Annotated in this window: 103 protein-coding genes and 2 pseudogenes (2 of these 105 only partly in view); 61 read left to right on the forward strand and 44 right to left on the reverse strand. The window is 62.6% G+C overall.

Going from position 1 to position 115,343, the window contains the following annotated elements; all coding sequences use genetic code 11:
• A protein-coding gene (locus C0Z19_RS02825; RefSeq protein WP_102608285.1) for an ABC transporter permease crosses the window boundary here: on the reverse strand, positions 1–40 show its beginning. Its footprint begins 770 nt before the window's first position; the window shows 40 of its 810 coding nt (coding positions 1–40); it begins with the start codon at positions 38–40; its stop codon lies off the left edge, out of view.
• Positions 37–729, reverse strand: coding sequence for an ABC transporter ATP-binding protein (locus C0Z19_RS02830; protein ID WP_102608286.1), 693 nt, complete (start codon positions 727–729; stop codon positions 37–39). The genes C0Z19_RS02825 and C0Z19_RS02830 overlap by 4 nt, the downstream gene beginning before the upstream one ends.
• Positions 730–953: 224 nt before the next feature.
• Here C0Z19_RS02830 and C0Z19_RS02835 point away from each other — a divergent pair, with 224 nt between their 5' ends.
• From C0Z19_RS02835 to C0Z19_RS02860, 6 genes are all read left to right on the forward strand, one after another.
• Positions 954–3,239: an AsmA family protein gene (locus tag C0Z19_RS02835; protein ID WP_102608502.1), complete on the forward strand. Its 2,286-nt coding sequence runs from the start codon at positions 954–956 to the stop codon at positions 3,237–3,239.
• Positions 3,240–3,366: 127 nt separating this feature from the next.
• Positions 3,367–4,959, forward strand: coding sequence for an ABC-F family ATPase (locus C0Z19_RS02840; protein ID WP_102608287.1), 1,593 nt, complete (start codon positions 3,367–3,369; stop codon positions 4,957–4,959).
• Between the two features lie 835 nt (positions 4,960–5,794).
• Complete coding sequence (locus C0Z19_RS02845) at positions 5,795–6,907, forward strand: hypothetical protein (RefSeq protein ID WP_102608288.1); 1,113 nt, start codon at positions 5,795–5,797, stop codon at positions 6,905–6,907.
• Between the two features lie 87 nt (positions 6,908–6,994).
• Positions 6,995–8,425, forward strand: coding sequence for an aldehyde dehydrogenase family protein (locus C0Z19_RS02850; protein WP_102608289.1), 1,431 nt, complete (start codon positions 6,995–6,997; stop codon positions 8,423–8,425).
• Between the two features lie 278 nt (positions 8,426–8,703).
• Positions 8,704–9,135: a lysozyme inhibitor LprI family protein gene (locus C0Z19_RS02855; protein ID WP_233195970.1), complete on the forward strand. Its 432-nt coding sequence runs from the start codon at positions 8,704–8,706 to the stop codon at positions 9,133–9,135.
• A 134-nt stretch (positions 9,136–9,269) separates the two neighbouring features.
• Positions 9,270–9,941, forward strand: a complete 672-nt coding sequence (locus C0Z19_RS02860) for an OmpW/AlkL family protein (RefSeq protein ID WP_102608290.1) — start codon at positions 9,270–9,272, stop codon at positions 9,939–9,941.
• 76 nt (positions 9,942–10,017) lie between these two features.
• Here C0Z19_RS02860 and C0Z19_RS02865 read toward each other — a convergent pair whose 3' ends face one another.
• Positions 10,018–10,221, reverse strand: coding sequence for a DUF1289 domain-containing protein (locus C0Z19_RS02865; RefSeq protein WP_102608291.1), 204 nt, complete (start codon positions 10,219–10,221; stop codon positions 10,018–10,020).
• A gap of 406 nt (positions 10,222–10,627) precedes the next feature.
• Between C0Z19_RS02865 and C0Z19_RS02870 the strand changes: the two genes are divergently transcribed.
• The 4 genes from C0Z19_RS02870 to C0Z19_RS02885 all read left to right on the forward strand — a co-directional run bounded on the left by C0Z19_RS02870 (position 10,628) and on the right by C0Z19_RS02885 (position 14,725).
• Entirely contained in the window at positions 10,628–11,725 is a 1,098-nt protein-coding gene (locus C0Z19_RS02870) for a polyamine ABC transporter substrate-binding protein (protein WP_102608292.1), read from the forward strand.
• Positions 11,726–11,871: 146 nt separating this feature from the next.
• Complete coding sequence (locus C0Z19_RS02875; RefSeq protein ID WP_102608504.1) at positions 11,872–12,981, forward strand: ABC transporter ATP-binding protein; 1,110 nt, start codon at positions 11,872–11,874, stop codon at positions 12,979–12,981.
• The gene (locus tag C0Z19_RS02880) at positions 12,978–13,907 is read left to right on the forward strand and encodes an ABC transporter permease subunit (RefSeq protein ID WP_102608293.1); all 930 of its coding nucleotides are present in this window, start codon (positions 12,978–12,980) and stop codon (positions 13,905–13,907) included. The genes C0Z19_RS02875 and C0Z19_RS02880 overlap by 4 nt, the downstream gene beginning before the upstream one ends.
• Positions 13,907–14,725, forward strand: coding sequence for an ABC transporter permease subunit (locus C0Z19_RS02885; protein WP_102608505.1), 819 nt, complete (start codon positions 13,907–13,909; stop codon positions 14,723–14,725). The genes C0Z19_RS02880 and C0Z19_RS02885 overlap by 1 nt, the downstream gene beginning before the upstream one ends.
• A gap of 47 nt (positions 14,726–14,772) precedes the next feature.
• On the opposite strand, the gene C0Z19_RS02890 is transcribed toward C0Z19_RS02885, so the two are convergent.
• On the reverse strand, positions 14,773–16,809 hold the full coding sequence (locus C0Z19_RS02890) for a hypothetical protein (protein ID WP_102608294.1): 2,037 nt from the start codon (positions 16,807–16,809) through the stop codon (positions 14,773–14,775).
• 100 nt (positions 16,810–16,909) lie between these two features.
• Between C0Z19_RS02890 and C0Z19_RS28890 the strand changes: the two genes are divergently transcribed.
• The gene (locus C0Z19_RS28890) at positions 16,910–17,044 is read left to right on the forward strand and encodes a hypothetical protein (RefSeq protein WP_269844785.1); all 135 of its coding nucleotides are present in this window, start codon (positions 16,910–16,912) and stop codon (positions 17,042–17,044) included.
• A gap of 50 nt (positions 17,045–17,094) precedes the next feature.
• Here C0Z19_RS28890 and C0Z19_RS02895 read toward each other — a convergent pair whose 3' ends face one another.
• The 6 genes from C0Z19_RS02895 to C0Z19_RS02920 all read right to left on the reverse strand — a co-directional run bounded on the left by C0Z19_RS02895 (position 17,095) and on the right by C0Z19_RS02920 (position 27,632).
• Positions 17,095–19,101, reverse strand: a complete 2,007-nt coding sequence (locus C0Z19_RS02895; RefSeq protein ID WP_146011983.1) for a hypothetical protein — start codon at positions 19,099–19,101, stop codon at positions 17,095–17,097.
• A gap of 73 nt (positions 19,102–19,174) precedes the next feature.
• A complete protein-coding gene (locus C0Z19_RS02900) occupies positions 19,175–20,128 on the reverse strand; it encodes a hypothetical protein (protein WP_146011984.1) in 954 nt (317 codons plus the stop codon).
• Positions 20,129–20,761: 633 nt separating this feature from the next.
• Positions 20,762–21,610: a hypothetical protein gene (locus tag C0Z19_RS02905; RefSeq protein WP_146011985.1), complete on the reverse strand. Its 849-nt coding sequence runs from the start codon at positions 21,608–21,610 to the stop codon at positions 20,762–20,764.
• Positions 21,611–21,739: 129 nt separating this feature from the next.
• Positions 21,740–23,194, reverse strand: coding sequence for an efflux transporter outer membrane subunit (locus tag C0Z19_RS02910; RefSeq protein WP_233195971.1), 1,455 nt, complete (start codon positions 23,192–23,194; stop codon positions 21,740–21,742).
• An 11-nt stretch (positions 23,195–23,205) separates the two neighbouring features.
• Complete coding sequence (locus C0Z19_RS02915) at positions 23,206–26,451, reverse strand: efflux RND transporter permease subunit (protein WP_199180747.1); 3,246 nt, start codon at positions 26,449–26,451, stop codon at positions 23,206–23,208.
• The gene (locus tag C0Z19_RS02920; RefSeq protein ID WP_425330251.1) at positions 26,448–27,632 is read right to left on the reverse strand and encodes an efflux RND transporter periplasmic adaptor subunit; all 1,185 of its coding nucleotides are present in this window, start codon (positions 27,630–27,632) and stop codon (positions 26,448–26,450) included. The genes C0Z19_RS02915 and C0Z19_RS02920 overlap by 4 nt, the downstream gene beginning before the upstream one ends.
• 190 nt (positions 27,633–27,822) lie before the next feature.
• On the opposite strand from C0Z19_RS02920, the gene C0Z19_RS02925 reads away from it, so the two are divergent.
• Positions 27,823–28,455 carry a TetR/AcrR family transcriptional regulator gene (locus C0Z19_RS02925; protein WP_102608507.1) on the forward strand — a complete coding sequence of 211 codons (633 nt, stop codon included), beginning with the start codon at positions 27,823–27,825 and terminating at the stop codon, positions 28,453–28,455.
• A gap of 63 nt (positions 28,456–28,518) precedes the next feature.
• Here C0Z19_RS02925 and C0Z19_RS02930 read toward each other — a convergent pair whose 3' ends face one another.
• The 6 genes from C0Z19_RS02930 to C0Z19_RS02955 all read right to left on the reverse strand — a co-directional run bounded on the left by C0Z19_RS02930 (position 28,519) and on the right by C0Z19_RS02955 (position 34,502).
• A complete protein-coding gene (locus C0Z19_RS02930) occupies positions 28,519–28,752 on the reverse strand; it encodes a DUF2795 domain-containing protein (protein ID WP_233195987.1) in 234 nt (77 codons plus the stop codon).
• Between the two features lie 74 nt (positions 28,753–28,826).
• Positions 28,827–29,090 (reverse strand): hypothetical protein, encoded by a 264-nt coding sequence (locus C0Z19_RS02935; protein WP_102608301.1) that lies wholly within the window; start codon positions 29,088–29,090, stop codon positions 28,827–28,829.
• Positions 29,091–29,217: 127 nt separating this feature from the next.
• Positions 29,218–30,555, reverse strand: coding sequence for a C45 family autoproteolytic acyltransferase/hydrolase (locus C0Z19_RS02940; protein WP_102608302.1), 1,338 nt, complete (start codon positions 30,553–30,555; stop codon positions 29,218–29,220).
• Positions 30,556–30,726: 171 nt separating this feature from the next.
• On the reverse strand, positions 30,727–32,460 hold the full coding sequence (locus C0Z19_RS02945) for a ClcB-like voltage-gated chloride channel protein (protein ID WP_102608508.1): 1,734 nt from the start codon (positions 32,458–32,460) through the stop codon (positions 30,727–30,729).
• 132 nt (positions 32,461–32,592) lie between these two features.
• Positions 32,593–33,327, reverse strand: coding sequence for a glutathione S-transferase (locus C0Z19_RS02950; RefSeq protein WP_102608509.1), 735 nt, complete (start codon positions 33,325–33,327; stop codon positions 32,593–32,595).
• An 83-nt stretch (positions 33,328–33,410) separates the two neighbouring features.
• Positions 33,411–34,502 (reverse strand): YeiH family protein, encoded by a 1,092-nt coding sequence (locus tag C0Z19_RS02955; RefSeq protein ID WP_102608303.1) that lies wholly within the window; start codon positions 34,500–34,502, stop codon positions 33,411–33,413.
• 114 nt (positions 34,503–34,616) lie between these two features.
• On the opposite strand from C0Z19_RS02955, the gene C0Z19_RS02960 reads away from it, so the two are divergent.
• The 7 genes from C0Z19_RS02960 to C0Z19_RS02990 all read left to right on the forward strand — a co-directional run bounded on the left by C0Z19_RS02960 (position 34,617) and on the right by C0Z19_RS02990 (position 41,629).
• On the forward strand, positions 34,617–35,525 hold the full coding sequence (locus tag C0Z19_RS02960; RefSeq protein ID WP_102608304.1) for a LysR substrate-binding domain-containing protein: 909 nt from the start codon (positions 34,617–34,619) through the stop codon (positions 35,523–35,525).
• 200 nt (positions 35,526–35,725) lie between these two features.
• Entirely contained in the window at positions 35,726–36,490 is a 765-nt protein-coding gene (locus C0Z19_RS02965; protein WP_102608510.1) for a TIM barrel protein, read from the forward strand.
• Between the two features lie 70 nt (positions 36,491–36,560).
• Positions 36,561–37,520 carry a sugar kinase gene (locus C0Z19_RS02970; protein ID WP_102608305.1) on the forward strand — a complete coding sequence of 320 codons (960 nt, stop codon included), beginning with the start codon at positions 36,561–36,563 and terminating at the stop codon, positions 37,518–37,520.
• A 33-nt stretch (positions 37,521–37,553) separates the two neighbouring features.
• A complete protein-coding gene (locus tag C0Z19_RS02975; RefSeq protein ID WP_102608306.1) occupies positions 37,554–38,843 on the forward strand; it encodes an MFS transporter in 1,290 nt (429 codons plus the stop codon).
• Between the two features lie 5 nt (positions 38,844–38,848).
• On the forward strand, positions 38,849–39,850 hold the full coding sequence (locus tag C0Z19_RS02980; protein ID WP_102608307.1) for an NAD(P)-dependent oxidoreductase: 1,002 nt from the start codon (positions 38,849–38,851) through the stop codon (positions 39,848–39,850).
• A 230-nt stretch (positions 39,851–40,080) separates the two neighbouring features.
• Positions 40,081–41,172, forward strand: a complete 1,092-nt coding sequence (locus tag C0Z19_RS02985; RefSeq protein WP_102608511.1) for a LacI family DNA-binding transcriptional regulator — start codon at positions 40,081–40,083, stop codon at positions 41,170–41,172.
• A 91-nt stretch (positions 41,173–41,263) separates the two neighbouring features.
• Positions 41,264–41,629, forward strand: coding sequence for a DUF3022 domain-containing protein (locus C0Z19_RS02990; RefSeq protein WP_102608512.1), 366 nt, complete (start codon positions 41,264–41,266; stop codon positions 41,627–41,629).
• 88 nt (positions 41,630–41,717) lie between these two features.
• Here the strand turns inward: C0Z19_RS02990 and C0Z19_RS02995 are convergent, their stop codons facing one another.
• Both C0Z19_RS02995 and C0Z19_RS03000 read right to left on the reverse strand, forming a co-directional pair.
• Positions 41,718–42,158: a PGDYG domain-containing protein gene (locus C0Z19_RS02995; protein ID WP_102608308.1), complete on the reverse strand. Its 441-nt coding sequence runs from the start codon at positions 42,156–42,158 to the stop codon at positions 41,718–41,720.
• A 118-nt stretch (positions 42,159–42,276) separates the two neighbouring features.
• Positions 42,277–42,801: a Spy/CpxP family protein refolding chaperone gene (locus C0Z19_RS03000; protein WP_102608309.1), complete on the reverse strand. Its 525-nt coding sequence runs from the start codon at positions 42,799–42,801 to the stop codon at positions 42,277–42,279.
• Positions 42,802–43,056: 255 nt separating this feature from the next.
• Here C0Z19_RS03000 and panE point away from each other — a divergent pair, with 255 nt between their 5' ends.
• From panE to C0Z19_RS03015, 3 genes are all read left to right on the forward strand, one after another.
• Positions 43,057–44,007: a 2-dehydropantoate 2-reductase gene (panE, locus tag C0Z19_RS03005; RefSeq protein WP_102608513.1), complete on the forward strand. Its 951-nt coding sequence runs from the start codon at positions 43,057–43,059 to the stop codon at positions 44,005–44,007.
• Between the two features lie 34 nt (positions 44,008–44,041).
• Positions 44,042–44,506, forward strand: coding sequence for an Lrp/AsnC family transcriptional regulator (locus C0Z19_RS03010; protein ID WP_102608310.1), 465 nt, complete (start codon positions 44,042–44,044; stop codon positions 44,504–44,506).
• Between the two features lie 243 nt (positions 44,507–44,749).
• Complete coding sequence (locus tag C0Z19_RS03015) at positions 44,750–45,847, forward strand: saccharopine dehydrogenase family protein (protein WP_102608311.1); 1,098 nt, start codon at positions 44,750–44,752, stop codon at positions 45,845–45,847.
• Positions 45,848–46,066: 219 nt separating this feature from the next.
• Here C0Z19_RS03015 and C0Z19_RS03020 read toward each other — a convergent pair whose 3' ends face one another.
• Positions 46,067–46,651, reverse strand: coding sequence for a P-loop nucleotide/nucleoside kinase family protein (locus C0Z19_RS03020; protein ID WP_102608312.1), 585 nt, complete (start codon positions 46,649–46,651; stop codon positions 46,067–46,069).
• 205 nt (positions 46,652–46,856) lie between these two features.
• Positions 46,857–49,319 (reverse strand): penicillin acylase family protein, encoded by a 2,463-nt coding sequence (locus C0Z19_RS03025; protein WP_233195974.1) that lies wholly within the window; start codon positions 49,317–49,319, stop codon positions 46,857–46,859.
• Between the two features lie 188 nt (positions 49,320–49,507).
• Between C0Z19_RS03025 and C0Z19_RS03030 the strand changes: the two genes are divergently transcribed.
• Genes C0Z19_RS03030 through C0Z19_RS03040 form a run of 3 tightly spaced genes read left to right on the forward strand, consistent with a single transcriptional unit; the run spans position 49,508 to position 52,124 of the window.
• Positions 49,508–49,942, forward strand: coding sequence for a nuclear transport factor 2 family protein (locus C0Z19_RS03030; protein WP_102608313.1), 435 nt, complete (start codon positions 49,508–49,510; stop codon positions 49,940–49,942).
• Positions 49,939–51,426 (forward strand): FAD/NAD(P)-binding protein, encoded by a 1,488-nt coding sequence (locus C0Z19_RS03035; RefSeq protein ID WP_102608314.1) that lies wholly within the window; start codon positions 49,939–49,941, stop codon positions 51,424–51,426. Before C0Z19_RS03030 ends, C0Z19_RS03035 begins: the two co-directional genes overlap by 4 nt.
• The gene (locus tag C0Z19_RS03040; RefSeq protein ID WP_102608315.1) at positions 51,423–52,124 is read left to right on the forward strand and encodes a glutathione S-transferase family protein; all 702 of its coding nucleotides are present in this window, start codon (positions 51,423–51,425) and stop codon (positions 52,122–52,124) included. Before C0Z19_RS03035 ends, C0Z19_RS03040 begins: the two co-directional genes overlap by 4 nt.
• Positions 52,125–52,145: 21 nt before the next feature.
• Here C0Z19_RS03040 and C0Z19_RS03045 read toward each other — a convergent pair whose 3' ends face one another.
• Positions 52,146–52,883, reverse strand: coding sequence for an ArsR/SmtB family transcription factor (locus C0Z19_RS03045; RefSeq protein ID WP_102608316.1), 738 nt, complete (start codon positions 52,881–52,883; stop codon positions 52,146–52,148).
• A gap of 189 nt (positions 52,884–53,072) precedes the next feature.
• On the opposite strand from C0Z19_RS03045, the gene C0Z19_RS03050 reads away from it, so the two are divergent.
• From C0Z19_RS03050 to C0Z19_RS03075, 6 genes are all read left to right on the forward strand, one after another.
• A complete protein-coding gene (locus tag C0Z19_RS03050) occupies positions 53,073–54,398 on the forward strand; it encodes an MFS transporter (protein ID WP_233195975.1) in 1,326 nt (441 codons plus the stop codon).
• 127 nt (positions 54,399–54,525) lie between these two features.
• The gene (locus C0Z19_RS03055) at positions 54,526–55,827 is read left to right on the forward strand and encodes a lysine N(6)-hydroxylase/L-ornithine N(5)-oxygenase family protein (RefSeq protein WP_233195976.1); all 1,302 of its coding nucleotides are present in this window, start codon (positions 54,526–54,528) and stop codon (positions 55,825–55,827) included.
• Positions 55,824–56,249 carry a cupin domain-containing protein gene (locus C0Z19_RS03060; RefSeq protein ID WP_233195977.1) on the forward strand — a complete coding sequence of 142 codons (426 nt, stop codon included), beginning with the start codon at positions 55,824–55,826 and terminating at the stop codon, positions 56,247–56,249. The genes C0Z19_RS03055 and C0Z19_RS03060 overlap by 4 nt, the downstream gene beginning before the upstream one ends.
• A 1-nt stretch (position 56,250) precedes the next feature.
• Positions 56,251–57,324 carry an NAD(P)/FAD-dependent oxidoreductase gene (locus C0Z19_RS03065; protein ID WP_102608320.1) on the forward strand — a complete coding sequence of 358 codons (1,074 nt, stop codon included), beginning with the start codon at positions 56,251–56,253 and terminating at the stop codon, positions 57,322–57,324.
• A 22-nt stretch (positions 57,325–57,346) separates the two neighbouring features.
• Entirely contained in the window at positions 57,347–58,996 is a 1,650-nt protein-coding gene (locus C0Z19_RS03070; RefSeq protein ID WP_233195978.1) for a methionine--tRNA ligase, read from the forward strand.
• A complete protein-coding gene (locus C0Z19_RS03075) occupies positions 58,989–60,116 on the forward strand; it encodes an NAD(P)/FAD-dependent oxidoreductase (RefSeq protein WP_102608321.1) in 1,128 nt (375 codons plus the stop codon). Before C0Z19_RS03070 ends, C0Z19_RS03075 begins: the two co-directional genes overlap by 8 nt.
• 14 nt (positions 60,117–60,130) lie before the next feature.
• Here C0Z19_RS03075 and C0Z19_RS03080 read toward each other — a convergent pair whose 3' ends face one another.
• Positions 60,131–61,381: an MFS transporter gene (locus C0Z19_RS03080; protein ID WP_102608322.1), complete on the reverse strand. Its 1,251-nt coding sequence runs from the start codon at positions 61,379–61,381 to the stop codon at positions 60,131–60,133.
• A 138-nt stretch (positions 61,382–61,519) separates the two neighbouring features.
• Positions 61,520–62,581, reverse strand: coding sequence for a DMT family transporter (locus C0Z19_RS03085; protein WP_102608323.1), 1,062 nt, complete (start codon positions 62,579–62,581; stop codon positions 61,520–61,522).
• A gap of 818 nt (positions 62,582–63,399) precedes the next feature.
• Here C0Z19_RS03085 and C0Z19_RS03095 point away from each other — a divergent pair.
• The gene (locus C0Z19_RS03095; RefSeq protein WP_199180748.1) at positions 63,400–65,745 is read left to right on the forward strand and encodes a hypothetical protein; all 2,346 of its coding nucleotides are present in this window, start codon (positions 63,400–63,402) and stop codon (positions 65,743–65,745) included.
• 223 nt (positions 65,746–65,968) lie between these two features.
• Here C0Z19_RS03095 and C0Z19_RS03100 read toward each other — a convergent pair.
• Positions 65,969–67,386: pseudogene (locus tag C0Z19_RS03100) on the reverse strand (ISNCY family transposase).
• A 154-nt stretch (positions 67,387–67,540) separates the two neighbouring features.
• Positions 67,541–67,837: a hypothetical protein gene (locus C0Z19_RS03105; RefSeq protein ID WP_102608325.1), complete on the reverse strand. Its 297-nt coding sequence runs from the start codon at positions 67,835–67,837 to the stop codon at positions 67,541–67,543.
• Positions 67,838–68,109: 272 nt separating this feature from the next.
• Here C0Z19_RS03105 and C0Z19_RS03110 point away from each other — a divergent pair, with 272 nt between their 5' ends.
• From C0Z19_RS03110 to C0Z19_RS03155, 9 genes are all read left to right on the forward strand, one after another.
• Positions 68,110–68,313, forward strand: coding sequence for a hypothetical protein (locus C0Z19_RS03110; RefSeq protein WP_146011986.1), 204 nt, complete (start codon positions 68,110–68,112; stop codon positions 68,311–68,313).
• Between the two features lie 259 nt (positions 68,314–68,572).
• The gene (locus C0Z19_RS03115; protein WP_102608327.1) at positions 68,573–68,887 is read left to right on the forward strand and encodes a cellulose synthase; all 315 of its coding nucleotides are present in this window, start codon (positions 68,573–68,575) and stop codon (positions 68,885–68,887) included.
• Between the two features lie 60 nt (positions 68,888–68,947).
• A complete protein-coding gene (locus C0Z19_RS03120; protein WP_158242937.1) occupies positions 68,948–70,015 on the forward strand; it encodes a ParB/RepB/Spo0J family partition protein in 1,068 nt (355 codons plus the stop codon).
• Positions 70,016–70,049: 34 nt separating this feature from the next.
• Positions 70,050–70,229, forward strand: a complete 180-nt coding sequence (locus C0Z19_RS03125; protein WP_102608329.1) for a hypothetical protein — start codon at positions 70,050–70,052, stop codon at positions 70,227–70,229.
• A 38-nt stretch (positions 70,230–70,267) separates the two neighbouring features.
• On the forward strand, positions 70,268–70,480 hold the full coding sequence (locus tag C0Z19_RS03130) for a major capsid protein (protein WP_102608330.1): 213 nt from the start codon (positions 70,268–70,270) through the stop codon (positions 70,478–70,480).
• A gap of 715 nt (positions 70,481–71,195) precedes the next feature.
• Positions 71,196–72,629, forward strand: a complete 1,434-nt coding sequence (locus C0Z19_RS27880; protein ID WP_146011987.1) for a virulence factor TspB C-terminal domain-related protein — start codon at positions 71,196–71,198, stop codon at positions 72,627–72,629.
• A 124-nt stretch (positions 72,630–72,753) separates the two neighbouring features.
• Positions 72,754–73,032 (forward strand): DUF2523 family protein, encoded by a 279-nt coding sequence (locus C0Z19_RS03145; RefSeq protein WP_102608333.1) that lies wholly within the window; start codon positions 72,754–72,756, stop codon positions 73,030–73,032.
• Positions 73,033–73,041: 9 nt separating this feature from the next.
• On the forward strand, positions 73,042–73,971 hold the full coding sequence (locus tag C0Z19_RS03150) for a zonular occludens toxin domain-containing protein (protein WP_102608334.1): 930 nt from the start codon (positions 73,042–73,044) through the stop codon (positions 73,969–73,971).
• Positions 73,968–75,326 carry a type II secretion system protein GspD gene (locus C0Z19_RS03155; protein WP_102608335.1) on the forward strand — a complete coding sequence of 453 codons (1,359 nt, stop codon included), beginning with the start codon at positions 73,968–73,970 and terminating at the stop codon, positions 75,324–75,326. Before C0Z19_RS03150 ends, C0Z19_RS03155 begins: the two co-directional genes overlap by 4 nt.
• 271 nt (positions 75,327–75,597) lie before the next feature.
• Here the strand turns inward: C0Z19_RS03155 and C0Z19_RS03160 are convergent, their stop codons facing one another.
• Positions 75,598–75,882, reverse strand: coding sequence for a hypothetical protein (locus C0Z19_RS03160; protein WP_102608336.1), 285 nt, complete (start codon positions 75,880–75,882; stop codon positions 75,598–75,600).
• A gap of 761 nt (positions 75,883–76,643) precedes the next feature.
• Between C0Z19_RS03160 and C0Z19_RS03165 the strand changes: the two genes are divergently transcribed.
• Both C0Z19_RS03165 and C0Z19_RS03170 read left to right on the forward strand, forming a co-directional pair.
• Entirely contained in the window at positions 76,644–77,486 is an 843-nt protein-coding gene (locus C0Z19_RS03165; protein ID WP_102608517.1) for a rolling circle replication-associated protein, read from the forward strand.
• 127 nt (positions 77,487–77,613) lie between these two features.
• The gene (locus C0Z19_RS03170) at positions 77,614–78,039 is read left to right on the forward strand and encodes a hypothetical protein (RefSeq protein ID WP_146011988.1); all 426 of its coding nucleotides are present in this window, start codon (positions 77,614–77,616) and stop codon (positions 78,037–78,039) included.
• Positions 78,040–78,282: 243 nt separating this feature from the next.
• Here the strand turns inward: C0Z19_RS03170 and C0Z19_RS27885 are convergent, their stop codons facing one another.
• A complete protein-coding gene (locus C0Z19_RS27885; protein WP_146011989.1) occupies positions 78,283–78,624 on the reverse strand; it encodes a hypothetical protein in 342 nt (113 codons plus the stop codon).
• A gap of 333 nt (positions 78,625–78,957) precedes the next feature.
• On the opposite strand from C0Z19_RS27885, the gene C0Z19_RS03180 reads away from it, so the two are divergent.
• The 5 genes from C0Z19_RS03180 to C0Z19_RS03200 all read left to right on the forward strand — a co-directional run bounded on the left by C0Z19_RS03180 (position 78,958) and on the right by C0Z19_RS03200 (position 84,475).
• Positions 78,958–79,143, forward strand: a complete 186-nt coding sequence (locus tag C0Z19_RS03180; RefSeq protein ID WP_102608338.1) for a hypothetical protein — start codon at positions 78,958–78,960, stop codon at positions 79,141–79,143.
• A gap of 14 nt (positions 79,144–79,157) precedes the next feature.
• A complete protein-coding gene (locus C0Z19_RS03185; protein WP_102608339.1) occupies positions 79,158–80,975 on the forward strand; it encodes a SulP family inorganic anion transporter in 1,818 nt (605 codons plus the stop codon).
• Positions 80,976–81,136: 161 nt separating this feature from the next.
• Positions 81,137–82,162, forward strand: a complete 1,026-nt coding sequence (locus C0Z19_RS03190) for an Acg family FMN-binding oxidoreductase (RefSeq protein WP_102608519.1) — start codon at positions 81,137–81,139, stop codon at positions 82,160–82,162.
• A 7-nt stretch (positions 82,163–82,169) separates the two neighbouring features.
• On the forward strand, positions 82,170–83,090 hold the full coding sequence (locus C0Z19_RS03195) for an LOG family protein (protein ID WP_102608340.1): 921 nt from the start codon (positions 82,170–82,172) through the stop codon (positions 83,088–83,090).
• Positions 83,087–84,475: an MBL fold metallo-hydrolase RNA specificity domain-containing protein gene (locus C0Z19_RS03200; protein WP_102608341.1), complete on the forward strand. Its 1,389-nt coding sequence runs from the start codon at positions 83,087–83,089 to the stop codon at positions 84,473–84,475. Before C0Z19_RS03195 ends, C0Z19_RS03200 begins: the two co-directional genes overlap by 4 nt.
• 63 nt (positions 84,476–84,538) lie before the next feature.
• On the opposite strand, the gene C0Z19_RS03205 is transcribed toward C0Z19_RS03200, so the two are convergent.
• Complete coding sequence (locus tag C0Z19_RS03205; RefSeq protein WP_102608520.1) at positions 84,539–84,775, reverse strand: UDP-glucose 4-epimerase; 237 nt, start codon at positions 84,773–84,775, stop codon at positions 84,539–84,541.
• Between the two features lie 69 nt (positions 84,776–84,844).
• Between C0Z19_RS03205 and C0Z19_RS03210 the strand changes: the two genes are divergently transcribed.
• The gene (locus tag C0Z19_RS03210; RefSeq protein WP_102608521.1) at positions 84,845–85,438 is read left to right on the forward strand and encodes a rhomboid family intramembrane serine protease; all 594 of its coding nucleotides are present in this window, start codon (positions 84,845–84,847) and stop codon (positions 85,436–85,438) included.
• A 120-nt stretch (positions 85,439–85,558) separates the two neighbouring features.
• On the opposite strand, the gene C0Z19_RS03215 is transcribed toward C0Z19_RS03210, so the two are convergent.
• Together C0Z19_RS03215 and C0Z19_RS03220 are read right to left on the reverse strand one after the other, a co-directional pair.
• The gene (locus C0Z19_RS03215) at positions 85,559–85,993 is read right to left on the reverse strand and encodes an Hsp20/alpha crystallin family protein (RefSeq protein ID WP_102608342.1); all 435 of its coding nucleotides are present in this window, start codon (positions 85,991–85,993) and stop codon (positions 85,559–85,561) included.
• Between the two features lie 212 nt (positions 85,994–86,205).
• Positions 86,206–86,952: a beta-ketoacyl-ACP reductase gene (locus tag C0Z19_RS03220; protein ID WP_102608343.1), complete on the reverse strand. Its 747-nt coding sequence runs from the start codon at positions 86,950–86,952 to the stop codon at positions 86,206–86,208.
• 272 nt (positions 86,953–87,224) lie between these two features.
• Between C0Z19_RS03220 and C0Z19_RS03225 the strand changes: the two genes are divergently transcribed.
• The 3 genes from C0Z19_RS03225 to C0Z19_RS03235 all read left to right on the forward strand — a co-directional run bounded on the left by C0Z19_RS03225 (position 87,225) and on the right by C0Z19_RS03235 (position 89,471).
• A complete protein-coding gene (locus tag C0Z19_RS03225; RefSeq protein ID WP_102608344.1) occupies positions 87,225–88,064 on the forward strand; it encodes a universal stress protein in 840 nt (279 codons plus the stop codon).
• 64 nt (positions 88,065–88,128) lie between these two features.
• Entirely contained in the window at positions 88,129–88,647 is a 519-nt protein-coding gene (locus C0Z19_RS03230) for a universal stress protein (RefSeq protein ID WP_102608345.1), read from the forward strand.
• Positions 88,644–89,471, forward strand: coding sequence for a universal stress protein (locus C0Z19_RS03235; RefSeq protein ID WP_102608346.1), 828 nt, complete (start codon positions 88,644–88,646; stop codon positions 89,469–89,471). The genes C0Z19_RS03230 and C0Z19_RS03235 overlap by 4 nt, the downstream gene beginning before the upstream one ends.
• Positions 89,472–89,657: 186 nt before the next feature.
• Here the strand turns inward: C0Z19_RS03235 and C0Z19_RS03240 are convergent, their stop codons facing one another.
• Entirely contained in the window at positions 89,658–89,933 is a 276-nt protein-coding gene (locus tag C0Z19_RS03240) for a DUF1488 family protein (protein WP_102608522.1), read from the reverse strand.
• A gap of 334 nt (positions 89,934–90,267) precedes the next feature.
• On the opposite strand from C0Z19_RS03240, the gene C0Z19_RS03245 reads away from it, so the two are divergent.
• A complete protein-coding gene (locus C0Z19_RS03245; RefSeq protein ID WP_233195981.1) occupies positions 90,268–90,609 on the forward strand; it encodes a c-type cytochrome in 342 nt (113 codons plus the stop codon).
• Between the two features lie 39 nt (positions 90,610–90,648).
• Here the strand turns inward: C0Z19_RS03245 and C0Z19_RS28170 are convergent, their stop codons facing one another.
• Positions 90,649–90,861, reverse strand: coding sequence for a DUF2964 family protein (locus tag C0Z19_RS28170; RefSeq protein ID WP_154868659.1), 213 nt, complete (start codon positions 90,859–90,861; stop codon positions 90,649–90,651).
• A gap of 283 nt (positions 90,862–91,144) precedes the next feature.
• Here C0Z19_RS28170 and C0Z19_RS03255 point away from each other — a divergent pair, with 283 nt between their 5' ends.
• From C0Z19_RS03255 to C0Z19_RS03280, 6 genes are all read left to right on the forward strand, one after another.
• On the forward strand, positions 91,145–92,899 hold the full coding sequence (locus C0Z19_RS03255) for a PHA/PHB synthase family protein (RefSeq protein WP_102608524.1): 1,755 nt from the start codon (positions 91,145–91,147) through the stop codon (positions 92,897–92,899).
• Between the two features lie 10 nt (positions 92,900–92,909).
• Positions 92,910–93,869 carry a bifunctional enoyl-CoA hydratase/phosphate acetyltransferase gene (locus tag C0Z19_RS03260; protein ID WP_102608348.1) on the forward strand — a complete coding sequence of 320 codons (960 nt, stop codon included), beginning with the start codon at positions 92,910–92,912 and terminating at the stop codon, positions 93,867–93,869.
• Complete coding sequence (locus tag C0Z19_RS03265; RefSeq protein WP_102608349.1) at positions 93,869–95,062, forward strand: acetate/propionate family kinase; 1,194 nt, start codon at positions 93,869–93,871, stop codon at positions 95,060–95,062. The genes C0Z19_RS03260 and C0Z19_RS03265 overlap by 1 nt, the downstream gene beginning before the upstream one ends.
• Positions 95,063–95,112: 50 nt before the next feature.
• Entirely contained in the window at positions 95,113–95,601 is a 489-nt protein-coding gene (locus C0Z19_RS03270; protein WP_102608350.1) for an adenosine-specific kinase, read from the forward strand.
• 196 nt (positions 95,602–95,797) lie between these two features.
• A complete protein-coding gene (locus tag C0Z19_RS03275) occupies positions 95,798–96,508 on the forward strand; it encodes a 2OG-Fe(II) oxygenase (RefSeq protein WP_102608351.1) in 711 nt (236 codons plus the stop codon).
• Positions 96,509–96,647: 139 nt separating this feature from the next.
• Complete coding sequence (locus tag C0Z19_RS03280; RefSeq protein WP_102608352.1) at positions 96,648–97,313, forward strand: phosphoribosyltransferase; 666 nt, start codon at positions 96,648–96,650, stop codon at positions 97,311–97,313.
• A gap of 28 nt (positions 97,314–97,341) precedes the next feature.
• Here the strand turns inward: C0Z19_RS03280 and C0Z19_RS03285 are convergent, their stop codons facing one another.
• The 10 genes and pseudogenes from C0Z19_RS03285 to C0Z19_RS03330 form a co-directional block, all read right to left on the reverse strand.
• Complete coding sequence (locus C0Z19_RS03285) at positions 97,342–99,042, reverse strand: SpoVR family protein (protein WP_102608353.1); 1,701 nt, start codon at positions 99,040–99,042, stop codon at positions 97,342–97,344.
• Positions 99,039–100,307, reverse strand: coding sequence for a YeaH/YhbH family protein (locus C0Z19_RS03290; protein ID WP_102608354.1), 1,269 nt, complete (start codon positions 100,305–100,307; stop codon positions 99,039–99,041). The genes C0Z19_RS03285 and C0Z19_RS03290 overlap by 4 nt, the downstream gene beginning before the upstream one ends.
• Positions 100,308–100,469: 162 nt before the next feature.
• Entirely contained in the window at positions 100,470–102,392 is a 1,923-nt protein-coding gene (locus tag C0Z19_RS03295; protein ID WP_102608355.1) for a PrkA family serine protein kinase, read from the reverse strand.
• An 868-nt stretch (positions 102,393–103,260) separates the two neighbouring features.
• A complete protein-coding gene (locus tag C0Z19_RS03300; RefSeq protein ID WP_102608356.1) occupies positions 103,261–105,213 on the reverse strand; it encodes a methyl-accepting chemotaxis protein in 1,953 nt (650 codons plus the stop codon).
• A gap of 225 nt (positions 105,214–105,438) precedes the next feature.
• Positions 105,439–105,570: pseudogene (locus C0Z19_RS03305) on the reverse strand (ribokinase); the annotation flags it as partial.
• 49 nt (positions 105,571–105,619) lie between these two features.
• Positions 105,620–106,648, reverse strand: coding sequence for a LacI family DNA-binding transcriptional regulator (locus tag C0Z19_RS03310; RefSeq protein ID WP_102608357.1), 1,029 nt, complete (start codon positions 106,646–106,648; stop codon positions 105,620–105,622).
• Between the two features lie 142 nt (positions 106,649–106,790).
• The gene (locus tag C0Z19_RS03315; protein WP_102608358.1) at positions 106,791–107,801 is read right to left on the reverse strand and encodes an ABC transporter permease; all 1,011 of its coding nucleotides are present in this window, start codon (positions 107,799–107,801) and stop codon (positions 106,791–106,793) included.
• On the reverse strand, positions 107,798–109,381 hold the full coding sequence (locus C0Z19_RS03320) for a sugar ABC transporter ATP-binding protein (protein WP_102608525.1): 1,584 nt from the start codon (positions 109,379–109,381) through the stop codon (positions 107,798–107,800). The genes C0Z19_RS03315 and C0Z19_RS03320 overlap by 4 nt, the downstream gene beginning before the upstream one ends.
• 192 nt (positions 109,382–109,573) lie before the next feature.
• Positions 109,574–110,545: a sugar ABC transporter substrate-binding protein gene (locus tag C0Z19_RS03325; RefSeq protein ID WP_102608359.1), complete on the reverse strand. Its 972-nt coding sequence runs from the start codon at positions 110,543–110,545 to the stop codon at positions 109,574–109,576.
• A gap of 311 nt (positions 110,546–110,856) precedes the next feature.
• Positions 110,857–111,138, reverse strand: a complete 282-nt coding sequence (locus tag C0Z19_RS03330; protein ID WP_102608360.1) for a hypothetical protein — start codon at positions 111,136–111,138, stop codon at positions 110,857–110,859.
• Between the two features lie 419 nt (positions 111,139–111,557).
• On the opposite strand from C0Z19_RS03330, the gene C0Z19_RS03335 reads away from it, so the two are divergent.
• Both C0Z19_RS03335 and C0Z19_RS03340 read left to right on the forward strand, forming a co-directional pair.
• The gene (locus C0Z19_RS03335) at positions 111,558–112,001 is read left to right on the forward strand and encodes a hypothetical protein (protein ID WP_102608361.1); all 444 of its coding nucleotides are present in this window, start codon (positions 111,558–111,560) and stop codon (positions 111,999–112,001) included.
• A 225-nt stretch (positions 112,002–112,226) separates the two neighbouring features.
• Complete coding sequence (locus C0Z19_RS03340; protein ID WP_102608362.1) at positions 112,227–112,826, forward strand: BPSL1445 family SYLF domain-containing lipoprotein; 600 nt, start codon at positions 112,227–112,229, stop codon at positions 112,824–112,826.
• A gap of 31 nt (positions 112,827–112,857) precedes the next feature.
• Here the strand turns inward: C0Z19_RS03340 and C0Z19_RS03345 are convergent, their stop codons facing one another.
• Positions 112,858–113,943, reverse strand: a complete 1,086-nt coding sequence (locus tag C0Z19_RS03345) for a glycosyltransferase family 4 protein (protein WP_102608363.1) — start codon at positions 113,941–113,943, stop codon at positions 112,858–112,860.
• Positions 113,944–114,203: 260 nt separating this feature from the next.
• Positions 114,204–115,343, reverse strand: the 3' portion of a protein-coding gene (gene otsA / locus C0Z19_RS03350) for an alpha,alpha-trehalose-phosphate synthase (UDP-forming) (protein WP_102608364.1). 237 nt of this gene lie beyond the right edge of the window; 1,140 of the gene's 1,377 nt are visible here — the last part of the coding sequence; the start codon falls outside the window, past its right edge — the gene reads right to left on this strand; the stop codon is at positions 114,204–114,206.

Raw genomic sequence — 115,343 nt, forward strand, 5'->3', positions numbered from 1 at the left:
CGACATCGACGAGACTGAGATTGTGCAGACCGGGATTCACGCGGCGTCTCCCTCGGGCGCGGTGAGGCGACCGGCACGCATCTGCAGGTGTCGTTGTCCGACACGGGCGGCTTGAGCAGGGTCGTGCGACACCCAGATGCTCGCCCGCCCTGAACGATCGGCTATGAACCAATCGTCGACGAGGGCTTCGATCGCGCGGACCGTGTCAGGGTCGAGCGAAGCCGTTGGCTCATCGAGCAGCAATACCTCGGGCGCAAGTTGGAGCACGCGAATGAGCGCGGTCACCTGGGCTTCGCCGCCCGAAAGGTCGCTCGCGCGCTTATCGAGGAAATGCTCGCCGCGCCCCGCCGCGCGAGCCAGCCGGGCCGCGCCGTCACGATCGAAGCGCAGGTCTCGATAAGCGCGCAGCGAATACGGATAGCGCAGATTGTCTTCGACCGTTCCTTCGACGAGCGCGGGGCGCTGCCGCACGTAAGCCACGCTGCGTCGAAAGCGCGGAATCGCGCGTCGCTCGACGCTGCGCCCGTGCCATAGCAACTGGCCGCCGTCGAGCGGATCGAGCAGGGCAAGCGCACGCAGCAAGACGCTTTTGCCGGAGCCGGATGGGCCCGTGATGACCACACGCTCGCTTGCAGCGAGCACAAAGTCGGTCTCGGCGAGCAGCGTCGCGGCTGTCCGCGGGTCGCGGCGCGCGAGGGCGCGCGCTTCGAGCAGGTTGGCAGCGATCATCGGATGGACGTTTTCGGCGAAACGCGTTCAAGCATGCTGGCAGGCATGTAAGCAGGTAAGCGGTTACAACGTAGGCGCAGCTTGCGATGATAGGCGAAGCGCGCACGTCACGCGGCACATCCGCGGCACATCAATTGCTGCCCGGGACAGGTATGGAGGCTCGGCATCGTTGCACGATACAGCGTCGCGCGATGCCGCCCATGAACAATCATCCGACACTTCGCATGGCGCATCCTTCCACCGTCGCCCGCACGACGGGCAAAGTCCTGGCCTGGATTATCGTCATCGTGCTTGTGCTGTGCGCGGCGATAGCGGTGTTCGTTGTCACCTTCGATTGGAATCGGGCACGGCCCTGGGTCGACGACAAGGTGTCCCAGGCCATTGGACGACCGTTCGTCATCCATGGCGATCTGCGCGTCGGCTGGCAGCGCCCCGTGAGCGAGCATGGCTGGCGTGCCTGGGTGCCCTGGCCTCGGTTCTCGGCTGGCAACGTGACGGTCGGCAATCCTGCGTGGGCTGCCTCGCAAACCTTCGCCAAGCTCGACAAAATCAGCTTCGATGTCGAAGTGTTGCCGTTGTTGGCGCGGACCATCTCGGTGCCGTCGATCGATCTCGTCAACCCGTCGATCGATCTCGAGCGGCTCAAGGATGGGCGAGACAACTGGACGTTCAACCTGCCGAAATCGAACGGCCCGTCGCGCTGGACGCTGCGCCTGGCCGATCTCGGTTTTGACAAAGGGCACGTTGCGCTGTCCGACGAGGTCAAGCAGGTCGCGTTGAACGTCGACGTCGATACGCTGGGCCATCCGCTTCCCATAGGCGACGTCATGAAGCAGCAAGAGGCGGTCTCGCATGGCGCCGCTGCGCAGGTCGTCGGCCGGGGCGGCGCGCGAAAGCTGGCGTCGCAAGCGAAGACAGCTTTGGGGGCGCAGGAAGCCTCAGCGGAAATGGCGGCGTCGAGCCCGTCGGCCGCTTCGCCGGCGCACGCCGCCTCGGGAACGGTACCATCGCAAAGCACGGCGTCGGCGGCGTCCGCCGCGTCGTCTACCGCCGCCCATCGTGACGGATCGCTCGTCTACTCGCTCGCGTGGCAGGCGAAAGGCAGCTACCGGAAGACCGACATCTCGGGTACGGGCAAGCTGGGCAGCGTTCTGGCGCTGCGCGACGCCAATCGTCCGTTCCCGCTGCAAGCCGACGTCAAAGTGGGCGATACGCGGCTTGCGCTCGTCGGCACATTGACCGACCCGGCCCATCTCTCCGCGCTCGATCTGCGGCTTTGGTTGCAGGGCCAGGATCTGTCGCATCTGTATTCGATTCTTGGCGTAACGCTGCCGCAAACGCCGCCTTACGCCACCGACGGCCGCCTCATCGGACAGTTGAACCCGGGAGCGAATGTCTTCACGTACAAGGACTTTACGGGGCGCGTCGGGGGCAGCGATCTGGAAGGGACGTTGACTTATCGATCGCGCGAGCCCCGACCTGCGTTGACGGGGCATGTGTCGTCGAATGTGCTGCGGTTTTCCGATCTTGCGCCGATCGTCGGCGCCGATTCGAACGCGAACAAGGCGCGGCGCGGCGCGGCCGTCGCGCAGCCGGGCAACCGTGCATTGCCTGTCGAGCCATTTCACACCGATCGCTGGAAGGCGATGGATGCCGACGTCACGTTCAAAGGGCGGCGTATTCTCAAAGATCCGGCGCTACCGATCACCGACGTCGATACGCACGTGATCATGAAAGACGGCGTGTTGACGTTCGATCCGTTGAACTTCGGCGTGGCGGGCGGCACATTGTCTTCGAACTTCTACCTCGACGGTGCAGCGGCGCCTTTGAAGGCGCGGATGAAATTGTCGGCGCGTCATTTGAGACTTAAGCAGTTGTTTCCGACGCAAAAGACGATGCAGTCGGCGCTGGGCGAAGTCAACGGCGACGCGAGCCTCTCGGCGACGGGCAATTCGCCGGCCGCATTGGGCGCGACGCTCGACGGCGAGGCCAAGCTGCTGATCACTCAAGGCAAGGTGAGCTTGCTGCTCATGGAAGCCGCGGGCTTGAACGTGGCGAACGTCGTGTACGAAAAGCTGTTCGGCACGCGCGACATCGATATCAATTGCATGGCGGCCGATTTCGCGGCTCAGGACGGGGTGCTCGACACGCGCACGTTCGCACTCGATACGGCCGACGCCGTCATCGGCATGGACGGGAAGATCAATCTGCGCGACGAGACGATGAATTTGACGATCCATCCTCACACGAAAGGTTTTCGCATCATCACCCTGCGCTCGCCGTTGTACGTCAAAGGTACGTTCAAGCATCCCGACGTCGGCGTGAGCAAGACGGCAATCGCGCTGCGCGCTGGCGCGGCAGTGGGCCTCGGGCTGCTGAACCCGTTGGCGGCGTTGATTCCACTGATCTCGCCGAGCCATACGAAGCCCACCCCGTGCGACGCGCTGTTGGCACAAATGCGCACGGCGCCGCGCGCGCCGCCGCCGGGCGTGCATGCTGCCGCGCATTGACGCGGCTGCCCGCGGCTCGCGCTGCGCGCGAGGGCTCGGTCGCGCGTTCGTGCGTGGGCCGGTGAGAACGGCAAAACCTTGCTAAAATACTGGGTTTTTCGCCGATCACCACTCAAAGGGACGCGCCGTGCTGTCTACCGCCAATATCACCATGCAATTCGGGCCGAAGCCCTTGTTCGAGAATATCTCGGTCAAGTTCGGCGAAGGTAACCGCTACGGTCTCATCGGCGCGAACGGCTGCGGCAAGTCGACGTTCATGAAGATCCTCGGCGGCGATCTCGAGCAGAGTTCGGGCACGGTCATGCTCGAGCCGAACATTCGCCTCGGCAAGCTGCGCCAGGATCAGTTCGCCTACGAAGACAAGCGCGTTCTCGACGTCGTCATGATGGGCCACACGGAAATGTGGGCCGCGATGACGGAGCGCGATGCGATTTACGCGAACCCCGAGGCGACCGACGACGACTACATGCACGCGGCCGAACTCGAGGCCCGGTTCGCCGAATACGGCGGCTACACGGCCGAGGCGCGCGCGGGCGAACTGCTGCTCGGCATCGGTATCGCAATCGAGGATCACAACGGGCCCATGAGCAATGTCGCGCCGGGCTGGAAGCTGCGCGTGCTGCTCGCGCAGGCGTTGTTCTCGAATCCCGATGTGCTGTTGCTCGACGAACCGACGAACAACCTCGACATCAACTCGATCCGCTGGCTGGAGAATATCCTCAACGAGTACAACTCGACGATGATCATCATCTCCCACGATCGACACTTCCTGAACCAGGTCTGCACGCACATGGCGGACATGGATTACGGCACGTTGAAGATCTATCCGGGCAACTACGACGACTACATGCTCGCCTCGACGCAGGCGCGCGAGCGCCAGGCGGCCGCCAACGCGAAGGCGAAGGAGCGCATCTCCGATCTGCAGGACTTCGTGCGCCGCTTCTCGGCGAACAAGTCGAAGGCCCGTCAGGCCACGAGCCGCCTGAAGCAGATCGACAAGATCAAGATCGAGGAATTCAAGCCGTCGTCGCGTCAGAACCCGTTCATTCGTTTCGAGTACGAGAAGAAGCTGCACAACATTGCGGTGGTGGCCGAGCGCATCACGAAGCGCTACGAGCGCACGATCTTCGAAAACTTCGATTTGAGCGTACAGCCGGGCGAGCGCATTGCGATCATCGGCGAGAACGGGGCCGGTAAAACGACGTTGCTGCGCGCGTTGTACGGCAACCTGGCGCTTGATGGCGGGTCGATCAAGTGGGCCGAGAACGCGAACGTCGGCTATATGCCGCAGGACACGTACGAGGAATTTCCCGACGACGTGACGCTGACGGATTGGATCGACAGGTATCGCAAGGAAGGCGACGACGACCAGATGGTGCGTGGCACGCTGGGCCGTTTGCTGTTCAACGCCGACGACATCAGGAAATCCGTCAAGGTGCTTTCGGGTGGCGAGAAGGGCCGCATGATCTGGGGCAAGCTCATGCTGGGCCGCCACAACGTGCTGCTGATGGACGAGCCGACGAACCACATGGACATGGAGTCGATCGAGTCGCTGCAAATCGCGCTCGAAAAGTACGACGGCACGCTGATCTTCGTTTCGCACGATCGCGAATTCGTGAGCGGTCTGGCCAACCGCATCATCGAGGTGCGCACGGACGGCACGCTGTACGACTTCGGTGGCAATTACGAAGAGTTTCTTGCCAGTCAAGGCGTGCAGTAAAGCGTCGTTATCGACGATCGACGGTGTTCTGAGGCGCGCGCGCGGTTATTCAGATCGCGCACGCCTCGAAAGTCTTCTTTCATGCGCGGGAAGTTGCGGAACACTTCGCATTGTGCTTCCCGGTGTTCCTGAACGACATTTCGACGATGTAATGGCGCTGCGTGATCTACCCGAACGCGGTACGTCGAGCATTCCAAATAATGGGCACAATCCGGAAATCTCGGTCCATGCCAACGGGGTCCGAGAATACAATGCGTGGACTGATGAAATTGGTCAATCAGTCGGGCTATGCCGCCGAAAGGTAGCGAGGAGCAAGCAAGTGAATACTATCGATAATGACGGCTCTTGAACGAGTGAGTTCACCGATATGCTCCACACTTCACCAGAAAAGAAGACTCAGGAGGGAACACCAAAGCAAAGTTCGCCGAATAACATTCAGAGGCAGTTTAACGCCACCCACCAGCCATCCACCAGCAGCGGCGAGGGGCCCGATTTTAGAGGTCGCGCGCAATCTGAGACGGGAAGGAGGATGGACCAGGGAAGGAATAGGTACCCTGTCCGCGAACTTGCTGCATCGAATCTGGGCAATCCGTTGCTCCAGGCGCGGAGCGACACTGATGTGAACAACCCGCCGGTCAGCGCAGCGGGGGCCAACGCGACGCCACGGCAATCACCGCACGGGAGTCGTTGGAGACTCGCCGCGGTGCAGCAAGAGGTTCGAAACGAACCGGCCCGTCGCCAAGGGAGTTCCAATGACGCTCGCGGGAGATCGTTCACGCTGCCCGAAAAAGATCTGAGGAACGATCGGAACACAGGCCAGGAGCCAACGTGGTACATGCAGCCGGGCAGCCCGCCGTCGGGGCGCAGCACGCCGGGCAGCCAGCGATCTGGGCGCAGCACGCCGGACGGCCAGCGATCGGGACGAAGCACGCCGGGGAGTAATGGGTGGCAGGGCTATGAGCGCTTCCACCAGGAATTGCTGGAGGAACTTGAACGCTCGACCCGCGCTCGGTGGGAGGACCACGTGGAGCAACTCTATGTGATTCCCGCCGAACAAGAGATGCCTGCCTGGGATAATCCACAGCACCTGAGTTTGGAAATGATTTTGGGCAGGCGCATTGCAAAACTTGTCCTTAATAAACCTCCTGATGGGATAGACGTGCAAGACTGGAGGCCAAAACTTGTCGAAGTGCAGGTTTTGATGATTCCAGAGAAAAAGGTGATGTTGCTGTCGTCGAACAGCAGGTCGAAATACCTCAAGAGGCAGCTGTTGAGCGTGTATTCGAGTGTGGCTGCTTTGCGTAAGCGAGTGTGGGGATTAATAAAGGATCATCCCTTGCTCAAAATACTCCCTCTTCCCAAGGGCGCCTCCAAGAAAATCAACGCGAATAAAGAGCTCAGGCAGGCGATCGGAATCTTATCTGGCCTCGAAAGCGAGGGATGGGACCTGCGAATTATTGATAATCCAGATGGCCGTCATGCCGAACAGCATCTTATCGAGTACGCTCAAAAGCATTATGCGGACAAGATCGTGGATCCACCGGTCGGAACAAGGCCCCCTTGCTACCTGTGCGCGGTATTTATGAACGAGCGCGGCGTCTTCCGTCACTACCAAAACGTCGAAGGGGAAGGGAACAGGGTGCCGGTCGGTAATCTTTATACAAAGAACTATAGCGGCATGCTCGAGCGGCTGACGAAACTCGGTTATGGCGTTGACCCACTACCGATACCGGACGGGATGACGGATGAGGCTCGCACGGAACTCGTCGCCAGCATCGCTCAGGGTGTGGCGGCAATCTATCAACACGTCGTATCTGTCAAGAGCAAGGGGGATCCGCCTCGCACGCCGCCGGAGCTGGATCTCCACACTCCGGACCTCAATGAGGCAATCGAGAAAGCAGTAAACGAAGACGCGCAGCGGCCAGGGACATCAATGCAGCGATGGTAGCCGCCACCGATCCCGACGCAAACGAGCGGCGGTCCGTGCCGCTGATGAGTAGAATGTGCGAGTCGAAACCACCAGTTGGGCGCTCGCATGAAGATCTACGATCATCTGTACATCGACGGCAAATGGCTCAAGCCTTCGGGCACGGGCACGATCGACGTGATCGATTCCGGTACCGAAGAAGTCATGGGCCGGATTCCAGAGGGGCTGGCCGCTGATGCCGAAGCGGCCGTCGAAGCTGCGAAGCTGGCGTTCGACGGCTGGGCGGCGACGCCCGCATCGGTACGTGCCGACTATCTCGCAAAAATCGCCGCGAATCTGAAGGCGCGCACCGATGAACTTGCGGCCTCGATCTGCGGCGAAGTCGGCATGCCGCTCAAGCTCGCGCGTGCGATCCAGGTCGGTAGCCCCGTCTACAACTGGAATGCCTATGCCAAGCTCGCGCGCGAGTTCGAATTCGAGGCGCGTGTCGGCAATTCGCTGGTGGTGCGGGAGCCGGTCGGTGTCGTAGCGGCGATTACGCCGTGGAACTACCCGCTCAATCAGATCACGCTGAAGGTTGCGCCGGCGCTCGCCGCCGGCTGCACGGTGGTGCTCAAGCCGTCAGAGGTCGCGCCGCTGAACGCATTTATGCTCGCGGAGGCGATTCACGAGGCCGGGCTGCCTGCCGGCGTATTCAATCTCGTCAGCGGCTATGGGCCTGTCGTCGGCGAGATGATCGCGAGTCATCCGTTTGTCGATATGGTGTCGTTCACGGGTTCGACGCGCGCCGGCAAACGCGTGGCCGAGCTCGCAGCGGCGAGCGTCAAGCGGGTGGCACTGGAGTTGGGCGGTAAGTCGGCGTCGGTCGTGCTCGACGATGCGGATTTTGCGACGGCGGTGAAGAGTACGGTTGGCGCTTGTTACCTGAACTCGGGGCAGACTTGCTCGGCGCACACGCGGCTTCTCGTGCCCGAATCGCGTTATGAGGACGTACGCGAACTCGCGAAGGCGGCGGCCGAGGCTTATACGGTTGGCGATCCTCGTCACGACGGTACCCGGCTGGGGCCATTGGCGTCGTCGGCGCAATTGCAGCGCGTGCGCGATTACATCGAACGCGGCGTGGCCGAAGGGGCCGAACTCGTGACGGGCGGTGCGCAAATACCGGACGGTTTGACGAAGGGCTATTTCGTCAAGCCGACGGTTTTCGGTCGCGTCCATCCGAAGTCGACGATCGGTCAGGAAGAGATTTTCGGACCCGTGCTGTCGATTCTCACTTACGGGGACGAAGAGGAAGCGATCCGCATCGCCAACGATACGCCCTACGGCCTCGGCGGCGCCGTTTGGGCCGGCAGCGACGAACGTGCCGTTGCGGTCGCGCGGCGGATTCGGACGGGGCAGATCGACATCAACGGCGGCGCCTGGAACATGGAGGCGCCATTCGGCGGCTTCAAACAGTCCGGCTACGGCCGCGAAAACGGCGTCTACGGGCTCGAAGAGTATCTCGAATACAAGTCGATGCAGTTCAAGGTGGCGAAGTAAGCGAGCCAGGCGGTGAGCGAACGCGCGTCTGGCATTTTTCGGAGAGGCTGGCGCGCGCTTCGATGGTCTGCATTGCATCGCCCGTGAGATCGATGATGCGTGGGGGTGGGGTGGCAGTGAGGAATCCGTCCTATTTTCCGTCGAATATCGTTTTTCCTTGATTTTGTACGCAAACATGCACGTCCGAACTTGGGAAGAGGGACGAGCGTGGCTGATCAAATATTGGCAAGAACGGGTTTTGAAAAGTGGCAGGAGAGGGCAGCGCCGTGCGGCCGATAGTGTGGATCGCATTGGGCCTCGCGGCCTTCGTGCCGCACGTGCTATTGGCGGCTTCAGCGGGTGCCGTTCCGAGCGAGCGCGAATTGCGCGAGGAATGTAGCGCTTTTCCTGAAGCAGGGATGCGCGATTGCCTGGCTAAGAAATTCGACGAAAGCCAACGATTGTTGCGACAAGCCGAGCGCGAAGCCGCGAGCGCGCTTTCCAGATGGGACGAAGATCAAAAATACGTGGCCGTAGCCAAACTGAAACTTGCCCATTCGAATAGCGCCTTCGCGAAATATCGTCAGGCCCAGTGTGACTTTCTCTCCTCTCTGAACGGTGGCGGAGTCGGCAATGCCCAAGCGCTTCGTCGTCTGGCCTGCCTGGCCGAGCTCGATAGTCTGCGCGCCGTGCAGCTGCGCGATGCGATATCCGGTTTGCCGCCCAGGTAACGCGCCGTCATTCCTGCACCGACGCGACAGCTCGTCGCAGCTACGGTTGGCGCATGGCCCGGCTTGACCGGGGTCAAGTTTTCCCCGTCGTTAACCCATAAACATTGTAGGGGTTTAGACGACAGGGACTTCTCATGAAAACAATCAGTTTTGCCCGCATCCAACGGTACGCAACGATGGCCTGCGTGCTCTGTGCCTCACTCGCGTCGGTTCCGGCGTTCGCAACGGACGAAGGCGCGCCATCGGACCGCAGTAGCGACGGTCTTCATAGCGGCGATTGGCTGGTACGGTTGCGCGCGATCAGCATCGAGCCGGCGGCGCGCACGAACGAAACACTCTCGGCGCTGAACGTCGGCGTGAACAACGCGATCGTGCCCGAGCTCGACTTCACCTACATGATTCGAGATTACCTCGGCATCGAACTGATCCTGGCCACCTCGCGTCATCAGGTCACGTCGAGCCTGGGCCACCTGGGCGGCGTGGGCGTGCTGCCCCCGACGCTCTTGCTCCAGTACCACTTCAATCACCAGGGACGCATCAGGCCGTACGTCGGCGCGGGTCTGAACTACACGCTGTTCTACAACAACGGTTTGAGCGCCGGCGGGCAGCCGATCTCGATCGACAACCACAGCTTCGGCCCAGCCGTGCAAGCCGGCGTCGACGTGCAGATCACCAGGAAGCTTTTCGTCAACGCCGATATCAAGAAAATCTGGATGAAGACCGGCACGTCGCTGAACGGCGCATCGCTGGGCACGCTCCATATCGACCCGCTCGTCGTCGGGGTCGGCATCGGCATGCAATTCTGAACGCGCCTTCTTGCCTATTGCGCTCGAACGCCGGCATGTCCGGCGTTTCTTATTGGTGCTGGCGGGTGCTGGCGGCCTAAAGCTTGTCGTTCTTGAAGCGCATCGCGGTACCTTCGCGCTCGATGCGATCCCATACGACGCGTTTTTCAACATCGCTCATAAAGACCCAATTCGAGACTTCAGTCGCCGTGCGGCCGCATCCTTTGCAGACTTCGTCGAAAAGCGTCGAGCAGACGCCGATGCAGGGGCTGTCGGGCAGCGCGTGGAGGTTGGAAGCCATCTGTCGATCTTGAAAGCGGGACTGTGCGTATGGTAGCCGAGGCCGGACGCGCACGGTCGAACCCCGTACCATCAACGTGGGCGCTGCCGCTTGCTACTGCAGGCTATCCGAAAGGATGCACGAGGTTTTATTCCGGTAGACACGGGCCTATAACCCGATAAAATTGCGCCCGATTCGTCATTGGCACGGGCTGCCGGACCGCGGTGGGCGGCGGATGGGCGACGGATGGGCGGCGTTCCGAGCAGCGCTGTGCGGTTTGTGCGACAGCTGGTCCGATCCGCTCGCATTTTTATGTCGCACGCCAATGATTGATGGTAGCTTTCGGGTTTTTCACGGGAGTCGCGCGCGCTGCGTCGCGGCATGGCGGGGTTGTGGCCGGGCGAACCGGTCCGCATCGGAGAACGGGATGAAGAAACAGGCAATGGGCGCGCTGGCTGCACTCTTTTTGTGCGCAGCGCCGTGGGCGGCGTCAGCCAAGGACACGCAACTGAACGTCTATAACTGGTCCGATTACATCGCCAAGGACACGATCCCCAACTTCGAAAAACAGACGAGCATCAAGGTTAGCTACGACAACTACGATAGCGACGACACGCTGCAGGCCAAGCTGCTGACAGGCAATTCGGGCTACGACATCGTCGTTCCCACGAGCAACTATGCGGGCAAGCAGATCGCGGCGGGTATCTTCACGCCGCTCGATAAAACGAAACTGCCGAACCTGAAATACCTCGATCCGCAATTGATGTCGCTCGTAGCCGGCGCCGATCCGGGCAACAAATACGTCGTGCCTTGGGCTTGGGGCACGACAGGGCTCGGCTACAACCTGACGAAGGCCCGGCAAATCCTTGGCAAGGACGTCGCCCTCGACAGCTGGGACATTCTTTTCAAGCCCGAAAACATTTCGAAGCTGAAAGCGTGTGGCGTCTCTGTCCTCGACGCGCCGGACCAGGTGTTCGCCGCGGCGCTGCACTACATCGGCAAGGATCCGATGAGCACGAACCCGGCCGACTACCAGGCCGCGCTCGCGATGATGAAGAAGATCCGTCCGTACATCACGCAGTTCAATTCGTCGGGCTATATCAACGACATGGTCGGCGGCGACATCTGCTTCGCCTACGGTTGGTCGGGCGATGTCGTGATCGCCAAGCACCGTGCGCTCGAAGCAAAGAAGACGTACAAGATCGAGTACTACATTCCGAAAGGCGGCGCCCCGGTCTGGTTCGATGTGATGGCGATCCCGAAAGACGCCGCGCATAAGGAGGCGGCGCTCGAGTGGATCAACTATATCGAGACGCCGCAGGTCCATGCAGCGATCACGAACGCCGTGTACTACCCGAGCGCGAACGCGGAAGCGAAGAAGTATGTCGATCCGAAGATCGCCAACGACCCGGCCGTCTATCCGCCGGCCGACGTCGTCAAGACGCTGTTTCTGTTGAAGCCGCTGCCGCCCGAAATCCAGCGGTTGCAAACCCGGCTTTGGACTGAATTCAAGTCGGGCCGATAACGTCATCGCCGCAAGCGGCATGCAGTCATGAAGCCCCCGGAGCGATTGCCGGGGGCTTTGCACATCAAACGAGTGGAGTCAGGCAGCAGATCATGAGCGATCAGTCGAGCTCGCAGCCAAGCGCAGGCGCGCGTCCCGCAGGTTCAATGCCGGCGGGCGTTGCTTCGGTCGAAAACTTTGTGCAGATCGTCGACGTCGTCAAGAAGTTCGGGGAAACGGTCGCGGTCAGGAACGTCAATTTATCCGTGGCGAAGGGCGAGCTGTTCGCGCTGCTCGGCAGCTCGGGTTGCGGCAAGTCAACGCTGCTGCGGATGCTCGCGGGGCTCGAATCGATCACCTCGGGCAAGATCCTGATCGACGGCGAAGATCTCGCGTTGATGCCGCCGTACCGGCGCCCGGTCAACATGATGTTCCAGTCTTACGCGCTCTTTCCGCATATGACGGTCGAGTCGAACGTGGCGTTCGGCCTGAAACAGGAAGGGGTGCCGAAGGCCGAATTGAAGGGGCGCGTGCAAGACGCGCTCGACCTCGTGCAGATGGGCCGCTTCGCGAAGCGCAAGCCGCACCAGCTCTCGGGCGGCCAGCAGCAACGCGTCGCGCTTGCGCGTTCGCTCGTGAAACGGCCGAAGCTGTTGCTGCTGGACGAGCCGATGTCGGCGCTCGATAAGCAGATCCGCCAGCGAACGCAGATCGAGCTCGTCAATATTCTCGACAGCGTCGGCGTGACCTGCATCATGGTCACGCATGACCAGGAAGAAGCGATGACGATGGCCGACCGCCTGGCGGTCATGAGCGAAGGGCAGATCGTCCAGCTGGGCACCCCGCACCAGGTCTACGAGTACCCGAATTCGCGCTTCTCGGCGGAATTCATCGGCTCGACCAATCTGTTCGACGGGCGTGTCGTGGAAGACGAACCGGACCACATCTTCGTCGAAACGGCCGAGCTGCCTTGCCGCCTTTACGTCAATCACGGCATTACGGGGCCGCTCGGCATGCCCGTGACGATTTCGGTTCGCCCCGAGCGGATCGCGCTGACCCGCAAACCGCCCGAAGGCGCCTTCAACTGGGGGCGGGGGACTGTGTCGAACATCGCCTACATGGGCGGCTACTCGCTGTATCACGTCAAGCTCGATTCGGGCAAGACGGTGGTCGCGAACGTATCGAGCCTCGCCTTGACGGAAATCGATTCGCCGACATGGGGCGATGAAATCTATGTGCGCTGGAGCGCGTCGGCCGGCGTGGTGCTGACAGCATGAATACGTTTCTGCTCTCGCTCGCGACCTGGCCCGCACGAAGGTTGAAGCTGACGGGCAGCACGGCGGTCGTCGCCGGACCGTTCATCTGGCTGCTGATGTTCTTCTTCGTGCCGTTTCTGCTCGTCGTCAAGATCAGCTTCGCCGAACTGCAACTGGGCATTCCGCCGTACACCGAATTGGCTGCGGTCAAAGACGGTGTCGTACAGATTTCACTGAATGTGGCGCATTACGCGTTTCTGTTCACGGACAGTCTGTACTTCGCCACCTACGTCAATTCCGTGGTCGTCGCAGCGGTGACGACGCTGTTTTGTCTGTTGCTCGGCTATCCGATGGCGTACTACATCGCGCGCTCGAATCCGGATTCGCGCAACCTGCTCATGATGGCCGTGATGCTGCCGTTCTGGACGTCGTTTCTGATTCGCGTCTATGCGTGGATCGGCATCCTCAAGAACAACGGGCTGCTCAACAACTTCCTCATGACGATCGGGCTGATCCATACCCCGATCGAGTTGTATCGGACGAACACGGCCGTGTATATCGGGATGGTCTATTCGTATCTGCCGTTTCTCGTCATGCCGCTTTACGCGCACCTCGTAAAAATGGATCTGACGCTGCTCGAAGCCGCGTACGATCTCGGCGCGAAGCCGTGGAAGGCGTTCGTGCAGATCACGTTGCCGCTGTCGAAGAACGGCATCATCGCGGGCTGCCTGCTCGTGTTCATTCCCGCGGTGGGCGAGTACGTGATCCCGGAACTGCTGGGCGGTGCGAATACGCTGATGATCGGTCGCGTCATGTGGAACGAGTTCTTCAACAACGCCGACTGGCCGATGGCCTCTGCCGTCACCTGTGCGATGGTTTTGTTGCTGCTCGTGCCGATGGCCTTGTTCCAGTATTTTCAGGCTAAACAACTCGAAGCGCGGCGATGATCAAACCGAACCGTACCTTGCAAATCACCGCGCTCGGGATTGGCTTTGCGTTCCTGTATATCCCGATCCTGAGCCTCATCGTTTATTCGTTCAACGAGTCGCAGCTCGTGACGGTTTGGACGAAATTTTCGATGCGGTGGTACGCGGCGCTCGCGCAGGATGACGAGCTCATCACGGCCTTCTGGCTATCGTTGCGCATTGCGTTATTGACTGCATTCGCGTCGGTCTTCATCGGCACTTGGGCCGGCTTCGTGCTGGCGCGAATGGGGCGATTCCGTGGGTTTACGTTGTTCACGGGAATGATCAATGCGCCGCTTGTGATTCCCGAAGTGATTCAAGGGATTTCGTTGCTGCTGCTCTTCATCGAAATGGGCAAGTGGCTCGGCTGGCCCGAGGGGCGCGGGCTCGTCACGATTTGGATCGGCCACGTCATGTTGTGCATGTCGTATGTCGCGATCATCGTGCAGTCGCGCGTGCGGGAGCTCAATCCGTCGCTCGAAGAAGCTGCGCTCGATTTGGGCGCGACACCGTTCAAGGTGTTTTTCACCATTACCTTGCCCCTGATCTCGCAAGCGTTGATGGCGGGGTGGCTCCTGTCGTTCACGCTGTCGATCGACGATCTCGTGCTGTCTGCGTTCTTGTCGGGGCCGGGCTCGACGACACTGCCGCTTGTCGTGTTTTCGCGGGTACGGCTGGGGCTCAATCCGGAAATGAACGCACTGGCGACGCTCTTCATCGGTGTGGTTACGGTCGGTGTGATCGGGATCAACTACGCGATGTTGCGGGCGGAGAAGAAGCGGCTGGCTGGGGTGGCGTGAGCGGAAGGCGGGTCGTCAGACAGACCTTGCCGCCTCCTTGGAGCCGCTCAAACGTGGTAATGCCACTTGACCGGGTTCGCCGTCGGATACAGGCAGTTGTACAGGTAACGCATCTCGTCAGCGAGGTTCGGCGACGTGCGCGATCTATGTCCCTCCAATCTTCTCGCTACGTCGGCGCGAAGGCGCTCGTAGCGCATCTGCTGCTCGGGTGAGTGCGCAATACCCTTGCCCGGTTTGCCTGCGCCGGGCCGGACGTTCTCGTATGCGAAGTAGTGCTGCACCAGGACCGGATAGGCGTCGCGCGGCCAAGGGTCGATTACCCACCAGAGATGCAGCGGCCAGTCGTTTTTGCCCACGATGCAAAACGAGTGTTCGGGTATGGCCGTCCTGGCAAGCTTTATCGTGTACTCCGGCCCGAAGCGTTGGCGCGCGAGCACGTAGGAGACGTCGGCAAATTCGCCGCAGTTGCCGACTTCAGCGCCTAGCGCCGCATAGGCTCTGAGCCGCCGCTTGCCTTGCAGCACTTCGTTGCGAAGCGTATCGAGGCTTTTTTCGGAATCGGCCGCAGGCGCCGCGCCGACGCTGCCGTCATTGGGCTCGCACGGCAAAAGGCGCCGTATTTTGCTGGCGAGATCGATTCGCCGTGACGCCCCCCGATGGTCGGCCTTGGCGAAGCGGCGCATCTCATCATCGGACACATGGCCGGCCGGGGGCGAGCGTAAATAGTTCAACCGCATCGACGTCGCTTCGAATCGTTTCTGCGCTTGACTCGCGCTTTCTGGATCGCGCGCGTCGCTCTGGAAATTCCACGCTTGATTGTCGCTTCCGTACTTCAGGTTCGCTTTCACTTCCTTGATGATATCGGCCACGATGATGCGCGCGTCCTCGTGCTCCTGGGAGATGCGGTAGTGCCGTGGCGTCAATTCGACATCCGGCTGCCGGACCAGCACCGTGTATATCCGATTGAACGGAGCCTTGGTCGGGTAGAGGCAATTGTGGATGGTCTGCGTTTGCGCTTCTATGCTCGGCCACGTGTTTTCCTTGAAGTCTCGCAGCCCGTCAGACATCGACTTGCAGAATGCCTCGTAGCGCCGCTGCTTTTGGTCGGAAGCCGGGGTGCCTTTACCAGGTTTGCTTACAAGGACTTGCGCTGTGCCGTACCCCAGGTGGTGATGGAAGCGCACCGGATAGGCATTGCGCGGCCAAGGGTCGATGACCCACCAGTGCTTCTCGGGCCAGGCGGGCATGCCGATGCGGCAAAACCTATGGCCGGGCATCTGCATTAACTGAATGGTGTAAGTGGGATCGAATCGATATCGCGCGTCCGTGTAGGCGAGGGCTGCCATGTGATTGTCGTTTCCCGCGCGGACGGCGAACGCGGTATAGGCGTGCAATCGCGGTTTGTATTGCAACATCTCCTGCGCTAGCGCGGCAAGTTCGGGCCCCGAGTCCGCGCGCTGTGCGCCCGCAGGTTGCGCATCCCCCGAGTCGGGTGATTCGGCGCCCCTGAACACCTGCTGGATTCGGAGGGCGAGATCGCGTTGATCCTCGCTGCGGTGTGTTCGTAACCAGACGAAACGGGCCATTTCGCGCTCTGGCAGATAGCGTCCGCTGTAACGATCGACAAACTGCGTTCGCATCAGTGCTTGATTGACGGGTTGCGATCGATTCGCGTGTTCGCCGCTTGGCAGTCGCGCCGAGGGCTTATGGTTCCATTTTTGATTTGCGCTGCCGTAGCAAAGCGCCTCGCGTACATAACGAATAGTGTCAGTCGCAAGCACATAGGCTCGTGCGTACTCGCTTTGCACGCCGCCCGGATATTCCTTCGCCAGGTCATGCATGATACTGCGCAGCGGCTTATCGGCTTGTTCTATCGTGTCGGTCCCGCTGGACGTTCCCGGCGAGCTCGGCATCTCGCGAAGGAAGGCGGTCATTTCGCTCACCGTCTGGGGATCGAGATCGAAGGGGGTCGGTTCGGGTGTCGCCTCCGGCTCGGTCGGCTGCGCCGTTTCGGTATGTCCAAGCCGACTTTCCGCAGCCTTGTGCCGCTTTGGCTCCGGCGCGAAAGACTGTGCTTCTGTCATGGGTGGTCCGCCGGTTTGCTCTGGATGCAACCACGCAGGCTGCACATCCGCGGCGGGCGCGATAGGACGCTGCAGTCGCCGCAGGAGGTTGGGTTGAGCCGTGTTCACGCTGGCAGACACCGGAGGCGCGGGCGTGGCCGCATGGTCGTTTCGTGGCGACGGCGAGCGGCGGCGCTTTTTCGACTTGACGGATAACGACGACGGACTTGGCATGACGTTGGCGGGGATTGTGTGAGAGGAGGGCGGATCGTCGCTCGCTGCTCGCTGAATGTGCTTGCGGCCCGCTCACAGGCGGTAACGCCACTTCACCGGGTCCGCTGTCGGATAGAGGCAGTTGTACATGTTGGGTAGGGCTTGGGCGAGAGATTTCGTGTTAGCGGAATTTGTCGCCCTGCTTTGCCTGTACTCCTCGAATCTTCGCGCTACGTCGTCGCGAAAACGCACGTAGCGCTGTTCTTTCTCGGGAGAATGTGGGACGCCTTTGCCCGGCTTGCCGTCACCTAACCGGATATTTTCGTGAGCGAAGTAGTGCTTCGCCAAAACCGGGTAGGCATCCCGCGGCCAAGCGTCGATCACCCACCAGTCGGACAGCGGCCAGTCCTTCATGCCGACGACGCAAAATTGGTGTTCGGGTATGGCCGTCGTCGCGAAATGAACCATGTACTCCGGCCCGAAGCGTTGGCGCGCCAGCATATAGGAAACACAGGCAAATTCACCGCAGTTGCCGACTTCGGCGCCAAGCGCCGCATAAGCCAGCAGCCGTGGCTTGCCGACCAGCACTTCTTCGCGGAGTTTCTCGAGCGCTTTTTGATCATCGGCCGCTTGCTCCGAGCCTGCGGGCTCGCACGATAACAGACGCCGGATTTTGCCGGCGACATCGATTCGGTATGTCGCGTTCCCATGGTCGGCATCGGCGAAGCGGCGCATCTCTTCGTCGGACAAGTGGCCGGCTGGGGGCTCGCGTAGAAAGTTTAACCGCATCGATACCTCGGCGAGTCGTTTCTGCGATTGGCTCGCGCTTTGTGGGCCTCCTGCTGGATCGCTGTCGAAATTCCACGCTTGGTTTTTACTTCCGTATTTGAGTTTCGCCTTCACGTCCTTGATAGTGCCGGCCACGACAATGCGCGCTTCCTCATGCCTGCGGGAGATGCGCTCATACCGCGGCGTCAACTCGACATCCGGCTGCCGAACCAGCACCGTATATAACCAACTGATCGAATCCTTTGTCGGGTAGAGACAATTGTGCATGGTGAGCGTTGGCTTCTTTACGTCCGGCCATGTCTTTTCTCTGAAGTCGCGCAGCCCCTCAGCCATCAACGAATTCAATGCGGCATAGCGCTGCTCCTTTTCATCGGAATCCGGTGCGCCCTTTCCGGGTTTGCTCACAAGCAGTTCTGAGCAGCCGTATCCCAGGTGGTGCTCGAAGCGCACCGGATAGGCGTCGCGCGGCCACGGGTCGATCACCCACCAGCGCTCTTCCGGCCAAGCCGGCATTCCGATACGGCAAAACGTGTGTCCAGGCATCTGCATCAACTGAACGACGTATGAGCTGTCGAAGCGATAGCGCGCACCCGTGTAGGCGAGGGCCGCCATGTGATTGTCGTTTCCTGCGCGAACGACGTACGCTGTTTGAGCAAGCAGCCTCGGCTTGTACTGCAATACTGCCTGCGCTAACGCCACAAAATCGGAGTGGGTGTCCGCACGCTGTGCGCCTGCTTGCGGCGCATCATCTGGTTCAGGTGTCTCCGACCACATGAACGCGTGCCGAATACGCCGCGCGAGATCGCGTTGCTCCTCGCTACGGTGGGTCTGCGACAGGGCGAAGCGGCGCATTTTGCTCTCCGGCAGATAACGCCCGCTGTAATGATCGATAAACTGCGTTCGCATCAGCGCTTCATGGATTGGCGCCGACGACGGATTGGCTTGTCGTTCGTTTTGCGATGTCTCCGCGTTCTTATCGTTCCATTTTTGATTGGCGCTCCCGTAGGAAAGCTGCTCTCGTACGTAATCGACGATGTCAGCGGCAATGACATAGGCTCGCGCGTAGTCGCTTTGCACGCCGTCCGGATATTCGGCCGCTAAGTCGAAGGTGCGATGGGGTAGATCTGTATCAGGCTGGACTATCGGTTCCGATCCGCTGCTTTGTTGGGGCTGTAACCAGGCGGGTCGCACATCGGCGGTTGGCGCGAGGGAAGGCTGCATTCGCCGCGGTATGTCGGGTTGAGCCGAACGCCTGCCCGGCGCGCCCAGGCGCGGCCAATCGCTCTCAGGCGACGGCGAGCGGCTGCGCATGTTCGCTTCGACGAATGATGGCGATGGACCGGGCATATGCTTCGCTGAACGTTAGGCAAGCGCTGAACGGCCGCTAAACAGGGGAGGGGTCCATCAGAAAAGCGCTGTGCTCCCCGTATCCCAATAGGCGCATGAGCCGCCGAATCAATGACCGAATGCGACTGACGAGGGCGCGAAGCCGATTCCTGACCGACGTCCGGTTCAACGCTTCCGCCGTCATGCCGGCGAAGGTGCCGACAACGGGCAATACGCTCGCCGACAGGCCGTATGTGGGGGCCATGCTGCCCTCGTCTTCGGCCTCGGAAAGTGACAGGAAGGCGGAAATCGAAGCCGCCCAAATCGACAGAATGCGTATCGCGAGCGCAATGCTGCGCGCTGGGTTTTCGCTTCGGTCGGCCCAGGCGTCGCGCACGTCGGCGATTTCGCTGGCTATCCCGGCGATGGCGCCGACGCGGCTGTGGAAGTCGGCGGCTTGGCTGGACCACCAACCGGTCCACGTCGACATCACCGCGGCGTACTGACTCCCGAGACTCGCGAGAACACTGACCTCGCTTACACCCGTTTCACCCGCATTGGCCCAATTCGAGTGGAACAATTGCGCGCTGTTGACCAGGCCGAGCGGCCCGACCGCGCGTGCCGCCACGTAGCCGACAGGGCCGTTGTTGACCAGGGTAGACACAAGGCTCGTGACGTTGGTGAGCAACTCGGTCAGCAGAATTGCCTCCGGCTCGAACATCCGGTCGCCGAGGGTGGGCAATCTTTGCACCGAATAGCCCGATGTCGATGTGGACGCCGGCGGTTGCCGTGAGTCGTTCGTTGCCGTCTCCTGTGTTTCCTGTTGCGGCTCGGCGTGGCCCGCTTGTTGTGCTTGCGGTACCGGTGATCGGCTGTCCTGCAAATGAGCGAGGCGCGTGGCGACGTGGGTGCCCTGGACGATACGTGCGGACAGATCGCCCCCGCTTGGCCTTCGACTCGACATTCCTGAAGATGTCGGGGAAGGATTCGTCGAGCCAAGCGATGTAGTCATCGAACTCATCGATGAATGCGCATAGCGCCGCTTGTCGAGGGCGGAGGGGTTGCCGGTCCGATTGAGCCATTCGAGCGCGTTCTGAGCGATGGTTGAGCGGGTTGAATCGAACAAACCGGGGCCGCCCTGCGCGAGGGTAGGATCGCCTGGATCATGCTGCATCGACATAGAGCGAAGGCGTGGTCTGGGCTGCGGTGCTTCATTTCTGCAAAAAAAATTGTTCCCTGTCGTTACCGGCGCGGTCGTCGGCGCGGCTTCCGCTGGCTTGCGCTGCACCGACCTACGTCGCAACTGGCTGGGTTGCTGCAGCTTGCTTTCAAGGACCATCGCATGTCTCGATCGATACGATTGCACTTCGAAGTGTCATGACGTTCGGCGCGCGTGTCCGTCGATCGGCAGCGCGGACCGTGCTCGGGTCGTTCGGCCAAACCGCCGTTTGGTCAGCGCATTCATAGCCACGATTGTAGGTTCGCGTCGTCCCGATGCGCGGCGAAGAACATCGGAGCGGTGCCGCGATAGGGCGCCATTCCCACATATGAAGCTTTGGCAGACGACTACAGCAGTGACGTGCGCATTTGTCAGGCTTAGGGGATGCTTGCCTTGCGCCACGACGCCCATCGCCGCCCCCCCGTCCTATCGAATCCCGAGCGGCAATTCGCGTGCGTCGATGGCTGTGTTGTTGCTGTAGCAATAGGTCCGTTCGAACGCCTCGCATTGGACCAAGCGGTATTCCGCACCCTGTTGAACGATGACGGCGCCGTCTTCGAATTTCTGGGGCGACGCGGCGGGGCCCTTGAAAAAGCCGCGCCCATCGAGGCGAACCGCTTTGCATATATCGCGATCGTCGCGCTTATAAAGACCGAACTCGTTCTGGCCGAGGTCTCCCACGGGCGTCATTCTTTTCCGTATAAAGTCGCGAGTGGAGTTATACCGATCCGTTAGACCAAGGCTCGTTGCGTAGTCGAGAAAGGCCAGGATGCCGGCGTGATCCAGTATTCCCGGCGTGCTGCTCGCGTTCGCCAGTTCATCGTGTCTGGCTCTTAGCAAGCCTGCCTGGTTCTCCGTCACCAAGTTGAAAATGATGACGCCGGTATCGTTGCCTTGAACCGCCTGTACGCTGTTATCGGTCGAGTTATAGAAGATGACGCCGGTGTCGCCGATGGGATTCTTTTCGAAATCGAGGATTTTTTGGCCGGCGTTTTCGTCTCCAGGGGGATAGACCAGCTTTACGCCGTCCTTGAGGTTACCGATCGGAAGAATGAATTTCTGCGCTTTGGAAATGACCGACGCAGCGTTGGACATATCGAGGTCCTCCGCGCTGATTGTCCGGGAAGAGCTCGCGAGGGGAGACGAGACCGCGACGTTCGGCATGGTGCGGCTACGTGTCAGCGCACCCGCTTCGTTCTGAGCGGATGGCCGGCTCGACAAGCTCCTTGCTCGCCTGCGTGCGGGGCTGCGTGGCACCGTCGCGTATTTGCTCATGAGTGGCTCATGCTGCGTAGTTCACATCGAGCCAGTTTAGCGGGGGCGCTCCCACAGTCCCATACGACGCGGACCCGCATGCCCGACGTCTAATACTCCGCACCGCGGGCGTCCCACTATTTACGACACTCAACCCTTGGGTGCGTCTCCCATCGCTTGGAACAACAGCGCCGTATCGGCGAGGCGCTGGGCGCTCGAGCGCAAGGCCGTGAGCTTGGCGTTCCAATACTGTTGTTCGCTCGCGCGCACGCTTGCGGCGGGGATTGCACCGAGGCGGCCGCGCGCGGCCGTTTCGTCGAATGCTTGCCGCGCCGATTGCGTTTGCGTTTGCGTGGCGCTAACAGCCTGCGCGTCGTGCTCGAGCGCGGCCAGCGTATCGGCTACGTTTTGAAAGGCTGATAGAACGGTCGCCTTGTATTGCTGCGTGGCCGCGTCGTAAAAGTCGATTGCCGCGCGCCGCTGCGCAAGCAGCGCGCCGCCGTGGAACAGCGGCTGCGTCAGAGATCCGCCGATGCTCCAGAGCGCGCCAGCCGCGGAAAGCGCCGTCGGCCAACTGAATCCGCCTTGCCCCATCGAAGCGGTCAGCGACAAGCTCGGGAACATCTGCGCGGTGGCCAACCCGACTTCGGCGGCAGCGGCTTTGACCGCGGCTTCGGCTGCGACGATATCGGGCCGCGTGCGCAGCAGCGCCGAGGGGACGACGACAGGGACCTGCTCAGGCGTTGCCAAGCTGGCAAGGTCAGGAATTTCCGGCTCGGCATCGGGCGTACGGCCGAGCAAGACGGCCAGCGCATGGCCGGTCGCATCTCGCTGTTGCAGCAGCCCCGGCAGCGTCGCCTCGAACGCTGCCGCACTCTGCTGCGAAGCGAGCGCCTGCGCATGCGACACCGCGCCCAGCGCATAGCGACGCGCGTCTTCCTGTGCGTTTTGTTGGGCAAGCGCGATCAGCCGTCGCGTGGCGTCGATTTCGCTATCGAGCATGGCCGCGTTGATCGTGGTCGTCACAATGTTCGCGGCGAGGGCGCGTCGCGCGGCATTGAGTTCGAACGCTTGCACGTCCACGCGCGCGTGCAGCGCCGCATTCGCGTAGCGGACGGCGCCGAACAAGTCGAACGTATAGTGCGCTTGGATCTGACCGACGAATACGTTGTAGCGTACCGTCGGAGGGCCCGCTTCGGGGATGCCCAGCGCGCGTTCGCGTGTGGCCTGTGCGCCCGCGTCGATCGTCGGCAACAGCGATGAGCCGATCTGCGCACGCAATTGCTCGCGCGCGCCGGCCAGGTTTTTTTCGGTGGCGGCCAGCGTTGGGCTGTTTTTCAGGCCTTCGTCGACAAGCGCATCGAGCTGCGGCGAGCGGTATAGCCGCCACCATTCGGGTACCGGCTGCGCGCCGATGTCAAAGCGCTGGGAAACACCGTCGGCCATCGCCGTTTGCTCCGGCAACGCGGTGCGGCCGTAATGGGCCGGCGAGGGCATCGCCGGCGGCTGGCCGTTCGGCCCCAGCGAGCAAGCCGCCAGGGCCACCGCCGATATCGCCGCGAACGCGTGGCCGCGATGTCGGCAGCCCGTACGCAAGACGCTCATGGTCCTCATCCTCAATTCCCCGTATGAGAGTTGGCGTCCGGCGACGGATCGCGTTCATCGAGCCGGACTCTGAACGAGGTCGCATAGAGCGCAGGCAGATAAAAGAGCGTCAGCACCGTCGCGCTCGTAATGCCACCCATTAGCGCGGTGGCCATCGGCCCGAAGAAGTTTGAGCGCAGCAGCGGAATCAGGGCGAGCACGGCCGCCGCCGCGGTTAGCGTGATCGGGCGGAAGCGCCGCACGGTCGCCCCGACGATCGCATCGAACCGGCGATGACCCGCGGCGATGTCCTGCTCGATCTGATCGACGAGAATCACGGAGTTGCGCATGATGATGCCGAACATGGCGATCACACCCAGCATCGCCACGAAGCCGAACGGCTTGCCGAAGATGAGCAGCGTCGCCACGACGCCGATCAAGCCCAGCGGCGCCGTCAAAACGACCATCAGCACGCGCGCGAAACTTTGCAGTTGAATCATCAGGAGCGTGAACACGGCGATTGCCATCAGCGGCATCTGCGCATTGATCGACGTTTGGCCTTTTGCGCTTTCTTCGACAGAGCCGCCCACTTCAATCCGGTATCCAAGCGGCAGCGACGCGCGGATCGGAGCGAGCGCGCGGTCGAGGTCGTGCGTCACGTCGATGCCTTGAGCGTTGCCGCGGACGTCGGCTTGCACGGTGATCGTCGGCTGGCGATCGCGCTCCCAGATCACGCCGTATTCGAGCGTGTTGCGCACATGTCCGAGCGAAGCGAGCGGCACGGGGCCGTGCGCCGTGGGCATCGCCAACCCCAGCAAGCGAGCGGGATCGACGCGCTCGTGTTTCGGCGCGCGCAGATCGACGCTGATGAGCTTGTCGCGCTCGCGAAACTGCGTGACGGTGTAGCCCGAGAGCGTCATCGCGAGGAAATTCGATACGTCCTGCGATGTGACGCCGAGCTGGCGCGCCTTGTTTTGATCGACTTCGAACGCCATCGAGCGCTCGGCCGGCTCATCCCAATCGAACTGCACGCCGCGCGTGCGAGCATCCGCCCGCATCTTCGCCGCCACTTTTTCGGAAATGGCGCGCACGGTGGCGATATCGTCGCCGCTCACGCGGAACTGGACGGGATATCCGACGGGCGGGCCGTTTTCGAGCCGCGAAAGGCGGGTGCGGACGCCCGAAAAGTCGTTTTCGAGCCGGGTGTCGAGCCAGCGCGCCAGCTTCTCGCGTTCCTCGACCGATTTCGCCGTGATCACGAACTGCGCGAAATTCGGTTGCTGCAGTTGCTGATCGAGCGGCAGATAGAAACGCGGCGCGCCGGTACCGACGAAGTCGACGAAATGATCGATTTCGGGGCGGCCGTCGAGCGTTTTCTCGAACCGCTGCGCTTGCTTGAGCGTGGCGTCGAACGAAGCGCCTTCGGGCAGACGCATGTCGACGAGCAGTTCGGGCCGGTCCGAACTCGGGAAGAACTGTTGTGGCACGAGCGAGAACGCGCCAAGCGACACGACGAAGAGCAGCACAGTCACGCCGAGCACGACGAAACGTCGCTGCACGCACCAGGTGATCCACACGGAGAGCCGGCGGTAAAAGCGCGTGTCGTAGATGTCATGCTCGTGGTCGTGGGCCTCGCCATGAGCACGCTTGCGCTCAGGCAGCAGGTGGTAGCCGAGCAAGGGAATCAGGACGACGGCTGCAAACCAGGATGCGATCAATGCGATGGCCGACACTTCGAAGATCGAGCGCGTGTACTCGCCCGTGCTCGATTTGGCGAGCGCGATCGGCAAGAAGCCCGACACCGTGACGAGCGTGCCCGTCAGCATCGGGAAGGCCGTGCTCGTATACGCGAACGCCGCGGCGCGCGTGCGCTTCCAGCCCTGTTCGAGCTTGACCGCCATCATTTCGACCGCAATGATCGCATCGTCGACGAGCAGCCCCAGTGCCAGCACGAGCGTGCCGAGCGACACTTTGTGCAGCCCGATGTCGAACATGTACATGACGAGCGCCGTTACCGCGAGCACGATCGGAATCGAGATCACGACCACCATGCCGGTGCGCAGCCCCAGCGAGATGAGGCTGACCACGAGGACGATCGCCACGGCTTCGCCGACCGCTTCGAGGAAGTCGTCGACGGAGTGAGCGACGGCTTTCGGCATGCTCGATACCTGCTCGAGCCTGAGGCCGGCAGGCAGATGCGCGCGCAGTTGCTCGCTCGTGGCATCGAGCGCCTTGCCAAGCCGAATGACGTCGCCGCCGGGCTGCATCGTCACGCCGATGCCGAGCACGGCATGCCCGTGATTGCGCATCTCGGTGACGGGCGGATCGTCGTATCCGCGTTTGATCGTGGCGATATCGCCGAGCCGCACGGTGCGCTGGCCGATTTCAATCAACGTATCGGCCAGCGCGCGCACGTCGTTGAACTGGCCGCTCGGACGCACGAACACGCGATCGTCCGCTGTCGTGACGGTGCCCGTCGAAGCAACGGCGTTCTGCGACGCGATCGCTTGCGCGAGTTGTTGCGGCGAGAGATTCAAACGCGTGAGCTGAGCGTTCGTGATTTCGACGTAGATGTGCTGGTCGGGATCGCCGAAGTAGTCGACCTTGGCCACCCCGGGCACGCGCAGCAATACCGTGCGCAGTTCGTCGGCATAGTCGTGCAACTGTGCCGGGGAAAACCCGTCGCCTTCGAGCGTGTAGACGTTCGTATAGACATCGCCGAATTCGTCGTTGAAGAAGGGACCCACGACCCCGGGCGGCAGCGTGGCCGAAATATCGCCGACCTTCTTGCGCACCTGGTACCAGGTTTCCGGCACGTTTTTGACGGGCGCGGAATCCTTCATCGTGAAGAAGATCATCGATTCGCCGGGCCGGGAGTAGCTGCGCTGGAAATCGATGAACGGCGTTTCCTGCAGCTTGCGCTCGATGCGATCGGTGACTTCTTCCTGCACTTGTCTCGCCGTCGCACCGGGCCATAGCGTGCGGATCACCATCACGCGAAACGTAAACGGCGGATCCTCCGATTGCGCGAGGCGCGTGTAGGCGAGGATGCCGGCCAGCGTCGCCAGCGCGATCAAAAAGACGACGAGTGCCTGATGCCGCAGTGCCCAGGCTGACAGGTTGAAGCGGCCTTCATCGTACGCGGCGGTGGGCGAATCGTGATGCGGGAGCGGCGTGTTGGCGGCGGACGATGGAGACGAAGCGGACGAAGCGGACGAAGCGGACGAAGCGGACGAAGCGGACGAAGCGGGGGAGTCGTAACGATCGCTGCCGCTCATGATGCGAAGTCCTCGGGGTGCAGCGGCGCGACGACGCGTACGTGTTCGCCTGCGCTTACCGTGTGCACACCTTGATAGACGACGCGGTCGCCGTCGTTCAGCCCCTGGGTCACGGAGAACGTCCGTTCGTCATAGCGGCCCACGCTCACGCGCCGCAGCTCGAGCGTGTCGGTACCGGAACGAACGACCCAGACAGCCGGCGAGGGACCGTCGTGGAACAACGCCGTAACGGGCAGCGTGAATGGATGCGCACCGAGGCGCGCCTGCACTTGGGCGAACGCGATTTGCGCCGTCATGCCCAGGCGCACGGCGGCGCTGGGCGCGGTCAGCGTCAGACGGACGCGATAGGTGCGGCTTTGGGGATCGGCGGCCGGGGCGACCTCGCGTACGCGGGCGACGAACCGCTGGCCCGGTACGGCCGGCAGCGTGACCTGCGCAACGCTGCCGACGCCGAGCGCGGTCAGCGCGCTTTCCGGAGCGTCGCAGACGACGTCGATGTCGCCGGCCCACGCCAGACCATACACGGCCTGACCCGCGGCGACGTTCTGCCCCGTATCCGCTTGCTCGGCCGTGATGACGCCAGCATGGTCGGCCACGAGCGCTGCATAAGCGAGCTGATTGCGCGCGAGCGACAGCTGCGCTTGGGCCGCATCGCGCTGCGCGCCGGCCGAGGCATAGGCGTCCTGCGTTTGTTCGAGCTGCGCGGGGGCGATCAGGTTTTCGTGCGCCTGGGCGCTATCGCGGTCGAGCTGCTGTTTCGCGTACACGAGCCGGTGCTGAGCGGCGTCGAGCTGGGCTTGCGCGTTTGCCAGATTCTTTTGCAGGTCGGCCGGATCCAGGCGGGCGATGACTTGACCCGCTTTGACGGTGTCGCCCAGGCGCACGTCGCGCTCGATGATCTTGCCGGCCACCCGAAACGAAAGAGGTGTGTAGTAGCGGGCCTCGATATCGCCGGGCAACGTGGCCTCGGGCGGCAAGCCGTCGGGATGGACGGCGACGGCGACGACAGCGCGGGGCGCCACGGCGGCGGGCGCGCGTTCGTGGCAGGCGCTCAGCGCGAGCGCGCCGCAAACCGCGAAGGCCACGCCGTATCGGCGCAGCGCGGAGCGGGCGCCGGGAAGTCGGAATGCGTGGAGCTGCACGCGCGCCTCGGGAGGCGCCTCAGGACCGGGACGTGTCACGATGACCCCAGAGAGAAGAACTGCGTCGAACCAGAGCAAGCACATATACAGGGCTTACCGCGCGGAGGGGCGCCACCTTATGGGAGGCTGCCTTGCCTTCTTTATTCAACTACGAGGGCGGATTCTAATACAGTTGTGTATTTGAATGCAAAGCTGAATGCAGCGTGGCGATAGTGCTAAACTTCGCGGCATGAAACGAAAACGCTTGACCCGGGAAGAGAGCAAGGAGCAGACGCGCTCGCGTCTGCTCGATGCTGCGCAAATCATTTTTATGAAGAAGGGCTACGCGGCCGCGAGTGTCGAAGACATCGCGGAGGCGGCTGGCTATACGCGCGGCGCCTTCTACTCGAACTTCCGAGGCAAGTCGGAACTGCTGATGGAGCTGCTGCTGCGCGACCACGCCCGGATGCAGGCGGATCTGCAGTCGATCATCGGCGAAACGGCGACGCCGGAGGCAATGCAGGCGCGTGCAGTCACGTTCTACAGTCAGTTCTTTCGCGAAGACGATTGCTTTCTGCTATGGGCCGAAGCGAAGTTGCTGGCGGCGCGCGACGCTAAGTTTCGCGCGCGCTTCAACGCGTTCTCACAGGAAAAGCGCGAATTTCTGACGGGCTACATCCGGATGTTTTCCGAGCGGATGGGAACGCCGCTGCCGCTGCCCGCCGAGGTCCTCGCGCTCGGGCTGATCGGCTTGTGCGACGGTGTCCATGCCGTGCGCATGTGCGATCCGCAGCACGTCACCGATGACCTCGTCGAAGGCGTGCTGGCCGGATTCTTCTCGCGGGTCATGTTCGGCGGCGCGAGTGGCCCCCAAGGCGCCTGAGCAGGCGAAAGGGCGCCTGAGCGCCGGTGCGGCAGGTCGCTGTCTCCGTGTCGCCGGAGAGCGTCAGGAGCTCAGGCCTGGCCCATAGTTGCTGCTGAGCAGGCGCGTCACCGAATCGACGTCGGCATAGTCCTGCTCGGGCAGACCGTCCAGGATGGCGAGCAATTCGTTGCTTGCGCCGGCTTCCCGTGCCGTCTCGACGATGTGATCCTTATTGACCGGATAATGCACGGCGTGCAGGACGTCCGCGATCTGCAAATCGATCGATTCGGTCGGCACGGATGCGGTGCCAGGCAACGCTGTATCGTCAGCCTTCGGCGCAACTCCGTCGGCTCCGCCCGCCGTGTTCGGCGCTCGCTTGTTGCGCGCCTTCATGTCCGCGCCTGCCGCTCGTGAGCGGCGAAATGATTCGCCAGTTCGTGCCGTTTGGGCAGCGTGATGCGCGTCCAGTGTCCGCGCACCGCGGTGGTGTCCGCTTTCACATCGGGGGCGGGCGGCGCGACGGGCGCAAGATTCGCGCGTGCCGACGCCAACGCGGCACGTGCTGTGACGCTGTCGAGCGAAGCCGTATGGATCGGTGCCGCAAAGCACGAAGCCGAGAGCAATGCCATAGTTGTCAATGTCGAGACTTTCATTGCTCGACCTCCTTCTCGATAGAGCACGCCGCCGACGGGTTCGGATCGATCAAGGTCCGCGTCGGCCGTCGCCGACACTCATCTCAGCATGCCTCGTGCCTGGCCTTCCTATCGGAGGTGATAGGGGCTAGCGCAGCACCTCGAAGCGCGTCCAGGGCCAGGATGGCCGGTCGCGCATATAACCGTTGAGCCAATTCCACTGCGGATGGCGTTTCATGAATGCCTGCGCGTCAAATGGCTTCCCGCACGGGTGACCCCAGCGCGCCCAAAAGGCAAGGTTGCGCGCCATCTCGCTGTCGACGACCTTACCGTCGTTCGCGCCCCAGGGATTGAACGGGCCGTGATCCGATGCGCCGAAGCGCGCGTCGTCGAGTTCCAGATGGCCGCAGATGGTGCGCGAGCACGGATTGTCGTCGCGGTCGAGGTAGACGTCGTGGTGGTCCGCAATCATTTGCCTCGCCAGCTCGAGATCGATCTTGCCGTGGTGCATTTCCGCGAGTTGCATGAACCGCAGCCGGCGCGCCCCGTTCTTGCGCACGTCGGTATAGTCCTCGCCTTCGCCGAGGCATTCCTGGTTGCGGATCTTCAGATCGGTGGCGGTGTTATAGCCGCTGTAGAAGCCGTCCTTCGTGCTTTCGAAACCGGAGTAGTGCAGACCAAGCTCATAGCGCGCGATCTCGCCCGTTTTCGTGTCGCCGAGCAGCCAGCTGTTGGCGTAGCCGCCGTTGTTCGACAGCGCGAACATCTCGCACCAATCGCCGATGCTGTTGGCGTACTGGCTGGCGCGGCGCGAACGGTAGAACTCCGGTGCGCCCGCGCTGTTGTAGCCGGCGAAGTTCGAGATCGTCGTCTCGGTGATCATGAGGCCGGCCGACGTCAACCAGAAGTCGGTCAGGCTGGAAATGCAGCCCGGCAGCCCTTGCATCAGGATGCGATGGCCCGAATCGGGCACGATATCGAACACGACGTTGAAAGCGTCGCCCGCGGCGTAACGGTCCCAGGAGTTGTGCGCCATGACAATGCGCCCGTCCAGCGTCGCGCTGCCCGTGGCGATGAACGCGCTGCAGTGATGTCCGCGCCGGCCGCGCCACGGTTTGGCTGCAAGATGCGGCTCGCGCGCGGCCACCTGCGCCGGCCACCAGCTCTGCAGCAGATCCATATAGCCGTTCCAGGCGAGCACCTCGTCGAACGGGAGCTTCGCGCCGTCGGCGATGCCCTGGATTTCGTCGGCGAACTCGGTGTCGAGCTTCGGCGAGAACTGCGAAACGGCCGCCTTGGTGAAAGTTTCGAAATCCTCCCCGGTGTCCCAGCGCGCCAGATATTTCGCCGTGTGAATCGCGTTGCGGATTTCGGCGGCGAGCAATTGGCCATGCTGTTCGCCGCGATCGTAGGGCTCGCCTTCGATATGCACAAAAATCCAACCGGCGTGGTCACGCCGCACGGCATCGAGAGACGGTTCGCTCATCTTCGCTCCGAATCGACTAATCGATCGAAAGGGCTGCGCTCGGCGCACCTGGGGGGCGCGCGGCAGGCTCGGCGGCCTGCTTTTCATTGTAGAAAATATGCGGCGCTTTGCCATTGGAGCAAGCGTGAGGGCTTGCCGCACCCGGGCGCGCGAGCCGGCCTGCCCGGCCCGTCACATAGCGGGATTCATCCGACGGTACGCGTCGAGCAACGAAGTTTTGTAGACGGCGCCGACGAGCGTCGGGTGCCCGGTGCTCGCGACGACGGGCAAGCGTTCGCCCTGGAAGGCAAGAAAGCGTTGCAACGCCACGCCGATCGGCATGTCGGGCGTCAGCACGGCGAATTCGGGCTGGAGATAGTCCGCCGCGGTGCGCGCGGAGGTGTCGCGCCGTTCGAGCAGATCCGAGGCGATGTCCTTCAAGGCGACCACGCCGCGGAAATAGTCCTCATCGTCGGTGACATAGAGGTACTTCACCGGGTATTCGAGAAACACGCGCGTCATGTCTTGCACGCTGGCGTCGAGGCGCACGACCGTGTCCGCGGGCCTGACGAGCTCGCTCACCTGCGCCGAGCGAAGCCGCACCCGCTCCTGCTCGTCGGCATGCCGGCGCAGCGTGATCTCATACATCGATGTCTTGTTGATCGCCCGCGCCACGAAATAGGCGACGACGCATGAAAGCATCAGCGGCAGCACCACCTGGTAGCTGAGCGTCATCTCGAAGATCATGAGGATTGCCATCAGCGGCGCTTGCGTTGCACCGGCCAGAAACGCCCCCATGCCGACCATCGCATAGGCGAATGCGCCCGACGTGCCGTGCGGCCACCACACGTGGACGAGCAAACCGAACAGCGAGCCGAGCGTCGCACCCACGAACAGCGTCGGCGTGAACACGCCGCCGACAGCGCCGGAGCCGACCGTGGCCGCCGTCGCCACGATCTTGCAAACGAGCACGACGACGAGCGCGGTCCAGGTCCACGGCGAGTGCAGAATCGCGTTGACGACGCTGTAGCCGTTGCCCCAGACCTCGGGCGTCCAGACCGAGATGATGCCGACGACGAGCCCGCCGAGGGCCAGCCGCACGGGTAACGGCAGCGGCAGGCGCTGAAAGCGCGCACGTGACGCTTCGATCAGATGCAGAAACTGCGGGGCAACGAAGCCGCACAGGAACCCCAGCGCGACGAACAGCAGCACCTCCGGGCCGGCGACCGCCGGAAATACGGGCATCTCGTACGGCGGCTTATAGCCCGAAAACTCGCGCATGATGATGTTGGCGACGACCGAGGAGACGACGACCGGCCCGAAGTTCTCCATCGCGATCGAGCCGAGCACGATCTCTGTGACGAAGAAGGCGCCCGCGATCGGCGCGCTGTACGCCGACGTGATCCCCGCGGCGGCGCCGCACGCGACGAGCAGGCGCAGGCGCGTCGGCTCGAAATGGACCCAGCGGCCGACGACCGAACCGGCCAGCGCCGCGAGCTGGACCATCGGCCCTTCGCGACCGATCGAGCCGCCGCAGCCGATCGTAAACAGCGACGAAACGCTGCGCCAGACGCTTTGCCAAACGGGCACGACCCCATCGCCGATCGAGATTGCCTCCATGTAGTCGGAGCTCGACTGCTTGTCGGCGCTGCGGCGCGCGATGATCAGAAAGCCGCCGGCGATCAGGCCGCCCGCCGCGGGCAGCCAGATTCGAATCGTCCAGGGCAGCGCATGCGCCATGGCGACGAAGCTGCCCGTTTGGCCCGTGAAGATCCATTGGATGACTTCGATCGCGTGCCGGAACGCGACCGTGGCGAAGGCGCCGAGGACGCCGACCACCACGGCCCAAACCAGCATCGTATGGGCCTCGGACAGGCGAAACAGCGATTGTGCGCGCGTGCGCAGGCGAAGCAGGAATGAAAGCACGGAAAAAACGTCGGCTTGTGGTTTGAGGGGACCAGGACGAGCGCAAGCATAGCATCGGCTCGGGTCGTCGCTCTCATCGTTAGCGCCTTCGGCCGATCGGCCGACCTGTGGTTCGAGCGGCTCAGCCATGCGTCATGGGGCCGGGACGTCGAGTTCTGCGTAATGCCGGAAAATGCCCGTTTCGTTGAACGGCAAGCGGCGCTCGGACGCCAGATAAGCGGCGATGTCAGGCCGTGCCGCGACTGCTGTGCGAAGCGCCGCGAGCCGGGGGTACTGCGCGGCGAAGCGCGCAGTCGCACGCGGAAAGGCGTAGTGAAGCCCTTCGATCAGTTGAAACATCGACAAGTCGACATAGGTGAGCGCTGCGCCGACGAGGTGGGCATCGCCGTGCGGATTTTGCGCGAGCACGCGTTCGAAGTAGTGCATGAATTTGGGCAGGCGGTGGGCGAGGAAATCGGTCGCACGCGCTTTGGCTGGCGCCTTTTGTTCCTCGTAGTACTGGCCGCTTGCGATCGGGTGATGCGTGTCGTGGACTTCGGTCACCATGTCGGCGATCGTCAGTTGCAGGCCATGCACGACGTAGCGCAAATCGCTGTCGGGCGAAAGGCCCAACCTGGGGCCCAGGTAGAGCAGGATGTTCGCCGTCTGGGAAATGATGAGGTCGCCATCCTTCAGGAACGGTGGCGCGAACGGAATGTGCGGCTCGGTCTTGCTGTTCAGCACGCTCGTCATGGCCGCCTGCCCCTGGCCAGATTTCTTGTGGCCGCGGGCGACATCGATGTAGGGCGCCTGCGCTTCTTCCAACGCGAGGCGCACGAATTCGCCCCGGCCTTGCAATCCGTCCCAGTAATAAAGTTCGTAAGCCATCTGCATCCTCCGGAAAGCGAATACGCGCCGAGCGGTGGTGGCCGCTCGGCGCGTCGCTTGTTAGCGGGCTACGTTACGTTACGTTAAGTGAACAGGCGCTCGACGCCCCACGTAATGGCGAGGCCGCCGACCATGAGCCAGACATAGAGCATAAATCCGGTCGCCAGCGCGCGGGGCCCGGCCTTACGCACTTGTGCGACGCGCGTCTCGATGCCGAGCGCCGTCATCGCCATCGTCAGCGCGAACGTGTCGAGCCCATTGACGGTTTGCGTCGCGGCCTGCGGCAGCACATGCAGCGAATTGACGAGCACGCACGCCAGAAAACCGAGCGCGAACCAAGGCACGGCGATTTTGCGCGTGGCATGCGACCGGTTGGATTCGCCGGCGGCCGGGACTGCAGCATTGCCGCGCGGCGAACGAGCAAGCCAAAGGCCGAGCACGAGCAGAACCGGAACGAGCAACATGACGCGCGTCATTTTGACGATGGTTGCGATGTGCGTCGCCTCGGGGCTCACGTTGCTGGCCGCGCCCACCACTTGGGCGACTTCATGGATCGTGCCGCCGAAGAAAAGCCCCACGCCGAGCGTATCGAGGTGCAGCCAGCCGGCGCGGTACAAGAGCGGGTAGAGGAACATCGACAACGTGCCGAACAGCACCACGCTGCCGACCGCAACGGCGCTTTTTTCGGGCTTCGACTGCAGCGTGGATTCGAACGCGAGCACGGCTGCCGCGCCGCAAATGGCGCTGCCCGCGGCATTGAGAATGGCCGTATCGCGGTCGAGCTTCATGACCTTCATGCCGAGCCACGTGCCGAGCACAAGCGTGCTGACGACGATGAGCACCGAGATGGTCAACCCGGGCAGGCCGACTTGCGCGATTTCCTGCAGGCTGACCCGCAACCCGAAAAAAGCCACGGCGATGCGCAACAGTTTGCGCGCCGAGAAGTTGACGCCGGCGGCCCAATGCGCGGGCATACCGACGCGCAGCGTGTTGCCGTAGAGCGCACCGGCAACGATGCCGACGATCAGCGGGCTGATGCCCAGACCCGCGATGGCGGGGAATGCCGCGAGCCGCGTGACCGCGGCGGCAAACAACGCGACGAAGAGAATGCCGTTGAGCTGGCCGTGAGAATCGGTCCGCGAGGTCGCCGCGGATAGCGTGTGGGTACTGGACATCGTATGGCTCTGTCTATGGGCGATTTCGATGAGCTAATCCTAGCTAACGTATAAGCTTATGAAAAATCGTCATTTGTGACGTAATATATCGGTCAAACCGATATTTAAACGCGTATGACCCCCGATCAACTGATAACCTTCGCGGCCGTTGCCGAGCAACTGAACATCAGTCATGCGGCGCTCGTCCTGCATCTGTCGCAGCCGGCGGTCTCGGGGCAACTGCGCCAATTGCAGGACGAGTTCGGCGAGCCGCTGTACCGGCGTGAGGGCCGCGGCGTGCGGCTGACGCCGTCGGGTGCGCAACTGGCCGAGTACGCGCAGAAGCTGCGTGAGACTTTTCGGCAGGCGCAGGGCTACCGCGACGCGCTTCGCGGCGTGGCCAGAGGCACGTTGCGCATTGCCGCGAGCACGACGATCGCCAGCTACGTGTTGCCATACCTGATCGCGGAGTTTCAGCGCCGGTTTCCGAACGTGGATATTCAAACGGCCGGCGGGAACACGGGCGATATCGTTGCGTCGCTCGGATCGCTCGATGTTGCGATGATCGAAGGCCCGGTCGGAACAGGGCTACCCGAAGGATGCGGGGTACGCGTCTGGCGAGAAGATGAAATCGTCGCGATCGTGCCGCGCGGTCACGCGCTCGCCGAACTGGCGGCGGCGCGAGGGGGCAGCCCCACGCTGGCGGACGTCGGCGTCCACCCGCTGGTCATGCGCGAAGAAGGCTCAGGCGTGCGGCAGTTCGTGGAGCAATCGTTCGAGGCGGCGGGCGTGGCGACGCGCGTCGCGCTCGCTGTGGCTGGCGTGGAAGGGGTGAAGGAAGCCGTGCGGGCGGGGATGGGCGTGGGCTTTGTCTCTGCGATGGCGATGCGCCACGAGGACGGCGCGCTCGCCCAGCTTTCGCTCGGCCCGAGCCCGCTGACACGCCACTTTTCGATTCTCGTGCCGCACGAGGGCGCGCCCTCACGCGTCGCTGCGGGGTTCCTGCAGCTGTGCGAGAGCGAGTTGGGCGTTGCGGCGCCGTAAGAGCCGATGTGGCCGAAGGTCTCGCTCGGGGCTGTGCCTCTCCCGCTGCGCTTGAGCGAGTTGGGGATTACCAGAATGGCGTAGGCGGGATGGCGAGGCGCAAGATCATCCACATCGAGCGGCGTCGCTCGTTTTTTTGGATTGCAATTGGAACCGGTTCCATTTCATCGCATATGACGGATTTGAACATCGGGCGGCCTCTGACGGAGGTGGCGCTCGTCGCAAGTGCATTCGGCGCGAGTGCTGTCCGCCGCCGCGGTCACGCAGCGTGGCTCGATGTGGTCGCACAGTCCGGCGCGGCCGGTTTCGAGGTGCGCCGGGAGTTGTTCGCGCATGACGCGGAAAACACGCCCGCAGCGCTCGGTGCGCTGCGCGCTGCGATCGACGCACGCGGCCTTTGGGCCGTCTATTCCACGCCAACCGATTTGTATTGCGCGGACGGCGCGCTGAACGCGGCTGAACTGGCCGCGGCGCACGCCGAGGCCGACGCGCTGGGCGCGCGTTGGGTCAAGCTCCAATTGGGCGGATTCGTCGACCGAGCCGACGCTGCCGCAATCGCGGCTGTCACTGCAGGCCGCCGCGCCCGACTCGTCGTTGAAAACGGGCAGGATGCGCGTGACGGCGCCATTGAGCGCTTCGTTGCTTTTTTCGCCGCGCTCGAACGCGAAGGCGGCCGCAATCTGCTGGGCATGACCTTCGACATCGGCAATTGGCAATGGGCGGGCGAGGCGCCGATCGACGCGGCCCGTGCCTTGGCCAGGCATGTCGAGTACGTTCATTGCAAGGCCTCGGAAGGCGAGGGTGCGCGCCGGTTCCCGATCGCCCCTACGGAGAGCGATCCGCTGTTTCCATCCGTGTTTGCCATACTGCCGCGCACCGCGCCGCGCGGCATCGAGTTTCCGCTCGATCAGCAGGCGCTGGCCGACGACGCCCGCCGGCGAGCCGCGTGGCTCGCTGCCATGTGAAGCCGGTCGAGTCCCTTTGTTACTCAGCAAGCGGCAAGCCGTGCCGTTGCTTTTGAATGAGGAGCCATCGATGTCTATTCCGCTCGACGTTTTGACTTACGGCGAAGCCATGGCACTGTTCGTTGCAGACGAAACCGGGCCGCTCGAAACCGTCGGGCATTTCACGAAACGGATTGCGGGTGCGGATCTGAACGTCGCGATCGGCCTCGCGCGGCTTGGCTTCGGCGTGGGCTATGTCAGCCGCGTCGGCGCCGACTCGTTCGGGCGCTATGTCGTCGATACGCTCGCGCGCGAAGGCATCGATGCGAGCCACGTGAGCGTCGACCCACGCTATCCGACCGGCTTCCAAATGAAAGGCAAACAGACCGATGGCCGCGACCCCGCCATCGAATACTTCCGCAAAGGATCTGCTGCCAGCCATCTTTCGCTGGACGATTTCGATGCGGAATATGTCGCGGCCGCGCGTCACCTGCATCTGACGGGTGTGGCGCCCGCGATCTCGGCCACCTCGCGGGAATTGGCGTTCCGTTTGGCGGAGTCGATGCGCGCGGCGGGCAAGACGATTTCGTTCGATCCGAATCTGCGACCCACGCTGTGGCCCTCTCGCGAGACCATGGCCGCGACGCTCAACGCACTCGCGGCACTCTCGGACTGGGTGCTGCCAGGGCTCGACGAAGGGATTGCGCTCACCGGTTACGACACGCCGGAGGACGTCGCCCGGTTCTATCTCGATCACGGCGCGCGCGGCGTGATCGTCAAGCTCGGTGCTCAGGGGGCGTATTTCCGCACGGCGGATAGCGCGGGTTATGTCGCCGCGCAACCCGTCGCCGAAGTCGTAGATACGGTCGGCGCGGGCGATGGCTTCGCCGTCGGCGTCGTCAGCGCCTTGCTCGAGGGCCGCGATCTGCCGACGGCCGTTGCGCGCGGCAATCGCATCGGCGCGCTCGCCATCCAGGTAATAGGCGATTCGGAAGGGCTGCCCACGCGCACAGAACTCGACCGCCTCGAATCATCCGCTGCACTCATCTGACCCGCATCCATACGGCATAAGGAGGAGACAACCATGCCCACGACGCTTTCGACCCGACGTTGGTGGACGATCATGCCGATCGTCTTCATCACGTACAGCCTTGCCTACCTCGATCGCGCGAACTTCGGCTTTGCCTCGGCGGCCGGCATCAACAAGGATCTCGGCATCAGCCCGGGACTGTCATCGCTGATCGGCGCGCTGTTTTTCCTCGGCTACTTTTTCTTTCAGATACCGGGCGCCGTCTATGCCGAACGGCGCAGCGTGCGCCGGCTCGTTTTCGTGAGCCTCATCCTCTGGGGCGGGTGCGCCGCGCTCACGGGCATGGTCAGCAACATCGCCTCGTTGATCGCGATCCGGTTTTTGCTGGGAGTGGTCGAGGCGGCCGTCATGCCCGCCATGCTGATCTTCATCTGCAACTGGTTTACGAAGAGCGAGCGCTCGCGTGCCAACACCTTCCTGATTCTCGGCAACCCCGTCACGGTGCTGTGGATGTCGGTCGTTTCCGGCTATCTCGTGCATTCGTACGGTTGGCGCAACATGTTCGTCGCGGAAGGCGTGCCGGCCATCGTCTGGGCCGTCTGCTGGTGGTTCGCCGCGCGCGACAAACCGAGCGAGGTAGCGTGGCTCGCGGCCGATGAGAAGAAAGCGCTGGCAACCACGCTCGCGGCCGAGCAAGCGGCCATCAAGCCGATGCGCAACTATGCGGAAGCGTTCCGCTCGCCGGCTGTCGTCAAACTGTGTGCGCAGTATTTTTGCTGGAGCATCGGCGTCTACGGCTTCGTGCTTTGGCTGCCGTCGATCTTGAAGAACGGCTCGACGCTCGGCATGGTTGCGACGGGATGGCTGTCGGCACTGCCTTACCTGATGGCGACGATTGCCATGCTGGCGGCCTCCTGGGCGTCCGACAAACTCAATACGCGTAAGGCGTTCGTGTGGCCGTTCCTGCTGGTGGGCGCGGCCGCGTTTGCCGGCTCGTTTGCGCTGGGCTCGACGCATTTCTGGTGGTCCTATGCGTTGCTCGTGATCGCCGGCGCCGCGATGTACGCGCCGTATGGTCCGTTTTTCGCGATCGTGCCGGAACTGCTGCCGAGGAATGTCGCTGGCGGCGCAATGGCGCTCATCAACAGCATGGGCGCGCTGGGCTCGTTCGTCGGTTCTTATGTCGTCGGCTATCTGAACGGCACAACCGGTTCGCCGGCCGCGTCGTACGCGTTCATGAGCGCGGCGCTTGTTGCCGCGGTACTGCTGACGCTCGCGGTCAAGGCGCAAAATGTCAGCGACGCTGTGCCGGCGGGCGCACGCGCCCATGCACACGGGAAGTGAAGGCAATGACGCTCAAAATCGTCGCGTACAAGGCTTTGCCATCAGATGTGCTCGACTATCTGCGCGAGCACGCTGAGGTCGTCGTTCTGGATTCGGCCGCGGGCCGCGCGCATGAGGGGCTGGCCGGGGGGCTCTCCGAGGCGCTCGGCGCTGCGCTGCGCGAGGCCGACGGCGCCATCGGTGCCAGCGTCAAGGTCACGCCGGCCATGATCGACGGGGCGACGCGCCTTAAGGCGATTTCGACGATTTCGGTCGGCGTCGATAACTTCGATCTCGACGATCTGACGCGCCGCGGCATCGTGCTGGCCCATACGCCCGACGTGCTGACGGAATCGACGGCCGACACGGTGTTTGCGCTCGTGCTGACGACCGCGCGGCGCGTGGTCGAGCTGGCGCAATGGGTCAAGGCAGGGCAGTGGCGCGGCAGCATCGGGCCCGACCAGTATGGCGTCGACGTCCACGGCAAGACGATCGGCATCGTCGGGCTCGGCTGCATCGGCGGTGCGCTCGCGCGGCGCGCGGCGCTCGGTTTCAGCATGCGCGTGCTTTATACGAACCGGCATCCGAACGAAGCCGCCGAGCGTGCCTACGGTGCGCGACGCGTCGAACTGGACGAACTGCTGGCGCAGTCCGATTTCGTCTGCTTGCAGACGCCGCTCACGCCGCAGACGCGCCACCTGATCGGCGCGGCGCAGTTGCGCGCGATGAAGCGCAGCGCGGTTCTGATCAACGCCTCGCGAGGGCCGATTGTCGACGAGGCCGCGTTGATCGCGGCGCTGGCCGACGGCACGATCGCCGGGGCGGGTTTGGACGTATTCGAACGCGAACCGCTGGCGCTCGATTCACCGCTGCTCGCCATGCGCAATGTCGTAGCCCTTCCGCACATTGGCTCCGCCACCCACGAGACACGTCATGCGATGGCGCGCTGCGCGGCGGAAAATCTCGTAGCCGCATTGGCGGGAAAGCTGAATCGCAATGTCGCGAACCCCGAAGTTCTGACGCGTTAGCGGCATGCGTACCGGCTAGAATTGCTGCACTGCGGGCCCTGAGCAGATGCACGAGTGGAATGGCGTATCGGCCTGCGCTATGATGCCCCCACTGGAAAATTCGTAAAGCGCGCCCCGGCGCGCTTTTGTCTATGCGTCGAGCCGCAGCGGGCCGCGGCAGGTCGTTTTCGAAGGAGATTTTCTTTGATTCAAGCAGCTTACGTCACGCGCGCGCCGCGTGCCGCCGCGCGATGAGTGTCGGCCCCATGAGCCCTGTGCGTCGCGCAACGATCAGCGATGTCGCGCGAGAGGCCGGTACGGGTAAAACGAGCGTTTCGCGCTATTTGAATGGCGAAACGAGCGTCCTGTCGGCCGATTTGCGCTCGCGCATCGAAGCGGCGATCAAGCGGCTCGACTACCGGCCGAACCAGATGGCTCGTGGGCTGAAGCGGGGCCGCAATCGGCTGATCGGGCTGCTCGTCGCCGATCTGACGAACCCTTACACCGTCGGCGTCGCGCGCGGAGTGGAGGCTGCCTGTCACGCGCTCGGGTTGATGCCGCTCGTGTGCAACGCAGCCAACGAAGTCGAGATGGAGCGGCGCTACCTGCAACTGATGACGACCTATCGCGTCGAAGGCGTGATCGTCAATGCGCTCGGCGTCAAGGAAGAGACGCTGCAGCCCCTCGGCGAAGGCGGCACGCCGGCCGTGCTCGTGGACCGATCGATCGAAGGGCTCGCCGCCGACATGGTCGGGCTCGACAACGCCGAGGCCGTGAAACTCGGCATGCACCACCTGATCGAACATGGCTTTCGCGACATCCGCTTCATCGTCCAACCGTACGAGCGCATCAGTTCGCGGCGCTGGCGGGAGGCCGCGTTCAGGGCGGCGCTCGAAGAGGCACGCAGCACGCAGACGGGCCAGGGCGAGGTCGGGCCCGCGCTGCAAGGCGAGACGGTCGTGCTCGATTTGAGCGATGCCGAGGCGCTCGCTCGCACCCACGAGGCGCTCGATCGCCACCTGGAAGAAGCATCGAAGCAGGGTGGCAGGCGTGTCGCATACTTCGCCGCGAACGGACCCGTCGCGCTTTCGCTGGCGTTGCATTTGCACGCACGCTACGGCGCCGACTGGCAGGAGCGTGTCGCACTGATGTCGATCGACGACTCCGAATGGGCGGAGCTTATCGGGGTGACGGCGATCCGGCAGCCGACCTATGCCATCGGTTATCGTGCCGTAGAGTTCCTGCACGAGCGCATCGAAGGGGATGTAGAGCCTGCGCGAGAAGCGATGCTGCCCGGCGAACTCGTCGTGCGCCGCTCGACGGTATGGCGTGACGAGAATTGATGTGCAGGCTGCACCGAACGCCGCCCAGGCGGGACCGGGCGCAGCCTTTTCGAACCAAGCGAACCAAGCGAACCCGGTACCCCGCCACACGATGGAATCTTATCGATTCGAATGCCCAAGTGCCGACATCGAGACGCTCGCCCGTGTCGTAAGCGATCTCTTCCCCGAGCAAACGGTGTTCGCCGAGCGAACCGGCGAGGCCGGCACGCCTCAACTGTCGATCCAGTGGGTGGCGATGCGATTCGGCGCGACGGCGCGTCGCATGACGCTGGCCGTTGATTTCCCGGCACCGGTGTTTGCGCGCTACCGAGCCCTGCCGCCGCGCCTGCGAGCCCGCAGCTATGCCGTGCTTCGCGCCTATGTGGAGGCCGCGCTCGGGTCGCTCGAGGAGCAATACGCGGCCGGCGAGGCGGTTCCGCGTGAAGTCACGATCGAACCCGGTGACGAATTCGCCTGAGGCGTAGCACGCAGGCGGCGCCCGGTAGGCGTTGGCGTAGGGCGAGCCGTTGGCTCGGGCGCGCGTCGAGTGCTTCTGCGCCAAGCCTTCAACGGGGATCGGCAGCGCGATACACCTGGGCGAAGCGATCGGCGCGCACGATACCGTAATCACCGGGCGAGTACTGCAACACCCAATCGCCGGCCACGCCGGTCAGCACGTCGCCGGCCGCGCGCCGTGCGATCGAGAACGGTTCGTCCATGCGTTTGGCGAGGACGACGGCAGGGCGATTCCTGTAGCGTCCCGGTGCGCCGGGCGTGAGCGTCGCCTCGGCCGGAACATATTTCGCGTCGAAGCGCGTGCGCTCGACCACCCACCTTGCGCCGCCGGTGCCCGTGATCAACGCATCGCCGCGGTCGTATCGGTTTGCCCCTTCGAGGCTCATCAGTTCGCCGCCAGCCGGGGCGAATTCGACGAGGACGACTTCGTCCTTCACATATCGCCCCGCGGCAGGATCGTCGCGCAGGTCGATGTCTTTCAATTCGATCATGGGAAAGTAAGCCCAACCTCAAGAAGGCGTGAGCGTAGCGGGAAACCGCGAGACGCGCACGCCTTTCGCGTGGCTGAGGGGCAATCGTCCGAAGAAAAATGCCGCCGGACGCCGTCGGCTACGGCTTGGCGGCTGCGCCGGGCTTGGCGCTGCGAGCGCCGCGGTCATGCTGGCGGAACGTCGTATCGGCGAGCTTTTTCTGCTCGGGCGACATGCTGTCATAAAGCGGCTCGAACGCATCGACGAGTTGCTTCATGTCGTCCGCGTGCGCCTGCGCGAGCAACGCGTACTGTTTCATGTTGTCGAGCGCCGATTGCGTGGGCTCGGCTTGCGCGCGCTGTCGGTAGAGCCGGCCCATGTTTTGACCGTTCGCGCGCATCACTTCGGCAAACGTCTTCCACTGCGGCTCTTGCGCGGGCGTAATTTTCAACTGTTTATGCAGATAGGCGATCCGCTCTTCGACGCGCGCTTCGCGCTTGGCCGCAGGCGCAACGGGCGCGGCACCGGCCGATGCACCGGCCGAGGCACTCGCGGGCATGGCTGCCGAGGCTTTCGGCGCTGCCCCTTGCGCGAGCACACCCATCGAACCGAGTGCTCCGCCCGTCGCAAGCGCGAGCGCGAGAATGATCATCGTTCGTTTCATCGAAACTCCTGCAGTCGTGTGGATCAAGCCGGAACCGGCGTACGAGCGCCGGTTCTTCGAACCGGTCATGCTTGCGGCATGGGCGCCGGCCTGGCGCTAGTTGTACCACTGCCCGACTTCGATGTCCGGCGGGAGAGACACACGCTTACATTTGAAACGTATTCGAAGTGGCGTAGACGTTCCATGACGGGCCGACGCCCGTGTTTCAACTGTATTAAAGTGGCGTTTTCGCAAGCATGACGGGGAATAGGGATGATGCGTGTTCTGGTTGTGGGAGCTGGCGCCGTGGGCGGCTATTTCGGCGGACGCATGGCGTTGGCCGGGCAGGATGTGACGTTTCTCGTGCGCGAGGGGCGCGCCAAAGAGCTCGCCGCGAACGGCCTCGTCATCAAGAGTCCGCGCGGCGAAGCGAAGCTGTCGAGCGTGAAGACCGTGCTGACCTCGCAAATCGACGAACCCTACGATCTCGTGCTGCTCAGCTGCAAGGCCTATGACCTCGATGGCGCAATGGACGCGTTCGCGCCAGCCGTGGGGGCGTCGACGACCATCCTGCCGTTGCTGAACGGCATGTGCCATCTGGACCGGCTCGGCGAGCGTTTCGGCCGCAAGAGCGTGCTGGGTGGTGTTTGCCTGATCGCCGCGACGCTTGATGCGACGCGCGCGATCGTTCAAATGACCGATATGCACGCGATCGTTTTTGGCGAACTCGATGGCGTACATAGCGCGCGTGTAGACGCGATTGCCGCGGCTTTGCGTGCCGGCGGGTTCGATGTCGACGCAACCGACGCGATCGTGCAGCAAATGTGGGAGAAGTGGGTTTTCCTCGCGACGCTGGCCGGTGCCACGTGTTTGTTTCGTGCGAGCATCGGCAACATCGTCAGCGTACCCGGTGGAGAAGCGGCGTTGCGTGCTCTGTTCGACGAGTGCGGCGCAGTGGCTGCCTCGCACGGCCATGCCATGCGGGCACCCTTCGCCGAGCGTTCACGTGCGATGCTCTTCGCGCCTGGCTCGGCGTTGACGGCATCGATGCTGCGTGACATCGAAAACGGTCTGCGCACCGAGGGCGATCACGTGCTGGGCGATCTGCTGGCCAGACGCCTGCCTTCACCCTCGTCTTCGTCTTCGTCTTCGCCTTCGCCTTCGCCTTCGCTGCTCGAGCTGGCCTACGCACACGTCAAGGCGTACGAAGTGCGCCATGGGCGATAATGCGCCGCTTCTTTTCACTCCCGCCGCTTAACCGATGAGACCTCCGCGCCTCGATCAGCTCGACGAGCTTGATCGCAACCTCGTGACGCTTTTGCAAACGAATGCGCGCGAGAGCGTCGCGAGTCTCGCGCGCCAGCTCGGCGTCGCGCGCACCACGGTGCTCGCACGCATCGAACGCCTCGAGCGCATGCAGGTCATCGCCGGGTATGGCGTTCGGTTGGGGCAGGATGTGCTCGACGCGAGCATCAACGCATACGTTGGCATCATCCTCGCGCCGAAGTTCGGTCCGAGCGCCCTCAAGCGGCTCGAAAAGATGCCCGAAGTGCAACTGCTCTGCGCGGTCAGTGGCGAATACGACTACGTCGCCTGGCTGCGCGCCGCATCGCCCGACCGTCTCAACGAACTGCTCGATCAGATCGGTGCCCTCGAAGGCGTCGAGCGCACGACCACCTCGATCATCCTCGCGCGCAAGATCGATCGCACATCGTTCGGCGGCTGAGCACGCCACGGCTGTCGGGGACGCTTCGATAGGTCCCGACCGCCTCATTCGAGCTCAATTCGACGAATCGTATCGTTCAATCGACGTTTCGTCGAAAACTCGCGTCGAATCGCAGCACTTTGCGCCTGTTTTCTGTTTTTGCGCTTCTCTACACTGTTTCGAATTCGGTAGCGCCCGTAAGGCTTTGCGCGCTGCACAGCTTTTGACACAAGAACTCGAAACATAAAACGAAGGAGAAGCGCAATGAAAGTAGCTATCGTCGGAGCCGGGCTGATCGGCCACACCATCGCCCACATGCTGCGTGAAACCGGCGACTACGAAGTCGTGGCGTTCGATCGCGATGCGCATGTGCTCGAGAAGTTGACGCGTGAGGGGATTGCGACGCAGCGCGTCGATTCGGCCGATTCGAATGCGATCCGTGCCGCGGTCCAAGGCTTCGACGCGTTGGTCAACGCGCTGCCGTATTACCTGGCGGTCAACGTCGCTGCGGCGGCGAAGGCGGCCGGTGTTCATTACTTCGATTTGACCGAAGACGTGCGTGCGACGCACGCGATTCGCTCGCTGGCCGAAGGCGCGCCGCAAGCGTTCATGCCGCAATGCGGTCTCGCGCCGGGTTTCATCGGCATTGCCGCGCACGAACTCGCCAATCGCTTCACCGAAGTGCGCGAAGTGAAGATGCGCGTGGGCGCGCTGCCGGAATTTCCGACGAACGCGTTGAAGTACAACCTGACCTGGAGCGTCGACGGCCTCATCAACGAGTACTGCCAACCGTGCGAAGCGATTCGCGACTCGCGTACGCAATGGGTCCAACCGCTCGAAGGGCTCGAGCACTTCTCGCTCGACGGTACCGAGTACGAAGCCTTCAACACGTCAGGCGGACTTGGCACGCTTTGCGAAACGCTCGCGGGCCGCGTCGAATCGCTGGACTATAAATCGGTCCGCTATCCGGGCCATCGCGACCTCGTCAAGTTCCTGCTCGAAGACCTGCGGCTTGCAAGCGATCGCGACACGCTCAAGACGATCATGCGTCGCGCCGTGCCGTCGACGTCGCAAGATGTCGTGCTGATTTTCGTGACGGTGACGGGCATGCGCGACGGGCAACTGATCCAGGATGTGTTCACGCGCAAGATTTTCGCCAAGACTGTCTGCGGTATGCCGATGAGTGCGATCCAGATCACGACGGCGGGCGCGATGTGCGCCGTGCTCGATTTGTTCCGCGAAGGCAGGTTGCCCCAAAGCGGCTTCGTGCCGCAGGAGCGCGTTTCGCTGCGCGACTTCCTCGCGAATCGGTTCGGCCGGCTGTACGAAGGCGCAACGCTTGACGCAATGGCGACTGTTTAACGTCTATAGCAGGCGTCGGTTGCCGGGGGGCGGCCTGAGAGACGCGGCGCGGTCTACCGCGTCGCATCGTAAACGCGGTGCTGAGCAGGGCCTCGAGAGAGCCGCGTAAGAAGAGGGAAGCCACGCATGCGACGATGCATGCGTGGCGAACCTCCCTGTTTCAGGGCGATTTCTTTCGCTGCATCCCTCAGTTCATTGTCAGGAGGCGTTCGCGGCCCTTTACGATTCCTTCAATAGCTCATGCAGCAGCGCGTCGAACCCGACCTTCGTCGGCACCGTGTTGTCGAACATAATGAGTCCTTCGCGCGCTTTTCCGCTTGGCGCGAATCGCCGTTGTCGATATTCGTCCCAATGCGCGAGCTTATAGGCGTCGTTGGGATTGTGGCGCGCGATGATGCGCGCGTGTGCCGTTTCTTCCGACGTATAGACCCAGACGATACGCAGTTTCACGTCGCTGCCTACGCCGAGCCAGTGGCGGTCGAATAGTTTGCGTTCGCGCACTTCGCGCGATAGCGGGCCGACGACGATGACGCTCACGCCGAGTTCGAGGTTTTCGCGTGCCGTATCGAGCAGCCCCTGATATTCGGGTTCACGCAAATGTTGCAGGTAGAGCGGACTGTCGCGATCGTTCGGGTCACCCGTCAACGCGCCCATTGCCGCTGCGCTGTAACGGCCGTACAAAGTGTCCTTGTCGAGCAGGCAGAACGCTTCGCCCGTCTCGCGCATGAGCGGGCCGACGAGGCGCTTGGCGATCGTCGTCTTGCCCGTGCCGGCATGGCCGCAGAAGAAAACGAGGTGAGTCACGAAGCGATTCCTTGCTAAAGAGGGGGGCTTGGGCCATGACCGTATAGCGCCGAAACGATCAAGCACGGCCGGGCATGGCCGTGCGCGGCCGCCAGGCACGGGTGCAGACATAAAACGTCCGTCGACGTGGCATCTTATCAGTCCTACCCGTGTCGATATGGCCGCTGCGAATTCGTGAGCGCTTCAGCGCTGATCGATGGGCTCGTCAATGGCTACCGGGCACGCGTGCCGGCTTTTCGCCGCGAGCCTCGGCAGGCGTCAAAACGAGAAGATGAACGCGCGGCCCAGGCAACAGGGGTGTCTTGCGCCCCTCCACCCACGCCTCGTGACCCGCGAGAAAATATGCGCTCATCGGATGGCCGCTCTGACCCCCCGGCATGTTGAAGATGCCGAGATCCTCATGTCCCGGCGAGATGACCATCCGCTCGGATTGGCCAAATGTCGGGGTCGCGACCCGCGGCATGTTGCCATCGCCGGGCAATGCATCTGCCGGCGCTGCGAGCCATCGGGACAGTGCGGGAAACACCGCTGCAAACGGATGAACGATATGGGCGGTATTGCTTTGCCCCCACGTGGCGTCTTTCAGTGCGGCTCCGCCTCGCGTCAAGCGGGCGATCGAATCGTCGATCGCAGCCAGTTCAATTTCCCGCCATGTCTTTCGACGCAGGGGTAGCCAGTTCGATGGCTGTTGATCGACAAGACGTGCCAGTACGGTCGGCCATCGGGATGTGGCTTGGGCAAAGCTTGCGGATGGGTCGAGCTTGCGCATCTCACGATCGGCTTCGCCAAATAGCTCCGCATACAGGCTACTCAGGTAGCGACGGCTCAAGCGATATGCCACGGACCCGACGCAGGCGCAGCCATCCCACCGTTCGAGCAACAGCCGTTTGAATTCAGCGCGCTGAGGGTGATTGGCCAACGCGCGTTCGTCGAGCGCGCGTAAGGCGCGCTCGCGCCAAGCTGACATGAACAACGCGCGATCGTCCAGGCCGGGTGCGTAGGCTGCTGCTTCGTCGAATGAGGGTCGCGCCGCGAGGTCGTCGCGGATCTGACGCGCTCGCGCGCCGGGGTCTGCGCCGCCGTCGCCGATCACGTCGTAACCTGCGCCGGCCAATTGGCGCGAATTGGCCGACCAAAGCAGACCGGACGCCGGGTTCACGATCGACGGATGGTCGTCCGCAGGGAGCCGGGAGCGCCATCCTTTCGTCGGGGCGTCGGACGCGTAGGGGAAGGTGGCCTCGAAGGAGGCGCGTCGGTCAGGCATGGCGCCCGCGATGGTCCAGCCGACGTTGCCCGCGACATCGCCGACAATGAGGTTCTGTGCAGGGATGCCTGCCGCCTGACCCGCGGCCAATGCTTCGGGAACATCGGCGGCCGCTTCCGCGCGAAGCAGGTTCAGATTCACCGCGCCTTCGTCTTCAGCGATCCATCGGACGGCATAGCGTCGATCGCCTGCCTGCCACACCGGCCCCAGATCGGTTTGCGCGACACGTATCGTTTCGTCGGGTGCGCCGCGCACGCGCAACACCTCCTCGCGGAATCGAAGCGGGGCCCAGCCGTTCGCCGTTCGATAGGCATCGGGATGGTGCGAATCGGACTGCAATTGAACGAGATCGAGATAATCGCCGTATCTGTTCGAAAAGCCCCACGCCACTGCGCCATTGCTGCCCGCGACGACTGCCGGCGTGCCGGGCAACGTCACGCCGACGATACGCCGCAGCTTACCCATCGACGCAGGGTACTCGAGCACGGCTCGATACCAGATGTTGGGAAGACGGAGCCCGAGATGCATGTCGTTGGCGACGATCGCGCTGCCGGTCGTCGAGTGTTTGCCCGATACCGCCCAGGCGTTGCTGCCTGTCGCCGTGCCGAACGGCAGGTCGGACAACGCGTCTCGCTCATGCAGTACAGCGACAGCCTGCGCTGACGGTGACGGGCCGCCGAACCACTCGGGTGCGGCGCCGTCGATCGGTGTTGCGCCACACTGCATGGAAGGCGCATCGAGCGGCGCATCCCATCCGCTGCATTCGGGCAACAAGGTGCGCAGCGCCTGCGCATCGGTGTGTGCGCGCAGCCAGCCGCGCGCGAACTCGCGGTGCAGCAGGTTGCCTTGCAATTCGAAGTACATCGACCAGATCACGAGCAAGCTGTCCTCCGGGCGCCACGGTTGCGGCTTCGTGCGCAATACGAGGTACTCGAACGGGCGTACGCGCAGTGCCGCGAGCCCGGCATTGACGCCGGCTGCATAGCGCTCGAGGATCCTGCGGTCGGCCGGGGAAAGGCGTGCAAGCGCCCGGCCGGCGAGAGCGTCGAAGCCATAGATGCGGCGTTCGCGATCGACCTTGAGCGCAGCGGGTCCGATCAGAGCCGCCAGCGTCCCCGCCGAGGATCGCCGCAATAGATCCATCTGGAAGAAGCGATCCTGCGCATGGGCAAATCCTGTGGCGTAGGCAACGTCTTCACGCGTGGCCCCCGAGATTGTCGGCACGCCCTCCGCGTCGCGTGCGATCGAGACATTGGCTTGCAATCCGCTTGCAGGCGCGGCGCCATCGAGCGACGGCAGGCTCAGCGAGAACGCCAGGACGCCAGCGGCCGAGATCAGCGCGAACAACGCGGCAATCCACTTCAGCATCATGCGAGCGCGCCGGTTGACATGCTGCTTTTGCATTGACGTGCATCCTTCCTTTCATTGAATCGCGTCGCCCCGTCCCGGCATGGCATGTGAAGTCATGCGACGACACGGCGACCGATGCTTCGATACGCATCGAAACAAGCTGTGCCCATGCGCGGCTATAGTCTGCCTTCCTGCCGTGCGGCCCGCAGCGCGGGGAGCACGCGATGCCTCGGAGACCTTCGATGAATCAAACCGCCGACGCCAAATTGATGCTGCATATTTTCGACACCTGGCACGATACGGTCCGCAAACGAGATCTGAAGTCTACCGCTGCGCTCTACGCTACGGATGCGGTGCTCGAAACGCCGTTGGCACTCGCTGTCTATCCTGAGCGCAAGTCCGGCCTCATTACGGGCAGGGAAGCGATCCTCACGTTCTTCGAAGACAGCATCCGCAAGTTTCCCAGCGATCTCTCGCAGTGGTATCGAACCGGGGTGTTCTTCGTCAACGGCAGACAGTTGACCTGGGAGTATCCGCGCGTCGCGCCCGCCGGCGACCAGGTCGACCTGATGGAGATGATGGACATCGGCCACGATGGCCTGATCGCGAGTCATCGCGTCTACTGGGGCTGGAATGGCGTCAAGCTGCTGACGTCCGCTTTGGCGCGAGATCTATGACAGAGGGGCGAGGCGGGCGGCGGCTGGCGATCGTTGGCGGCGGCGCGAGCGGGGTTGCGGCATTCGTGGCGGCGGTCAGGTACGGCGTCGCGCAATCGATCGACATCGTCGATCCAAGGGGGATCGGACGCGGGACGGCGTTCGCCGCGCGGCGCGCTGCGTTGCTTTGCAATACCTCGGTCGAAACGATGTCGATCGTCGATGACAACCCCGATGACTTTCTGGCCTATCTGCACTCGATCGGCGTGCCCGCGACGCGCGATGCGTTCGTCCCGCGCGCTCATGTATCGAGCTACCTGACGTCGCGTTACGAGCAGTTTGCCGCGCTTGCGCGCGCGGCCGGCATCGAAACGCGCCTCGTGCGAGCCGCCGCGTCAGGCATCGACAAAGCGGCGCGTGGCGGCTACGTCGTCTCGCTCGATAACGGCACGGCGCTCGATGCGACGGACGTGCTCGTTTGCACGGGGCACGGCGGCCCGTATCTGCCCGATGCGGTCAAGCCGCATGTCGGCGCACCGCTTCTGTTCGAGAGCCTGTATCCGGAAGATCGCGTGCTCGCTGCGCTCGAACCCGCCTCGCGTGTGCTCGTTCTCGGCAGCCGATTGTCTGCCGTCGATTCGGCGCTCCTCTTGTGCGCGGCGGGGCACATCGTTGAGATCGTGTCGCCGTCGGGGCGCTTGCCGGCGGTCCGGACGGCGACAACCCGTGCCTGTCCCGTAGCGGTCGATACAAAGGGGCTCGCGCAGATCGATCTGGATTCGGATGGGTCCTCGCTATCGTGGCGGCTACTACGGATCGTTGCGCGTTCAGCGCGCGCGGTACACGGGCGAGCCTTGAGCGCTCAAGTGGTACGCGCATGCGCGCCGATCGAGCGCATGCGTCGCGAGGCCGAGCTCGCACGGCGCGGCATGACCGATTGGCAAGACATTCTCGTCGCCTATATGGATGCGGCGCAGAGGCGATTGCGCGGCGAGAGGCTCGAGCGTCAACGGCGTGCGCTGGCCGAATGCGCACGCGTCGTCGGCCGCTATCTGTTCGCCTGTCCGCTGCAAAGCGCCGAGAAACTGCTGGAGTACGCGCAGGCTCAGCGCTTGACAGCGAAAGCGGGGAGCCCCGCGCAGCTGCATTTCGGCGCTCGCTGGAGCGTGCGCTGGAAAGAGGGCGGACAGGACGCATATGATGCGATCGTCTGTGCGACCGGGTTTCATAAAGCATCGTCAGGGGCGATGGCAGAGGGCTTACGGTTCGATGATCCGGCGGCCGCCGACACGACGATACACGTTGGCCCCGACTTGCGCGTGGTGCTGCCGGGGGCGGCGCGCCCCGAACGGATCTGGCTGCTCGGTCTTGCCTCGCAAGCGGGCACGCCTATCGTCAATGCCGTCTATCAATCGGTGCGCCAGGCGTTCGAGGTTTGCCGCGCGTGGCACGAGGGCGATGCCCTGCATCAATCACAAGGATTCGTAGCCGAGGAGGCGCAATGAGACTTTACGGCGATCGGGGTTCGAGCAATACGCGTCGCGTGTTGACGGTGATCGATCACCTGAATCTGGATGTCGAATTCAGATTCGTGAATCTTTTTGTCGGGGAAAACCGCACACCCGAATATCTTGCGCTGAATCCGAACGGAACGATTCCGACTTTCACCGATGGCAATCTCACATTGTTCGAAGCGTCGGCCATCATGATCTATTTGGCCGAAAAAACCGCCTCCACGTTATGGCCGCCAGGCCTCGCGCGCTTCGAGGTGTTGAAGTGGATGTTCTGGGCCGCCGAGCATTTCCGGCGCGGCCCGTCCGTGCTGATCGACGAGCGCTTTATCCATCGGCTAAAGGGGCAGCCTGAAGATCCGGCTTTGGTCGCTGACGCGATGAAATCGATTCACCGCTATGCGGCCGTCCTCGACAGTCACTTGCGCGATCGCGCATTCGTGGTAGGCGAAACGCCGACGCTCGCCGATATCGACCTCGCGTCACCGTTCAGCCATATCGCACGTACGCGTGCCCCCTTCGATGTCTATCCGAATCTGGGCGCCTGGCATGCGAGGTTGTCGGAGGCCATACCGGCCTGGCGAACGAGCGGCGCCGACCTGGAGCGCCGGATCGCCGAAATAGAAGCGTCGTTCGAAGGCGGCGACGCGGCGCGCCACGGCGTTGCGCCGCTGGCCGCAGCGCAAGCCTGATGCCGCCGATCGGCAGGCGCGCTAGGCGCTTTCGCGGTAATCGTTGAAAGCGGACGTCGGGTTTTTCAACGCGTCGAGATCAATGCCGAAGTGCTCGCGCAGTGCATCCGAGCCGGCCGGCGTCACCGTGACTGCACGTGTGTCCCGACCCCGGCGCAGCCATGTCCACGCGCAGAACCCGTTCATCAAATGCGCGCCGAGAGGACCGGCGATGTGGTATTGCCGCTCCGTCCAATCGAGGCAGCGATGCGCGTGGCCCGTCTGATTGGCGAACGGGCCGCCCACATCCAGCCCCAGCCGCTGCAGCAACGCGTGACCGGCCGGCGTCAGTTCGTACTCGTATTCGCTGCGTTCGACGAGATACGCTCGCGCCAGCATCGCCTGGGTGACGGCCACGCCGACCTGTCCCGCCAGATGGTCGTAACAGCATCGGGCAAAGCGCAGTTCGCGCGCGCAGCGGTTCGGCGTCGACCGCCATTCCTGCGTCACGGGGCCGACCGAAGCGAGGCTCTCCAGCACGCGCGGAACGTGCGGTCCCGCGAGGCTGTAGTAGCGGTGCCGTCCTTTACACTCGACGCGCAGCAATCCGCCATCGAGCAGTTTCGAAAGATGCGAACTGGCCGTCTGCGCCGTGACGCCCGCAGCATCCGCGAGTGCGCCCGCCGAGCGTGCGCTTCCATCGGCCAGCGTGATCAGGATGACCGCACGCACGGGCTCTGCGATCAAATGCGCCACCGTGGAAATATTGTGCTGACTCACTGTTGCCCTCGGGTTCGAACAATCAATTTATCGTTATTTCGTAGATTCTTTAAAAAATCAGTATGTTTCGATACGCCTCGAAGCATTCTCGATGAGTAAACGATTATAGTCAACAGGCCATTCCGAACCGGGCCGAACCACGTGAATGAAACGAACGAATATAAAAAAAGCGTCTTATTGGCGACAAGTTTGAGCTATGTCGTAGTTATTCTCGATACGACAATCGTCAATATTGCGCTCGGCAGAATTGCCGCGTCGCTGGGCGCCGACGTCACCGGGCTGCAGTGGGTCGTCAATGCTTACACGCTGACATTCGCCAGTCTGCTGCTGACAGGCGGGCTGCTGGGCGATCGGCTCGGCGCTCGCCAGGTTTACCTGGCCGGGCTGCTGGTATTCGCAGCCGCCTCCGCGCTGTGCGGAATGTCCGCGAATCTCACGATGCTCGTCGCCGCGCGCGTGTTGCAGGGCGTGGGGGCCGCATTGCTCGTGCCGTGCTCGTTGACGTTGATCAGCGCGGCCTATCCCGATGCGAAAGAGCGCGCCGGCGCGATCGGCGTCTGGGCCGGATGCGGTGGCGTTGCCATGGCGGCCGGGCCGCTTGTCGGCGGCCTGCTCGTTCACTGGCTTGGATGGCGCAGCATTTTCGTCGTGAACGTGCCGATCGCCGCCTGCGGCGCATTGCTGACATTACGCATTCCCGCGGGACGGCGCGCCCGTGTCGAACATATGGACTTCGCCGGTCAAGCGGCGGCTATCGTCGCGCTCGCTTGCTCGGTCGCCGTGTTGATCGAGGGCGTAAAGCTGGGCTGGACATCGGCGCTGGTCATGGCGGGTATCGCCGGTGCGATCTGCGGTTGGGTCGGGTTCGTCATGATCGAGGGCCGTCGCGCCCAACCCATGCTGCCGCTCGGTTTATTCCGCAATCCCGTTTTTTCCGCGTCGGTATTCGTTTCCCTGGTGTCGGCGCTCGTGTTCTACGGGTTGTTGTTTCTGCTGAGTTTGTATTTCCAGGAGGGGCGCGGTTGGCAATCGCTGCGTACCGGTCTTGCGTTCCTGCCATTGACGGTGATGGTGACCGCAGGCAGCTTCTCGGCCGGGCGGCTCGGGGCCGCGTTCGGAACCCAGCGTGTCGTGCTGATGGGGTTTTTGCTCTATGCGCTCGGTTTTGCGGGGTTGCTTGCGCTTGCGCATGAGGCGCCGTATTGGAGAATTGCGCTTTGCTTTCCGGCTGTCGGCTTTGGCTCGGGCGTGATTACGCCGGCCGCGACGGCGACGCTGCTCGGCGCCGTCGACAAAACGCGTGCGGGCGTTGCCGCGGGCGTGCTCAACGCAAGTCGGCAAACCGGGTCCGCATTCGGCGTCGCCATCTTCGGCGTGCTGATGAGTCTGATCCAACCGACGGGCGTCGGCGTGCGCTTCGCGGTGTGCCTCGCCATCGTGCTGTCGCTGCTGGCCGCGTTCTGTTGGCGGATGACGCTTTCGTTCGCGGCGCGGGCGCCGGGAGCCGTCGCCTGATTCCCCGAACCGTTTTGTCGCCTATCGTGCGCGCATGCCGCGCCCGGACCTTCGCGTGCTCGCAGTTTCACTTTCGCTTCGCCCAAGAAAAGGACTTGAAATGCGCTATTCGCCAACAAACGACCCGATGGATCTCGTTGGAATTGGCATCGGGCCGGCAAACCTGAGCCTGGCCGCACTGCTCAAGCGCCAGCCGCATGTACGCGCCCGCTTCTTCGATCGCCGTGCCGGGTTTCAGTGGCACGCGGGCCTGATGCTGCCCAATGCATCGCTGCAGGTGCCGTTTTTGAAAGACCTCGTCAGCCTCGTCGATCCGACGAGCGAGCTTTCGTTTCTTCAATTCCTGGCGAAACAAAAGCGCTTGCTGTGCTTTATCAACGCGAATTTCCCGCAGGTCCTGCGGCGCGAATTCAATCAGTACTATCGGTGGGCATGCGAGCAATTGGACAGCCTGCACTTCGGTTGCGAAGTGCAGGCCGTCGAACTCGATCGCGATTCGCTCGTCGTGCGCGGCAACGATTGGGCACAGCCCACGCGCAACCTCGTACTCGGCACGGGCCTGCAACCTGCGGTGCCCGATTGCGCGAAGCCGTGGCTCGGCGCCACGTTGCTGCACGCGTCCCAGTATCTGATCAACAACAACCCGGTCGAAGGCAAGCGCGTCGTCGTGATCGGCGGCGGACAGACAGGGGCTGAAGTGTTTCATCATCTGCTTTCCGATTCCGGAGCGATGCCGGCGAGCGTCACATGGGCGTCGCGTCGTTGGAATTTCGCGCCGCTCGACGAATCGTCGTTCACGAACGAGCTTTATACGCCCGGCTATAGCAATTACTTCTACGACTTGCCGGAAAGGCTGCGCGCGACGTTGCTTGCCGAGCAAAAGCTCGCGAGCGATGGCGTGTCGCCCGCATTGCTCGAGGCGATCTATCGGCGCGTCTACGAACTGCGCTACGTCACCGGCATGTCGTGCAATCTGCAATTGCGGCCAGCGCGCGCGTTGATTGCCGTGACGCGCCGCGGCGACGGTTGGTCGCTGACGCTCGGGCACCAGCAGCGACAAACGCACGAGACCGTCGACGCCGATATCGTCGTGCTTTGCACGGGCTATGTATACGGGATGCCGGCATGCCTCGATGCCATCGCGGACCGCATCGATCGCTGCGAGGACGGCTACAACGTCAACCCCGATTATTCGATCCGCTGGGATGGTCCGGCCGACTGCCGGATATTCGTGCAGAACGCTGCGAAGCATCAACGTGGCATAGCCGATCCCAATCTCGGGCTGATTCCATGGCGGTGCGCGCAGATCATCAACAGCGTGGCCGGGTCTCAGTTGTACGACGTGGACGAGGCCGCGCCGTTCGTGCATTGGGAGGCGCAGCCTATGCCCGTTCAGAGCGGCGCCCCCGACCTGGAGATGATGTCGTGACCGCTGGCTCCAATGACGAGAACGCGGGGCGCGCTGCGTTCGAACCGATATTGATTAGCACCCCTGAGGATATGACGCCGCCGCCCGCGGCTGTGCCGGGCGCGCCGTTTATCGGGGAGGCAGAAGAGGCGGTCGATATTCGCGGCGTGCGCCTGTTCATGCATGTGTTCGATGCACGGCTGCGCAGTGCATCGCTGCGTAGCTCGCGTTTCACGATCGAACCGGGCTGCGGCACGCATGAGGATCGCCACGCCGTGCGCGAGATCTGGTTCGTGTCGCAGGGCCAGCTCGAAGTCTGCTACGACGGCGAGTGCTATCGCGTCGAAGCGGGACAAGCCTTGTTCTTCGAACCTTGGAGGCCGCATTTCACGCGCAACATCGGCGTGGAAAGGGCGGAAATCTTCTCCGTTTGGTGGGCGTGATATGACACGCGACTATGACCTGCTCATCGTTGGCGGCGGCATCGTGGGCGCGTGGACGTTGTGGCTCGCACGGCGACGCTTTCCGCAATGGCGGATTCTTCTGATCGAGCGCTTTCGCAACAGCGACGGCGCGACCGCGCACTCTGCCGGCGTATTGCTCGCAACGGGCCGCACGCCGCGCGAACGGCGCCTTGCAGCGCTCGGTGCCGAACTGTACCGCGAGATCGGGGAGCCGCTCGGGTTGCGCACGTCCGCTGCAGAGGTATTTTGGGTAGCCGATGCGGCGCGTACGCCGGCACTGCGGCAAGTCGCCGTCGGCTTTTCGATCGATGAAGCTGCTGTGCCGCCGGCGCACCTGCGCGACCGGCTGTTGGCGCCGCTCGAATTGCGCACGAACGAGGTATTGCTGCGCGGAGGGACTGCCGTGAGCCACGATCCTGCCGCGATCGCGCGCGGGTTGATCGAGGCCAGCCTGCAAGAAGCGAACGTATCTTGTATCGAGGGCGCCGGCGTACGCGGAATCTTGCCGGGCGAGGCGAAGGTCGAACTGACGCTCGAGGACGGCGCTGTCGTGTCGGCCGCACGCGCTGTCATAGCCGTCGGGCCGTGGATCGTGGGCGAGCCGTTCGCGCAATCGTTCGCGGCGCTTGCATCCATCCGTGCGCTGCGCATCAAGAAAGTCGTCGCGTTACATGTCGACTGCGTGCCGCCGGCGGATGCCGCCGCCGTGTTCTTGCCCGAAGCAGACGCGTACCTGATGCCGTTGCCGCTGCGCAGGCAATGGCTTTTCAGTTTTCGTGCCGACGAATGGGACTGCCGTCCGTTCAAACATGCGCTCGAGATTTCGCCGCACGATCGCGAACTCGCGCTTCGTATCGTCGACCGATATGGACTGGGCGCGCGCGAAGCGTATCGCGGAGGAAGAGTCTTCTGCGATGCCTATACGCCTTCGGGCGAACCGCTCGTCGAACGTGTGCCGAACGCGCCGATCGTCATCGCGGGCGCGGGCAGCGGTGCAGGCTTCAGACTCTCGCCCGGGCTCGCCGACGAGGCGTTGCGCCTTTTGAGCGATTGACCCTTACACGCCGTCGCTCCTCATGTCATTGCCAACCTTCGAGATCGTCATGCACGTCGAACCGCAAAAGTTCTTTCTGATGCCGATTCCGCCGACGCCCAACGGCCGATTGCATTTGGGCCATATCGCCGGGCCGTATCTACGTATGGACATGCTGGGCCGCTATTTGCGCACGCAAGGGCATCGGGTGGATGTCGTATCGGCCGTCGACGGTTTCGATTCGTATGTGCTGTGGAAGGCCCTGCAGGAAGGTCGCACGCCGCAGGATGTGTGCAGCGATTATCATCGGCAGATCGCGCACGACCTGGCCTCGCTCGATATCGTCGTCGATGATTTCCTCGACCTCGTGCAAGGGCCGCATGCTCGCCGGCACGCGGAAAACGCGCGCCGTGCGATCGAGCGTTTGGTCGAACGCGGATTGACCGAGACGATCGTCGAGAAGGTGTTGTACAGCGAGAAGACAGGGCGCTACCTGGCGGGCGCGTGGCTCGTCGGTCATTGCCCGCAATGCGGCGCGGGGGCGGCAGGCTACTTCTGCGAAGCGTGCGGCGCCCATTTTCGTCCGCAGGCGATGGTCGAGCCGCGCGCGCGCATGGGCGACGATGCGCTCGAATGGCGCGAGGTCGAAAGCCTGTTCCTCCGTATCGACGAAGAAGAGCCGCTGCTTCGCTCGATCGCGGCAAGCGGTGCGTCGCCGCGCTTCATGGATGTGGTTCGCCGCTTCCTGGCGCAGGAGGGGCGACGCGTGCGGCTGACCGCGCCGGGCGAGTGGGGCGTGGCGTGGAGCGCGGACCGCTTCGGCAATCCTCGCGTGCTGTTCGAAGCGGGCTGGGAGTATGCGCTGACGTGCGGCGATCAGTGTGCGAGCGAAGCGGACGAAATGCATCCGATGTATCGCAACTGCGACACGACAACCCTCGTGAGCTTTGGCATCGACAACGCGGTGTTGCTGCTTGCGGGCAGTGCCGCAGTGATGGGAGCGCTGCCCGACTGCAAGCCGTTCGACTATGTGTTGACCAACTACTTTTACAACCTGCAAGGCGAAAAGTTTTCGACGAGCCGGCTGCATGTCGTGTGGGCCGCCGATATCGTGGAAGCGACGCCTGCGACGAGCGACGCCGTTCGATATTTTCTCGCGCGCGAAAGTCCTGAAGAGGAGACGACGAACTTCGACGTCGATGCCTTCATCGCCTTTGTCAACGATGAGCTCGTGTCGACCTTGCAAGCCCGTATTCATACCGCGGGTGCCGCGCTCGATAACCTGAGTGGAGAGCTGGTCCAGATCTGCGAGCCCCTATCCGGCGAACTCGCCGCGATGCTCGAGGCGCTCGGCGTGTCGTTTCGATTGAATGCCGTGACGGTTCGCGGCGCATGCGCGGTCTTGCTCGCGTGGACGATGCGGCCGGGGATCGACCTCAGCGATGCAATCCAGGCATATGGCTGGCTGAAGGGGCTGGCCTGCATCGCAGCGCCGGTAATGCCGCGTCTTGCGAACGAGATATGGTGGGCGCTCGGCCACGACGGCGCGCCGTTGCAGGCGCAGTTGTGGACGGCGACACGGCCTCGCGGCGGCCTTGCCGTGCGTCAATGGTTCGCACCGCTCCAGCGCGATTCGCTCGATCGTTGCTTGCCAGCGGGGCAGCTGCGGGAGCGGAGCGCCGCCCATGCGTGAAACCGCCGATGTCGTCGTGATCGGCGCAGGCACGACCGGTTGTGCGATTGCGTGGCATCTCGCTCGGAGTGGGGCGGCCGTGCGGCTCGTCGAACGTTCGGACATCTGCGCCGGCTCGTCAGGGGCGTCGCCCGGTATCGTGCGGCAGTATTACGCCGATTCGACGCTCGCGATTTTGGCGCGTGCGGGGCTTGACGCTTATCGGCGTTGGAGTGAAATCGTAGGCGGCGAGTGCGGGTATCGGCGCACGGGTTTCGCCACGGCTGTGTCCATGGCGCAAGAACATGCTGCGCGGGCGCACGTTGCCGCTTTGCAGGCGAAGGGAATCGCGCTCGAATGGTGGCCCGTGGAGGTATTGCACCGCCGGTTCCCCGATCTGCAGAGCGACGATCTGGCGGGTGCGGTATTCGAAGCCGATGCGGGCTACTGCGATGCGCGGGCGACGGCGCTGACGTATGCCAACCGCGCCCGTGCGTACGGCGCCGCCATCGATGTCCAATGCGCCGCACTGAGTATCGGCGTGCAGGGCGGTCGCGTCGAAGGGGTCGAGACCGAGCGTGGCCGGATCGATTGCGGCGTTGTCGTGAATGCGGCCGGGCCGTGGGCGGCGACACTGGCTGCGCGATGCGCAGCGCCGCTGCCGATCGCAGCGTCGCGGCAGGGTGTCGCGATTCTGCGTATCGGCCACGAGACGAGCGGCATGTTGCCCGGCTTTTCCGATCGGGATGCCGGTTTCTATCTTCGCCCCGACTCGCCGGGTCGTTACGTTATCGGCTCGTTGCGGGCAGACGATTCGGGCCCGACTTCCCCGGACAACGTTGAGCGAGCTATGGACGACGCCGAAGCGATCCGTTACCGGGATCGTGCGGCGCGAAGATTTGCACGCCTTGCCGAGGCGATTCCGATCGGCCGGCGCGTGTCGTTCTTCGACGATACGCCTGACGGCAATCCGCTGTTCGGCCCGGATCCGCGCGTGACCGGGCTCTTCGTCGCGGCGGGGCTGTCGGGACACGGCTTCAAGTTTGCGCCAGTGTTCGGTCAGGCGGCTGCCGACTGGGTGTTCAGCCGGCGGATGCGGCCGGAGATGCGCGCGTTTGCGGTCGAACGCACGTTGGGGTGAGGGGCGGCTTCATTTCAAGCCGCGGTATCGGGAAGACCGACGAGCCGCGCCGCGGGCGAGCGCACGATCACGCAAGCCTGGATAGCGAAAGCGAGCACCGCAACGACGAGACACGGTTGGGCGCCGGCCGTGCCTCCAAGCACCGCGCCGATCAGCGTGCCGATTGGCCGTGCGCCGTAGGTTGCCGTGCTGATGAGCGCCGACACGCGTCCGAGCATCGATTCGGGCGTGACGGCTTGTCGCAGCGTCGTGGAACTGATGACCCAAAGTATCGGGCCGAAGCCCAACTGAAAATACGATGCGGCGGCCAGCCACGGCGAAGGGGCGAGCAGGGTGAGGCAAAGCGTGAGCGATGCGGCCAATCCGCACAGCGGCCCGACGATGATCACCTGGCCCAGCCGAAAGCGCGCCATGACATGCGGCGCCACGAGCGCTCCGACGATCATGCCTGCGCCATATGCGGCCAACGTTGCGCCAACTTCGATGGGAGACAGTCCAAGTTGACGGCTTGCGTAAGGGACGTAGACCGCCTGTATCAGGAAGAAACCTACATTGAAAAATATCGCGGTCATCGCGATAGCCCGCAACAACGGGTTGCCGGTGACGAAGGCCGCGCCTTCGCGCAATTCCGACGCGAACTGCCTGCGAGGGGGCGGTGTACGTGTCGGCTCGTCTATACCTGCGAGCAGCAGCGCGGCTGAAGCGGAGAGTGCGGCAGCGACGACAAAAGCGGAGGCGGCGCCGATCACGCCGACAAGCAAGCCGCCAAGCGCCGGTCCGGCCGAGTACGCGATGCTGCGCGCCAATTCGGTTCTACCGTTGGCCTTGGCCCAGCCACCGCGTTCGACGAGCGCGGTGATCAGCGAGGGCGATGCAACGTTGTACGCGACGGTGCCGCATGCGCCGATGAACCCGCACACGGCGAGCAGCGGCAACGACAATCTGCCGGAGACGACAGCGGCCAATACGACGAGTAAAGCGACACAACGCACCGCCTCCGCTCGGGCCATGAGCTTTTTGCGCGAAGCCTGATCGGCGCGCACGCCGAGCGCGATCGACAACAACAGGAACGGGAGCGTCTGTGCCGTTTGCAGCCAACCCGTCTGGCCCGGTCCCGCGCCGAGGGCAAATACGGCGACGATGGGCGTGGCGGCAAGGCCGATCTGTTCGGCAGATTGTGCGGCGAGGTTCGACCACGCCAATCGGTGGAAGGCGCGTGGCAGCTCTGTGGTGGCGGAAGGTTTGATTGCACTGTGTACCGGCATGGCGGGCGGTCCGTATCGGGATTTCGGTCGGACTATCCTCGCTGCAGCCGTCATCGCCAGCTAGCCGAATCTTGCGGTTTCATATCCGCGTTTCGCCGTTTCGCCGTTTCGCAGCTTTACCGATTTACCGCATTACGCTTAGTGTCGGTGCCGGTGATGGATGTCGGGGAAATGCGCGTGCGAGTGCGTGATGGGCAGGTGAACATGCGAATGAGTATGGGGCTCGTCGCTGTCGTACTCAAAATCGTGCTTGTGTTGATGATGTTCGTCGTGGCGATGCCGGTGCGTATGTTCGAGACGATCATGCGTGTGGTCGTGCTCGTGGCGCTCGCGCACGTGCAGCCAAACGCCGAGCGCCATGAACATCGCGGCGATCCAGAATGTGATCGAAGGCAACTCGGGCCATAGGACTAGCGAGAGCGCGACGCCGAAGAGCGGCGCGACTGAAAAATACGCGCCTGTGCGTGCCGTTCCCAAATGCCGAAGCGCGACGACGAACAGCACGAGGCTTACCCCATAGCCGGCGAAGCCCGTCAGCATAGCGGCAGCGACGAGGCTGGCGGACGGCAACGTGGCGCCCAACGAAAATGCGATCGTGAGATCGACGGGGCCCGCAATCAAGCCCTTCAAACACGCGATCACCATCGCGTCGTTTGCGGCGACCTTGCGCGTCAGGTTGTTATCGATCGCCCAACACAGACACGCGCCGAAGATCAGCAATGCGCCGACCGAAAGCGCGAAATGGCCGGGGTGCAATGAGAGAAGGACGCCGCCGGCGACGATGGCGAGCATGCCGAGCAATACTTGGACATCCACGTTCTCGCGAAAGACAACCCATGCAATGACCGCGGTCAGGACACTCTCGAGGTTCAGTAAGAGCGAGCTCGTCGCCGCTGGCGTGCTCGACAAACCGAGCATGAGCAGGGCGGGGCCCGCCACGCCCCCGGCGAGAATCGCACCGAAGAGCCAAGGCCATTCGGTTCGCTGAAATCGGTGTTGCGCGGCCGATCCCGCGTCGCCTTGCCGCCATCGCCGGATCGCGATGCAGGCGCAGAGCCCCAGGCCGCTGCCGAGATAAAAGAGGCCGGCCACCAGGAAGGCGGACATGGATCCCAGGAGCGCTTTGGCAAGCGGCGTGGCGGCGCCGAATAACGCGGCAGCGGCGAGGGCGATGAGGATTGCGTTGCGTTGCGGATGCATGTGCGGGGCAAGGGGGCAGCGGCATGCTGCAGTTATCGCGCAGTTTACCGAATCCGCTGGAGAAAGCCGGCTTCTGCAAGGGGGCCGCGTCGATCGACTGCGACAGAAAGCGCCGATCGAGCAGGGGCTGGCTTGAGTGCGGTTCCGCTCCATGCGGTTTCTCCGCGGCAATCATGTCGTAGCAGATACCGCGTGCAATCAATCGGTCGCTGCATCTCCTGATTAGCGGCAATTACCGTATCGCCACGCCGGAATCACGGCGTTCTCGCCTTTGCATGCGAAACGGCCGCACAGAGGTGACGCCGAACGCGCGCGGCGGACTTTGCTTAGTCGAAAGTATTCGTTCGCTTTCGTTGCTGCGCCTTCGATACTTGTCCTTCAATTCGCGTGCGGGCAAAGTGCCCCGCGAGACGGACGACGCGCGGTCGCGGGGCTCGTTGTCCTGGGTTCCGGGTACGGATCGAGCATCGCCGACAGCCACCTCTGCGTGTTGCGCGAGCGGTTCGTGTCGCCGGCCGACGGTTGCTCCGCGTTCGATCCGAATCGGTCCGGCCGCCCGGCGTGACCACGAGGACGCGCTTCCACTTCCATTTCACCAACACGTCTCAGCCGCTCATATGAAAAGCACACGAATCTCCACTGGCACCGAGGGCACATCGAATTGGGACGAACCCGAGAATGTCGCGCCTCGCTCTCCTTCCGCCCGCTTGCGCGCCGAAGCGCCCGCGGTTAGCGCCGTGCTCGCCGATTTACGGCCGTGGCGTCGGCAGGCCAACACAGGCGGACCGAACTTACCTCCGCGGGGATCGGCGCCGCACATGTCCAATGCGAGCCCGAGTGCATCGCGTCGGATCAGTGGGCGAACGGACTCCGATGTCTCGGCGGACTCGTTTCGCAGCGTGGCCACCCACCTCTCGACCGAATCATCGAATACGACCGGCGCGCCCAGACTTTCGCACGAGCGCATCGTCACGCGAGAGATTTCATTCGCTTCTCTGACGTCATCGGTCAACGCCATGCCAGAGAACGACGCGGCAGGGGAGCCACCGAATGCCGACGCGGAAGGCATGCCGGCACCGGTTCCGGCTGCCAGACGGGAACAACTGCTCGAGGACTACCTAACCGCCACTCGACGCCCGCTCGATCTGGGGCGCGCACTCGCCGCGATCAAGCTGCGATGCGCCGCCGAGGTCTTTTGCGAGAAAAACGAATGGGCCCGCTTTGCGCCCCGCCTCCCGAAAACAGGCGCAGCGCGACGGCGCTTCGAGGAATTGACCGCCGTCCCGGCGGACGAACTCGTCGCGGATGTACAGGCTCATCCTCAGCACTATACGAGGACCCTGCTCACGGACCTCGCCCAATATCATTTGCTGAATGCGCTGAACATCGACATCGAGCTATATAAGCAAGGCATTCACAAGGCTGGTCTGTACGAAGGACTACACAGCGTCGCGGGGCGCGTTACCACGGTGACGGCCTCGGGCCTCACCGCCGGCGTCTCTATGATTCCGGGTACCGATCACGCACTGAAGGCCGCTCAAAAGGCCGTCAGAATCCTGGCGCACGAGCTGCCGGCCAATATCGTCAACCCCGCTTTGACCGGTAGGCTGCGATCGATAACAGACGTCAAGGAAGCATTCAAACGCGTGGGCGGGCAGCCCGTCGTGGCGCCGCAAATCGAACGGAGCCCCGACATGGGAGCGATCGTGCGGTCGCTCCGGACGCAGCGTCGCGAACTGACCCACGCGACAATCCAGTTTCGGGAGGCCGCGCTAACGGAAGCCGGCGGTGGCGAAGCGATGGGCCCCATGGTCGACGCTTTCCTCGCTTTGCACGACACTGCGGACCGGCAATACAGGCGCCGGATCGGCCTGAATAGAACGCAGACTTACAGCAAAGGCTGGGGCATGGCGGTGAACGGAGTTGCCGCCGCGGGCGCCGTCGTGACGTCGACCGTGCCCGTCGTTGGACAGATCGCAGGGCCGGCCATACTGGCGGCCACCGTACCGATGCAGTGGGGAGCGGGCTACCTCGACGAGCGGCGCAACAAGCATCGCTACAACCTGCGCGCGAACACCAAGTGGGGAGACTTCCTGACCGAAGGCGCGGCGCGCATCCACTTCAGGGATCTGACGACCGAGCACGTTTCGGAAGCTGCGCTCAGACGGTCTTTCACGACCCAGCCGGAAGTGCAAATCGCCGCCGTTCGTGAGGTATACGAAGACGCACTGGGCGAATGGGTGCAGCAGCATGCGGAGTTGGAGCGGAAAGTTGGCGCCATGGAATCGAGCGGAACCACACCCGTCCGCGCGCTGATGCCGCATCGTACGCAGTTGGCGCAACTGACCGAGCAGATCGAACTGGCCAAGCAACACGCGGCTGACTTTGAATCGTTCGACCCGGCGCGGTGGGCCGCCATCCCTGGAGACAGCCTTATCGGCCGCTGCCTCGACGACCTCAAACAACTCGAGAAAGCGAATCGTCGCGCCCGCCTTCGGAAGCCTGGGGAAAGCGCGCAAATCGTGCAGCGTTATGTTCAAGCCTTCCATGCCGGCGTATCGACGGGTAGCGCGCTGCCGATCGTCGATGCCTTGACGGCAACGGATTCGTCGTATATCACCGACGCACAAGGCCATCAAACACATCATCTGCGCCCGCCTGACGAAGCAGGCGCACTGACCGCAGGCATCGGGGGCGGCGCAGTGTTCACGGCCGCCACGGGCGAGGTTCGCATGACCAAGGCCGACAACAAGAAGCTGCTGTCGCAAACATACGTAAGCCATCTGCAAACACGATTGCATGAAGCACGTTGGGTGTTTCAGGCGGGAGACAAGCGCGTGGACTTGCGCACCACTGCGGGCTATCGCAAGCACGTTCATTCGACGTGGGACGAACTCAGATTGCTCGGCCGCGCAGTCGGACACGGCTTGGTGAGCGGACCGGTCGGGCTTGCCAACCTCGTACGTGCGAAATGGTGGCCTCGTGGCGAGTTGCGTCTCGCGAAGCGTCAGTTGCGCGACAGCCTCGACGCACTCGAACAGGCGGGACTGCCGCGGAACCCACCGCCGGACGGGCGTAGAGCGAACACGCTCTCAGCCATGAAGGACGAGCTTTACGACTATGCGGCGGTGCGCAGGCATCTGGGCGTGGACGCCGCCGCGTAGCAGTATCAGGGCGAATACGGCGACGATGGGCGTGGCGGCAAGGCCGGCTCAGCCGCTGCTCAACCACGGGGGGTGCGACATTACTACTTGGTTCTAACACTCATTGTCAAAGCCAGATTCAAACGTCGCAGCGCCAGCCAAATAGAAATGTCGTATCTGCTGGTCGGTTTGACCAGCCTGCAGCGTAGAAGGAGGAGGTCTGAACGGGCAGGGCGCGTACGCATCAGGTAATGTCGCTTGCTGACCGACGACCCGGCTTGCGAGGTGGCTGATGCGCTTGCACGTTCTGTTGTGCAAGCTGTTCAATCGCCTGATTCAGATCGGCCTGCGTGAATTGGCGCGGCCGCTTCGTTCCCGGCGCTTTCTCTTTCGCCCGCACCGCAACGCCGTGATTCGTGCGCGAAGGCGAGCCCGCGCGGCGGTCGTCGCGCTGCGCTTGCAGCGCCTGCGCCACCCGCAGAACATGGCCCAAGTGCTTGTGCTCGACGATCGCGCCGGCATCGACTTCGGCCAGCTTGTCGTACTCGCGATACGGCAGCGCCCGGCCGTCCGCACGCAGTTCGATGCGTCCGTCCGGATACTCCCATACTTCCAAGTAGCGCCCGATCAGCTTGCGGTTTGGCGGCGTGTCATCGAGCAGGTAGAGCACGCGATCGTACTGCACCGTGAGCGCTTTGCTTACCTTGCGCGGCGCGCGCCAGGTCAACAGCACATCGAGATCCTCGTCGGCGCGCAGCGGCCGGTGTGCATCGAACGCGCTCTTGGGCGGCTTGGCAAAGCGCGTGTTGTAGGCGGCCATGAAGGAGGGCGCATAGGCATTGGCCGCCTCGATTGTGCTGATGCCGCGCAGCCGCAGTTCCTTGACGAGCCGATCTTGTAATGTATGGTGTGCGCGCTCCACGCGCCCCTTGGCCGGGCTGCTGTTGGCGCAGAACGTGTCGATGTTCAGCTTGTACATCGCCCGGCCGAAGTGCGTCACGCCGTCTGCGCCTTTGGTCGTCGGCCGAAACACGCTGGCCTTGTCGCTGTAAAAGGCCACCGGCTTGCCGTAGCGCTCCAGGTACGCGCGCGTCGCCTCGAAATAGCTGAAGGTCGACTTTGCAGCATCATCAGCCGGCTCGTCGCATCGTCCACATAGACCAGCAGCGTGCATTGCGGCGCCCGCTGCTCGAACCACGCGTGCTCGCTGCCGTCGATCTGCACAAGCTCGCCGAAACACGCGCGCCGGGCCCGCGGTTGATAGACCTTGGGCGGGCGCTGCCGGCGCGGTACCCAGAAGCCGGCATCCGTCATGAGCCGTCTGACCGTTTCCTTGGCCAAGCGGATGCCATGGCATTCCCACAGCTTCTCGCACGCCAGCGTCGGCCCGAAATCGGCATAGCGCTCCCGGATGATCGTCAACGCACGCAGCGCCAATCCCTCGTCTAGCTTCCGGTTCCCAGGATTGCCGCGCTTGCGCGACACCAGTCCCGCCGCGCCGCATTCCCGATAGCGCGTTACCAGCCGCTCGACTTGCCGCACTGTCAGGCCAAGCCGATCCGCAGCTCGGCCTGGCTTAAGACCCAGCTCAACGACTGCCTGGATGACCTTCAATCGATCGAGTTCGCGCATGTTCAGCGTCACGAGTGCGGCTGGCTTCATAGGCGGCTCCTGCATTCGCGCAACGAGCCGCCAGCTTGCCATCAGTTGCAAAACACGACATTTCTATCTAGCTAGAACACGACATTAGGATATAGCCGCTACAACCTATAACGTTGATAATTCACGCAAAGTTAATTGCTCACTAACGCACCTACTACGCGGCGGAGAGCCCCGCGTACAGGCGATTCAAGGCATTAGTGAGCATGCGAAAACCCGCTGCGACCATTTCTTTCAGTGGCTTTCGACGGTGCTCTTCGTCGATTAGGATCGTCATCACTTCGGCTAGGCCGATGCCTGATTCCCGCGCAAGAATTGCTGCCGTCGTGTAGTTCGGAAGCGTCTTGCCCTTCACGTAATTTTCCAGCGTTTTCTGCGGTACGCCCCATGTTTTGGCGGCTCCGTTGACGCTGCGGCCCTTCAAGGCTTTGGCTATCAGTTCCTGGTAGTTCATAGAAAATACCTCCCGCAAGTTAGCAAAAAATGGCTAACATCACATCTAAGCCATATTTGGCTAAGCCGAAATTGACTTAGCACTATGTGGCGAAGTCTAACAGGCTTCGGGAAAAGGTAAACCCGGCGCGTCCTGGTTTCGCATGCGAAAGGTTTGTGTAGCTGGCTGCGCTGCTGTCTCTAGCCCTCGGATGGCGCGGCTTTTGGGTGGGCGGCTGTGGTGGCCGTCCACACTTTTTTAGGATGGGAGTGATGCGTATGACAAGCGTTCGTGTGTTCAACGATCAGCCGTATTTGCATCGTGGGACGGGGGCGTTCTCGTGCATGGGCGAGGCGCTTTCGGTCGGCGAGCGGTTGGATGCGTCCGGGTATTGCCTCGATGCGGTTGACGTTCTTCCTGGTGGTGCTGCGTTGCGTTTCGAGTCGAGCATGACGGGTCTGGTGTATGCGGTTGATGATTTTTCTTTTCGGTGGTGACAGTGATTGCATTGCCGTTCGATTTCGAGCCGGTTGTGAGTGAGCATGGTACGCCGATGCCGCTCGATGTTCGCCGGCCTGACGTGAGCGGTCTGCCTGCGGAAGTCGTGCAAGAGTTGTGCGCATGGTGCGGTGTTGACCGTGCGGGTAGTTGCGGTGCCTGTAGTGATCTAAGAGCTGTGAAGCGCTGAGTGCGCATTGATTCGCCCGACATGGGCTAAGACAAACTGTGTAGTAGTCCTAATTTTTTGGAGTCCTTATGAACAAGCAAAAGTTGACCATCCTGCAAGTTATCAAGCGCGGCGGCATCGCGAAGAAAACCGGCAACGCGTGGGAAATCCACGCAGCGCAATGTGTTCTTGAACAGAGTTTCGAGGGCGAGACGCAAATCCTCGTCGGGACGATCAATTTGCCGGACCAGTTGAAAGCGATTCAGCCGGGCGATTACCTCGCGGATTTCGCGTTTTTCCAGTCCATGGAAGGCAAGCTCGAACCGCGCATTACGTCGCTCGTGCCGTTCGGCGTGAGTGGTCCGAAGCCGAAGGCTGGCGCGGGCTTGGGCGCTCCGGTGTAACGCTGAGTGTGGGTCGCGCGACTGCGGTGCGGCCCATTTTTTCGCATGCGAAATACGGGGATGGTGATGGCGACCAGGGTAAAGAAAGGCGAAGTGCCTCCGTTGAACGGTGACGTTTTCCCGGCGTCGGATGGTCCGGCGTTGCAGTTCGTGGCGCTCGATGCGATCGAATCGGCGGAGCAAGTGCGCACGCAGTTCGATGACGCGACGCTCGCTGAGCTGGCGGACGACATCAAGGCGAACGGTGTCTTGCAGCCGGTGCTGTTGCGTCGGCTCGGTGAGGGGCGTTATCGGTTCATCGCGGGTGAGCGTCGTATTCGCGCTGCGCGTATGGCGGGCCTGTCTGCGGTCCCGGCGCTGGTGGGCGACGTGAGCGATGAGCACGCTGAGGATATGCAACTGGCGGAAAACATCCAGCGTGAGGATTTGAGCCTGCAGGAGGAAGCGCGGGCGGTGCGGCGGCTGTATGACCGGGTGGGTAAGGTCGATCGCGTTGCGCAGCGTGTACATAAGTCTGCGGCGTGGGTGTCCAAGCGGCTCGCATTGACGTATGACGACTTCGATTTGCGCGCGATGAGGCTGCTTCAGGATGGGGTGACGGAGGACATTGAGTTGCTGCAATGCGTTGCAAAGATTGGTGCGCTTGATCTGCATGCGGCTACCCGGATCGATCATGGCATTCGTGAGGGGAAGGTGGGCCGCAAAGAGGCTAGGGCGCTGCTGGCGAAGTTGAAAAAGCTGCCGCAAAAGCCGAAGCGTGCGGAGCTTGAAGCGACAGGCGGAACTGGTTCGGCGGAACCGGAGGGCGGTCCGTCCTTTGACCCCAGGTTGATGCTGTGGGAACTGGTCGATGTAGTGAAGACGGGAGCGGTTGGCTCGATCGCGGAGGTTGTGTCGGGTCTGTCGGCGGATCATCAGCAAGCGGTGCTTGACGTGTGCCGGGACGATTACGAGTGCGGGGCTGGGTGTGCTGGGCTTGGTGGGCTGGCGCTGGTGCGGCGCATTGCTCGCTTGCATGCGAGGGAGCATCTGGAGGATTGGACTGTTCCGGCGTTTTCGATGGGCGCGTTCGGGATGGATTTCGATCTGGGCGGGCTGCTGTCCGAGATTTCGTTAGCCGTGGTCTAAGCATAGTTTCGCTTGCGAAAGGGAGGGCGAGGGGATGCAGAGTTACCCGTTTGATGCGTTGGATCGCATCGCGCTGCAATTGACGCTGTTGAACGTGATGTTTTTTGGCTGGCTTTTATGCAAGGGCGTGGGGTACGTGTCGGCGGTGGTAGGGCGACGCGATCCTCCGAAGAAGTTGATTCGTTCGAAGCTGGCCCGGTCGGACGAATCCTAATTAGCGGGCCACGTGATAGACCCAAGAGGAAAAAGCAGATGAAGAATCTCAAGATGAAATTGGCGGTTGTCGCTGCGGGTGTGGTGGCATCTACGGGCGCGTTCGCTCAGGCGTCGGGCGTTGATGTGACGTCGACCGTGACGGCGATCAACAACGTGGTGCCGTCGTTGATCGCGATTGGCGGCGCAACGTTGGCGGTTGTCGTCGTGGCGTGGGGCTATAAGACGGTGAAGGGTTTTCTTGGTCGTTGAGTTGGTGGTTTTGCATTAGCGCGTTTTGAGGGCGTCTGGGTGACTGGACGCCTTTTTTTCTGGCGGAGGGTTTATGCGTGTGCGGACAGAGCAGCAGGTGGCGCGTCGAGCGATGGTGATCCGGCGGTTTCTTCGGTCGGTTCCGCGTCGGCAGTGCATAGAGGTTTCGCTGTTTTGGCTTGGGGCGTATGGGTTGGTGGCCTGGCTGGTTGGCGCGGTTGTATCGCTGCCGTGGCTGTGTGCGTTTGCGCAGTGGTCGGTTACGCATTCGCGTTGAGGGCTGGGGGTGGCATTTATGGCGCTGTCTGCGGTGGTGTGCGGGCCTGGGGGCGTGGCTGGTGTGACTTACGCCTTGGCGGCTGGCCGGGAGATTGGCTGTGGGACTGATTCGAGCGGTAACGCGCTTTTCTTGCAGGTTTCGACGTTGAGCGATGACCAGCCGGTTATGGGTGGCGAGGTTGTGGGTCTTGAGATTGGCGGGGCGGTTCTTGGCGTGTTGGCGGTTGCGTGGTGTTTGCGGGTGGTGCGCGATTTCATTTACTCGGATGGGGGTGAGGGATGATTTGGTTTTATGAGTGCGTGGCGATCGTTGTTGCGACGTGTTTTGGGGTCGGGTTGATCTTGTTCTCGTGAGTGGTGGGGCTTCGTTATGTCAGGTGTTCTGAGGGGTGCGGCGAGGTCAGCTAGGCGTGTGCGGGTTGCCTTGGCGTTGTATGTGGCGTTGTCGCTGTCGATGCATGTGCAGGCGGCGACTGAGTTGATTTTCGATAGTGCGGGCAACATCGTAGGTTCCTACGTGCCAGAGGCGGTTAACAACTACGTGAACAGCTTGGCGACAGCGCGTCCTTCGGTGCAGTTGTCGGGCGTGATTGCGGCCAAGGGTGCCCAGCGTGGTTATTCGCCTGCATCGTCTATGTCGATGGCGACGATTGAGGCGATCGATGTTGTGACGGCTTCTACCGGGTCTGTTGCGGGTGGTGTAGCGACGACGGTTTGCGCGGCCGGTACGGGGTTTTTGGGCATGGTTGCGTGCGTGGCTGTGGGTGCGGTGGTTGGTGAGGCCGTCAGCGTTGGTGTGCATTCGGCGGCCACGTGGATTTTCGGTGATTCGCCTAGCACGAATGTGACGAGTGTTCCCTCGCGGGGCATTGACACTACTAGTGCGTGTCCTACGGGCACGGCGCCGGTGACGATTGGTATTGGTTGCGATCAGGACAGCGCTGGTAACTCTACGAGGTGTTGGCAGCAGCAAGCGGCTATTCCTCCTGCGGTTGCGCTGTCCGGCTCGGTTCAGGTGCAGGCGTCGCAGTTGCCGATGAAGTTTGGCGGTCCTCGCTGTGAGGGCGGTTACGACTGCTCTTTTACGGCCTATCTCGATCGCGTTTTTTCAAAGTGTCCTGCTGTGGCTGGCGAGGTTCCCGGTGGTGAGCCTGAGTCTGCTGCGAGCGCTGTTGCGGCGCTTTCCGCGTCCGATGCTGCGTCTCCTGTTAATCCGGCTGTGGTTGCGGGTTTGGCCGATGGGTTGTGGCAGCAGGCGAGTAACCAGGCCGGTTACACGGGGGTGCCTTATGACTCTAGCAACCCGATCACGGCGGCTGATGTGACGGCGTGGGATAACGCCAATCCGACGTGGGTGCCATCTGTAGGTGAGGAAGGCGCTGTGAGTCCTGGCGATGGGTCGATGCAGGTGCCTTGGTCCGGCCAGCCTATTGGCGGTTCTGGCACGTCTACCTCGGGCGGTACGTCTACCTCGGGCGGCACGTCTACCTCGGGCGGCACGTCTACCTCGGGCGGCACGTCTACCTCGGGCGGCACGTCTACCTCGGGCGCTAGCGGCACGAGCACGACGACTACGACGACCACTGATCCCTGTTCGGTTGATCCGAACGCGTCTGCGTGCGCTGCGCTTGGTGATCCGCCTGCAGCGTCGGCTGTACCCGCCAGCTCGGCGAGCGTGTCTATGGTGCCGTGGAGTGTTGGCGCGTCTGATGGTGTGTGTCCTGCGCCGATCGTGGTGACGGCGCTTGGATCTGATTATTCGTTTTCGTTCGATCCGGTTTGTACGTTGGCTGAAAAGTTGAGGCCGTTGGTGCTCGCGATGTGTGCTTTGGCCGCGGCGGTCATTGTTGCTATGGGGGTGTCGTCATGAGGATGTTTTGGGTGGCGTGCGTGTTAATCGTCGGTTTCTTCGGCTACTTGCTTATCTCGTGCGTGAGTGAGACGGCGCGGGCTAATGATGCGGCTGCGTTGCTTGCGGTGGCGAGGGCGGGGCGATGACTTGGGCTGTGTGGTTGTTGGGCTTGGTTCAGCCGTTGATCGTCAATGCGTTGATCGCGCTGGGTGTGGGCGTGCTAACCGTTAGCGGTATTGATTTGGCTGTGAATCAGGCGTTGTCGTGGCTTACGTCTTCGGTTGGCGGCTTGACCGCCGATCTTGCTAGCGTGCTTGCGATAGGCGGGATTTTTCAGGGCTTTGGCTATATCGGCGGGGCGATTAGCGCTCGTGTCGCGATGGCTGGCGCGTCGAGTATGAAGAAATTTTTTATCAAATAAGGCTTTGCGATGGCTATCACACTGGTTACGGGGGTCCCGGGCAGTGGTAAGACGCTGTGGGCTGTGTCGTCTCTGCTGAAGGAGGTCAAAGCGGGTCGTCGTGTTGTGGCGAACGGCATTAAGGATTTGGCGATTGACCACGAGCTGTGGGATGACGAAATGGTGCGTCGGTGGCATGAGTGCTGCCTGCCTAATGACGTCATCGTGATTGATGAGGTCCAGCGTATATGGCCGCCGGTTTCGTCGTCCGTTAAGCCGACCGATGATGTCGAGAAGCTGCATGTGCATCGTCATTACGGCGTTGACATAGTGGTGATTACGCAGCATCCAAACCGGATGAACAAGACGGTTCGCGATTTGGTTGGGCGGCATGTGCATGTGCGTCGCCTGTTCGGTGGTAGTCGCGCGATGATTTACGAGTGGGACAGCGCGCACAACCCGAATAGCGGGTTTCGTGATGCGGTAAAGCACATGTGGCCTTACCCGAAGAAGGTGTTCGAGCTTTATACGAGTGCCGAGCTGCATACGAAGCCGAAGGCGGTTATCCCGAAGGCGTTGTTTGTGATGCCTGTCGCGCTCGTGGTTGCTATTGTGCTGGCTGTGAAGGGCTTTCGTAGCGTGGCTGGTGGCTTTGGGTTCGGTGGTGTTGCGAAGCCTTCTGCGGGCGTTGTAGGTGCTTCTGCGGGGTCTTCGGCTGGGGGCGGTGTTGGTCCTGTCAAGCGCGGCGACTCGGCGTCCTGGCGGGTGGCTGGCCGCTATGCGGTGCATGGTCTCGGTTATGTGTTGCTGGTGGATAACCGCGGTCGTTTTCGCCGTGAGTCTGCTGAGGATTTCAAGGGCGATTCGTTGGGTGTGTCTGGCGTTATCGATGGTCAACGGGTGGCTGTTTGGACGGGCGTTTTAGCTGCGGGCGGTGAGGTGGTGGGGGGGCGGAAATGAAGCGGTGGTTCGGCGCGGTCTGTCTGGTGTTTTGTGGATCGGCGTATGCCGGTGATGTGGTGCCGCCTATTCCTACTTTGCCGTTGCCGCCTGCTGGTGGTTCGGCTGTTTCGGGTGCTGTTGTTTCGTCGGGGGCGTTGCGTCCGTTGGCGCGTCCTGTGGGCGGCTCGTTTGATTTTCGGTTCGTGGGCGTTGGCCAGTTGGTGGATCTGCTCTATGACGATGCGTTGCACGTGCCGCACGTGATCAGTTCCGACGTGCTGCAGGACACGCGGCTTGTGTCGTTTCAGTTCGATAGCGGAAAAGGTGATTTGCGTGAGTTCGTCAAAGCGTTTCTGGATTCTGAGGGCTTCGAGGTCACTACGCGAGACGGCGTTGATTTCATCGGGAAGAAGAGGGACGTAGCGCCGGTTGATCGCGAGGTTTATGTTTATGCGCCTCGCTATCGGAGTGCTACGTATTTGCTCGGGCTTGTTGAACCTTTGTTCGGTGGCCGGGTTTCCATGTCCGCGCAAACGGTGGCGGCATCGATGCCTGTTGCCGCTGCTCGTGGATTGGGTGGTGTGGTGCCTGGGTCGGCTACGGCGCCGGTTCAGGTGACTCGTGGGCCGCAGGTGTCGGCTGCCGATCAGCTGGTGTTTGCGGGGACGGGCAGTGACGTCGAGCAGCTCAAGGCGCTGTTGCCGCAGTTGGATACTGCTGTGGGTCAGGTCGTGGTGCGCGGCTGGGCCTATGAGGTTGACGATACGGACGGCGGTAATACGGGATTCAGCATCGTCTCGAAGCTGCTCGGTGTCGGGGTCCAGTTGGGGAGCGGTACGACTGAGACGGATTCGACCGCGTTTCGGTTTGGCGCGGGGCGTGTTGGTGTCGCGATTTCAATGCTTGCCGCTGATTCGCGTTTTCACGAGGTGAGCGCGCCGAATGTGCGTTGCGTTTCTGGTCAGCAGGTGAGGTTGAACGTGGGGCAGCAGGTGCCCACGGTGTCAAGCGTTAGTTATCAGGGTACGAGTGGGACGCCGGTTCAATCGGTTGATTATCAGGACGCGGGGGTGATTTTCAACGTTACGCCTACTGTGTTGCAGGACACGATCCGGCTTGCGGTCGATGAGGAGATTTCCAGTTTTCAAGCGACTACTACGGGCGTGAATAATTCGCCGACGAAAAGCACGCGGTCTTTGCAGACGGTGGCGGCGCTTAAAGATGGTGAGGTGATCGTGCTTGGCGGGCTGATTCAGGGTAGCGACAGCGAGACGCATAGCCGTGAGCGGTTCTTACCGGCCTTTCTGGGTGGTCATACGCAGTCGAAAGGCCGCACAGAGGTTGTTCTTGTGTTGCAGGTTCAGAAGGTGTAGCCGCTAGTGCGTGAAGTGACCCGCTAAGGTGAATGCGAAGTAAAGGGCACCTATAACGGCACCCCAGGCTATGGCCATAACCAGTCTGGATGTGCTTCGGCGTTTTTCGGTGCGGTTGATGATGGTGGCGAGTGAGTTGTCGCTGCCAGCACGTAGTTTCGCGTGGTGTTCGCGGTACCAATCGCGGTCTTGGATGCCCATAGGTTTCCTCGGGTTGTTGTTTTGCGCGTGATTGTAGCCCATTGGTCCTATGCGCTCGAGTATCGGGCGGCTAGCGCTGCGCGGTCTTGAGCAAGCCTTGCAGCAAGTGGCCGTCGTAGTTCATGACCCGCGCGATGAGGCTGCGCATGGTGCGGCAGACGAATTGACGGCCGTCGGGGCGGGTCCATATGAAGTGGCTGCCCTTGCGGATTAGTTTGCGGATCGGCAGTTTGAGCGGGAGCTGCCGCCACGGTGCGAAAACGCCGGTCTTGGCGCGGCGATGGCGCTTGGGCGCGGCGAACCATAGGGGCAGTTGCACGAGGCCGCCGATGAGCGTGAGGGTGAGTTGTTGCATGCCGTTGTCCGTGTGGTTTGGTGCTGCCGGGCCGTCAGATTCTGGAGCCCGGCCATCTGGTTTTCCCCGCGCAAGGGAGGCGTTTTTGCTTGCCGCCAGTCCGCCGAGTTCGATCGCCCACTGCCGAGGGAACGCGCGGCGGAACGTGGGTCAAGGGGGAGGGTTTGTAAAAGTCGGGGGTTTGACTTTTACGGATACCCCCTTGAAGGCGCGTAGCGCCGCCCCGCGTTCTGACGTGCGTTACCGTGCCCGGCTAATGGCGACGGACTCGGCGGACTGGCGGCAAGCGTGCGGTGAGGCTGGGGCGGGGAAAACGCCGCGCGGCGAGCGCCCATAGCGCGCAGCGCTCTGTCTGGGGTGTTGTGTGCATGCGCCGCGTGATGGGCCTTGTGTATGGCGCAGTGGCGGGCCGTTTGGTGGGGTGCGAGGTAGGGCGCGGGCGCGGGCGGGCCTTCGGCGAGCCGTAGGCCGCAGAGGCCGGCGCGCGCAGCGCGCCTAAACTTGTACCTCTAACACTTAACGGAAACGACGGCGGCAAGGCGCTAGCAGTAAGGCAGAGCGGGGAAGTGCAAAAGAAAAACCCGGCGATCGCTGGAACGATCCCGGGCGGTGACTGACATCGGATAAAGGACGTATCCAACGTGAGCGAAGCTATTGTAGACCGTGGTTTGCCGACGTACCAAGATTTACTGAATGAGTGGGGTTCGCCTCAAGCGTTGAACCAGGCGCAAATCGAGGGGCGGGAGACGCGCGAAACGGAAATGTGGTCGCCGTTCAGCGATGAATACCTGGTGCGCACACAACGATTCGAGGATGGCCAGCAAGAGGTCGTTGCGTTCAGCGTGGCCGTTCAACGGCATTTCCAGGAGATACGGCTTCGGCCCCGTGGTGTGCGTGGCAAGCGTGAGCGTTTGCAGGATGAGACCGACGATGACGTGTCCATCAAGTCGGCTAAGTCGCTGAAAACATCGATCGAGCGCTCGAAGCGAATGATTCGCAAGCGGTGTAAGGCGATTCGTGCCGATCGCATGTTGACCTTGTCGACGCGGGAGAACGAAACGCGCCTCGATGTGTGGGCGAAGTGGTGGGACGAGTTCCGGCGACGCTTGAACAAGCTGCAAGATTTCCACTACGTGGCGGTGCTTGAACGCCAAAAGCGCGGGGCGTGGCATATCCACGTTGCGGTCAGCGGCCGACAGAACTGGAAGGTGTTGCGCTCGATCTGGCTATCGGTCATCAGCAAGTCGGGCACCGATGGCGCTGTCAACGATAGTTTGGGCAATGGAAAGATGCGCGCATTGTTTCGCAAGCTGGGCGGCAAGGGGCGCTCGATGCGGCATCGGATCGCCACGTACATCGCGAAGTACGTCGGCAAGGATGCCGACGCGACGACGTTCAACAAAAAGCGCTATTGGACGAGCCGGGGCGTGGTGCTGCCGGAAACGACGACATACGCGCATCTTGGCCCGGAGTGCGGTGCAATGGATGCGGTGGTAGCGGCGCATCAGTGTGTTCTCGAAAACGGTGCGACGTGCGACGGGGCGCAGTTCTTTTGGAACCAGGGGATAGGGGTGTTCTGGATGGCGACGGGCAATGTGACGTGACGGCCGAAGCGGCGCAGTCCTCTGGTAACATCGCAGCGCATCTGTAGGTTCGATGTTACTAATAACGATGATTTGAGAGGGCCATTTGATGGACTGCGTTTCGTTTTCGAAGGCATTTCAGAGCAATATGAATGCGCTGGGGTTACCGGCCCCGTACAGCCTTTTTTCCTCGTTGACGACGGCTCTAGGCAGCCTTGGCGCGATGCTGAATGCATTTAAGTCAGTACCGCCGACTGCAACAGTGGCCGAAGTGCTTGGGGCGACATTTGTTAAAGAGAAACTCGATGTGGTTGGCGTGTTGGCTACGTCATATTACGTTGGGGCTGTCATAGGCAGCATTATTGTTGCGTCTGACTCTGAACGGGCGTGCAAGGATTCGTATCGGAACACGCCGCTCGTAAAATATCGAGCATTCTTTTCGTGGATGGCGAGTCGCGGCGTGTTGATTCCGATGGATATGCAAGTGTTTATTCTGAATAACCCGGAAGTTATTGCGGGCGGTCCGAAGCAGAAGTCTTACGCAATGCGTGCGCGACAATACGGTGCTAAATGATGAGCTGGCTCGGTGACAAGGTGGCGTTGGTGCTGGTGGCGCTTGTTTGCGCGGCTGGGTCATGGGCGATTCTTCATTATTCGGGTCGGTGGTTTTTCCCGGCGGCAACGTTGTTGGCTCTAATCTCGATGTTTCTGGAAATACGTCGATTGAGGGCTTTGCTGGAGAAGCACGGGATAAATCCTCGAAGCAAATAAAAAAACGCCGCTGTTGCGGCGTTTTTATCATGTAGATCGGGTGTGGTTAGGCAATGTCGAGGCGTAGTTGCAAGGCGAATTGCCGCTCGTTAGCTGCTGGTCGGCGTTGAATTACCTGAGTGGCTTGTTTGGCGCGTTGCTCGTGCTCGATGGCGGTTAGGCCCATCTGGTCTTTCATAAGCTCGTGTTCTAGTGTTCGCAATCGGAGTACCGCGACGGCCCACGGCGGGATGACTGCTTTTCCGCCTATCCAGGTTTTTACCGTTCGTTCGTGCCGTTGTAGGAGTCGGCACAGTTGCCGCATGGGGATGCCGCGTGCGTAGTGGTGGAATTCGTTCAACGATGCGGCGTTGTGCCGTGTGAGGATTTTTTGCTTGCGGTGAGTCATGCTTTGGTTGGTCTCTCAGGCTGTTTCTTTTGTGCTTCGATGAAGCCGTGTAAGCGTACCGGCTCGAAGCGAAAAGATGTGAGGCTTCGTAGGCGCTGTGGCGTGTGAGCTACTAACTTTCGTCTGACTTACAAACTCGATTTTGAGTTGATAATTCACGTTATGTCAAATCAATCAACAACCGACCACAACACCGCACGCCATCCAGCCGTGACCGTCCGGCCGCACACGCCCAGGACGCCGAACGCCCCCGCGCTTGACCTGCGTCAACGCCGTTTGTCCCCGATCAACCACACTCGCCACAAGGTGCTCGAATCGACTCGGAGGTGGGTCTTGGCCACGCTGGCGATCGTTTTCCTCGTGGTGCTCCTGCTCAACCTGATCCCCGCGTTCGCACCGCCCACATGGATGGTCATGTCGTGGATCGGCTTCAACATCGACCACGGCCGTCCATTGCTGTCATGGCGACGTCCAGTGAAATCCCCCGACGAAATCGCACACGGCCGTATCGGCCGCTGATTCGGCAGCAGCCGATGCGCCCCAACGATCCTCTGCCTCTGCCCGCTCGCCCCTATCTGGCGCGCTGGCTCCCCCTGTGGGCGCTTCTGCTCAACTATCAGCGTCAGTGGCTCGCCAAGGATCTATTCGCAGGCCTGGCGCTCTCGGCCATACTCGTGCCCGTCGGCCTCAGCTATGCGGAAGCCGCCCGATTGCCGCTCATGGTCGGGCTCTACGCAACGATCGGCGCGCTGGTCGGATATGCCATTTTCGGGCCGAGCCGCATCCTCGTCCTGGGCCCCGATTCGGCGTTGGCTGCTGTGATCGCAGCCACGATCGTCCCGCTTGCGCGCGGCGATGCGGCGCAAACCGTCGCACTTGCGTCCATGCTCGCCATCATGTCCGGGGTTATCTGTGTGCTGTTCGGTATCGCCAAGCTCGGCTTCGTCACCGACCTGCTCTCTCAACCGATCCGGTACGGCTACCTCAACGGCATCGCGGTCACGCTCATCGCAAGCGAAATTCCCCGCTTACTGGGTATCGAAACCTCGAACGGTGCAGTGATACAAAGCCTCACACACACTGCACGCAGCGTGCTGAGCGGCAAGACGAACGTGATTTCGGCCGTCATCGGTCTCGCCTGCATGGCGCTCGTGCTGTTACCGCGACGACTGGCTCCCCGGTTTCCTGGCGTGTTGATCGCCGTTATCGCCGCGGGGGCGGCAGGCTGGTGGCTGCATAAGCAGCACGTGGCGCTGGGGCCCGCAATCGCATCGATGACGCCAGGTTGGATCTCGCCGAGCTTGCCCGCACTATCGCCGCGCGCCTTCGCAAGCCTCGCGGGCGGCGCAGTTGCGATTGCGCTGGTTTCGTTCGCCGATACGACCATCCTGTCGCGCGTATTCGCGCGAGCGCAAGGCGGTGAAACCGATCGGAATCAAGAACTCGTTGCGCTCGGGGCGGCCAACTTGTTCTCGGGTTTCCTCAGTGGCTGTCCGGTAAGCAGCAGCACCACGCGTACGCCTGTCGCGCAAGCAGCGGGTGCCCAGACGCAAGTGGCCAATCTCATTGCCGCAGCTTCAACTGCCCTCATTGTGTGGGCTGCGCCCACGCTCATCAACCACCTGCCCGACACCGCGCTCGCCGCAGTGGTCATCTGTGCGGCGCTCGGGATTGTCGAGACACGCAACGTCGCCCGCCTTTATCGCATTCAACGCATCGAGTTCGCGATATCGATGCTCTGTCTGATCGGTGTCGTGCTGCTGGGCGTGCTGCCAGGTATCGTCATCTCGGTCGCGCTTGCTCTGGCATCGTTCGTCTGGCGAGCGTGGCATCCCTATGACGCCGTACTAGGAAAAATGCCCAGCCGACGGGGATACCACGACATCAGCCGGCACCCGGAAGCCAAGCAATTTGCCGGCCTACTCCTGTTTCGCTGGGACGCCCCACTCTTCTTCGCCAACAGCGAGATCTTCGCCGATCATCTCCGCCGCGCCGTGTCCCGTTCGCGCACGCGCGTGAAGTCGATCATCATCGCGGCCGAACCGGTAACCGACATCGACATTACCGCGGCCGATACGCTCGTCAAATTACGCGAAGCGCTTGACAGCGCCGGCATCCGACTCTATTTCGCAGAGATGAAAGGGCCGGTGAAAGACCAGTTGCATCGGTATGGATTGTTTGCATCGCTAGGGGGCGATGGATGCTTCTTCGCCACAGTAGGCGAAGCGGTCGAACACACTATCGAGCGCCGGCGCCGGCGCCCGGTCGCTATCCGTCAGCGCGAAAAAAGAACGCGCGGCAGCCGACGCCTGGGTACATCCAACGCGCGCAGGCTCGTATCTCGCCGATAGGCCGTTGCTGCCGCGTCTGTCGTGTCCGGCACCATCGGCGCCAATATTCGAGCGTCAACGATAAGACGGGTCTTTGATGTCGGTCAATCGGTCCTTTGTTGCGCGATGCCACCATCGGTCGAACGATGCAGCGTTTCAGGAGACCGATTGTGACTCACGACATGCAAGCGGCGGCGGCATCAGAGCGCCCCTTCCAACCGCTGGATCCGCAGGCGAGCCTGGCGCTCAAGCTTCGGCATGCGGTGCAATGCGCCGTGCTGGCCCCATCGAGTCATAACTCCCAGCCCTGGCACTTCATCGTCGAAGACGACGCGATCACATTGTGTGCCGATCGCATGCGTGCGCTGCCGGTTGTCGATCCGTTCGATCGCGAGTTGATCATCAGCTGCGGTGCCGCCCTCATGAACCTGCGTATAGCGCTCAACTACTACGGCTTCGCCTACCGGATTACGCTGTTCCCTTCGGAGGTCGATCCCGACGTACTCGCGCATGTCCGCCTGGAGCACGCCGGTTTCAAAGACGCCAGCCTGCCACCATTGTTCGACGCGATTGCCGAGCGCGCGACGGTCCGCAAGCCGTTTGAACGCGCACCGCTGCCCGATAGCGTCAAGCGCGCGTTGACCGATGCGGGAGAGGCAGAAGGCGCGCACGTTGTCTGCATCGACGACGCCAAGGCACGCGCGCGCATCGCTGAACTGATCGCCGAAGCCGACGCGCAGCAGTTCGCCGATCCGCGCTTTCGGCGCGAACTCGCGTGCTGGATCCACCCCAAGCGCAGCCTCGACGGCATGCCGACCGAAGCCGCCGGTGTTGCCGCGCTGCTGGATTTCGGCGTTCCGATCGTCGCGTCGGCGATTCGCACCTTCGACGTCGGCGGCGGCATGGCCGCCATGCACCGCGAGCTGTTGGAAGGCTCGCCGCTGCTGCTCCTGATCGCCACCGATCGTGACGATCGCGAAGCCTGGCTTGCAGCCGGCCAAGCGTTGGAGCGCGTGCTGCTTAGAGCCGTCAACAGTGGGCTCGCCGCTTCATATCTGAATCAACCCATCGAAGTTTCATCGCTGCGTGAGCGCTTGTGTGCCGAGATCGGCCTTCACGCGACGCCTCAGCTCCTGCTCAGAATCGGCCACGGGCCACAGGCCGTCGAACGTTCGCCAAGGCGGCCGCTGAGCGACGTGATCTGGTGAAGCCGTGATGACCGAGCGCGCCGATCAAGCAAGCGAAGACGAAGCACGCGAGCGTGTGAATCGGCTCATCACGAGCCCAAGCTACCAACAAGCCGATGAAGACCGAGCCTTTCTGCTGCGCCCCGAGATGTGCGCCGTGCGCTTGCAGTTGGACTTCTGGAAGACTGAAGAAATTCTGCTGCAACACGGTATCGATCACACGGTGGTCGTCTATGGCAGCACGCGCATCGTCGAACCGTCGGTCGCGCGCGAACGCGTGCGCGCGGCGGATCGTCTGCTGGCAAGCGATCCGGCCAACCACGATTTCGTCCACGCGGCCGACCGCGCGAAGCGGTTGCTCGAACAGAGCCGATACTACGATATCGCCCGCACCTTCGGCCGTATCGTCGGCCGTCGCCGCGCGACGTCTACGCTTGCCCGGCTCGCCGTCGTGACGGGCGGCGGCCCGGGCATCATGGAAGCCGCCAACCGCGGCGCATTTGAATCGGGCGCGCCCAGCATCGGCTTGAACATCTCGTTGCCGCGCGAACAACTGCCCAATCCTTATATCAGCCCCGACCTTTGTTTCAAGCTGCACTACTTCGCCATTCGCAAGATGCACTTGCTCGAACGTGCGAAGGCGGCCGTATTCTTCCCCGGCGGATACGGCACCTGCGACGAACTCTTCGAAGTCTTGACGCTGCTGCAAACGGGCAAGATCGCCCCATTGCCCGTGGTGCTGGTCGGCGCGCAATACTGGCGTCGCGCTGTCGATTTCGATTTCCTCGTCGATGAAGGCATGATCGCGGCGATCGATGCGAAGTTGCTGACCTTCGCCGAATCGGCCGATCAGATCTGGGACGCAATTGCCGCCTGGTATGGCGAGCGTGCGCCCTCTCTTGGCGAACACGAACCTGGGCCCGAGTTGGCCGCGGGAGAGAAATCATGAAGCTGACGTTCTTAGGCGCGACGGAAACGGTCACCGGATCGAAATACCTGCTCGAAGCCGCGGGCCTTCGCATATTGATCGATTGCGGCTTGTTTGAAGGCACCAAGAACCTGCGCCTGCGCAACTGGGCGCCGTTGCCGATTCAGGTCGACACGATCGATGCCGTCATCCTGACTCACGCCCATATCGATCACTCGGGTTACCTGCCCGTGCTCGCACGTATGGGCTATCGTGGCCCCGTCTATGGCACCTCGGGTACGACGGATCTGTGCGGCGTCATGCTGCGCGACAGCGCGAAGCTGCAGGAGGAGGAAGCCGATTTTGCCAATCGTCATGGCTATTCGAAGCACCATCCCGCGTTGCCGCTCTACACGCTCGACGACGCCGAGCGCGTGCTCAAACAACTCGTGCCCTGCGAATTCAACGACAGCGTGAAGCTGAACGAGCATGCATCGTTTCGTCTTCTGCCGGCCGGCCACATCCTGGGCGCGGCGAGCGTCGTTCTTTATGTGGAGGGCAAGCTGATCGCATTTTCCGGCGACGTGGGCCGCTTCTCCGATCCGATCATGCGCGAGCCGATGGCGCCCATGCATGCCGACTACCTCGTCGTCGAATCGACCTATGGCGATCGTTTGCACGATCAAAGCGATCCGGCGGCCGAACTCGATGCGATTTTCACCCGCACGTTCAAGCATGGGGGCGTGGTCGTGATCCCCTCCTTCGCCGTCGGCCGGACGCAAGAGATCCTGCACTATATCGCCGTGTTGAAGGAAACGGGGCGCATGGCAAATGTCCCCGTGTTTCTCGATAGCCCGATGGCGATCGCCGTGACCGATCTTTATCGACGCCATCTGCGCGAGCACCGCCTGACGATGAGCGAAGCCGATTCGATCAGCAAGGCTGCGACGATGGTTCGCACCGTCGATCAATCGAAAGAAGTGTCGAGCCGGCGCGGGCCGATGGTCGTGATCGCCGGTAGCGGCATGGTAACGGGCGGCCGCGTGCTGCATCACCTGAAGGCGTTCGCGCCCGATTCGCGCAATACGATCGCTTTGGTTGGCTATCAAGCGGCTGGCACGCGCGGCGCGGCGCTCGAGGCGCATGCGCCGACCATCAAGATTCATGGCGAATATATACCGGTGCGAGCCAGAGTCGAAGCGATTTCGTCGCTCTCTGCACATGCCGATTACAACGAAATACTGAGGTGGTTATCGTCGATCACGACGGCCCCCGCCAGGACGTTCGTGACGCACGGAGAGCCCGCGGCAGCCGACGCCTTGCGGCGCCGGATCGAAGAACAGCTTCATTGGCCGTGCGAAGTGCCTACGTATCTCGAAGCCGCGGAGCTTGCGCAGTCGCCGTCTCACGAGCATGCGCTGTCCTGATGCAGATCCCGCAGCGCGCAGCGTGTCCACGCGGCGCTGCGCAGCGCAGATAGACGCACGCCGCTACTTGCAAATAGCCCGCGCCAACTTATGCCGGATCCAATCCATCCCTTCGCGCAGGCCGTCGAGCATCGCGTCCTGCTCGGTTCTGAACACCTTGAAGTGCCTGAATTGATGCTGGAACTTCCCCTTCGATTCGCGATGGATCACATGAATCGTGCAAGCGAATCCATCCGGGGTCGGATGCGTCTGTACCGAGACGGACCAATCGCGATCGCTGACTTTCCCTGACATCGACATGATGCGTACCTCGACCAAATTGAATGAACGGGCATGGATGCCTCTGATGACACTTGCCCGGAGGCCGGGATGACCACCGCGCTCATCCTGTTGAATATCGCCGTCTTCCTGTTCGAACAGGCGATGCCAGAACCTCTGCTCGATACCTTCGCGCTTTGGCCGCTCATGCGCTCGCCCGCGGCCGCAACGCCGCCCTTCCATGTGTGGCAGTTGCTGACCTATAGCGCGTTGCATGCAAACTTCACACATATCGCCTTCAACATGTTCGGTGTCTACATCTTCGGACGCGATGTCGAAGGCGTGATCGGCCCTGCGCGGCTGTTGGTGCTCTACATTGCAAGCGTCGTTGCCGGCGGCGCCGTCCAGATTCTCGTGCTGTTGCTGTCACCGCCGCTCGCCTACCCGACGATCGGCGCATCCGCCGGCGTCTTCGGGCTGCTCGTCAGTTTCGCGATTCTGTTTCCACGCCGGCGGCTCGTTCTACTCTTCCCTCCGATCCCCATGCCGGCCTGGCTCTTCGCGACCGGCTACGCAGCGCTGGAATTGCTGCTGGGCGTCAGCGGGGGAGCGCCGGGCGTGGCGCACTTCGCTCATCTTGGCGGCATGCTCGGTGCACTCGCGTGCTTGCTCGCCTGGTCGCGTCACGAGCGGCGTGTGTCGTAAGACGTGCACGCGGCATATGTCTACGTGCCGGGCGGCCGAGCGAAAAAAGTGGCGCGACCCGTTCGAATGCGGCCGCGCCCAAAACCCCGAGATCCCCAACAAATCAGCGATCCTTCCAAATCAATTGATCTGCAACCGTTTTTGCGGCGAGTCCTTCTTCTTCTGCAAGGTCAACGACAACACGCCATCCTGGTACTGCGCCGCGGATGCGGCCTCGTCGATATCGGTATCGAGCGAGAACGAGCGGCTGATCACGCCCGAATAGCGCTCGCGACGGATGACGCGCTCGCCCTCCTTCGTTTCTTTGCTGCGCTCCGCCTTGGCCGTGATCGACACGACGTTACCGTCGATCTTGACGTCGATGTCCTTCTTGTCGAGGCCGGGCAGCTCGGCCTTCACCGTATAACTGGTGTCGCTCTCGGCGACATCGATCTTGATGTCGGAAAGCGGTGTTTCGCCGCTGAACGCCAGGTTGCGCATCGGTCGAAAGAATCCCTGAAACATATCGGCCACGGGCTCCAGCGAAAACGGTTCGTAACGGGACAAATTGCTCATCACATTGACTCCTCGGTTGACAAGTCGAATCGCGGGCATGCAAAGGCCCGCTTCAAGCCTTGATTTCCGTCGGCCGACATTCGTTCCGGTCGATGGGCAGCGATGCATAACCTACTGTAGCCAGTCCCGCACACCAGCGATTGATTTGCATCAACCGAGGGCTTTCGCCCCCCGTGAGCGGCGTTTTACGGACCGGATTGCGCGGTCCCGCGTCAGCGCATATGCATGCCGCCGTTGATCGCGATGTCCGCTCCCGTAATGAATCCCGCATCGTTCGAACAGAGAAACGCGACGAGTGCCGCCACTTCGTCGGGACGACCCAGTCGACCGACCGGGATCTGCGGCAGAATGCGCGTTTGCATGACGTCCCCGGGTACCGAGGCCGTCATCGCGGTATCGAGGTAGCCCGGCGACACCGTGTTGACGGTGACGCCGTGCTTTGCCAGTTCCAGCGCGAGCGACTTGGTGAAACCGTGCGCGCCCGCCTTTGCAGCAGCGTAGTTCGTTTGACCGTAGGCGCCGCGCGATCCATTGACCGAGCCGATGTTGATCACGCGACCAAAGCCGCGTTCCACCATCGCTCCGATGAACGGCTTCGTCACATTGAACAGTGCATCGAGATCGGTTCGCATTACCGCATCCCAATCGCTCTTGGTCATCTTGGCGAAGCTGGCGTCGCGCGTAATGCCCGCGTTGTTGACCAGGACGGAGACCTCGCCATGCTCTGCGATGACGCGCTTCGCACAACGCGAGCACGAATCGAAGTCCGCGACGTCCATTTCGTATGCGTAGAACGTGCGGCCTGCGTCGCGTTCGTGCATGAGCCACGTCGAAACGTGATCGTTGCGTTCGGAGTGGGACATCGTAACGATCATGCCCATGTCGTGCAGACGACGACTGATCGCCGCTCCCAATCCTCCCATTCCTCCAGTAACAAATGCGACTGGCTTGCTCGACATGGTTTTCTCCTCGGAAATGGACTCCAATCGGCGCGGCAATGCACGTATGAATCGTATTGCGGCACGCGCAACGGCTATCGATCAATTTAAACAGCGGCGGTTGCGTGCGCTTGACCTTCATCAACCAGTGACGCATATGTGCGAGCGGGCAAGCCAATCCGTTCGTTTCGCACGCACGATTTCGCTTGACTTGCATCAATTGCCAAATCGGGACAGCTCCTAGACTGGGAATCACGATCCAGTGCCGCGATTCCTTTATGGGAGCTAGAGCGATGAGTTACAAAAGCATCCTCGTTCACCTCGATACGAGCGAAGCCGTGCATAGCAGGCTAGAACTCGCCCTATCGCTCGCCAAGCGATACGACGCCTACGTGACCGGGTTCTTTACGGTCTTCACGCCGGAGCCCGGCTCGTTCTACGTGATGGCGGCCAATGCCGAGCTCTACGTGGAGCAGCGCCAACGCCGCGCCGAGCAACAAGGTGCGCTCGAGCGTCTGTTTCGCGCCGAGCTCGTGCGGGCGAACGTTCACGGCGAATGGCAATCGTCTGCGGAATTTGCCAACCGCGTCGTCCCGCAGGCGGCGAGACTTGCCGATCTCGCGATCGTCGGGCAATTCAATCGCAACGACCCGGATTCGTTCGTCGCCGAGCAATTCGTCGAAAACACGGCGATCGCTTCGGGACGCCCTGTGCTTGTGGTGCCGTACGCGGGGCAGTTCGACGAAGTCGGCACCCATGTGTTGATTGCCTGGGACGGCAGCCGAGAAGCGACGCGCGCCCTGCACGACGCCCTGCCGTTTCTGTCGCGCGCGAAGCGCGTGACGGTGCTGACAATCAACGCGTTGGCCGGCGAGCCGCCTGAGAACCGCATCCCGGGCGTGGACATCGCGGCGGTGATTTCTCGCTACGGTGCGAATGTCGTCACCGAGGAAGTCGAGGGCGTCAAAGACGAGCCGATCGGCGAGATGTTGCTTTCGCGCGCCGCCGATTTGAGCGTGGACCTCATCGTCATGGGCTGTTACGGCCACTCGCGCTGGCGCGAACTCGCGCTCGGCGGCGCTACGCGATCGATGCTCAAATCGATGACCGTGCCCGTGCTGATGTCGCATTGACCGAACGCGGCAGGCGGCCCCTTCACGCAATTCGATCGACGTGAAACTGACAAGAGGCTTGACCATGTATCAACGAATCCTGGTGCCGATCGATGGCAGTCCAACTGCACAGCGAGCACTCGACTATGCGCTCGCGCTGGCGCGCGAGACCCACGCGGAATTGATCCCGCTCTACGTCGTCGACATCCCGATCGTGGCCTACGAAGCGCCGGGCTACGACCCGTCGATCGTGCGCGATGCGTTGCTGGAAACCGGTGAAGCGCTGAAAAAGGACGCCCTCGCAGCCATGCAGCGCGAGAACGTACGTGGTGAGCCGCGCGTCGTCGAGATCCTGGCGCCGGGCATCGACGTCGCCGAACGCATTCTCGAGGAAGCGCGGGCCACTCATTGCGACCTCGTTGTCATGGGCACCCATGGACGGCGTGGGTTCCGTCGGCTCGTACTCGGCAGCGTTGCCGAACGTTTCACGCGCATCTCCTGCTGTCCCGTTCTCCTGATCCCAGGCGCCGTCGACGACGGCGCCACCGCTACCGCTGTTACGCACACTGCCTCCACCCACCGCACCGGAAAGGTTTTGCTATGAGCTACAAGACTTTGCTCGTCCATATCGACGACAGCCGTCACAGCGAAGCGCGTGTCGCCTTCGCACTAGAACTTGCGGCCAAGCACGACGCGCATTTGATCGGCCTTTACGTTGTCTGCCAGGACTTGTTGCGGCCGCTCGTCAAACGCGACGACAGCCTCAGTCTCGGCAAGCTCGAAGCGCAAGGCGTGGAGCGCATGAACCGCGCTTGTGAACAGTTCACCGCCACAGCGCAGCGCGCAGGCCGTCCGTTCGAATGGCGCGCCCCGGCGGGCCCGGCCATCGACGCGACGGTGCTGCATGCGCGGCATGCCGACCTTGTCGTGATGGGTCAGGAGGATCCTGATGATCAGGCCTCCTACGTTGCCCGCAACTTCGTCGAAGAAGTCGTGATGAGCAGTGGGCGCCCCGTGCTTGTGCTGCCGTACGCCGGCCGCATCGCAACGTTCGGCGAGAACGTGGTGGTCGCTTGGGACGGTAGCCGTGAGGCCGCGCGTGCGCTGGCCGATGCGCTGCCGATCCTCAAGCACGCCCGCTTCGTGACCATTTCGACGGTGCAGAAGCAGCCTGATCGCGATGAGCCGGCCGGCTTCGACGTCTCCGGATATCTGGAGCGGCATGGCGTGCGCGCCGCATTTGCATCAATTCCGCGCGCACCGGGCATGACCACGGCCGCGACGTTGCTCAATCAACTGAGCGATGCGCATGCCGACCTGCTGGTGATGGGGGCATATGGACACGCGCGGGCAAGAGAGCACGTGTTGGGCGGCGTCACCTATACGATGCTCGAAACGATGACGGCGCCGGTGCTGATGTCGCGCTGATTGACGACTTCAAGATCGCCACTCAGCCGCTGCGGCGGTCGGCATCGATACGTTGTCGACCGCCGTAGTGGCATTCTCGCTCGCGTGATCAGCGGCGGCGCATCTTTCTGCGCCTTCCCCAGAAAATTTCCCCCGTGCAGCGACTGCCCACCGACCGAAGGCTGCGCAGCTCGCTGCCTTATGGCTTCAGTCGTAAAACCGGAAATAGCCGCTATGTAATATCACCGGCTTTTTACCGACCTCTTCCAACATCCTGCGCGCCGCGTGCTCGATTCTATGCCGATGATGATCGAACGCGCGCATGGCGTCCTCTTCGCGTGACGACGGCGCACCGAAGTGATCTTCAAGCGCTTCTGCCGTGATGGAGCAATCGATGCGCTCGCCGTCGACGAGCGCCGGGAACGTCACAACGAGATCGGGGCCGCAGTACTGCGGCGCATCGTGGGGAAAATGAATCTTCATGGCCGTTCCCTTTCTCGGATGAATCGGGCGCAGAGCCACTCCGCTCGTAGCGTGCGGAAGCCGGCGCACCGGTTCGGGCAAGCCCGCGCGCATGGCTGGTCGCATGAAGCGCGGCGATCTGCTCTTCTGTGCTCCAGGATACCCGCGCAAGCGCGGGCTGCAAGCCCCGGGGCCGGACTCCCGTTGACGCATGTCAAGCGCCTCTCGTTTGAAGGCAAACGTGCACGAGCCAGGTGATAGCGCATGGGCGCACCAGTCGGCCTTGATATGCGTCAATCGCGCACAGGCCATCGTCCCTACACTGGATGCCACGTCACCCTTTCGGAGTACCGCCATGAAGGCACAACGACGGTCGTTCGCGGTGGAGCTGAGCTGCTTGATCCTGGTCGCTGTGGCTACCCCCGCGATCGCGCAAACGGAGCCCACCGAGCTCATCAATCGTCAGCATTGCATGTTCTGCCACACGGTGGATGCGCCCTTTCTCGCACCTTCGTTTCATCAGATCGCGGAGCGGTACAGAAAAGAACCGCATGCCGCGGATGTGCTCGCCAGGAAGTTGCGTCTGGGCGGGCGAGCGCACTGGGGCGATACGCCGATGCCGCCGCCGTCGGAGCGCGGCGGCCCGCTCTCGGCGCGGGATGCGCATACGCTTGTCGATTGGGTCTTGAGCCAGTGATCGCGCGGCGGGAAGGTACTGCCACGCCGCTTGATGCACTCAGGGACTGTGATGCTGGCCCGCCTCGTCATCGAACTCCGAGGCCGGATTGAGCAGCAAAACGAACGCCGCTATGCCGCCAATGAGGACGGCCACGCCATACTTGACGGCACTCGCTTCATCGAACACCAACCCGTGAATCGCCGCAGCGATACCGAAGATGGCCAGGAAGATCGACACCGTGGCCATGACGATCCGGAAGTTGCTTTTCATCGTCACGCTCCCATGGTTGGCGACGTCGGGCGCGCTTCGGATGCATCGCCCTTTGCATTTCGTGAAGCGCGACGACGCGCCGACACGTGAATACGAACCTCTATCGTGTCCGATTGCACGCTGTACGCGTTGACCTGCGTCAATCGGGAGCAGCGCGAAGCGTTGAGTCGTCGCGGTTTGACATCGCATCCCTACTGCCGCGCACACTGCGGTTGATGTAAATCAGGGCCACCCTGCGACCCCTATGCAACAGTGGATCCCACGCCGACTCGAGGACAATTCGATGGAAACCCGCCCGACCACGGGATGCATGGAGGACGGCGCCGCTGCGCCGCCGGGCCTTTTAGCCGAGAGTCCATTTCGTTCGCTCGACCACGCGAAGGAAGCCTGGATCGCCAGAGGGACAGGCGGACTGTCGCCCGCGGCGCTCGCGCTCGCGTTTTCCGATTGGTTCATTCATCTGCTGGCGGCACCCGGTAAGCAGTTGGAGCTCGCTTCGCTCGCCGTGCGCCAGGGTCGGCAATTTGCCGAAGCGGCTGGCGGCGCCGCGCCATTGGAGCCCATGGGTCCGGGCGACGATCGCTTCGCTGCCGCAGCGTGGCAAGCCGCCCCGTTTCGATACTGGCAGCAAGCCTTTCGCCTGACCGAGCAATGGTGGTGCGCAGCAACGCGCGACACGCCCGGCACGACGCGTCACCATGAGGACGTCGTGTCCTTTGCGGCCAGGCAATGGCTCGATGTCTTTTCTCCGGGCAACTTCGCGTTGACGAACCCCGATGTCTTGCAGCGCACCGCTGCGACGTGGGGCGCCAATCTCGTACAGGGTGCATGCCATGCGATGGAAGACGCGTGGCGCGTGACAACGGGCCAGCCGGCTACGGGCCTGGAGCACTTCAAACCCGGCGTCGATGTGGCAGCGACACCGGGCAGCGTGGTGTTTCGCAATCATTTGATCGAGCTGATCCAGTATCGTCCGTCGACGGCCGCAGTTGCTGCCGAGCCGCTGTTGATCGTGCCGGCATGGATCATGAAGTACTACATCCTCGATCTTTCTCCGCACAACTCCCTCGTGCGTTATCTGGTCGACCAGGGGCACACGGTCTTTTGCATTTCGTGGCGCAACCCCGACGAAAACGATCGCGATCTCGGCTTTGAGGACTACCGCCAGCTCGGCATCATGGCCGCGCTCGACGCCATCTCGCGCATCATGCCCGACCGGAAGATTCACGCGGCGGGATATTGCCTGGGCGGCACTTTACTGGCGATTGCGGCGGCCTCGATGGCGAGCCAGCGCGATGAGCGGCTCGCATCGGTGACCTTGTTCGCGGCGCAAACCGACTTCACCGAGCCAGGCGAGCTTCAACTCTTCATCGACGACAGTCAGGTCTACTTTCTCGAAAGCATGATGTGGGAACGCGGCTATCTTGGCGGAGCGCAAATGGGCGGTTCGTTTCAACTGCTGCGATCGAACGATCTCGTCTGGTCGCATGCCGTGCGTCATTACCTGCTTGGCGAACGCGAGCCGATGACGGATCTGGCCGCTTGGAACGCGGATCGTACGCGCATGCCCTATCGCATGCACTCACAGTACCTGCGCCATCTGTTTCTCGATAACGACCTCGCCTGCGCACGCTATGAGGTCGACGGTCGACCGATCACGCTGCGCAACATCCGCGTGCCGATGTTCGTCGTCGGTACGGAGCGGGACCATATCGCGCCGTGGCGCTCGGTCTATAAGATCCATCATCTGGCCGATACCGATATCACGTTCGTTTTGACGAGCGGCGGGCACAACGCGGGCATCGTCAGCGAGCCGGGCCATCCGCATCGCCATTTCCGCATCAAGTCCACCGTGCATGCGGATCTGAACGTCGGCCCCGACGAATGGGCCGCTGCCGCCGAGATGCGCGAAGGCTCATGGTGGCCCGCATGGGAGGCCTGGCTCGACGAGCACTCGTCGGCACAACAGGTCGCCCCGCCGAAGGCAGACGGCCCTGTCATCACGGCGGCGCCAGGTACTTACATTTTCCAAAAATAGAGGCGATTTTATGGACCGCGACCTTATTCGCAACCACGCTTCGGATCACGGCCGTTACGAAGCGTTCATTCGCGCGGCGAGCTGCGGGCCTGCGCTGCGAACAGCGATCGTGCATCCGTGCTCGCCCGAAGCGATCCGCGCGGCCGTCGAGGCGCGCGATGAAAACCTTCTCGATCCGCTGCTCATTGGCCCTGAGGCGAAGATTCGCGCGGCGGCCGATGCGGCCCATGTCAGCCTCGACGGCATCGAGATTGAAACGGTCGAACACAGCCACGCGGCCGCCGCGCGCGCAGTCGAACTCGGCGCGGCTCGCAAAGTCGCGGCTTTGATGAAGGGCAGCCTGCATACCGACGAGTTGCTGGCGGCCGTGGTCGCGCCGAATTCGGGCCTGCGCACCGAGCGTCGCATCAGCCACGTCTATGCGATGGACGTGCCCGCTTATCCGAAGCCGCTCGTGGTCACCGACGCCGCGATCAACATCGCGCCTACGCTCGATCAAAAGCGCGACATCTGTCAAAACGCGATCGATTTTCTGCGGCTGATGGGCGTCGAGGACCAGCCGCGGGTCGCAGTCCTGGCGGCCGTCGAAACGGTGAATTCGAAGATGCAGTCGACGCTCGACGCGGCGGCGCTGACGGTGATGGCCGCACGCGGGCAAATCACGGGAGGGATCGTCGACGGCCCGCTCGCGTTCGACAACGCAGTCGATCCCGCAGCCGCAAAGACCAAGGGTATCGTCTCGGCCGTCGCGGGCCAGGCCGACATTTTGCTCGTGCCGGACATCGAAGCCGGCAACATGCTCGTCAAGCAATTGATGCTGTTTGCGGGAGCGGACGGCGCGGGTCTCGTGCTCGGCGCGCGCCTGCCGATCATTCTCACGAGCCGGGCCGATTCTCTGCGCGTGCGGCTGGCCTCCGCTGCGTTGGCCAAGCTTGTCGCCGAGCGCGCGCCGCATGGAGCTGCCGCGTGATGAGCGAGCCCCTTTTGCTCACGTTCAATCCTGGCTCGTCGACGATCAAGTTCGGGCTGTTCCGAATCGCGAACGGCGTGCCGATTGCCATCGGCAAAGGCTCGATCGATCTGCACCGCACGCCGCTCGTGCTCGATCTGACCAAGAGCGGGGATCTCGCTCGCATCCCTTTGCGTGCACGAATCACCGACGATCTGCACGAAGTGATCGACGAGATCCTGAGATGGTTCGCGGCACATTTCTCATTGGACGAACTGGCCTGCGTCGGTCACCGTGTCGTGCATGGCGGTGACCGGTTTGTCGGGCCGGCGATCATCGACCCGTCCACGTTGGCCGCTATCGAAGCGTTGGTGTCGCTCGCCCCTTTGCACCAGCCGCAATGCGTGCGTTTGATCCGCGCGATGGCGACATTGCGGCCGCACCTCGCGCAGTTTGCATCGTTCGACACGGCCTTTCACCATACACAATCGGATCTCGTGCGGCGCTTCGCCATCGCCCGGCGCTTGTTCGATGCGGGCATCAAACGATACGGCTTTCATGGACTCTCGTATCAGTACATCAGCGCCCACCTTGAAGCGGCCTTCCCCGATCTCGCGCGGGGCAAGGTCATCGTTGCGCACCTGGGTAGCGGCGCCAGCCTGTGCGCGCTCGAAGCCGGCGTAAGCCGCGACACGAGCATGGGCTTCTCGACCCTGGACGGCATCCCGATGGCGACGCGCTGCGGCGCGCTCGATGCCGGCGTGCTGTTGCATTTGCTCGGCGAACGCGGGTGGTCGCTTGAGGAAGTCGAGCGCCTGCTTTATCACGAGTCCGGCCTGCTCGGCGTTTCGGGCATCAGCGCGGACAGCCGCGAGTTGCTGGCGAGCGCCTTGCCGCAGGCGCGCGAGGCGATCGATCTGTTCGTGTTCCGCATCGCGGGTGAAATTGCGAGACTTGCCACTTCGCTTGGCGGGCTCGATGCGCTCGTATTTACCGCGGGCATCGGCGAGCATCAGAGCGAGATTCGCGCCGCGATTTGCGCGCGTCTGGCATGGCTTGGGATCGAACTCGACGCGCAGGCCAATGCGAGCCATGCGCGCATCGTCAACAGAGCGGGCAGCCGCGCCGCTGTGCTCGTGATTGCTACCGACGAAGAGCAGGTAATCGCGCAGGAGGCCATGTCGATGCTCGATCGTCTCGCATCGACCGACTAGAATAAATTTGAGTCGGTCCAACCGGAACCTGTTGCTCTGCGAGGCTGCCCATGCTCCAACTGCTTACTGTGACAGTGGCGAACCCCGATGGCTTGAACTTCATCCTGGGTCAAACGCATTTCATCAAATCGGTCGAAGACATCCACGAGGCGCTGTTCGAATCCGTCCCGGGGCTGGCGTTCGGGCTGGCGTTTTGCGAGGCATCGGGCAAGCGTCTCGTGCGCCGTTCCGGCACCGACGCCGGTCTCGTGGAACTCGCTTGCACGAACGCACAAGCGATTGGCGCCGGCCACAGCTTCATCGTCTTTCTCGGCCAGGGATTCTTCCCGATCAACGTGCTGCCGAAGGTGCGTGCCGTTCCCGAGGTTTGCCGGGTGTTTTGCGCGACGGCGAATCCGACCGAGGTGGTGATCGGCGAGACCGGCCAGGGCCGCGGCATCCTTGGCGTGGTCGATGGCTTTCCGCCTTTGGGGATCGAAAGCGATGACGATATCGCCGGGCGCAAAGCACTGCTGCGCGAGTTCGGCTACAAAGGCTGACAACGACGCATAGCGCGGCCGATGCAGCGCAGCATCCGAATGAAAGAGCAAGACCCGGTGCGCGCCCAGGCTTGGTCCGGCGCAGCATAGAACCCATCTGTCGCCATCGCATACCGGAAACACCGTGAGCACACTTGTCCCGTCCCGCATCGCGTCGCCCGCCAACGATCGTTCGGCCGATGAGCCTTTGACAGCCATGGAGGTCGTGGCCGATCACGTGAAGGCGCTCGATTGGGAGGCGATCGAAGCCTCGCTCGATGCGTACGGCTTCGCTGTCATTCCCGCCCTGCTGGCGGAAAGCCAATGCCGGGCGCTCGCCGGGCTGTACGATCGCGATCCGCTTTATCGCAGCCGCGTCGTCATGAGCCGCCACGGCTTCGGCCAAGGCGAGTACAAGTACTTTGCGTACCCGCTGCCCAAACTGATCGCAAGCCTGCGCACGACGATCTATCCGCATCTGGTGCCGATTGCGAATCGATGGAACGCGATCATGTCGATCGACGTTCGCTACCCGGCAACGCACGCGGCGTTCATCGAGCGCTGCCACGGTGCCGGTCAGTTGCGCCCTACGCCGTTGATCCTGCAATACCAACAAGACGATTACAACTGCCTGCATCAGGATCTTTATGGCGACCATGTCTTTCCGTTACAAGTCGCGATTTTGCTATCGCAGCCTGGGCGCGATTTCACCGGAGGCGAATTCGTGCTGACGGAACAACGTCCGCGTATGCAATCGCGCGCCGAGGTCGTCGCGCTGCAGCAAGGCGACGCCGTTATCTTCGCGGTCAGCCAGCGGCCGGTGCAAGGGACACGCGGGCCGTATCGCGTCAATTTGCGGCATGGCGTCAGCCGCTTGCGCTCCGGGCGCCGCCATACGCTCGGCGTCATTTTCCACGACGCGCTCTAGGCGCAGGCTCTCCCGTGCCCCAGTAGCGGAGTGCAACGCGGGGTTCGTCACTGCGCCACGCGCGCCTAAAATACCGCGTAGGGCCACGCGCTTTTTGCGGCCGCCGCCGCACGGCCCCCAAACTCTCGCAGGTGCGTCTATGTATGCCCTGTTCAAAGATCGTACGGAAGCGGGACGCCTGTTAGCCGAGCGTCTGCGCGGCTTGGCAAGCTCCGACGCTTTGGTGCTGGCGCTGCCGCGCGGTGGCGTGCCCGTAGCCTTCGAGGTCGCGAGCGCCTTTGGAGCCGAGCTCGACGTGCTGCCGGTACGCAAAATCGGCGTGCCGGGCCACAAGGAGTTGGCAATGGGGGCGATCGCGTCGGGCGACGCGTTGTATGTCGAGCGCGACACAATGCACGCAGCGCACGTTTCGCAAGCGCAGTTCGATGCCGTGTTGGCGCAGGAGCGCATCGAGCTTGAGCGGCGCGAGACGCTTTATCGGGGGAATCGGCCGCCCGCCCGTATCGAAGGCCGCACCGTGTTGCTCGTCGACGATGGCATCGCCACCGGCGCCACCATGAAGGCAGCGGCGGCTGCGGTGCGTGCGCATCGGCCGGCGCGCGTCATTGCGGCGCTTCCTGTCGCGCCGGCCGGTATCGAAGGGGAGTTCGCGGACATCGTCGACGTGTTCGTCTGCGTCGCCCAACCCTCGCTGTTTTTCAGCGTCGGGCAACATTACGAGGATTTCGGCGAAACGACCGACGACGACGTGCGCGATCTGCTGCACCGCGCATGGAGCGGAAACGAGCGCGGCACGCCTCCCTAGGCGTGCCGCTGCGGCGAAAACGAAGGGATTACAACCGCACGATCGGTGGGGTGTAACGACATTCGTAGCGCTTGCGGACAGTGCCGTTCTCGTCGACGCTTTCGAGGTAGACGTCGAACTGCCAGAGCCGAACCATGTGCTTGAGCACTTCTTCGCTGTCGTTGGCGAGATGTCGGTTGTCGCTCATGAAGTGTCGCAGCGTGAGACTGCGATCGCCGCGCGTGTTGACCGACCACACCTGGATGTTCGGCTCGCGGTGATGCATGTCGTACTGACGCGAGAGCGATTGCCGCACGTGCTGATAGCCGCTGTCGTCGTGAATGGCCGACACTTCGAGCGCATCCCGCGTATCGTCGTCGAGGACCGAAAACAGCCGCATATCGCGAATGAGCTGCGGCGACAGATATTGTGCGATAAAGCTTTCGTCCTTGAAGTTGCGCATCGCGTAGTGCAGCGTTTGCAGCCACGGCGAGCCCGCGATATCGGGAAACCAGCGACGATCTTCTTCCGTGGGCGCTTCGCAGATACGACGAATGTCGCTCATCATCGAAAACCCGAGCGCATACGGATTGATGCCGTTGTAATACGGCTTCGTGACGGGCGGCTGATAGATGACGTTGCTGTGCGAATGCAGGAACTCCATCATGAAGCCGTCTTCGAGCAGGCCCTGGTTATAAAGCGTATTGAGGAGCGTGTAGTGCCAGAACGTGGCCCAGCCCTCGTTCATGACCTGGGTCTGCCGCTGCGGGTAGAAATACTGCCCGATCTTGCGCACGATCCGAATGACTTCGCGCTCCCAGGGTTCGAGCAGAGGCGCGTTCTTCTCGGCGAAATAAAGCAGGTTTTCCTGCGGCTCGGGCGGATAGCGCTCTTCCTCTTCTTCGGCCTGCGGCGTCTGATGGGACGGCAGCGTACGCCAAAGCTCGTTGACCTGCGATTGCAGATAGGCTTCGCGCTCGCGGCGCAACGCCGCTTCCTTGGCAAGCGAGATTTTCTGCGGCCGCTTGTAGCGGTCGACGCCGTAATTCATCAGTGCGTGGCACGAGTCGAGCAACTCTTCGACGCGATCGAGGCCGTACCGCTCCTCGCATTCGGCGATGTAATTCTTGCCGTAGACGAGATAGTCGATGATCGCGTGCGCATCGGTCCAAAGGCGGAACAGATAGTTGCCCTTGAAGAACGAGTTGTGCCCATAGGCGGCATGCGCGATCACGAGCGCCTGCATCGTCATCGTGTTCTCTTCCATCAGATACGCGATGCAGGGGTTCGAATTGATGACGATCTCGTACGCAAGGCCCATCTGCCCGCGCCGGTAGCTCTTTTCCGTCGACAGAAAATGCTTGCCGAACGACCAGTGTCGATAGTTGACGGGCATGCCGACGGATGCATAGGCATCCATCATCTGCTCGGCGCTGATGAGTTCGAGTTGGATCGGATAGACGTCCAACTCGTACTGCTCGGCGACTTGGGCGATATGTGTGTCGTACTCTTCGATGAGTTCGAACGTCCAATCGGACGGCCACGGCAACGGTCTGCGGTCGGCGACGTTCATACGGGGTTCCCTTTGCGCCACAACAGGGGCGGCTGCTTCGGTGAGGCTGGGCGAGTCCGTCCTGGCGGCGGCATCTTGCGGATACTGCCCGCCATGCGGCCCCTGCTCGTGCGTGCGCTTACGGCTGCGCTCCGGCCTGTAGCCGCGCGACTCGTTATGCAAATGCTTATTACTCATGAGGTCGCTACCTGCTTCTCGAACAGTTCCCTGAACACGGGGTAAATGTCGGCTGCAGTGTCGACCTTCTTCATGGCCAGGTGCGGTTCCGTGAGCGCAAGCTGGGCGTACTCCAGCCACAGATTTTGCTCTTCGGGTGCGACTTGAATATAGGCGAAGTACCGGGCCTTTGTCAGGATGTCCTCCCGCAGGATCCGGCGGCACTTCGGCGAATCGTCGGTCCAATTGTCTCCGTCGGACGCCTGAGCCCCGTAAATGTTCCATTCACTGGGCGAATAACGCTCGTTCTGGATCTTGCGCATGAGTTCGAGCGCACTCGATACGACCGTGCCGCCGCTCTCCGTCGAGTGGAAGAACGTGTCTTCGTCGACCTCCTCCGCGCGCGTATGGTGGCGGATGAACACGACTTCGATCTTTTCGTAGTTCCGCTTGAGGAAGAGGTAAAGCAGGATGAAGAACCGCTTCGCCAGATCCTTGCGTTGCTCGTCCATCGAACCCGATACGTCCATCAGGCAGAACATCACGGCTTGGCTCGACGGCTGCGGTTGCTTGACTCGATTCACATAGCGAAGATCGAACGGATCGATGAACGGAATGCGCCAGATCCGCCCACGCAGGTGGTGGATCTCTTCCTCGAGCCGTTTCAGCTCATCGCCGTGAACGCCGGGTTCGTTCGTCAGCAACTCGTACTGACGTTCGAGCTCGTGCAACTGGTTCACGAGCGGTGCGCCAAGCGCGATGCGCCGGCCAAGCGCGCTGCGCAGCGAGCGCACGACGTCGATATTGTTCGGGGTGCCTTCCGCGGCCCATCCCGCGCGGATGCTTTTCCAGGTGGGCACGGCGAGCAGATGCGTCTTCACGAGCCGCGGCAGTTCGAGGTCGTCGAAAAAGTACTGCATGAACTCGTCGCGACTCAGCTCGAAAACGAAGTCGTCCTGCCCTTCTCCGTCGTTGCTCGCCTGACTGCCTCCGCCTCCGCTGCCGCCGTTCGGGCGCGGGATTTTGTCGCCGCGCACGTAGTCCTCGTTACCGGGGTGGACGAACTCGCGACGTCCGCCGGCGCCGTGGTGAAACTGCGGCTCGGCAATGTCCTTGCGCGGAATCGTAATGCTCTGCGTGCTTTGAATGTCCTTGATACTGCGATCGCGCACCGCTTCCGACACGGCGCGTCGAATGTAATTCTTCACACGGCGCAAAAAACGCTCGCGATTCGCAATGCTTTTGTTCTTGCCAGCCAACCTGCGGTCGATGATTTGATGAAGCACACCCAGTCTCCCGCTTCTGATTGCCTAAAGCGACACGACGAGCCTTCGCGGGCTTACGCCCTCGCACTGCGCGCCGCTTGCGCCTGAAGCGCTTGGTTGGCGCTCGCGGGCGGCAAACCCGCGAGCGCGTCGCACCTGCTATTGCCGAACCTGCTGTTCCCGTTACGACGACTTGCGCACGCGCAGGTACCAGTCGCAGAGGAGGCGTACCTGTTTCGGCGTGTAGCCCTTCGCGACCATGCGATTGACGAAGTCTTCGTGCTTGCGTTGCTCTTCAGCCGAGCCCTTGGCGTTGAACGAGATGACGGGCAGCAATTCCTCCGTGTTCGAGAACATCTTCTTCTCGATGACGACGCGCAGCTTCTCGTAGCTGATCCAGGCCGGATTCTTGCCGCCGTTGGCGGCGCGGGCGCGCAACACGAAGTTTACGATCTCGTTGCGGAAATCCTTCGGGTTGCTGATGCCCGCCGGCTTCTCGATCTTTTCGAGCTCGGCGTTCAGCGCGGCGCGGTCGAAGCTCTCGCCCGTGTCGTGATCGCGGAACTCCTGATCCTGGATCCAGAAATCGGCATACGTGACGTAGCGATCGAAAATGTTCTGACCGTATTCCGAATACGATTCGAGGTAGGCGGTTTGTATCTCCTTGCCGATGAACTCGGCGTAACGCGAGGCCAGCAGATCCTTCACGAACGACAGATACTTTTGCTCCGTCTCCGGCGGGAACTGCTCGCGTTCGATCTGCTGTTCGAGCACGTACATCAGATGCACGGGGTTGGCCGCCACTTCAGCCGAATCGAAGTTGAACACGCGCGAGAGAATCTTGAACGCGAACCGTGTCGAGATCCCCGTCATGCCTTCATCCACGCCGGCGTAGTCGCGGTACTCCTGGTACGACTTCGCCTTCGGGTCGGTGTCCTTCAGGTTCTCGCCGTCGTAGACCTGCATCTTGGAGAACAGGTTCGAATTCTCCGGCTCCTGCAAGCGCGTCAGCACGGAGAATTGCGCCATCATCTTCAGCGTACCGGGCGCGCAAATCGCCTGGCCGAGCGACGAACTGCGAATCAGCTTCTCGTAGATCCTGATCTCTTCCGACACGCGCAGGCAATACGGCACCTTGACCACGAAAATGCGGTCGAGCAGCGCCTCGTTGTTGCGGTTGTTGCGGAAGGCTTTCCATTCCGACTCGTTCGAGTGGGCGAGGATGATGCCGTCGAATGGAATCGCTCCGAACCCTTCAGTGCCCTTGAAGTTGCCTTCCTGCGTCGCCGTCAACAGCGGGTGCAGCACCTTGATCGGCGCCTTGAACATTTCGACGAATTCGAGCAGCCCTTGGTTGGCGAGGCACAGACCGCCCGAATAGCTGTAGGCGTCGGCATCGTCTTGGGCGTACTGTTCGAGCTTGCGAATATCGACCTTGCCGACCAGCGACGAGATGTCCTGATTGTTTTCGTCGCCCGGTTCGGTCTTCGCAATGCCGATCTGCCGCAGTATCGACGGGTAACGGCGGACAATCCGGAACTTGCGGATGTCGCCGTTGTACTCGTGCAGGCGCTTGACGGCCCACGGACTCAGGATGCTCTTCAGGTAGCGGCGTGGAATGCCGTACTGCTCTTCGAGCACGGGACCGTCTTCGTCGTAATCGAACAGCCCGAGCGGCGATTCGTTGACGGGCGAACCCTTGATCGAATAGAACGGCACGCGCTCCATCAACTGCTTGAGTCGTTCGGCGATCGACGATTTGCCGCCGCCCACAGGACCGAGCAGATAAAGAATCTGCTTGCGTTCTTCGAGCCCTTGCGCGGCGTGACGGAAGTACGCGACCACCTGCTCGATCACGTCCTCCATGCCGTAGAACTCTTTGAATGCGGGGTATACCTTGATCACCTTGTTCGCGAAGATTCGCGACAGGCGGGGGTCGTGGCGCGTGTCGACTTGTTCCGGCTCCCCGATGGCCGTCAACATGCGTTCGCTGGCCGTCGCGTACGCGGCGGGATTGTTCTTGCAGAGCGCGAGATACTCTTCGAGCGAGAACTCCTCCTCCCGGGTTTTCTCGAAGCGTTCCGCGAAGCTGCTGTAAATATCCATGCTACCTCCTCGCCTAAGTCTGCGGACGATGTCGTCTACCAGGTGGGCTATACCGAAACGACCTCGCTCGAATTCATCCTAAACCCTTTTAAATTATTTTTCACTGCCTCCGTTGCCCTAGGTCATACATGTGTGCCCTAACTTGGAGATGCACATACTGTCGCCTACAATCTTTGTCCTGCCTCGCGCTTGCTTTCGCACTTTTTGCGCCATCGAATCGCGTCGATCGCGAACGGCCCGCTGCATCGATTTCGCTCTCTGGCCGCTCGATGTTTCCTGTTTCGTGCAAACCCGACTGACGTCGGCGCACATCGGGCTCATCGTTATGTGGGCCACCACCGCAACGCGCGCTCGTTTCTCACATACCGGCATCTTCTCGCCCCCTTGCGTCGCTTCGACGCCTCGATATGACCGCGAGCCATCGGCGCCTTCGCACACGCAATGCCCGCTCGCAATCGAACGCACAATATATGCGTCATCGCGCCTTGCAAGCGGTGTGCAGTGCGATTCGCTGCACGCCCTCTCTCGTGTGTATACGCGCGACGCACCCCGTCGGACTACACACATGCGAATCCGTTACAAATTTCACGAAACAATGGACACCTCTGGCCAGAGGACTGGGGATCTTTCTTTGCGGGGAATGGGGCGGGTGATGCGGGGGCTGCTTTCGGTGGCCGGCTCGCCAGCGCAACGCAGTTTTGGGGGCAGATGCTTGCCGACCCGCTTGTCCTTGGCCGAAGGGACCGGGCCGGCCAGTACGTGATATCAGAGCGACGTCACGCGTGGAGGGAATGCACGGCGGCGCAAAGCGCAATCGTCAATCGGGTTTGCGTTTGCGTTCGCGGTCGCGTTTGGCTCGCACAGATCGTCAAAACGTTTCCCAATCGTCGCCGGAGGCACTCGCAGCGGCCGTGACGGTCGGAGCGGCAGCTTTGCGAGCCGGCGCGGGAGCGGGGACGCGTGCGGTCGCCGCCGCGGGTTTGGGATCAGCCGTCGAGGCGGACGCCGGCGCTCGCACCGTTGAGTCCGCAACGGGCTTGGTTGCCGGCGCAGAGAGCGAACCTGGCTTGCGCGCTACGTGGCCCGCAGCGGCCGTGGGCCTCGGTGTGGATGGCGCGGGCGCGCGGTGCTCACGCGTCACCAATGCATCGCTCGTCGCGGCACGTGCGCTGCCGGGCTTGTTCGCCGGGTTTCGGACAGTGGCACTGCGAGTCGGCGCTATCGGTGCAGACGCCGATGCCGATGCCGATGCCGATGCCCGCCCCGCACTGCCTTCGTGCGCGAGCTGAAACACGCTGACCGCGCTGCGCAATCTGTCGGCCTGCTCCTGCAACGACTGCGCGGCGGCCGACGCCTGCTCGACGAGCGCGGCATTTTGCTGCGTGACCTCGTCCATCTGCGAGACGGCGCGCGCGACCTCGCCGATCCCGCCGCTCTGCTCTTCCGAGGCGGCCGCAATTTCGCCCATGATATCCGTGACGCGTTGCACGGCCGCGATGATCTCTTCCATCGTGCGGCCGGCCTCCCCTACGAGCGCGGAACCTGTCCGGACACGCTCCACCGAAGTATCGATGAGCGTCTTGATTTCCTTGGCCGCCCCCGACGAGCGCTGCGCCAGTGCCCGCACTTCCCCGGCCACGACCGCGAAGCCGCGCCCTTGCTCTCCCGCTCGCGCCGCTTCGACGGCCGCGTTCAGAGCGAGGATGTTGGTCTGGAACGCGATTCCTTCGATGATCGTGATAATGTCGGCGATCTTCGCCGAGCTGTCGTTGATCTCGCCCATCGTGCCGACCACCTGGCCGACGACCGCGTTGCCCTTGTTGGCGATTTCCGACGCGTTCGTGGCCAATGCGCTGGCCTGACGCGCATTTTCGGCATTCTGACGAACGGTACCCGTCAGCTGGTCCATGCTCGACGTCGTTTGTTGCAGCGATGCGGCCTGTTCCTCGGTCCGCGCCGACAAGTCGAGGTTGCCGGCCGCGATCTCCTTTGTCGCCGACGCGATCGATTCGCTGCCGCTGCGCACCGTGCGCACCGTCTCGGTCAGACTGCGCTGCATCCTGGCGAGTCCTTCGAGCATCAGGCCCATCTCGTCGCGCGTGCGCGCCACGATCGGTTGACGCAGATCGCCCGTTGCGATTGCATCGAATCCTTTGAGCGCATCCGCGAGCGGACGGGCAATTGCTGCGCGCAGGTTCAGGTAAGCGAGCACCGCGGCCACGAGCGCCGCTACGAGCATCGCCATGGTGACGACCTTGAACGTGTCGTAATTCGATTCGGCGTCGTCAAACCCCGCTTTCGCTTGCGAAAACCGGACCTTGCTCAACGTATCGTCGCTCTTGGATAGGGCGACGAACGCCCCTTGCAGATCGTCAGCAGTACTCAGAATCTTGTCGTGGTCGTTTGCGCTGATCGCGTCCTTGTATGCCGAAATCACCACCTGCAGTGCCGCGCGCTTCGCGTTCACGTCTTGCGCGAGCTTGTCTTGATCGGGGGCGTGCGGCAGAGCCAGATATTTTTTCCACCAGTCTTCCGATACCGCGTGCAGCACCGCCGCCCGATCGATATTCTTCTTCGTCTCGTCGGCTTGTCCTGCATGCATGGCGGCCCGGTCCAGCGCGAGGCGTTCGCGCGCCGCGTAGCTCTCGGCCATGCCGATCGCGACGACAGCCGGCATCTGATTCGAATACATGTCGCGCGTTGCGTCGCTGGCCTTGCCCATGCCTGAGAGTCCCAACGTACCGAGGGCCAGCACGAGTGCCGACAAGAACATCATCGCCAAGCCGATGCGCGTTTTGATCGTCATACCGTTCGTCAACATGCGAAGTCCTTGTTCAAAACCGATGAACACAGTGTCTTGCGCGGGTTGTCTACGCGCGCAAACGTATGCTTCCCCACCGTTAACGGTAGAACGGGCAAGAGACTTGAGATCTTTGATTGATACGATAAATGGGCACCCGTAAGCGATAGACGGAGCGCCCACGAAGAAGGCGAGCGAGCGCTCGCCGGTCGATCAAGAGGCCGGGTCGGGTTCGGCCAGGGAATCGGCCAGCGTTTCTCCGGCCACGGGCAGCCGCGGCACACGTACGACGAGATCGATATTCAAGCTGCCGACGACCGCCACGGTCCCTTCCCGCCCGGCTTGCCGCGTATCAGTGCCCGTCATCGTTCCTGTCATCGTCTCCCTTTCCTCAGTCTTGTCTCGCAGCGAATGCGGCCTGTGGCCCTTACGCGCACAAGGCGGTATCCCTCGGCCCGGCGAACACGGCCGTCGATTCGCGCAGCACGAGCCGCGGCGTGATCACGCGCCGACGCGTCGCCCCGCTGACGGCGCCGCTGATCCGCTCGATCAACATGTGGGCGGCCGCCTCGCCGAGGGCGCGTACCGATTGGCCCACCGTCGACAGCGCCGGATACGTATAACTGCTGAGCTCGATATCGTCGAACCCGATGATCGAGCAGTGCTCGGGTACGCGAATGCCGCGTTCGGCGGCCACGCGCAGTGCGCCGATGCCCATCATGTCGTTGCAAGCGAAAATCGCCGTCGGGCGCACGGTGTCGAACAGCCGGCCTGCCGCCTCCTGGCCGCCAGGCCCGGAAAAATCGCTTTCGACGATCGCGCTGGGTTCGATGTCGATGCCGCGCTCGGCCATCGCGCGAATGAAGCCATGCACGCGCATCGCGCTGACCGCCGTCGCCACCGGCCCTGTGATGCAGCCGATGCGGACGTGGCCCAGTTCGAGCAGGTGCTTGGTCGCCAGATAAGCGCCGCGCTCGTGATCGATCTGAACGAGATCGGCCGAGAGCCCCTCGATGTTTCGGTCGACGATGACGAGCGGCTCGCGCGTGTCGGTCAGGCTCCTGGCCAGCACGGCGTCCTCGCCGGCCGACGCGATGATGAGCCCGTCGATGCGCTTTTCCTGCAAGGTCCGCAGGTAGTTGCGTTGCTTGGCTGGATCGTCGTCGGAGTTGCAGAAGAACATGCAATAGCCCTCGCGCGCGCAACCGTCCTCGATGCCGCGCGCGAGCTCGGCGAAATACGGATTCGTGCTGTTGGGCACGACGAGCCCGATCGTCGCCGTCGAGCGCGCCTTGAGCGAGCGCGCCACCGCGGACGGCACATAGTTGAGCTGGCTGATCGCGCGCTCGACTTTCGCGCGCACGTCGGCCGACACCGGCCGCGTGTTGTTGACCACGTGAGACACCGTGGTGAACGACACGCCGGCCATGGCCGCTACATCCTTGATCGTCGCCATTACCGATTCTCTCTCGCTTGTTTTTCTCTTGCCGGCTCGACGAGCCTGAGACCCACCCCGTTCATGCTACCTCCGACGCCGTTGCGCCGCGTTTCCCCGCGCGATGCAACGAGCCTCCAACGCGAAACCTGCATGCCTTCGCTCACCCGCGCGTGCGACGGCTCCGATACGTATCGAGCACGACTGCCACGACGATGACCGCGCCCGTGATGATGCGCTTGGTCGGTTCGTTGGCGCCGATCTGCGCAAGCCCGGCGGCCAACACTGAAATGATCAATACGCCGAAGAACGTGCTGATCACCGATCCGCGCCCGCCCATCAGGCTCGTGCCGCCGATGACGACCGCCGCGATGACCTGCAGCTCCAGGCCGACGCCCGCGTTCGGATCCGCCGCTTCCAGGCGCGAGATCTGAAACAGCGCGGCAAGGCCCGAGAGCGCCCCCATCAGCGCGAATACCGCGACCTTGTAGGGCCGCGGGTCGACGCCCGCGAGCCGCACGGCTTCCTCATTCGTCCCGATGCCGATCAGATGCCGGCCGAACACGGTCCGGGTCAGCACGAGCTGAGCGGCGATCATCACGACGACGGCGATCACGAAGGACGGCGAGATGCCCACCGCGATCGGATTCGACAGAAAGTCGAACGCATCGCCGATATACGACGTGCGCGAATTCGTGAGCTGGTACGCCACCCCGCGCGCGGCTTCGAGCACGCCGAGCGAAACGATGAACGACGGAATGCGCCAGCCAACCGTCACGGCGCCGGTCACGGAGCCCGTGAGCGCCGCCGCGGCCATCCCGATCAACGCGGCCGGCACCGGCCCCCAGCCCCATTTGAGCGCCGCGACGCTGACGACCGATGCCGCCAGCGCGAGCACGGAGCCCACCGACAAATCGATACCGGCAATGATGAGCACGAATGTCATGCCGACCGACATCACGACGAGGTCGGGAATCTGATTGGCGATCGTGCTGAAGGTTTCGTAGGTCAGGAAGTGCGAACTCAGCGCCGAAAACAGCGCGATCATCGCGGCGAGCGCACCGGCCAGCCCGAGGTAATTGGACAGGCCGAGCCGGGTGCCCGTCGGTCGGGCGCTCGGCGCATCGCCGATGATGGCGGGGCCGCCATCGGGGCGCGCGGTCGGTTCGGTCATGACAGACTCCGTGCGTCTTGAGAATGGGAGGCGGCGGCCGGTTGCGAGCCGTTCATGTGGCCCGCGAACGCCGCGGCGAGCAGCGCGTCCTGCGTCCACTCGTCCCGATTGAAAATCCCCGTCATGCGTCCGGCCGACATCACGCCGATCCGATCGCAAATCAGCATCAGTTCGCGCAAGTCGCTCGATACGACGACGAGCGCGTGGCCTTCCCGCGCCAGCGCGCCGAGCAGCGTGTAAATATCGAACTTCGCGCCGACGTCGATGCCGCGTGTCGGTTCGTCGAACAACAGCACGTCGGCGTCGCGCGCCAACCAGCGCCCGATCACGACCTTCTGCTGGTTCCCGCCCGAGAGCTCGCCGACGCTTTGCGCGGGACTGCGCGCCCGCACGCGCAGCGCCTCCATCTGCTTGAGCGCGAGCGCCCGCTCGCGCCGCGCCTCGACGATACCCCAGCGCGAGACGCTGCCCATGTTGCCGAGCGAGACGTTGGCCGCGATGGAATGCGGCAGCAGGAGGCCCTCGCCTTTGCGATCTTCGGTGATCAGTGCGATGCCTTGCCGGACCGCGTCGGCCGGCGAGTCGATGCGCACGGGCGCCAATGGGCGGCCAATCGATACCGTGCCGTGCTCGGCCCGGTCCGCGCCGTAGATGAGCCGCATCAGCTCGGTACGACCGGCGCCGATCAAACCGCTCACGCCAAAAATTTCGCCCTCGCGGACGTCGAACGAAACGTCGCGCACGGCCGAGCCGCGCGTCAATCCCTCGACCTTCAGCAACGGCGCGCCGATCCGCCGTTCTCCCAGATCGATGCGTTCGCCGATCTCGCGGCCGACCATGAGTGTGACGAGCCGCTCGCTCGTCACGTTCTCCATCCGGTCGACGTGAACGAGCCGGCCGTCGCGCAGCACCGCTACGCGCTCTGCGACGCGGGCGAGTTCTTCGAGCCGGTGCGAGATGTAGATGATGGCGACGCCGCTTGCCTTGAGCCGATCGATCTGCGCGAACAGCAAGTCGACTTCGCGTGCGGTCAGCATGGCTGTCGGCTCGTCGAAGATCAGCACGCGCGTCTCGTCGATCAGGTTGCGCGCAATTTCGACCATTTGCTGATGGCCGATGCCGAGCGCGCCTACCGGCGTATCGGGATCGATGGCATCGAGCCCGACGCGCGCCATGGCCGCTCGGGCGTCTTCGCGTAGACGGGGGCGGTCGATCCAACCGAGTGCGCGCGGACCGCGGCGCGGCAACCGGTCGAAGAACAGATTCTCTGCGACGCTCAGCGTCGGGAGCAGATTCAACTCCTGCATGACCATGCGCACGCCCAGCGCTTCGGCCTCGTGCCGGCTCTTGGGCGCATAGTCGGCACCCATGAATCGCATCGTTCCGGTGCTGGGAGCGACGAGGCCGCCGATGATCTTCGACAGCGTGCTCTTGCCCGCGCCGTTCTCGCCGGTCAGCGCCAGCGCCTCGCCCGCGTGGAGCGCGAGCGTGACGTCGACGAGCACAGGCTCGGTATAGACCTTACCCATGCCGGTCACGCTGAGCACTGCGTTCGTTTCGTCCTGGTCGGTCAAATCCATCGGGTTTCCGTTGTCGGGGCGGCCGCGCCGGGATCGCCCCTGCGCCGGCCAGCCGCCATGACGCTCATGTCGGAGGATAACGGCAGATCTGCGCTGTTTCTTGAGCGCCTGCGCGCCGCTCAGGCGCGTCGACACGTGCGGCGCCCTCAAAGGCACGCCGCACGTGTCGCTGGATTGCCGCCCGGTGGCGGGTTACTTCGAGCTCTTCGTGACGAGGTCGACCGGTGTCTCGACCACCCCGGACAGATCGGCTTGCTTCTTGTGCCCTTCGATCGCCTTGAGCGCCGTATCGATGCCGAATACGGCCTGCTTCGCCGCATATTGATCGGCCGTGGCCAGCACGCGGCCGTCCTTGAGCATGGGCTTGATCGCGCCGATGTTGTCGTAGCCGACCACGTAGACCTTGCCTTGCTTGCCGGCGGCGCGCACGGCCGACACGGCGCCGATCGCCATGTTGTCGTTGCCGCACAGCAATGCCTTGATGTTCGGATACTGGTTCAACATGGCCGAGGCGATCGCGTTGCCTTTGTCGATTTCCCATTCGCCCGATTGAACCGAATCGATCTTCGCCCCCACCTTCTCCATCGCATCCTTGAAACCGGCAGTGCGCTGCTGTGCGTTAGTGGTGGTCGAGACGCCTTCCACGATGCCGACTTCGTCGCCCGATTTCAGCTTCTTGGCCAGGAAATCGCCGACCTTCTCGGCTCCTTTGCGGTTGTCGGGTCCGACGAACGGTACGTTCAGATCTTTGGACTTCAGCACGTCGGGATCAAGCCGGTTGTCGATGTTCACGACGATGATGCCGGCATCGACGGCCTTCTTCACCACGGGTACGAGTGCCTTCGAATCAGCCGGCGCCAGGACGATCGCATCGACGTGACTGTTGATCATCTGTTCGACGATGTTGATTTGCGCAGCGGTATCGGTCTCATTCTTGATCCCGTTCGTGATCAGATCGAACTTGCCGGAATTGTGCTTTTGATAATCCTTCGCACCATTTTCCATCGTGAGGAAGAACTCGTTGGCGAGCGACTTCATGACGAGGGCCACCTTCGGTTTCTTGGCGGTCTGCGCGAGCGCATCGGTCGCGCTGAGCGGCGCAAGCGCCACGCAAGCCAGGGCGGCAGCGGCGACGAGCATACGGCGACGGGTCCGGTGAAGCATACGGTTCTCCTTTCTTATTCGGCTCACGGCGAGCCCTGATTATTCGATTGGAACGCTGGTGAATTGCCGCATCGCATCATCGATTTACGCGCCGATGCATGCGTCCCCGGTATTCACCGGGATCGCCTATGCTGGACTCTTCTTTGGGAGCGCGCAAGGATAGCGCGCGACATGTTCGGGTTTGTGCTGATTCGAAAACGCCGGAAAGCGCTGACACGCAAGCGGCGTACGGCTTGCGCGGGCGTTGCGTGCGGTGCGCAGGCGGGCGTCGGGGCGCCCGGCGTGCAGCCTGTCGGGCCCCCGGCCGTTCGCTACAGATGCGCGACGGAAGAACCGTCCACCTTACCGTCGATGATGTCGCGCGCGTACTGCGCGCCGATCCTGTGAGCTTCTATTTGATCCGAAAGCGGTGCGTGCTCGGGGACGCCGAACATTTCCGCCTTGGCGTGCTCGCCGCTCGACGTGCGCGAGATCGTAACGACAATGTCGAACCGGCGCAGCGCGTCGTCCGGTTGATCGGGCTCCTTCGCACGACGCAACGCCTGTACACCGATCGCAAATCCCTTGTATTGCTCCGAAAACGGTACGGACATGGCTGGACGCTCCGTCGAATTGACGCCCCAGGTGCGACCGCAGCGGCGGATGCCCCGCAATCGCCTGCGGCTGACTTGTATTGTGTTCGCCGCCACCAATGGTATCCAGCGTGATGACGCGGCACCTTGCATGAAATGACATGCAAGAGGCGTTCCGTTGCCGCAGCCGGCCGCGGGCACCGCCGCCGCTGGGCCGCCCGCCCGGAATTGCCGTGAAGATTGAAGAAATTACCGGCTGCGCGTCCTCTCTCTCCCCCCTCAACTGCACCAGGCCGCGTCCAATCTTCGCGTCGCAGACGCGACGATTCGTCGCATTTCTTCTATGATGGCTGCCAGGACGGCCCGCAAGAAACCATGACAGAGCACGCCATCGGGCCGCCGTCTCATCGTAGATGCGTAAAGCATTGCGGAGGCATTAAATGGCATGGAGACAGAACCGCTGGGTTAGGCGTTGGCTCGTCGTCATCGTCTTCTGGGCGGTCCCAGTGGCTATCGTTGCGGTGCGCGAGATCCAGGACGAGATGTCCTATAACGTGGTCGATCTCGATCGAGCTCTCACGACATGGCAATTTACCGACGCACAGCGTGCGGCCGGCGCCCCTGCGCGCTGCCGCGGCAAACCCGACGAGGCGCGTGCGGCCGGCTGCCCCGCAGACGTGCTTGCCGCGAACGCGCCGCGTCAGCAGGACGCGATCGCGGAATATGCGCTGCGTCGGCGCACGCTGTTCCTCTACCTGTGGCACGCATTCGTCGGATACTGGGTCGTGCCGGCAGCCTTCATTTTTGCCGTGGGCCTCGTCGTGGCCGGTGTTCGGCGCGCCTTGCGCCGCCCGCCCGTCGTCAAGCCGACCGGACAGCACTGAGTTGCACTCACCCCGCCAAACCGTACTCGGCGGCATTCAGCGGTATTCAGCCGCACTCACCCGGTATTCGCGTCAAGCGGCAAACGTCATTGGTCGTGTCTCCCGCAAAATCGGGCCGGGTCCTGGCATGGGTCGTGCTCCATTTCCCGTTGCGTTGTGTGAGATCACGCTTCGTCCGAACCCGCCGTCGAGCGGTTTGACCGACGGAACATAACGGAGAGAGTTATGCAAAAACAAACCTTGATGCTCAAAGCGGCAACCGCCGTCGTAGTCGGGACGCTCGCGCTGGCAGGCTGCACCACGACCACCAACAGCGGCAACCCCGTCGGCTCGACACCGGGCAGCAATGTGTCGAAGCGTCAGGAAATCAACGCGGGCGTCGACGCTACGCTCTCGCGGCTCTATGCGCAGGTGCCGGGTTCGCACGAACTCGTGCAAAAGGCACACGGCGTACTCGTGTTCCCGAAGGTGTTGCAGGCGGGCTTCGTCGTGGGCGGGCAGTATGGCGAAGGCGCGCTACGGGTGGGCGGTCAGACGGTCGGCTACTACAACACCGTGTCTGGCTCGTTCGGCTTCCAGGCTGGCGCGCAATCGAAGGCCGTGATCTTCCTTTTCATGACGGAGGACGCGCTGAACTCATTCCGCTCGCGTGAAGGCTGGTCGGTCGGCGGCGACGCTTCGGTGGCCGTGCTGAAGATGGGCGCAAACGGCGCGCTCGATACGACGACGGCAACCAAGCCCGTCGAGGTCATCATCATGACGAACGCCGGCCTGATGGGCGATCTCTCGCTCCAAGGCACGAAGGTCACACGGCTCAACATCTGACCCGGCTCTACCGCGGCAGGCGCCAAGCCGTTCAGGCGTGCGAGGCGCCCTCGCCCGACAGTGTATCGACGACTTTGAAGCGCGAGCGCTTCTGCGCGCGAATCACCGCCTGATAGGCCTGCACGTATTGGCGCGCCATGTGGTGCGACGTGAAGCGTTCCTCGAACCGTGCGCGCACGCCCTGCCGCGGCAGTGTATGCAGGCGATTGACGGCCGCGACCGCGCTGATTTCGTCTTCGACGATGAATCCCGACACGCCTTCGTCGATGACTTCGGGCACTGACCCGCGGTTGAACGCGATCACCGGCGTACCGCACGCCATCGCTTCGATCATGACGAGCCCGAACGGCTCCGGCCAGTCCACGGGGAACAGCAATGCGTGCGCGCCCGACAGGAATTCGGCCTTTTGGTCATCGGCGATTTCACCGATGAACTCCACATGCGGCAGATCGAACAGCGGCTTGATCTCGCGCTCGAAATACTCGCGATCGGCGGAGTCGATTTTCGCGGCGACGCGGATCGGCAGCCCGCAGTGCGCAGCGATTCGGATTGCCGTATCCACGCGCTTTTCGGGGGAGATGCGGCCAAGGAAAGCCAGGTACTTCTGCTCGACGGGCTGCGGCGTGTAGAGCGCCTCGGGCAACCCGTGGTAGACGGTCGACAGCCATTTCGCCTGCGGCATCGGGTGGCGTTGCGCGTTCGAGATCGAAATGACGGGCGCCGTATTGAACGTGTCGAAGACGGGCTGTTGTTCGGGCAGATCCAGCCGGCCGTGCAACGTCGTGACGAACGGCGTGTCCTGGCGCTTGAACAGCGAGAACGAGTAATAGTCCATATGAAAGTGCAGGACGTCGAACTCTTCCGCGCGTCGCCGCACGAGTTCCATGAGCAGCATATGCGGGGCGATGCGGTCGCGAATACCCGGGTCGAGCCGCAGTGCGCGCGGCCACACCGGTTCGAGCTTCGCACGCGTCTTCGAGTCGCCGCTGGCGAACAGCGTCACCTCGTGGCCCAGATCGACGAGCGCCTCGGTAATGTATGAGACGACGCGCTCCGTGCCGCCATAGAGCTTGGGAGGCACCGATTCCGTCAGCGGCGCGATTTGGGCAATTTTCATGCGATCGACTCCATGCAAGTGGACTGCGGGCCCGCTCTCAGCGTGAACCCGATCCGGCCGGTTACTGGGCTGCACTTCGGTTATCTCATCCACAACGAACGAGATGCAGCGCGTTGGCTTCAATTATTCGGTACGGCGCAGCGGTTCTTACCCGCCTTTTTCATTTCCTGCGCCCTGTTACAGTCGCGAAACAGGGGGCAGAGCCCGGGCTGGCGGGTTCCCTGCCGGCTTACCCGGCGCGACCCGATGAAACGACTCGCTCAGCACCCGCGCAGGTCGGCCAGGAACGTGTCGCGCCACACGCCCAGATCGTTTCGCCGCAGCGCGGCCATATTGGCCTCGTGACGTTGCTTGCGCTCGGCCAGCGGCATCGACAATGCACGCTCGAGCGCCTCCGACATGCCGACAATGTCATGCGGATTGACGATCAGCGCACCACAGAGTTCAGCCGCCGCGCCCGCGAACTCGGACAACACGAGCACGCCCGGATCGTCGGGATTCTGGGCAGCGACGTATTCCTTCGCTACGAGATTCATGCCGTCACGCAGTGGCGTAACGAAACCGACCTGGGATTCCCGGCACATCGACATCAGATGCGAGCGAGGGAAGCGCTGATTGAGGTAACGGATTGGCGTGTAGTCTAACCCCGAGTAACGGCCGTTGATGCGTCCGGCCTCGTATTCAAGGTTCTGTTGAATGTTCTTGTAGCTTTCGACGTCGGCTCGCGTGGGCGGCGCGACCTGTACGAACGTCACGTTCTCTCGCCACTGCGGCGCACGTTCGAGCAACTGTTCGAATGCGCGGAAGCGCTCGATGAGCCCCTTCGAGTAATCGAGCCGGTCGACGCTCATGATGAGCTTTCGCCCTTCAAGGCTGTGCTTGAGCTCGAGCACTTGCTGACGGCTTTCGTTACGCGCGGCTTCCTGAGCGATTTCGTCGGGAAATACACCGATCCTGTACACGCCCGTCCGCAAACGGCGCCCGTACGCTTGCACCTCGCCGTCGTCGCCGACCGTGCCGCCGGCATAGCGAACGATGTAATCGTGGAATGCGACGCGGTCCGTGTCGGTTTGAAAGCCGACCAGATCGTAACAGCAAAGCGACTTGATGAGCTCCTGGTGCGGCGGCACATTGAGCAGGATCTGCGGCGACGGAAACGGCGTGTGCAGGAAAAAGCCGACGCGGTTGTGCACGCCCTCGCGACGTAGCGATTCGGCGAACGGAATCAGATGGAAATCGTGGACCCAAACGATATCGTCCGGCTCGATCAGCGTGACGAGCTTATGGGCGAGCCACGCGTTGACGCGGCGGTAGCCCGCGTATTCTTCACGCTCATACGCCGCCAGATCGTTGCGGTAGTGGAAGACGGGCCATAGCGTGGCGTTCGAGAAGCCACGATA

This window comes from Trinickia soli (genome assembly GCF_002879855.1).
Taxonomy (GTDB): domain Bacteria; phylum Pseudomonadota; class Gammaproteobacteria; order Burkholderiales; family Burkholderiaceae; genus Trinickia; species Trinickia soli.

Coding starts and splice junctions, on each gene's coding strand:
- C0Z19_RS02905 (WP_146011985.1), bottom strand. CDS start 21,610: ATGAGCAAATACGCGACGGTGCCACGCAGCCCCGCACGCAGGCGAGCA.
- C0Z19_RS03200 (WP_102608341.1), top strand. CDS start 83,087: ATGAAGCTGACGTTCTTAGGCGCGACGGAAACGGTCACCGGATCGAAA.
- C0Z19_RS03225 (WP_102608344.1), top strand. CDS start 87,225: ATGAGTTACAAAAGCATCCTCGTTCACCTCGATACGAGCGAAGCCGTG.
- C0Z19_RS02910 (WP_233195971.1), bottom strand. CDS start 23,194: ATGAGCGTCTTGCGTACGGGCTGCCGACATCGCGGCCACGCGTTCGCG.
- C0Z19_RS02915 (WP_199180747.1), bottom strand. CDS start 26,451: ATGAGCGGCAGCGATCGTTACGACTCCCCCGCTTCGTCCGCTTCGTCC.
- C0Z19_RS03310 (WP_102608357.1), bottom strand. CDS start 106,648: ATGGCGACGATCAAGGATGTAGCGGCCATGGCCGGCGTGTCGTTCACC.
- C0Z19_RS03335 (WP_102608361.1), top strand. CDS start 111,558: ATGGCATGGAGACAGAACCGCTGGGTTAGGCGTTGGCTCGTCGTCATC.
- C0Z19_RS02835 (WP_102608502.1), top strand. CDS start 954: ATGGCGCATCCTTCCACCGTCGCCCGCACGACGGGCAAAGTCCTGGCC.
- C0Z19_RS03190 (WP_102608519.1), top strand. CDS start 81,137: ATGCAAGCGGCGGCGGCATCAGAGCGCCCCTTCCAACCGCTGGATCCG.
- C0Z19_RS02895 (WP_146011983.1), bottom strand. CDS start 19,101: ATGCGCAGCCGCTCGCCGTCGCCTGAGAGCGATTGGCCGCGCCTGGGC.
- C0Z19_RS03160 (WP_102608336.1), bottom strand. CDS start 75,882: ATGCAACAACTCACCCTCACGCTCATCGGCGGCCTCGTGCAACTGCCC.
- C0Z19_RS02960 (WP_102608304.1), top strand. CDS start 34,617: ATGACCCCCGATCAACTGATAACCTTCGCGGCCGTTGCCGAGCAACTG.
- C0Z19_RS03315 (WP_102608358.1), bottom strand. CDS start 107,801: ATGACCGAACCGACCGCGCGCCCCGATGGCGGCCCCGCCATCATCGGC.
- C0Z19_RS03070 (WP_233195978.1), top strand. CDS start 57,347: ATGTCATTGCCAACCTTCGAGATCGTCATGCACGTCGAACCGCAAAAG.
- C0Z19_RS27885 (WP_146011989.1), bottom strand. CDS start 78,624: ATGACTCACCGCAAGCAAAAAATCCTCACACGGCACAACGCCGCATCG.
- C0Z19_RS03150 (WP_102608334.1), top strand. CDS start 73,042: ATGGCTATCACACTGGTTACGGGGGTCCCGGGCAGTGGTAAGACGCTG.
- C0Z19_RS02995 (WP_102608308.1), bottom strand. CDS start 42,158: ATGATCGAATTGAAAGACATCGACCTGCGCGACGATCCTGCCGCGGGG.
- C0Z19_RS03270 (WP_102608350.1), top strand. CDS start 95,113: ATGCTCCAACTGCTTACTGTGACAGTGGCGAACCCCGATGGCTTGAAC.
- C0Z19_RS02880 (WP_102608293.1), top strand. CDS start 12,978: ATGAATACGTTTCTGCTCTCGCTCGCGACCTGGCCCGCACGAAGGTTG.
- C0Z19_RS03165 (WP_102608517.1), top strand. CDS start 76,644: ATGTGGTCGCCGTTCAGCGATGAATACCTGGTGCGCACACAACGATTC.
- C0Z19_RS03120 (WP_158242937.1), top strand. CDS start 68,948: ATGGTGATGGCGACCAGGGTAAAGAAAGGCGAAGTGCCTCCGTTGAAC.
- C0Z19_RS03285 (WP_102608353.1), bottom strand. CDS start 99,042: ATGAGTAATAAGCATTTGCATAACGAGTCGCGCGGCTACAGGCCGGAG.
- C0Z19_RS28170 (WP_154868659.1), bottom strand. CDS start 90,861: ATGAAAAGCAACTTCCGGATCGTCATGGCCACGGTGTCGATCTTCCTG.
- C0Z19_RS03105 (WP_102608325.1), bottom strand. CDS start 67,837: ATGAACTACCAGGAACTGATAGCCAAAGCCTTGAAGGGCCGCAGCGTC.
- C0Z19_RS03280 (WP_102608352.1), top strand. CDS start 96,648: ATGTATGCCCTGTTCAAAGATCGTACGGAAGCGGGACGCCTGTTAGCC.
- C0Z19_RS02875 (WP_102608504.1), top strand. CDS start 11,872: ATGCCGGCGGGCGTTGCTTCGGTCGAAAACTTTGTGCAGATCGTCGAC.
- C0Z19_RS03320 (WP_102608525.1), bottom strand. CDS start 109,381: ATGGATTTGACCGACCAGGACGAAACGAACGCAGTGCTCAGCGTGACC.
- panE (WP_102608513.1), top strand. CDS start 43,057: ATGCGTGTTCTGGTTGTGGGAGCTGGCGCCGTGGGCGGCTATTTCGGC.
- C0Z19_RS03300 (WP_102608356.1), bottom strand. CDS start 105,213: ATGTTGACGAACGGTATGACGATCAAAACGCGCATCGGCTTGGCGATG.
- C0Z19_RS03230 (WP_102608345.1), top strand. CDS start 88,129: ATGTATCAACGAATCCTGGTGCCGATCGATGGCAGTCCAACTGCACAG.
- C0Z19_RS03330 (WP_102608360.1), bottom strand. CDS start 111,138: ATGTCCGTACCGTTTTCGGAGCAATACAAGGGATTTGCGATCGGTGTA.
- C0Z19_RS03115 (WP_102608327.1), top strand. CDS start 68,573: ATGAACAAGCAAAAGTTGACCATCCTGCAAGTTATCAAGCGCGGCGGC.
- C0Z19_RS03245 (WP_233195981.1), top strand. CDS start 90,268: ATGAAGGCACAACGACGGTCGTTCGCGGTGGAGCTGAGCTGCTTGATC.
- C0Z19_RS03155 (WP_102608335.1), top strand. CDS start 73,968: ATGAAGCGGTGGTTCGGCGCGGTCTGTCTGGTGTTTTGTGGATCGGCG.
- C0Z19_RS02900 (WP_146011984.1), bottom strand. CDS start 20,128: ATGACTACATCGCTTGGCTCGACGAATCCTTCCCCGACATCTTCAGGA.
- C0Z19_RS03265 (WP_102608349.1), top strand. CDS start 93,869: ATGAGCGAGCCCCTTTTGCTCACGTTCAATCCTGGCTCGTCGACGATC.
- C0Z19_RS02940 (WP_102608302.1), bottom strand. CDS start 30,555: ATGAGCGAACCGTCTCTCGATGCCGTGCGGCGTGACCACGCCGGTTGG.
- C0Z19_RS03260 (WP_102608348.1), top strand. CDS start 92,910: ATGGACCGCGACCTTATTCGCAACCACGCTTCGGATCACGGCCGTTAC.
- C0Z19_RS03030 (WP_102608313.1), top strand. CDS start 49,508: ATGAATCAAACCGCCGACGCCAAATTGATGCTGCATATTTTCGACACC.
- C0Z19_RS03325 (WP_102608359.1), bottom strand. CDS start 110,545: ATGCTTCACCGGACCCGTCGCCGTATGCTCGTCGCCGCTGCCGCCCTG.
- C0Z19_RS02935 (WP_102608301.1), bottom strand. CDS start 29,090: ATGAAAGTCTCGACATTGACAACTATGGCATTGCTCTCGGCTTCGTGC.
- C0Z19_RS02990 (WP_102608512.1), top strand. CDS start 41,264: ATGGAATCTTATCGATTCGAATGCCCAAGTGCCGACATCGAGACGCTC.
- C0Z19_RS02925 (WP_102608507.1), top strand. CDS start 27,823: ATGAAACGAAAACGCTTGACCCGGGAAGAGAGCAAGGAGCAGACGCGC.
- C0Z19_RS03015 (WP_102608311.1), top strand. CDS start 44,750: ATGAAAGTAGCTATCGTCGGAGCCGGGCTGATCGGCCACACCATCGCC.
- C0Z19_RS03255 (WP_102608524.1), top strand. CDS start 91,145: ATGGAAACCCGCCCGACCACGGGATGCATGGAGGACGGCGCCGCTGCG.
- C0Z19_RS03035 (WP_102608314.1), top strand. CDS start 49,939: ATGACAGAGGGGCGAGGCGGGCGGCGGCTGGCGATCGTTGGCGGCGGC.
- C0Z19_RS03215 (WP_102608342.1), bottom strand. CDS start 85,993: ATGAGCAATTTGTCCCGTTACGAACCGTTTTCGCTGGAGCCCGTGGCC.
- C0Z19_RS03010 (WP_102608310.1), top strand. CDS start 44,042: ATGAGACCTCCGCGCCTCGATCAGCTCGACGAGCTTGATCGCAACCTC.
- C0Z19_RS02830 (WP_102608286.1), bottom strand. CDS start 729: ATGATCGCTGCCAACCTGCTCGAAGCGCGCGCCCTCGCGCGCCGCGAC.
- C0Z19_RS02860 (WP_102608290.1), top strand. CDS start 9,270: ATGAAAACAATCAGTTTTGCCCGCATCCAACGGTACGCAACGATGGCC.
- C0Z19_RS03205 (WP_102608520.1), bottom strand. CDS start 84,775: ATGTCGATGTCAGGGAAAGTCAGCGATCGCGATTGGTCCGTCTCGGTA.
- C0Z19_RS02955 (WP_102608303.1), bottom strand. CDS start 34,502: ATGTCCAGTACCCACACGCTATCCGCGGCGACCTCGCGGACCGATTCT.
- C0Z19_RS02870 (WP_102608292.1), top strand. CDS start 10,628: ATGAAGAAACAGGCAATGGGCGCGCTGGCTGCACTCTTTTTGTGCGCA.
- C0Z19_RS03075 (WP_102608321.1), top strand. CDS start 58,989: ATGCGTGAAACCGCCGATGTCGTCGTGATCGGCGCAGGCACGACCGGT.
- C0Z19_RS03220 (WP_102608343.1), bottom strand. CDS start 86,952: ATGTCGAGCAAGCCAGTCGCATTTGTTACTGGAGGAATGGGAGGATTG.
- C0Z19_RS03130 (WP_102608330.1), top strand. CDS start 70,268: ATGAAGAATCTCAAGATGAAATTGGCGGTTGTCGCTGCGGGTGTGGTG.
- C0Z19_RS03055 (WP_233195976.1), top strand. CDS start 54,526: ATGGATCTCGTTGGAATTGGCATCGGGCCGGCAAACCTGAGCCTGGCC.
- C0Z19_RS02970 (WP_102608305.1), top strand. CDS start 36,561: ATGTCTATTCCGCTCGACGTTTTGACTTACGGCGAAGCCATGGCACTG.
- C0Z19_RS03235 (WP_102608346.1), top strand. CDS start 88,644: ATGAGCTACAAGACTTTGCTCGTCCATATCGACGACAGCCGTCACAGC.
- C0Z19_RS03240 (WP_102608522.1), bottom strand. CDS start 89,933: ATGAAGATTCATTTTCCCCACGATGCGCCGCAGTACTGCGGCCCCGAT.
- C0Z19_RS03065 (WP_102608320.1), top strand. CDS start 56,251: ATGACACGCGACTATGACCTGCTCATCGTTGGCGGCGGCATCGTGGGC.
- C0Z19_RS02950 (WP_102608509.1), bottom strand. CDS start 33,327: ATGGCTTACGAACTTTATTACTGGGACGGATTGCAAGGCCGGGGCGAA.
- C0Z19_RS03145 (WP_102608333.1), top strand. CDS start 72,754: ATGACTTGGGCTGTGTGGTTGTTGGGCTTGGTTCAGCCGTTGATCGTC.
- C0Z19_RS02980 (WP_102608307.1), top strand. CDS start 38,849: ATGACGCTCAAAATCGTCGCGTACAAGGCTTTGCCATCAGATGTGCTC.
- C0Z19_RS02850 (WP_102608289.1), top strand. CDS start 6,995: ATGAAGATCTACGATCATCTGTACATCGACGGCAAATGGCTCAAGCCT.
- C0Z19_RS03340 (WP_102608362.1), top strand. CDS start 112,227: ATGCAAAAACAAACCTTGATGCTCAAAGCGGCAACCGCCGTCGTAGTC.
- C0Z19_RS02975 (WP_102608306.1), top strand. CDS start 37,554: ATGCCCACGACGCTTTCGACCCGACGTTGGTGGACGATCATGCCGATC.
- C0Z19_RS03125 (WP_102608329.1), top strand. CDS start 70,050: ATGCAGAGTTACCCGTTTGATGCGTTGGATCGCATCGCGCTGCAATTG.
- C0Z19_RS03210 (WP_102608521.1), top strand. CDS start 84,845: ATGACCACCGCGCTCATCCTGTTGAATATCGCCGTCTTCCTGTTCGAA.
- C0Z19_RS02845 (WP_102608288.1), top strand. CDS start 5,795: ATGCAGCCGGGCAGCCCGCCGTCGGGGCGCAGCACGCCGGGCAGCCAG.
- C0Z19_RS03080 (WP_102608322.1), bottom strand. CDS start 61,381: ATGCCGGTACACAGTGCAATCAAACCTTCCGCCACCACAGAGCTGCCA.
- C0Z19_RS02890 (WP_102608294.1), bottom strand. CDS start 16,809: ATGACAGAAGCACAGTCTTTCGCGCCGGAGCCAAAGCGGCACAAGGCT.
- C0Z19_RS03000 (WP_102608309.1), bottom strand. CDS start 42,801: ATGAAACGAACGATGATCATTCTCGCGCTCGCGCTTGCGACGGGCGGA.
- C0Z19_RS03345 (WP_102608363.1), bottom strand. CDS start 113,943: ATGAAAATTGCCCAAATCGCGCCGCTGACGGAATCGGTGCCTCCCAAG.
- C0Z19_RS03170 (WP_146011988.1), top strand. CDS start 77,614: ATGAATGCGCTGGGGTTACCGGCCCCGTACAGCCTTTTTTCCTCGTTG.
- C0Z19_RS03195 (WP_102608340.1), top strand. CDS start 82,170: ATGACCGAGCGCGCCGATCAAGCAAGCGAAGACGAAGCACGCGAGCGT.
- C0Z19_RS03095 (WP_199180748.1), top strand. CDS start 63,400: ATGTCCAATGCGAGCCCGAGTGCATCGCGTCGGATCAGTGGGCGAACG.
- C0Z19_RS03085 (WP_102608323.1), bottom strand. CDS start 62,581: ATGCATCCGCAACGCAACGCAATCCTCATCGCCCTCGCCGCTGCCGCG.
- C0Z19_RS02985 (WP_102608511.1), top strand. CDS start 40,081: ATGAGTGTCGGCCCCATGAGCCCTGTGCGTCGCGCAACGATCAGCGAT.
- C0Z19_RS02865 (WP_102608291.1), bottom strand. CDS start 10,221: ATGGCTTCCAACCTCCACGCGCTGCCCGACAGCCCCTGCATCGGCGTC.
- C0Z19_RS03040 (WP_102608315.1), top strand. CDS start 51,423: ATGAGACTTTACGGCGATCGGGGTTCGAGCAATACGCGTCGCGTGTTG.
- C0Z19_RS03275 (WP_102608351.1), top strand. CDS start 95,798: ATGGAGGTCGTGGCCGATCACGTGAAGGCGCTCGATTGGGAGGCGATC.
- C0Z19_RS03185 (WP_102608339.1), top strand. CDS start 79,158: ATGCGCCCCAACGATCCTCTGCCTCTGCCCGCTCGCCCCTATCTGGCG.
- C0Z19_RS03295 (WP_102608355.1), bottom strand. CDS start 102,392: ATGGATATTTACAGCAGCTTCGCGGAACGCTTCGAGAAAACCCGGGAG.
- C0Z19_RS03025 (WP_233195974.1), bottom strand. CDS start 49,319: ATGCAAAAGCAGCATGTCAACCGGCGCGCTCGCATGATGCTGAAGTGG.